Source organism: Actinomyces radicidentis (genome assembly GCF_001553565.1).
GTDB lineage: Bacteria > Actinomycetota > Actinomycetes > Actinomycetales > Actinomycetaceae > Actinomyces > Actinomyces radicidentis.
On sequence record NZ_CP014228.1, the window covers coordinates 2,470,386 to 2,585,728 of the forward strand.

A 115,343-nucleotide genomic window follows, 5' to 3' on the forward strand; every position below is an offset into this window, starting at 1 on the left:
CCCGGCCCTCCTCGAGATCGACCTCGCCGGCGCCCGTCAGGTCCGCCACTCCATGCCGGAGGCGCAGCTCGTGTTCATCGCGCCGCCCTCCTGGGACGAGCTCGTCTCCCGGCTCGTCGGGCGCGGCACCGAGGGCGAGGCCGAGCGGGAGCGGCGACTGGCCACCGCCCGGGTCGAGATGGACGCGGCCGATGAGTTCGACCGGGTCATCGTCAACGACACCGTGGCGCGTGCCACGGACGAGCTCGAGGAGCTCCTCGGCCTGGCGGGCTAGACTGTCACGGTTGCAACCGCGTCCACGAAAGCAGGAGAAGCACATGCTCGGAACCTCCGCTCAGCCCGAGGGCATCACCAACCCGCCCATCGACGAGCTGCTCGAGAAGGTCGACTCCAAGTACGCGCTCGTGGTGGAGGCCGCCAAGCGCGCCCGCCAGATCAACAGCTACACCCAGCAGCTCGAGGACAACCAGTTCGACTACTTCGGCCCCCTCGTCGAGACCGAGGCCGAGGAGAAGCCGCTCGGCATCGCCCTGCGCGAGATCGCCGGCGACAAGCTCGAGGTCATCCCCGGCGACGAGGCCCGCGCCCGCCGCGCCGAGGCCGAGGCCGCCCGCCAGGCCGCCGAGGAGGACATGTTCGCCGACATCTCCCTCGACTCCCCGATCACGCTGGGCGACGAGGGCCAGGACGGCGGCACCGCCACGTCCCTGGACGACATCCAGTTCTGACACCCGGCCGGGCCCAGCCCACCGGAACGAGGAGCGACCGAGCCATGAGCAGCTCGCCCCAGCGCGCCGCGACCCCCACGGGGACGCGGCGCGTTGTCGTCGGCGTCTCCGGGTCCATCGCGGCCTACAAGGCGCCCTTCGTCGTCCGCCTGCTGCGGGCCGCCGGCCACGAGGTCCGCGTCGTTCCGACCGAGGCCGCCCTGCGCTTCATCGGCGCCCCGGCGCTCGCCGCCGTCTCCGGGCACCCGGTCGACACGGGCGTCTTCGACGACCCGGCCGCCGTCGAGCACGTCGCCGTGGGGGAGTGGGCCGAGCTCGTCCTCATCGCACCCGCCAGCGCGGACCTCCTCGCGCGCCTGGCCGCCGGCCGCGCCGACGACCTCCTCACCGCCACGGTCCTCACGACGACGGCGCCCGTCGTCGTCGCCCCGGCCATGCACACCCAGATGTGGCTCAACCCCGCCACCGTCGAGAACGTCGCCACGCTGCGCCGTCGCGGGGTCACCGTCATCGAGCCGGACTCCGGCCGCCTCACCGGGGCCGACTCCGGCGTCGGCCGCTTCCCCGAGCCCGAGCGCGTGGTCGCCGAGGCACTCGCCGTGCTCGGGGGCGACGGCGCCCCGCGTGCCGGCGCTCCGGCGGCGCTCACGGACCAGGACCTCGCTGGACGGCACGTCGTCGTCTCGGCGGGCGGCACCCGCGAGCCCCTCGACCCGGTCCGCTTCCTCGGCAACCGCTCCTCGGGGCGCCTCGGCACCCTCATCGCCGCCGAGGCCGCGCGGCACGGCGCCCGCGCCACCCTCGTCGCCGCCAACGTCGGCTCCGACGTGCTCGCCCTGCTGCCCGCAGGCGTCGAGGTCGTTCCCGTCGGCACCGCCCTCGAGCTCGAGGCCGCCGTCCGCACCGCATGCGCGGACGCCGCCGCCGTCGTCATGACCGCCGCCGTCGCCGACTTCCGCCCCGCCGTCGTCTCCGGCACCAAGATCAAGAAGCACGGCCTCGACGGGGACGGCGCAGGGCATGGCGGAGCGTCGGGCGCTGCGAAGGGAGACGCGCGCCCGGCGCCCATCGAGCTCGTCGAGAACCCCGACGTGCTCGCCGGCCTCGTTACCCGCCCGCCGCGCACCGACGGCGGGCGCACCCTCGTCGTCGGCTTCGCCGCGGAGACCGGCGACGCCACCGGTGACGTCCTCGCCCACGGCGCCGCCAAGGCCCGCCGCAAGGGCGCCGACCTGCTCGCCGTCAACGCCGTCGGCGACGGCGTCGGCTTCGGTGACGTCGACTCCGCCGTCGTCGTGCTCGACCGCGACGGCGCGGAGGTGGCTCGGGCGGCCGGCTCCAAGGGCCACATCGCCGCTGGCCTCGTCAACCTGATCGCGGCGCGTCTGGCCTGACTATCTTCTCACCCGGGACCACCCGGTCCGGGAGGTGAGACCCGTGCCTATGGTGGCCGTGAGGGCCGACCGCGCGGCGGCCCTCGGAAACCGGCACCGCGCGCGGAAGTGACCTGCATGACCCGAGCGTCCACCAGAGAGATGACCGTCGCCGAGATGATCGAGGCGGTGCTGCGCCCGCCCCTGCCGGTGCGCTTCACCGGCTACGACGGCAGCTCGACGGGACCCGAGGACGCGACCGTCACCTTCCACGTCGTCCGCCCCCGCGCCATCCGCTACGCCCTCACCGCCCCCGGCGACCTCGGCCTCGCCCGCGCCTACCTCATGGGCGACATCACCACTGAGGGCGTCGAGCCAGGCAACCCCTACGAGGCCTTCGGCGACCTCGAGAAGCTCAAGCACTGCCTGCGCCGCCCCTCGGCCTCCCAGGCCCGCCGGATGCTCGCCACCGTCGGCGTGCGCAACCTGCGCACCCCCGAGATCCCCGAGACCGAGGCCGACCCCATGTGGAAGCGCACCCTCAAGGGACTGCGCCCCCACTCCGAGAGGGCCGACTCCGAGACCGTCTCCTCCCACTACGACCGCTCCAACGCCTACTACCGGCTCGTGCTCGGTCCCTCGATGACCTACACCTGCGCCTGCTTCGAGGACTCCTCCGACTCGCTCGAGGACGCCGAGTGGAACAAGATCCGGCTCGTCCTCGACAAGCTCGACCTCCAGCCCGGTCAGCGGCTCCTCGACATCGGCTGCGGCTGGGGCAGCGTCCTCGTCGCAGCGGCGCGCAGGGGGATCAAGGGCATCGGCGTCACCCTGTCGGCCGCCCAGGCCTCCTACGCCAACGCGTGGCTCCAGCGGGAGGGCCTCGACCACCTCGCCGAGGCCCGCGTCATGGACTACCGGGAGATCCCCGAGAGGGACTTCGACGGGATCTGCTCGCTCGGCATGATGGAGCACGTCGGGGTGCGGCACTACGACGAGTACTTCGCCAAGATGTTCGCGATGCTCCGCCCCGGCGGCCGCCTCCTCAACCACCAGATCACCCGCCGCGACGCCCGTCAGGGCAACCGCGCCGGCGCCTTCATCGACCGGTACGTCTTCCCCGACGGCGAGCTCGCCTCGCCCGGCGTCGTGCACCGCCACCTCGAGGACTCCGGGCTCGAGGTCGTCCACGAGGAGAACCTCCGCCAGCACTACGCCTGGACCCTGCAGCACTGGTGCGAGAACCTCCAGGAGCACTGGGACGAGGCCGTCGAGGCCGTCGGACCGCAGACGCCCCTCCTGTGGGGCCTGTACATGGCGGGCTCACGGTGGAACTTCGAGCGCAACAACATCCAGATCCACCAGTTCCTCGCCGTCCGCCCCACCGACGACCCCAAGGGCCACTACTACCCCCAGCGTCCCTGGTGGCGGGCCTGACAGCCGCGCCGCCCGCCGCACCCCTTAGACTCCACTGAGCCCACTACCGCACCGAGGACCGACACCGACATGGCATCCAGCTCTCTCCGCCTCTTCACCTCCGAGTCCGTCACCGAGGGACACCCCGACAAGGTCTGCGACCGCGTCTCGGACTCCATCCTCGACGCGATCCTTGAGCAGGACCCCCACGCGCACGTCGCCGTCGAGACCATGGTGACCACCGGCCTCGTCCACGTCGCCGGCGAGGTCACCACCTCCGCCTACGTCGAGATCCCCGAGATCGTCCGATCCGAGATCGTCGCCATCGGGTACGACTCCTCCGACGTGTGCTTCGACGGCACCTCCTGCGGCGTCTCCGTCTCCATCGGCCAGCAGTCGCCCGACATCGCCGCCGGCGTCGACAAGGCTCTCGAGGTCCGCGACGACTCCGGCGACATCGACCCCCTCGACTTCCAGGGCGCCGGCGACCAGGGCCTCATGTTCGGCTACGCGTGCACGGACACCGCCGAGCTCATGCCGCTGCCGATCCACCTCGCCCACCGTCTCGCCGAGCGCCTCACCGCCGTGCGCAAGCAGGGGATCGTCGAGGGCCTGCGCCCCGACGGCAAGACCCAGGTCACCATCGGCTACGACGGGAACGACGCCGTCACGCTCGAGAACGTCGTCGTCTCCACCCAGCACGACGCCGACCGCAGCCGGGCCTGGCTCACCGAGGCCCTCACCCGCGAGGTCATCCGCCCCGTCCTCGAGGCCGAGGAGGCCAAGGGACTCACGCTGGCCACCGCCGACGCCGAGGTCCTCGTCAACCCGTCGGGCCAGTTCGTCATCGGCGGCCCCGCCGGCGACGCCGGCCTCACCGGCCGCAAGATCATCGTCGACACCTACGGCGGCATGGCCCGCCACGGCGGCGGCGCCTTCTCCGGGAAGGACCCGTCGAAGGTCGACCGCTCCGCCGCCTACGCGATGCGCTGGGTCGCCAAGAACGTCGTCGCCGCCGGCCTCGCCGAGCGCTGCGAGATCCAGGTCGCCTACGCGATCGGCTCCGCGCGCCCCGTCGGCGTCTACGTCGAGACCTTCGGCACCGAGAAGGTGCCGGTCGCCTCGATCCAGGCCGCCGTCGACGAGGTCTTCGACCTGCGCCCGGCCGCGATCATCCGCGACCTGGACCTGCTCCACCCGATCTACCGGGCGACGAGCGCCTACGGCCACTTCGGCCGCCCGGGCTTCACCTGGGAGGAGACGAACCGCGTCGAGGCTCTCCGCGCCGCCGTCGCGTGAGGAACGTCTGACCGCCCGACCCACGAGCCCGCCGCCCGTCGAGAGCGCCGCGCCCGAACGGGGCCACCCCACCCGGACCGTCACGGTCCCGGTCGGGCGGCCCCGTTCGCGTCGTGGGCCCGGGCTACCCTGGGCCCGGACCGCAGGACGACCGTGAGGAGGGGCCATGGGGGAGACCGCCGTCGCGGCCCCGCTCGGGATCGGCCCTGCGGGACCGGGGCAGGGCGTGCCCGGTCAGGGGCCGACCGGTCAGGGCGCGCTGCTCGCCTCCCCTGCGCCCGCCGAGCGCGAGGTGACCGGCACCGGCGTCGACCTGCCCGTCGCGCGCGTCCTCCTCGACACTCCCGTCCCGCACCTGGACCGGCCCTTCGACTACCTCGTCCCGCCCGAGCTCGACGTCGCCGCCGGCGTCGGCACGCGCGTCACCGTCCGCTTCGGCGGCCAGGAGATGCACGGCTGGGTCTGGGAGCGCTCCCGCACGACGACCCACCCCGGCCGCCTCACCGCCCTGCGCCGCGTCGTCTCCGACCTCCCCGTCCTCCCCGAGGCGACGCGCCGCCTCGTCGACGCCGTCGCCGTGCGCGCCGCAGGCACGCGCTCCGACGTCATCCGCCTCGCCGTCCCCGCCCGGCACGCGACGACCGAGCGCTCCGAGCGTGGCAAGGCCGAACCGGAGCCGCCCACCTGGACCGCGCCGGAGGCTGACGCCCAGGGCTGGGGCGCCTACGAGGGCGGTGCCGGGCTGCTCACCGCCCTCGCCGGGGGCGGGGCGCCTCGGGCCGCCTGGTCCGTCCTCCCCGAGCGGGAGGGGCTCGTGCGCGGCTGGGTGGCGCTCGTGGCCGAGGCCGCCGCCGCGAGCCTCGCCTCCGGCCGCGGGGTGCTCGTCATCGTCGCCACGACGGACCAGGCCGAGGCGGTCGCCGCGGCACTGGCCGCCGAGCTCGACGGAGAGCCCGTCGTCACCCTCGCCGCGGAGCACGGCCCGGCCCGCCGCTACCGCGCCTTCCTCCGCCTCCTGCTCGGGCACACGCGCGTCGCCGTCGGTACCCGAGCCGCCGCCTTCGCGCCCGTGAGGGACCTCGGGCTCATGGTCCTGTGGGACGACGGCGACGACCGCCTCGATGAGCGCCACGCCCCCTACGTCCACGCCCGCACCGTCCTCGCCCTGCGCTCCGGCCTCGAGGGCGCCGGCCTGCTCCTGGCGGCGCACTCCCGCTCCGTCGAGGCCCAGTCCTACGTCGAGGCCGGCTGGGCGGGGGACCTGCGGGCCCCGCGCGCGCTCGTGCGCCGCGCCCTGCCCCGCGTCGAGGTGCCCGGGGAGATCGAGCTCGGCGCCGAGGGCGCCTCCGGACGGGCACGCATCCCCTCCCTGGCGCACCGCGCCGTGCGCGAGGCCCTCGCCGACGGCCCCGTCCTCGTCCAGGTGCCGCGCGGCGGCTACGCGCCCGTCGTCGCCTGCGCCCGCTGCCGCACCGCCGCCCGCTGCCCCTCCTGCGCCGGCCCGCTGTCCATGGACCGCGAGGGGCGCGTCACCTGCCGCTGGTGCGGGCGCCTCCTCGGGGCCTTCGCCTGCGCGAGCTGTGGTAACCACGCCCTGCGCATGGTGAGCGTCGGCTCCGCGCGCACCGCGGAGGAGCTCGGGCGCGCCTTCCCCGGCGTCCCCGTCGTCGTCTCCGGCGCCCGCGAGAGCCACGGGATCATCGACGAGGTCGACGACGCACCGCGCCTCGTCGTCGCCACCCCCGGAGCCGAGCCCACCGCCCTCGGCGGCTATCGCGCCGCCCTCCTCCTCGACGGCGCCGCCCTGTCCGCCCGGCCCGATCTCGGGGCCGTCGGCGAGGCGATGCGCCGCTGGTCCAACGCCGTCGTCCTCGTCCAGCCGGGCGCCCGCGTCATCCTCCTCGGCGGCGCCGAGCCGACCGCCGCCCAGGCCCTCGTGCGCTGGGACCAGCCCGGCCTCGCCCGGCGCGAGCTCGCCGAGCGCGCCGAGCTCCACCTCCCGCCTGCCTGGCGCACCGCGAGGCTCGACGGGCCCCGCCGTGCCGTCGACGCCGTCCTCGCGGAGGCCGCCGCGGCAGGCTATGAGGTGCTCGGCCCCGTCGAGGCGCCGCCGGCGCGCGGGCAGACCGCTCGCGCGGGCGAGGTCCGCGGGCTCGTGCGCGCACCCGTGAGCCGCGGGCGCGAGCTCGCAGCCCTTCTACGGGTGCGGTCGCGCGAGCGGTCCGCGCGGCGCGAGGAGCCGCTGCGCGTCGAGCTCGATCCGACCGTCCTGTGGTGAGGCGCGGCACCGTCGTCGGGAGGCCCCCGGGAGGTGGTGAGCAGGCCAGGCGGCGCTGCCCGTACCCCGGCACGCTCACGGCGGCTGACCAGCGCGAACGCAGGACAGATACAGGTTCGTATTCCTAGACTCGTCCTCGTTGGACGGGCACCGCAGCCCGCGCCCGCCCGGCTGCAGCACAGGGCTGCTCCACGACCGGTGAGGACCGGCACGTGACGCCAGTGCCGGCCACGGCCGGCGGGACCAGCGAGGCGACCATGACCAACACGCAGCACGTCTACCAGCGCACCTACCCCGTCAACCCAGACGGCAAGCCCTACGTGCACAACGACCTCGGCCTCTACACGCACAACCACCCGACCCCGCCCGCCGACGTCGCCGAGCGGCACGCCTGGCTCGTCGGCTCCGGCATCGGCTCCCTCCTCGCCGCCGCCTACCTCGTGCGCGACGGCCGCATGCCGGGCGAGAACATCACCATCCTCGAGCAGCTCTCCGTCCCCGGCGGCTCCTTCGACGGCGCAGGCGACACCGAGCGCGGCTTCATCGCCCGCGGAGGCCGTGAGATGGGCCAGCACTTCGAGTGCTTCTGGGACATCATGCGCGAGATCCCCGCCCTGGAGATGCCCGAGCCCTACACCGTCCTCGACGAGTTCCGCACCGTCAACGAGAACGACCCCAACATCGACCCCTGCCGCGTCATCCACCACCAGGGCAAGCGCCGCGACACCTACAAGATGGGGCTCAACAAGAAGGGGCAGCTCGCCATGGTCCGCCTCCTCCTCGCCAAGGAGGAGGACACCTACTACAAGACCATCGAGGACTGGTTCGACGCCGACTTCCTCGCCTCGAACTTCTACACGCTGTTCAAGACGATGTTCGCCTTCGAGCAGTACGAGTCCCTCACCGAGATGAAGCGCTACATGCACCGCTTCCTCCAGTACTTCCCCGGCTTCTCCGACCTGTCCTGCCTGCGCTTCAGCCGCTACAACCAGTTCGAGTCCTTCGTCCTGCCGCTCACCAGCTGGCTCGAGGACAAGGGCGTGCGCTTCCAGTACGACACCTGCGTCGACGACCTCGACATGGACATCACCGCTGGCCGCAAGACGGTCACCGCCATCCGGTACCACCGCGCGGACGGCACGCAGGAGACCATCGACGTGGCCCCCAAGGACCTCGTCCTGGCCACCATCGGATCCTGCACCGAGTCCACCGGGTACGGCGACATGGACACCGTCCCGCCCTTCTACACCGACCGCCCCGGCGGTGCCTGGACCCTGTGGCGCAACCTCGCCAAGAAGTCCTCCGTCTTCGGCCGCCCCGACGTCTTCTGCTCCCACCCGCACGAGACCGTCTGGGAGTCCGTCTCCTTCAGCTTCATCGGCGAGGACCACCCCTTCCTGCGCAAGATCCGTGAGCTCACCGGCAACGACCCGCTCTCCGGTCGCACCGTCACCGGCGGCATCATCACCGCCGAGGACTCCGGCTGGTGCCTGAGCCTCACGATGAACCGCCAGCCGCAGTTCCGCGCCCAGCCCAAGGACTGGGGCGTCGCCTGGGCCTACGGCCTCTACCCGCACGCGAAGGGCGACTGCGTGCGCAAGCCGATGATCGAGTGCACCGGCGAGGAGATCCTCAAGGAGTACTGCTACCACTTCGGGCTCCTCGACCAGTTCGAGGAGATCAAGGCCCGCACCAAGGTCCGCCTCGCCACGATGCCCTACATCACGTCCTTCTTCTGGCCGCGCGGCAAGGGCGACCGCCCCGACGTCGTCCCCGAGGGCTGCACCAACCTCGGCCTCCTCGGCCAGTTCGTCGAGACCCCCGACGACTGCATCTTCACCACCGAGGGCAGCGCCCGCACCGCCATGATGGCCGTGTACCAGCTCCTCGACCTGGACCGCGACGTCCCTCCGATCTGGCCCGCCCAGTACGACGTGCGCGCGCTCCTCGCGGCCGCCAAGACCATGAACGACGGCAAGCTCCCCGGCGGGAAGGTCATCACCCGGATGCTCAAGGGCACCTACTACGAGGACATCCTGCCGTGACAGCATGAGGGCATGAGCGAGCAGACGCAGTCCGCCGGCGCGACCGCGCCGACGAACCTCGCGAGCGCCCAGGCGCCCGTCAACCCCTCGGCCGGTCCCTGCGCGGTCGGGACCGACCGAGGGGAGTCGGCGGTCCCGGTCGACGCCGTCGTCCTCGACTACGGCAACGTCCTCTACACGTGGGACGCCGTCGCGGCCGTCGCCGGGCGGGTGCCCGTGGCCCAGTGGGACGAGTACGTCGCGAGCGGCGAGTTCGACCGCCTCAACGCCATGGCCGACCGCGGCACCCCCTTCGAGGGGATCCTCGCCGAGCTGCGCGACGCCCACCCGGAGCGCCCCGACTGGGAGCACCTCCAGCGCCTCTACTGGGAGCACTTCGCGGACACGAAGACGGGGCCCGTGCCCGGCACCGGTGTGATCGTCGACGAGCTCCTCGACGCCGCGGTCCCGCTCTACGCCCTCACGAACTTCCACGACGTGCTCTTCGAGCGCACCCGGCACATGGTGCCGCAGCTCACGCGCTTCACCGGGATCGTCGTCTCCGGCGAGGAGCACCTCGCCAAGCCCGACCCCGCCGTCTACCGGGTCCTCCTCGAGCGCTACGGCCTGGACGCCGGCCGCACGCTCTTCGTCGACGACTCGCCCGCCAACATCGAGGGGGCCCGCGCCGTCGGCATGCGCGCGCACCTCTTCGTCGGCGCCGGGCGACTCCGGGCCGAGCTCACGGAGCGCGGTCTGCTGCCGCCGCGGGGCTGACGACGGCGGACGCCCTGGTCGGTCGACAGTGCCATGGGGCAGCCGTACGACCACGGGCCGGGGACGCGGGCGGCTGAGCGCAGCCGACTCCGAGGGCGCCCGGCGGGCTCAGCCGGACCGCGCCCCTAGACTGGGACCCATGCGCGTCCTCTTCGCCGGCACCCCCGAGGTGGCCCTGCCCGTCCTGCACTCCCTCCTCGACTCGCCCGAGCACGAGGTCGTCGGCGTCCTCACCCGTGCGGACGCGCGCAAGGGCCGCGGCCGTACGCTTCATCCCTCGCCCGTCGCCGCCGCCGCCCGCGCGGCCGGGCTCGACGTCCGCACCCCGCGCACCCTGCGCGACGAGGAGACCCAGGACTGGGCCCGCGGCCTCGACGCCGACGTCGCCGTCGTCGTCGCCTACGGGCGCCTCGTGCCCGCCGAGCTCCTCGACGTGCCCCGGCACGGCTGGCTCAACCTCCACTTCTCCCTCCTGCCGCGCTGGCGCGGCGCCGCCCCCGTCCAGCGCGCCGTCATCGCCGGCGACGACGTCACCGGCGCCTGCGTCTTCGAGCTCGAGGAGGGCCTCGACACCGGCCCCGTCCTCGCCCGCATGGAGGAGCAGATCCGCCCCGAGGACACCTCCGGCGACCTCCTCGACCGCCTCGCCCGGGCCGGCGGCCCGCTCGTCCTCGACGTCCTGTCCGCGCTCCACGCCGGCACCGCGGCCGCTGAGCCCCAGGCCGACGAGGGCGTCACCCTCGCGCCCATGCTCGCCACCGCCGACGGCGAGGTCGTCTGGACGGCGCCCACCGCGGTCATCGACCGCCTCGTGCGTGGCGTGACCCCTGCGCCGGGCGCCCGCACCGTGTACGACGAGGCCCGCTTCCGCCTCGGGCCCGTCACCCCGGTCGACGGCGTCACCGACCTCGCCCCCGGCGAGATCCGGGCGTCCAAGCACGAGGTCCTCGTCGGCACCGGCGACGGCGCCGTGCGCCTCGGGCAGGTAGCCCCCGCCGGCAAGTCCTGGATGCCCGCCGACGCCTGGGCGCGCGGCGCCCACCCGGATCCCGGGGCGCGCCTCGGCCTCGATACGAGTGACGCGGCGGCGACGACCACGGGGGAGGAGGCCTGATGGCCGGCTACAACGGCGGCCGCAGCGGCGGTCGGGGCAACGGCCACGGCGGCGGACGCCCCGGCCGCCAGAGGGGCGGCCAGCGACGCTCGCAGGCCGGGGCGCAGCGCCGCGGCCAGGGGCGCGAGCGCAGCCGCGGCAACGAGGAGGGCCGCAACAACCGCGCCCGCCGGGATCGCCGCGACGACGTCGCCGAGCGGTCCCAGGCAGGCCGTGGATCGCGCTATCAGCACGACGAGCCGCGACGCGACGACCGACGTCGGGACAGGCAGAACAACCAGGGCGGCGACCGTCGTCGTCGGAACGACCGCGACCAGCGCTCGCGCCGCACGGACGCCCACGGCAGCGCCCGCGTGGACGAGGCCCGCCTTGTCGCCCTCGAGGTCCTCACCAAGGTCCGCGAGGACGGCGCCTTCGCCAACCTCGTCCTGCCGCCCCTGCTCGATGAGGCCCGCCTCGGCCGTCGCGACTCCGGCTTCGCCACCGCCCTCACCTACGGCACGCTCCGGCTCCAGGGCCGCTACGACGCCATCCTCGCCCGCTGCGTCGACCGCCCCCTGAACCGTCTCGCCCCCGTCGTCCTGGACTGCCTGCGCCTGGGCGCCCACCAGCTCCTCGGGATGCGCGTCGCCACCCACGGAGCCGTCTCCGCCACCGTCGACCTCGCCTCCTACGCCGCCAGCCGCGGCGCCTCCGGCCTCGTCAACGCCGTCCTGCGCAAGGTCGCCGACCGCGACCTCGACGCCTGGCTCACCGAGATCGCCGGCGACGCCCCCGACGAGCTCGAGGCGCTCGCCCGCACCCAGTCCCACCCCCGGTGGATCGTCAAGGCGCTGCGGCAGAGCCTCATCGCCAACGGCCGGGACGCCGGCGAGCTGGAGGCCCTCCTGACCGCGGACAACGCCGACCCCGAGGTCGTCCTGTGCGCCCGCCCGGGACTTATCAGCCCCGAGCACCTCGCCAAGGAGGCCGCCGAGTCCGCCCACGCCGAACCCCGTCCCGGTGAGACGAGCCCCTACGCGCTCGTCCTCCCCGGCTCCGACCCCGGTCGGATCGAGGCCGTGCGCACCTCCCTTGCCGGCGTCGAGGACGAGGGCAGCCAGCTCGTCGCCCTCATGCTCGCCGACGCGCCGCTCGAGGGACGCGACGACCGCTGGCTCGACCTGTGCGCCGGCCCCGGCGGCAAGGCCGCCCTCCTCGCCGCCCGCGCCGCCCAGCGCTGCGCCCACCTCACCGCCAACGAGGTGGCGCCCCACCGCGCCCGCCTCGTCGAGGCCGCCGTGCGCGCCGTCCCCGACGGCGTCGTCGACGTCCGCTGCGGCGACGGCCGCGAGTACGGCGAGGCCGAGCCGAAGTCCTACGACCGCGTCCTCGTCGACGCCCCGTGCTCCGGTCTCGGCTCGCTGCGCCGTCGTCCTGAGGCCCGCTGGCGACGGGACCCCAAGGACGTCACCGAGCTCGCCGGGCTCCAGCGCGAGCTCCTCACCTCCGCGCTGTCCGCGGTGCGCCGCGGGGGAGTGGTCGCCTACGTGACCTGCTCCCCGCACGTGCTGGAGACCGATCTCGTCGTCCGCGACGTGATGAAGGCGCTCAACAAGGAGCGTGAGAGCGTCGAGCTCCTCCACGCCGGCGACGTCGCCACCCGCGTGGCCCCCGTCCCGCCCGCCGGCGCGGACCGCGAGACGCTCCAGCTCTGGCCCCACACCGAGGGCTCCGACGCCATGTACTGCGCCCTCATCCGACGGCTCCACTGAGGCGGCGTCGTCGGGGAAGCCCCGGCGTACCCCGCGCCTCACCGCACGACCAGTACCCACCAGCCCAGCTCCGACACCGCCTGCACCAGGAGAACCCCATGACCGCCACGCAGCCCGCCGCGTCCCTCACCGCCGCCGCGATCCACCCCTCCATCCTCAACGCCGACCAGGCGCACCTCGCCGACGAGCTCCACCGCATCTCGTCGGCCGACGGGCTGCACGTCGACATCATGGACAACCACTTCGTCCCCAACCAGTTCGGCGGGCCGTCCTTCCTCGAGACGGTCCTCGCCAACAGCGAGCTCCCGGTGGACGCCCACCTCATGATCGAGGACGCCGACCGCTGGGCCCCCGACTACGCCGAGGCCGGCGCCGCCATCGTCACCAGCCACGTCGAGGCCGCCGCCGCGCCCTTCCGCCTCGCCAAGGAGCTCCACCGGCTCGGCGCCGCCGCCGGGATCGCCCTGCGACCGACCACGCCGATCTCCGCCGTCGAGCACGTCCTCGGCGAGGTCGACCTGCTCCTCCTCATGACCGTCGAGCCGGGCTTCGGCGGTCAGTCCTTCATCGAGGCGATGCTCCCCAAGATCGCTGCCGCCCGCCGCCTCGTGAGTGAGCAGGGCCTGGAGCTGCGCATCCAGGTCGACGGCGGCGTCACCGCGCAGACCATCGAGCGCGCGGCCGAGGCCGGCGCCAACGTCTTCGTCGCTGGCTCCGCCGTCTACAAGGCAGACGACGCCCTCACGGCCATCACCGACCTGCGCGAGCGCGCCGCCGCCCACCTCCACCTGGGCTGACCCCGCCGAGATCGGGACATCCTGACCTCGAGATCGGGACATCCTGGTCCCGGCGGAGGCCCCCGGCGGGAGCCTCGGCCGCGTGCGTCCTAGGCTGGCGCCCATGTCCCCGTCCAGCAGTCGAGCACCACGAGCCTCACCGTCCTCCACACCGGCACCGTCGTCATCGACGAGGCCCTGCCCTACCACCGTGACGACGACGCCCCGCTGGCCTGGACCAACGCCCTGCGCGGCCCCGATCACCTCGTCACCGCCCCCGTGTCCGCCTACCTCATCGAGAACGCGCACGGGCTCACCCTCATCGACACCGGCTGGCACCCCGTCAACCGCACCCGGGCGGGCCAGGTCGCGAACCTCCGCCAGCAGTACCCCGTCAACAAGGCGGTCCTGCCCGACGGCCAGGCACTCGTCGAGCAGCTCGAGGACCGCGGCATCCGGCCCCGGGACCTCGACCTCGTCCTCATGAGCCACCTCCACTGCGACCACGCAGACGGCCTGCGGACCATCGCCGAGGCGCCCCGGATCCGGGTCTCCGCGCCCGAGCTCGAGGCGGCCCGCACCGACAGGCTGCGGTACCTCCCGCACGAGCTGGACAGCGTCGAGCTCGAGACCTTCGCCTGGAACACGATGGTGGGCCCCTTCGACGCCGGTTACGACGTCTTCGGTGACGGCAGCCTCGTCATGGTCGCCGTCCCCGGTCACTCGCGCGGGCTGTGCGCGACCATCGTGCGCTCCTCGGACGCCGTCGACCCCGACGCCCCCGACGAGCTCGGCGGGCGCAGCACCTGGGTGGAGGGCGTCGACGACCCCTGGATCGGGGACGAGCGCCGCTTCGTCCTGCTCACCTCCGACGTCGGCTACGGCCGCCCGTCCTTCGAGGAGGGCCTGCGCCCCGGCGTCGTCATCAACGCCGGCTGGGCCGAGCGCTCCCTGGCATGGGTGCGCGAGGTGGAGCACGACCCGCGCTGCCTCGGCCTCATCGCCAACCACGACCCCGAGGTCCCCGCCGGGACCTTGCTGCTCTGAGCGTCGTCTGAGTTGCGAGGGGCACCGACGGCGCTCAGCGGAAGAACGTGAAGAGCCTCAGTCCAGGCTCGAGGACGACCGGCTCGCCGTCGTAGCGCTCCACGCCGACCCGCATGCTCGTGCCCTCGAGCCGGTCGAGGTAGGCGAGCTCGGTGAAGCCGGAGTCCGCGAACGAGCGCGAGATGTCCGGGCCGAGGTCCGGCTCCTGGGCGCCACGCGTCCAGACGACCGTCGCACCCGGGCGGCACAGAGCGTGGGAGAAGCGCACGAGGCGCTCGATGTCCGACGCCGAGATGTTCCCCATGATCCCGGAGAGCAGCACGAGGTCGGCCGGGGCGTGCGCCGTGTAGGCCTCCGAGACGGGGGCGTCCGCCTCCACCACCTCGAGGTCGACGCCGAGCGCCTCGACCCGCTGACGCGCAACGGCGAAGTTCTCGGGGAGCAGCTCGATGAGCGCGCCGCTCGTCCGTGCCCGCAGCTCCGGGCGCGCCTCGAGGACCCCGAGGAGGTCCGCACCCTGCCCGGCGCAGAAGGACAGGACGCGGACGGGGCCGGGCGTACGGTCGTAGAACTCGGAGATCACCTGCTGGACGTGGCGCAGCCGGAACGACAGGGCCGACGTCGGGTCCCGGTAGGCGTCGTGCCAGGCGACGTAGTCGCGCGGCCGGGGCACGTCCTCGGTGCCGCCCGGGTCCTCGTCGTTGCAGGCAGTCGGTTCAGTGCTCACGGTGCCTCCTCGATCGGTGCTGTTTCGCGATGCTACGGGGCGGGCACGAGGTTGACATGGCGTCCCGAGCGGAACTTCCCCTTCCCTCCACGTTCCAGCCCGACGATGATCCCGCCCGGGTCCGCCATGACCGTCCCTGACAGGCAGTCGACGCCACGGTCCAGGAGGATGGAGGAGAGCGGCGTCGAGGGCCCGAGGACGACGGTGCGCGCCCCGGTGGACAGCGCCAGCAGCCGCGGCATCGTCTTGTTGGCGAGGGTCGCCGCCGTCATGAGGACGACGTCGGAGTCCGGCAGGAGGTACTCGGCGGCGGTGGCCGGGTAGTCGCCGTCGCGCGGGGCCCGTTCGAGGACGGCGAGCTCGCAGGCGCCCCCGAGCGCCTCCTCGATTCCGCGGAAGTGGCCGACGACGGCGACCCGCTTCCCGGCGAGGTCTTCGATCCGGCACCCGAAGGCGGTGTCCGGGCCGGCGAGCACGGGGTCGTCGACGCCGACGGCGGCCGCGCGCTCGGGTGTGTTCGTCCACGCGCACAGGGCAGCGCCCCCGATCGCCGCCTCGACGAGGTTCCAGGAGCGGATGAGCGCGGCGGCGTCGCGCAGCGGCATCCCGATGAGGTCTCCGTCGTGCTCGCGGGGCCGGGTCTCGCCGCCGTACTGGCTCGTCACCCCGACGGCGCCGTCGTCGGTCTCCACGAGCGCCCAGGACCCGTGGACCGCGGCGCGGCGCACGCGGGGTCCCGACGGGATGGCGTCGATGAGCTCGTCGTAGAGGGACCACGGGGTACGGGGCGGGGGAGTCATGCCAGTCCTTCCGGGCGGAGGCTCTCACGGTACGTCGGGTGGTGGGCGCCGTGGCGCCCGACCGAGCTCAGCGCGCGGATCGACCGAACTGACGGCGCGGACTGACCGAGCTCAGGGAGTGAGGCGGGCGGGGCCTCAGGATGTCCCGATCTCGAGGTGAGGATGTCCCGATCTCGGTGGATGGGGCTCGCGGTGCGCTACGGAGGGGACTAATGGGATGGGTGTGACTCGTGTGAAAACGCCGCTCCGAGACCCCGACCCTGACTGCACGAAATGCACAAACCTCCCCGTCCCGTTCGGGTCGGGACCGCGAGCGCCGCGGTTTCCCGCCGTCGAGTCGCCCTCGCCGTCGTGACGACAACGTGACCATGCGCCTTTGTGAGGAATCCACAATGGGAAGCGTCGTCGTCCCGCCCGTACTGTGAACTGTCAGTCGGCATCCGTCTGGCTGCTTGTAGACATAGGCGGAACCGGCTTGCACGCGGTCGGTGCTCCGGCGCCGACCTCCGCACACGGCGACGCACCCGTCGCGGCACCCGTCGGACCCTGCACTTGTGGGAGTCCACCGGCCGCACGGACCGTTCCGCCCGACCCGTAGGAGCACATCGGTGACCACCAGGACCCTGAACCGCATCCTCATCGCCAACAGAGGTGAGATCGCGCTGCGCGTCGTGCGCACGGTGAGGGACCTGGGAGGCACGTCCATCCTCCCGTACACGCCCGAGGACCTCCTCAGCCCCGCCGCCGAGCTCGCCGACGAGGCCTACGCCCTGCCCGAGGGCTCCTCCTACACCGACGCCGAGGCCGTCCTCGCCATGGCCGTCGAGCACGGCGCCGACGCCGTCCACCCCGGCTACGGCTTCCTCTCCGAGCACGACGAGTTCGCCCAGGCCGTCACCGACGCCGGCATCGCCTGGGTCGGTCCCAGCCCGTCGGCCATGAAGGCCCTTGGCGACAAGATGAGCGCCCGAGCCACCGCCGAGCGCGCCGGCGTCGCCCCCGTCCCCGGCATCACCGACTCGGTCACCGCCCCCGAGACCGTCATCGCCTTCGCCGCCGAGCACGGCTACCCCGTCGCCCTCAAGCGCACCGACGGCGGCGGCGGACGCGGCATCACCGTCCTGCACTCCGACGATGAGGCCCGCACCACCCCGGCCTTCGAGTCCGCCGCCGCCGGCGGCGGCACCCTCATCCTCGAGAAGTTCGTGACGGCCGCCCGCCACATCGAGACCCAGTGCGCCCGTGACTCCCACGGAGCCTTCGCCGTCGTCTCCACCCGCGACTGCACCCTCCAGCGCCGCAACCAGAAGCTCCTCGAGGAGGCGCCCGCGCCCTACCTGCCCGCGGGCCTGGACGAGCGCCTCGTGGAGTCCTCCCGGCGCCTCCTCGAGACCGTCGACTACGTCGGCGTCGCCACCTGCGAGTTCCTCCTCACCCCCGACGGCGACCTCTGGTTCCTCGAGGTCAACCCCCGCCTCCAGGTCGAGCACTGCGTCTCCGAGGAGGTCACCGGCATCGACCTGGTTGAGGTCCAGCTCCGCATCGCCGCCGGGGGCCACCTCGGCGCGGTCCCCGAGCCCCGCGGCCACTCCATCGAGCTGCGCATCACCTGCGAGGACCCCGCCCGCGGCCTCGCCCCCTCCACCGGCGCCATCACACGCCTGCGCTGGCCCGCCGGCCCCGGCGTGCGCATCGAGTCCGGCGTTGTCGAGGGCGACGTCGTCACCCCCATGTTCGACCCCATGCTCGCCAAGATCGTCATCACCGGCGACACCCGCGACCAGGCCATCCGCCGCGCCCGCCGCGCCCTGTCCGAGACCATCGTCGAGGGCGTCACCGTGTGCACCGCCCTCCACGAGCACGTCCTCACCCGCCCCGAGCTCACCGGCCCCGACGAGCACGGCCTCCTCGGCGTCACCACCCGCTGGATCGAGACGAGCGTCCTCGACCGCCTCGCCGACCCCGGCGCGAGCGCCGACGGCGCCGCCGCGCCCGAAGCCCCCGCCGAGGCGACGTCGAGCCCCCGCACCCGCTCCACCTACGTCGTCGAGATCAACGGCCAGCGCGTCTCCGTCACCGTCCCCGACGGCATCCTCGGCGGGCGCGGTCCGCGACTGGGCGCCTCCTACTCCGGCGGCGCCGGCGAGCGCCGCATGCAGCAGCCCCTGCGCGGCCGCGGCGCCTCCCGCGGAGCCCGCGGCACCGAGACCGCCGGCAGCGAGGACCCGAGCGTCATCGCCGCCCCCATGCAGGCGATCGTCACGCGCATCTGCGTCGAGCCCGGGCAGCACGTGGCCGAGGGCGACCTCCTCGTCGTCCTGGAGTCCATGAAGATGGAGAACTACGTCCACGCCCCCGCCGACGCCGTCGTCGCCGAGATCCCCGTCGGGGCCGGACGCACCGTCTCCGCCGGCGAGGTCCTCGTCCGCATGCGACCCGGCGATACGACCGCCGCCTCCAACGCCACCGCCGACGCGTCCGCGACCACGAGCCAGGAGGCCTGAGCATGACCGCCACCTTCCCCAAGACCGGCCCCAGCACGGGCGCCGCCGCGCCCGCGAGCGCCGCCACGCCGACGGCCCCCGAGACCGCCACCCTCGCGGACTCCGCGGCGACCTGCGCCTTCCGCGAGCGCATGGCCCGCGTCGACGCCGAGGCCGAGGAGCGCGCCGCCCAGCGCCAGCACGCCAAGGGCAAGCAGACCGCCCGCGAGCGCATCGACGAGCTCCTCGACACCGGCTCCTTCCTGGAGATCGGCCGCTACACCGGCTCCGGCGCGGGGGAGAAGGCCCGCCCCTCCGGCGTCGTCACCGGGTTCGGCCAGGTCGACGGCCGCCAGGTCGCCGTCTACTCCCAGGACTTCTCCGTCTCCGGCGGCGCGCTCGGCACGACCGAGGGCGACAAGATCGTCCGCCTCCTCGACGACGCCCTGCGCCTGCGCATCCCGATCATCGGCCTCATCGACTCCGGCGGCGCCAAGATCCAGGAGGGCGTCGGGGCGCTGCGCCAGTACGGCCGCATCTTCAACCGGACCTGCGCCGCCTCCGGCCTCGTCCCCCAGATCAGCGTCATCCTCGGCCCCTGCGCCGGCGGCGCCGTCTACAGCCCCGCGCTCACCGACTACATCGTCGCCACCCGAGAGGCCTCCCACATGTTCGTCACCGGCCCCGACGTCGTGCGCGCCTCCACCGGCGAGCAGATCAGCGCCGAGGAGCTCGGCGGCGCCGACATCCACGGCTCCGTCTCCGGAGTCGTCCACTACGTCGCCGAGGACGAGTCCGACGCCCTCTCCCAGGTCCGCACCGTCCTGGCCTACCTGCCGTCCTCCTCCGATCTCGAGGCCCCGCACTACGAGTACGACGACGCCGACCGCGCCGACGACCAGGCCGCGGCCCGCGCCGTCGGCTCCCTCGTGCCGGCCTCCACCCGCCAGCCCTACGACGTCGTGGACGTGGTCTCGGCCCTCGTCGACCACGGCGAGCTCGTCCAGGTCCAGGAGGACTTCGCCGGCAACGTCGTCGTCGGCTTCGCCTGCTTCGAGGGCCGCCCCGTCGGCGTCGTCGCCAACCAGCCGATGGTCGACGCCGGCACCCTCGACGTCGACGCCTCGGAGAAGCTCGCCCGCTTCGTCCGCTTCTGCGACGCCTTCGGGCTCCCCGTCGTCACCTTCGTCGACGTCCCCGGCTACCGCCCAGGCGCCGAGCAGGAGCACGCCGGCATCATCCGGCGCGGCGCCAAGGTCATCAACGCCTACGCCACCGCCACCGTCCCGCTCGTCACCATCGTCCTGCGCAAGGCCTACGGCGGCGCCTACATCGTCATGGGCTCCAAGGCCATCGGTGCCGACCTCAACTTCTGCTGGCCCGGCGCGGAGATCGCCGTCCTCGGCGCCCAGGGCGCCGTCGGCATCATCCACCGCCGCGACCTCAAGGCCGTGGGCGAGGAGCAGGGCGACGAGGCCGCCGCCGCCGAGCACGAGCGCCTCGTCGACGAGTACACGGCCTCCGTCATCAACCCCGACAAGGCCGTCGCCATCGGGGAGATCGACGCCGTCATCGCCCCCGAGGACACCCGCACCGTCATCGTCGACTCCCTCGCGGCCCTGTCCGCGAAGCACGACGCCCGCCAGACCACCGCCAAGAAGCACGACAACGGCCCGCTGTGAGCGGCAGCCCCACCGACCACCGACGCTGAAGAACCCCAGGAGAACGAAGCACATGAGCGAGTCCGCATCCGCCGCCGCCCAGGACGTCATGGCCGACCAGGCCGAGACCACCCTCACCGACAGCCTCAACGACGCCGCCCCGGCCGTCGCCCACGCCGCCGGCACCGACACCCGCTCGGTCTCCGAGCGCCTCGAGTCCGGCGAGCCCTACGTCCTCGCCTTCGGCGGCCAGGCCACCCCGTGGCGCTCCACCCTCGACGAGCTCGTCTCCCTCGACCGCGACCTCGCGGCAGACCTCGTGCGCGTCGACGCCGCCGTCGCCGAGCGCCTCGCGCCCGTCGCCACCGAGCTGCTCACCGTCACCCCGCGCGGCCTGCGCGCCCTCGACGACGCCGCCGCCCCGGTCGCCCCCGCCCCCAAGGGCGCCGCCGCGAAGGACGCAGACGCCGCTGATGTCTCCGTGCCCGGCATCCTCCTGGCCCAGCACGCGGCGCTGGCCTCCCTGCCCGGCGCGGGCGTGGCCGTCACCGGCTCCGCCGCCCCCGCCGAGGCCATCGGCCACTCCCAGGGCGTCCTCGGCGTCGCCCTCCTCGAGGCGCTGTCCGCGGACGACGACTCCGCCGCCTGGGACGGGGTCGTCGAGGTGCACGCGATCGCGCGCCTCATCGGCGCCGGCGCCGCCCGCACCACCCAGCGCCTGGGCCTCGGCACCGCGGGGGAGGCCACCCCCATGCTCTCCGTGCGCGGCGTCCCGCGCCCCGTCCTGGACGGCGTGCTCGCCCGCGTCCCCCAGGCCTCCGGCGTCACCGTCGGCGTCACCAACGGCCGCCAGGCGCACATCCTCTCCGGCCGCCCCGCCGACCTCCAGCTCGTCGTCGCCGCCCTCGAGACCGCGGCCCGCCGCAGCGAGAAGGACCGCAAGGAGCGCCGCCGCGGCGGCGCCGTCCTCACGCCCGTCACGGAGTTCCTCGCGACCGCCGTGCCCTTCCACACCCCGCTCCTGGCGGGCGCCGTCGACGACGTCGTCGCCTGGGCCGCCGCCTGCGGCCTCGACGCCGAGCGCGCCCGCGGTCTCGCCGCCGCCGTGCTCACGAGCCCCGTGGACTGGCCGGCCCTCGTCACCGAGGCCATCACCGCCCACGGCGACGCCGCCGCTCCGCGTCTCATCGTCGACCTCGGCCCCGGCGCCGTCCTCGCCCGCCTCACCGAGGCGATCGTCGCCGGCACCGGCACGACCGTCGTCCCCGCCGGCACCGCCCGCACCATCGACGAGCTCGACCGCGCCGGCTCCGCCCCGGCGCCCACCGTCGACCGCTCGCGCTTCGCGCCGCGCCTGACCCGCCTGCCCGACGGCCGCGTCACCCTCGACACCGCCTTCACCCGCCTCACCGGACGCTCAGCCGTTCTCCTGCCCGGCATGACCCCGACGACCGTCGACCCGGCCATCGTCGCCGCGGCCGCCAACGCCGGCTACTGGGCCGAGCTCGCCGGCGGCGGCCAGACCACCGCCAAGGTCCTCGCCGACAACCTCGCCGGACTCGAGGCCCAGCTGGAGCCCGGCCGCACCGCCGCCTTCAACGCCATGTTCATGGACCGCTACCTGTGGAACCTCCACCTGGGCACCCAGCGGCTCCTGTCCAAGGCCCGTGGCGCCGGCGCCCCCGTCGACGGCGTCGTCATCTCCGCCGGCATCCCCGAGCCCGACGAGGCCGTCGAGCTCCTCGAGCGGCTTCACTCCGAGGGCTTCCCCTACGTCGCCCTCAAGCCCGGCACCGTCGACCAGATCCGCCAGGTTCTCACCATCGCGGGCGCCGTGCCCGAGACCCCGATCATCATGCAGATCGAGGACGGCCACGCCGGCGGCCACCACTCGTGGGAGGACCTGGACACCATGCTCCTGGCCACCTACGACGCCATCCGCTCCCACGAGAACGTCGTCCTCACCGTCGGCGGCGGCATCGGCACCCCCGAGCGGGCCGCCGACTACCTCACCGGCCGGTGGGCCCTCGCCTACGGCACCGCCCCCATGCCGGTCGACGGCGTCATGATCGGCACCGCCGCCATGACCGCCAAGGAGGCCCGCACCAACGACGACGTCAAGCAGCTCCTCGTCGACACCCCCGGGATCGCCGAGGGGACCGAGGGCTCCGAGGGCGGCTGGGTCGCCTCCGGCGCCTCCGCGGGCGGCATGACCTCCGGCCTGTCCCACCTGCGCGCCGACCTCTACGAGATCGACAACTCCTCCGCCAAGGCCTCCCGCCTCATCCAGGAGCTCGCCGGCGACGACGCCGCCATGGCCGAGCGCCGCGACGAGATGGTCGACGCCCTCTCCCGCACCGCCAAGCCCTACTTCGGCGACGTCGACGAGATGACCTACCTGCAGTGGGCCACCCGCTTCGCCGAGCTCTGCGTCGCCCCGCACGCCGGTCGTGCCGCCACCGAGGCTGACTGGAACGACGAGGGCTGGTACGACCGCTTCCTCGACCTGCTCCACCGCGTCGAGGCCCGCCTCTCCGAGGCCGACCACGGCGAGATCGAGACGCTCTTCGCCGACTACGACGACGTCATCGACGCCGATCAGGCCCTCGCGGCCCTCGCCGAGCGCTACCCGGCCGCCGCCACCACCCGCGTCGAGCCCGGCGACGCCGCCTGGTTCCCCGAGCTGTGCCGCAAGCACCCCAAGCCCGTGCCCTTCGTCCCCGTCCTCGACGCCGACATCCTGCGCTGGTGGGGCACCGACTCCCTGTGGCAGTCCCAGGACCCGCGCTACAGCGCCGACCAGGTCCGCATCATCCCCGGCCCGGTCTCCGTCGCCGGGATCACCACCATCAACGAGCCCATCGGCGAGCTCCTCGGCCGCTACGAGACCGCCGCCGTCGAGGCCCTCCAGGCCGCAGGCACCCCCGAGCACGAGGCCGCGGGCCGACTCGGAACCGAGGCCGGCCCCTCGGGCCGCACCGTTGACGACGCCCTCGAGCTCGTCCGCACCACGCCCCACGTCCTGTGGAACGGCCACCTCACCGTCAACCCCGCCCGGGTCCTCGACGACGACGCCTACACCGTCGTCGCCCGCCCCGACGTCGCCGAGGACGCCTACGACCTCGACATCTCCCTCGACACTCACTGGGACACCACCCCCGGCGGCGAGAAGATCCACGCCGTGCGCCGCCTCGTCGTCCCGCTGCGCCTCGCCCGCGCCTGGGACGGGGCCGCGCCGCTGGTGGACCCCGGCCGCATCTCCGAGACGATGAACGACCTCCTGCGCGCCACCGCGGGCGTCGGGGCCGTCTCCGTCACCGGCGACCTCATCGAGAAGCTGCCCGAGGTCGTCCCCGCCGTCGACGGCGCCACCAACGCCAAGGGCGAGGTCGTCACCCAGCCCTTCGGCACCGTCCACGCGACCTTCACCCTCTCCGACACCCTCGGCGCGGACCACGCCGCCGTGACCGCGGACGCCCTCCCGGCGGAGCTCTCCGCGGCCCCGCTCGTCCCCGACGCCCTCCTCGGGCCCTGCTGGCCCGTCGTCTACGCAGCCCTCGGGTCCGTCGTCGAGGACGGCATGCCCCTCATCGAGGGCCTCCTCGGCGCCGTCCACCTCGACCACACCATCGACCTGCACCGCTCGCTCGCCGAGCTGGCCTCCGACGCCGGAGCCGACTTCCGGATCACCGTCGACGGCTGGGTCGAGGCCCTCGAGGAGTCCAGCGCCGGCCGCGTCGTCGACGTCCGACTCGAGCTGCGCGAGGAGGCCACCGGCGAGCTGGTCGCCCTCATGCGCGAGCGCTTCGCCATCCGCGGCCGCGCCCACGGCAACGCCGTCCCCTCCAGCCCCGACCTCGCCGGCGGCACCGGCCGCGAGACCGCCCCGGCCGCCCGACGCCTCCTGCGCCGCGTCACCGTCACCGCCCCGAGCGACATGACGGCCTTCGCGCGCGTCACCGGCGACTTCAACCCCATCCACACGAGCTACCACGCCGCGAAGGTCGCCGGCATGCAGGCCCCGCTCGTCCACGGCATGTGGCTCTCCGCCACCGCCGAGCAGGTCGCCGCCTCCTCCGACCCCGACGGCGGTAAGCACGTCCTGTCCGGCTGGACCTACGTCATGCTCGGCACCGTCGAGCTCGAGGACCGCGTCGAGATCAGCGTCGAGCGCACCGGGCTCGTCGTCGGCGGCGGCTACGTCCTCGAGGTCGTCTGCCGCATCGGCGACGAGGTCGTCTCGCGCGGCACCGCTGTCACCGTCCCCGAGCCGACCGCCTACGTCTACCCGGGTCAGGGCATCCAGGCCCAGGGCATGGGCCTGGACGAGATGAACTCCTCCAAGGCCGCCCGCGAGGTCTGGGAGCGGGCCGACGCCCACACCCGCGCCGAGCTCGGCTTCTCCGTCATCAACCTCGTCCGGGACAACCCGACCGAGATGACCGCCCGCGGCGTCACCTACCGCCACCCCGAGGGCCTGCTCAACCTCACCCAGTTCACGCAGGTGGCGCTGGCGACCGTCGCGATGGCGACCACCGCGCGCCTGGCCGAGGCCGGGGCCCTCGTCGAGAACGCCGCCTTCGCGGGCCACTCGCTCGGCGAGTACACGGCGCTGTCCGCCTACGGGCGCGTCATGCCCGTTGAGACGACGATCTCCATCGTCTTCCAGCGGGGCTCGACCATGCACACGCTCGTCGAGCGGGACGAGAACGGCGCCTCGAACTACCGCATGGGCGCCCTGCGCCCCAACCAGGCCGGCATCCGCGCCGACCAGGTCGAGGCCTACGTCGCCGGCGTCGCGGAGCGCACCGGGGAGTTCCTCCAGATCGTCAACTACAACCTCGCCGGCGTGCAGTACGCCGTCGCCGGGACGATCAAGGGCCTCGACGCCCTCGCCGCCGACTCCCGCGCCAAAGCCGAGGCCCGCGGCGGCAAGAACCCCTTCATGCTCGTCCCCGGCATCGACGTGCCCTTCCACTCCGAGGTCCTGCGCCCCGGCGTGCCCGAGTTCCGCGAGCGCCTCCTGGCCCTCATCCCCGAGGACCTCGACCACGAGCGCCTCATCGGCCGCTACGTGCCGAACCTCGTCGCCCGCCCCTTCGAGCTGACCCGCGAGTTCGCCGAGTCGATCCTCGAGGTCGTGCCCTCCGAGCAGGTGGAGGCGCTCCTCGCCGACTGGGAAGCCCGGGCCGCCCGCCCCCGCGAGCTCGCCCGCGCCCTCCTCGTCGAGCTCCTCGCCTGGCAGTTCGCCTCCCCGGTCCGCTGGATCGAGACCCAGGACGTCCTCCTCCGCAGCCCCGCCGAGGGCGGCCTGGGGATCGAGCACGTCGTCGAGGTCGGCCTCGCCGCCTCCCCGACGCTCGCCAACCTCGCCTCCAAGACGCTCCTGCTCCCGTCCAACGCCGGCCGTCACGTCACCGTGCACAACGCCCGGCGCGACGAGGCCCGCGTCCTGGCCACCGACACCGACCCGGCCGTCGACCTCGACGCCGTCGAGTCCGACTTCGAGCTGCCCGCGCAGGGCAGTGAGGCCCCCGCAGCCCCGGCCCCGGCCGAGGCGGCGCCGAGCGAGGCGGCCCCGGCCGAGGCAGCTGCGGCCGCAGCCCCGGCCGCGCCCGCGGCCTCCGGCCCCGCCCCGGACCTGCCCTTCGGCGCCACCGACGCCCTCACCGTCCTGCTCGCCCACGCGGCCCGCATCCTGCCCAGCCAGATCGGCGCCACCGACACGACCGAGACGCTCACCAACGGCGTCTCATCGCGCCGCAACCAGCTCCTCATGGACATGGGCACCGAGCTCGAGCTCGCCAGCATCGACGGCGCCGCCGACGCCGACATGACGGCCCTGGCCGCCACCGTCGCCAAGGGCGCCCCGGGCTACAAGCCCTTCGGCCCCGTCCTCACCGACGCCATCCGCACCGGCCTCGGCCGCATCCTCGGGCCCTCGGGCGTGCGCGTGGGCCGCATCGGTGAGCGCGTCACCGGCACCTGGGGCCTCGGCGAGGGCTGGGTCTCCCACGTCACCGCCGCGATCATGCTCGGCACCCGCGAGGGCGTCTCCATGCGCGGTGAGGACCTCGCCTCGCTGGGCTCCTCCGCCCCGCTCGGCTCCGCCGCCGCCGTCGACGCCCTCATCGACAAGGCCGTCCAGGCGGTCGCCGCCGACCACGGCGTGTCCGTCACCAAGCCCTCCGCGGGCGGCATGGGGACGTCGACGCAGATCTCTTCAGAAGCGCTGGACGCCTTCGCGGCCACCGTCACCGGCGAGGACGGCGTCCTCGCCACGACCGCCCGCACCGTCCTGACCGCCCTGGGCCTGGACGAGCCCGCCTCCTTCGACCCGGAGGCCGAGACCGAGCAGGCCGCCACCCGGGCCCTCGTCGAGGCCGTCGACGCCGAGCTCGGCACCGGCTGGCTCGCCTCCGTGACCCCGGCCTTCGACGCCGACCGCGCCGTGCTCATCGACGACCGCTGGGCCACCGCCCGCGAGGACCTCGCCCGCCTCGGCACCGGCGAGACCGGTCTCGAGGCCGCCCGCGCCACGCTCGCCCCCGAGCGCTTCACCGGTCTCGGCACCGCCGTCGCCGACCAGGCCGCCTGGTGGGCCCGCGCCCTCGCCGACTCCGACCTGCCCGACGCCGGCGAGCGCGCCGAGCTCGCCTCCGCCATCGCCGAGGCCGCCCGCCGCGCCCCCGTCGCCGGCGGCGACTCGGTCCGCTGGGCCGAGGACGTCGCCGTCGTCACCGGCTTCGCGCCCCGCTCCATCGCGGCAGCCGTGGCCGGCGACCTCCTCGCCGGCGGCGCCACCGTCGTCGCGACGAGCTCGCGCCTCACCCACGAGCGCCTCGACTTCGCCAAGCGGCTCTACCGCGAGCACGCCTCCGCCGGCGCCCGCCTGTGGATCGTCCCCGCGAACCTCGCGTCCTACCGCGACGTCGACGCCCTGGCCGACTGGATCGGTCACGACCAGGTCGTCACCTCCGGTGGCTCCTCCAAGCTCGTCAAGGCCGCCCTCGTCCCGACGCTGCTGTTCCCCTTCGCCGCCCCGCGCGTCGTCGGCACCCTCGCCGACGCCGGCCCGGAGGCCGAGTCCCAGACCCGCCTCCTGCTGTGGAGCGTCGAGCGGTCCATCGCCGCCCTGTCCGCCATCGGCACCGACACGCACGTCGACCACCGCCTCCACGTCGTCCTGCCCGGCTCCCCGAACCGCGGCACCTTCGGCGGCGACGGCGCCTACGGCGAGGTCAAGTCCGCCCTCGACGCCGTCGTCAACCGCTGGCGCTCCGAGTCCGCCTGGTCCGGGCGCGTCACCCTGGCGCACCCGCGCATCGGCTGGGTCCGCGGCACCGGCCTCATGGGCGGCAACGACCCGCTCGTCGACGCCGTCGAGGCCGCCGGCGTGCGCACCTGGTCCACCCGGGAGATCGCCGACGAGCTCGTCGCCCTGTGCACCGCCGACAAGCGCGCCCGGGCCGCCGAGGCCCCCGTCGAGGCCGACCTCACCGGCGGGCTCGGCGACGGCGTCGACCTCGTGGCCCTCCGCGAGGACGCCGCCGGCCGCGCCGCCGCCGCCGCGGCCGCGCCCGCCGCTGCCCCGGCCGCCACGATCGCGGCGCTGCCCACGGCCCACACGCCCACGCAGCCCACCGCCCCCGAGTGGGGCGAGGTCGACACCGACCTCGACGACATGGTCGTCATCGTCTCCACCGGTGAGGTCTCCACCTGGGGCTCGGGCCGCACCCGCCGCGAGGCCGAGCTCGGCATGACCGGTGGCGACGACGTCGAGCTCACCGCCGCCGGCGTCCTCGAGCTCGCCTGGGGCATGGGCCTGCTCACCTGGCAGGACTCCCCGAAGGCCGGCTGGTACGACGCCGAGGGCGAGCTCGTCCCCGAGGACGCCGTCTACGACCGCTACCGCGACGAGGTCGTGGCCCGCTCCGGCATCCGCGAGTTCACCGACGACGGCGTCATCGCGCCGATCGCCCCCGAGGAGGTCACGGTCTACCTCGACCGCGACATCACCCTCACCGTCCCCGACGAGGCCTCCGCCCTCAAGATCGCGGACTCCGACCCGGAGCACACCCGCATCGCCCCCGACATCCAGAACGGTGCAGAGACCGGCGAGTGGACCGTGACGCGCCTGGCCGGCTCGCTGGCCCGCGTGCCGCGCCGCGCCGCCCTGTCCCGCACCGTCGGCGGCCAGTTCCCGACGGACTTCGACCCGCAGCGCTGGGGCATCCCGGCCTCCATGGTCGAGGGCATGGACCCCATCGCCGCGTGGAACCTCGTCACCGCCGTGGACGCCTTCCTCTCCGCGGGCTTCAGCCCCGCCGAGCTGCTCCAGGCCGTCCACCCCAGCGACGTCGCCTCCACCCAGGGCACCGGCTTCGGCGGCATGGAGTCCATGCGCAAGATGTTCGTCGGAAGGTTCCTCAACGAGGAGCGCCCGAGCGACATCCTCCAGGAGGCCCTGCCCAACGTCGTCGCCGCGCACGTCATGCAGTCCTACGTCGGCGGCTACGGCTCCATGGTCCAGCCGGTCTCGGCCTGCGCCACCGCCGCCGTCTCCATCGAGGAGGGCTGGGACAAGATCGCGCTGGGCAAGGCGGACGTCGTGGTCGCCGGCGCCATCGACGACATCTCCATCGAGTCCGTCGTCGGCTTCGGCAACATGAACGCCACCGCGGAGGCTGCCGCCATGTACGCCAAGGGCATCTCCGCCCGCCACTTCTCCCGCGCCAACGACCGCCGACGCGGCGGCTTCGTCGAGGCCGAGGGCGGCGGCACGGTCATCCTGGCCCGCGCCTCCGTGGCCGCGCGCCTGGGCCTGCCGGTCGCCGGCGTCGTGGGCTTCGTGTCCTCCTACGCCGACGGCGCCCACACCTCGATCCCGGCCCCCGGCCTCGGGGCGCTCGGCGCGGCCCGCGGCGGCAAGGCCTCGCGCCTCGCCAAGGCGCTGGGCCGCCTGGGCGTCACCGCCGACGACGTCGCCGTCGTGTCCAAGCACGACACGTCGACCAACGCCAACGACCCCAACGAGTCCGAGCTCCACACCCGGATCGCCCGGGCCCTGGGCCGCACCGAGGGCAACCCGCTCATCGCCGTGTCCCAGAAGTCCATCACGGGCCACGCCAAGGGCGGTGCCGCGCTCTTCCAGGTCGCCGGCCTCACCGAGATCCTGGCCACCGGTGTCGCACCGGGCAACGCGAGCCTCGACGTCGTCGACCGCCCGCTGGCCAAGGACGCCTTCTGGGTGTGGCCGCGCACGCCCATCCGCGTCCCCGCCCGCGGCGGCGTCGTCCGCGCCGGCCTGCTCACGAGCCTCGGGTTCGGGCACGTCTCCGGCCTCATCTCCGTCGTCCACCCCGGTGCCTTCGAGTCCGCCCTGCGGGCCGAGGGCGGTCAGGAGGCCGTCGACGCCTGGCTGGCCAGCGCCAACCGCCGCCTCGCGGAGGGCACGCGCCGCCGTCGCGCCGGCATGATCGGCCGCGCCCCGCTCTTCGAGCAGGTCGAGGGCCGTCGCCTCGGTGACGAGAGCCGCTTCCGCGACCCGCACGAGGTCGAGGCCGCGATGCTCCTGGACCCGGAGGCCCGCCTGGGCGCCGACGGCGTCTTCCACATGGGCGAGGCCACCGAGGCCTGACCCCGAGATCGGGACGTCCTGACCTCGAGATCGGGACGTCCCGGCCCTGAGCCCGGGACCGCACCGCATCCCTGGACCCGGCGGTGCGGCCCCGTCCACCCGACGGAGCCCGTCGGTCCGCCGTCCCCCTGAGGACGCCGTGCCGACGGGCGACGCCGCTCCCCGCACCTCCTGCCCGTAACCGCCACGACTCCCGGCGCCCGCCACCCGAAGGGCACCACCATGGAGGTCCGCTCCGCCCCCGTCGTCCGACCCATGCACCCCGAGGACGCGGGCGCCGCCCGCCGCGCCCAGTACGAGGGCTGGCGGGACACCTACGTGCGTCCCGACGGCGTGAGCGCCGCCTGGCTCGAGGAGGTCTGGCGCCCACGACTCAGCGAGACCGGGATCGCGGAGTTCGCGGCCGAGGTCGCCGAGGGGCAGCACTGCCCGAGCGTCGTCCAGCTCGTCGCCGAGGTCGACGACGGTGCCGGCCCCGAGGTGGTCGGCCTCGCCATCGGTCTCGCCCCCGAGGACGGGCCGCAGGAGCTCCGGGTGCTCTACGTGGCGCACCGGGCGCGCGGCAGGGGTGCGGGGAGTGCGCTCATGGACGCGGTCCTGGCGCGGATGGACCCCGCCCGCCCGTGAGCCTCGGCGTCGCGGTCTTCAACGAGGGGGCTCGGCGCTTCTACCGGCGGCTCGGCTTCCGCGAGGTGCGTGGCCTCGAGTCCGTGTTCGCCGGCGTCATCCCCGAGGTGACGATGCCCCGGCCGGCGCGTCCCGACCGTGGACCGCTGCGCCGTTGAGCGAAGGCCGTACCGCCCGGCCGCCGACGCACCTTGCCCCGGCACCGGCCCCGCGGAAGGATCACGGCATGACCACCGGAGAACGGATCACCGTGCGCCCGACGCGCCCCGAGGACGCCGGGGCGGCCCGCCGTGCCTCCTACGAGGGCTGGCGCGACACCTACGTCAGGCCGGACGGACTGAGCCCGGAGCAGCTCGAGGCCTTCTGGTGGCCGCGCCTGAGCGAGCAAGGCGTCCGAGCCTTCGCCCAGGAGATCGCCGAGCTCCAGGACCGGACCGATATCGTGCAACTCGTCGCCGAGCTCGACTCTGCGGTGGTCGGCACCCTCGTCGCGCGGCTACCCGTGGACGGGCCCCAGGAGCTGCGGGTGCTCTACGTCGCGACCGCCGCGCGCGGACGCGGAGCGGGCGGAGCGCTCATGGAGGCGCTCCTGGCGAGGGTCGACCCGGTGCGGCCGGTCAGCCTGGGCGTCGCGGCCTTCAACGACGGCGCGCAGCGCTTCTACCAGCGGCACGGCTTCGTGGCGGTCCCCGGCTCCGAGACGGTGTGGAACGACGTCCTGCCGGAGATCACCATGACCCGTCCGGCCACCGGTGCCTGAGGAGGGCCCGCCCATGAGCAGCTCCGAGCCCCGACCGCCCGCCGTGCCCGAGGTGCCCGTCGGCGCGGCCGTCCTCGGCACCGGCGTGGATCTCGTCCACGTGCCCGGGCTCGCCCGCCAGCTGACCATCCCCGGCACCGTCTTCGCCGAGCGGACCTTCACACCCCGCGAGCTGCGCGACGCCCGGCGGCGGGCCGATGAGTCAGGCTCGCTCCAGGCCGAGCACCTGGCCGGGCGCTGGGCTGCGAAGGAGGCCGTCATCAAGGCCTGGTCCGCGGCGCACAACGCCCTCGCCGGGGGAGCGGTGCCACCGGTCATGGCGGCGGAGGCGGTCGACTGGTGCGACATCGAGCTCGTCACCGACCGATGGGGGCGCCCGTCGATCCGGCTCTCCGGCGCCGTCGCCGAGGCCGTTGAGGCCTCGCTCGGGCCGGGAGCCGCTGAGGGCGTCCGCTGGCCGGTCTCCGTCAGCCACGACGGCGACTACGCCGTCGCCGTCGTCCTCGTGACCGCTCGGCCATGAGCGTCCCCGGGGTCCGTGAGGAGGTTGACCGTCTCCTCGGCCTCGTTCCGGAGAACGGCGTGCTCGGGCTCGGCGAACCCACGCACGGCTCGGCCAACGTCTCCGAGTGGAAGATGGCCGTCCTCGCTGAGCTGTCGGACCGGGGCGCCCTCGGAGCGCTCGCCTTCGAGGACTCGATGCTGACCGGCGCTCAGGTGGACCGGGCCCTCGCCGACGGGACTCGGTGCTCGGACCAGGTCGTGGGCGCGTGGGCGGAGGCATCGAGCCTGTGGCGCACGCGCGTCGTCGTCGTAGGGCTCGAGAGGCTGGCGAGCATCGCCGCGTCGGAGGACCGCCGTCGCTTCCGCTTCCTCGGTCTCGACTGCCACGGAGGTCGCCGTGCCGCTCAGCGGCTGGTCGCGCTGGGCGCGACCGACGGACTCATTGAGCGCCTCGGCCGCGGCGAGGCGCTGACCCGCAGCGAGACGGAGTCCCTCGTTGAGGAGTGCCGATTCCTCGAGGCGGCGTCGACGGCCCAGCAGTTTCTCGCGCGGAACGTGCGGCAGTACGCCGAGGTCTACCTCATCGACCCGGGGGAGGAGCGCCTCGCCCTGCGGGACCGGTACATGGCGGAGGAGCTCCTCGCCCGCCGTCCCGACCGTGGGATCACCGTCGTGTGGGCCCACAACGAGCACGTGGCGAGGAATGAGTCCGGCTGGGCCGGGCCGGTCATGGGAGCGTGGCTCGCGGAGGCACTGGGGCGGTCCTACGTCGCCGTCGGCGCCCTGTGCGGGGAGGGCACCGCGCGCGCCGTCGACGCTGCCGCCGAGCGGGAGGACTACCGATCCGTCGCACTGCCAGGCCTGCGTCCGGAGCACACGGAGTCCGCGCTGGCCGCGCTCGGGCAGAACCTCGTCCGCGGTGACGAGCTCGCCCACCCGGGGCCGAGGCGCTTCCTCGGGTGGAGCATCGACTCTCGGATGGTCCGTGACGAGCCCGGGGCCTTCGACCTCGCCCGCCCGTCGACCGATTTCGACCTGCTCCGCTGGTTCTCCTCGAGCACCGCGGACGAGACCTGGATACCCGACTGTTGACCAAGGCGCTCCGGAACCTGGAGGAGAGTGCCGTGCGCCGACGAGAACGAGGGTTGTGCTCGAACACGAAGGAACTTCCCTCGTTCTCGAGCACAACCCTCGTTCTCGACAGGGGTGGAGGAAGGCGGGGCGAAGGGCTCCGCTTGCGCCGCCTCCTACGATGGGAGCGCGCCCACTCGAAGGAGAGCTCTATGCCCACCTCGCAGCCCAGCCAGTCCACCCGCCTCGTCGCCGACGAACGCGTCCGCGACCTCCTGAGTTCCATCCCAACCGGGGTCCTCATCGACGGCGAGTTCCGCGAGGCCGTCTCCGGCGAGCGCTTCGAGGTCCTCGACCCGGCCACCGGTGAGGTCCTCACCACCGTCGCCGACGCCGCCGAGGCCGACGCCCGGGCCGCCATGGACTCGGTCTGCGCTGCCGCTCCGACCTGGCGTGCCACCCCGTCGCGCGAGCGCGCCGAGGTGCTGCGCCGCGCCTTCGAGCTCGTCACCACCACCTACCGCGAGGACCTCGCCCTCCTCATGACCCTCGAGATGGGCAAGCCACTCGCCCAGGCCGACGGCGAGGTCACCTACGGCGGGGAGTTCCTCCGCTGGTTCTCAGAGGAGGCCGTGCGGATCCGGGGCGACTACTTCCAGGTCCCGGAGGGGCACCTCCAGGCGATGGTGCTGCGCCGCCCCGTCGGCCCCTGCCTCTTCATCACCCCGTGGAACTTCCCCCTCGCCATGGGCACCCGCAAGCTGGCGCCGGCGCTGGCCGCCGGTTGCACCGCCGTCCTGCGCCCGAGCCAGGTCACGCCGCTCACGAGCCTCCTGCTCGGCCGGATCCTCACCGAGGCGGGCGTGCCCGACGGCGTCATCGCCGTCGTTCCCTCATCCTCGGCCCGCGCCGTCACCGGCCCGGTCCTGGCCGACGACCGCCTGCGCAAGCTCTCCTTCACCGGCTCCACCGCCGTCGGCCAGGCCCTGCTCAAGGAGGCCGCCGACGGCGTCCTGCGCACCTCCATGGAGCTCGGCGGCAACGCCCCCTTCATCGTCTTCGACGACGCCGACCTCGACGCCGCCGTCGACGCGGCCCTCGCGACGAAGATGCGCAACATGGGGGAGGCCTGCAACGCCGCCGACCACTTCCTCGTCCAGGAGGGCGTCCGAGAGGAGTTCGCTCACCGCCTCGCCGAGCGCATGGCCGCGCAGACCGTCGGCAACGGCCTCGACGACGGCGTCGACGTCGGTCCGCTCGTCTCCGCCCAGCAGCGCGACTCGGTCGTCGAGGCCGTCGAGGGCGCCGTGGCCGTCGGCGCCACGGTCCTCACCGGCGGGACGCGTCCCGAGGGCCCCGGCTTCTTCTACCCGCCGACCGTCCTCACCGACCTGCCCGCCGACGCCGACATCATCCGCGAGGAGATCTTCGGCCCCGTCGCCCCCGTCATCGGCTTCGCCGACGAGGCCGAGGCCATCGCCCTGGCCAACGACGACGTCATGGGCCTGCAGGGCTACGTCCACACCCGCGACATGGACCGTGTCCTGCGCCTCACCGAGGCCCTCGAGGTCGGCATGCTCAGCGTCAACGCGGCCACCACCTCGAACGTCTCGGCGCCCTTCGGCGGCGTCAAGCAGTCCGGGCTGGGCCGTGAGGGCGGCAAGGAGGGCATCGAGGAGTACCTCGAGACCGTCTACGTGGGCCTGCCCGCGCCCGAGCTCGGCTGAGCGGCGGTCCCGCCGACGTCGCCGGACCCGGCCTGGGGGCGGCGCGGGATCTGCGGCCCTGGCGAAGGACGCGTGCCGAACGTCACACGCGCGTGACGCCCGAGGAGTATGGTCCCCCCATTCCCGCCCCGTCCTGACAGGAGGACCCGTGTCCGACTCGACCTTCCAGGCGATCGCCATGATCGTCTACTTCGTGGGCATGCTCGCCATCGGCGGGTGGGCCTACGGGCGCAACAACAACCTCGACGACTACATGCTCGCCGACCGCGGCCTCAACCCCTGGGTCGCCGCCCTGTCCGCCGGAGCGTCCGACATGTCCGGCTGGCTGCTCATGGGACTGCCCGGCGGCCTCTACGTCGGCGGTCTCGTCGAGGGCTGGATCGCCGTCGGACTCACCGTCGGCGCCTGGGTCAACTGGAAGGTGGTGGCCCCGCGCCTGCGCGCCTACACGGAGGTCGCCCAGAACTCGATCACCATCCCGAGCTTCCTCGACAACCGCCTCCACGACGACAAGCACCTCCTGCGCTGGGGCTCGGGCCTCATCATCCTGGTCTACTTCACCTTCTACGTCTCCAGCGGCATGGTCGCCGGCGGCGTCTTCTTCCAGTCCTCCTTCGGCATGGACTACCACCTCGGCATGGTCCTCGTCGCCGCGATCACGGTCGTCTACACGCTCGTCGGCGGCTTCCTCGCCGTGTCGTACACGGACTTCGTGCAGGGCGTCATGATGGTGCTCGCCCTCGTCATGGTCCCCGTGGTCGGCGTCATCAAGCTCGGCGGACCCGCCGAGGTCATCTCCGCGGTCAGCGACGTCGACCCGCACTACTGGGCCCTCATCGGCTCGACGACGACGGCGGTCGGCATCATCTCCTCGCTCGCCTGGGGGCTGGGCTACTTCGGCCAGCCGCACATCATCGTGCGCTTCATGGCGATCCGCTCGGTCGGCGAGGCCAAGATGGGTCGTCGCATCGGCATCGGCTGGATGCTCTTCGCCGTCGTCGGCGCCTGCTGCACCGCGATCATCGGCGTCGCCCAGTACAAGCGCGGTGACGGCCTCCCCGACCCCGAGTCCGTCTTCATCAGCCTCGGACAGCTCTTCTTCCACCCGCTCGTGGCCGGCTTCATGCTGGCGGCCATCCTCGCGGCCATCATGTCGACGATCTCGAGCCAGCTGCTCGTCACCTCCTCGGCCCTCATCGAGGACCTCTACGGGGCGATCACCAAGCAGAAGGTCTCGGGCGGCCGCCTCGTGCTCTACTCGCGGATGAGCGTCTTCGCCATCGCCGTCATCGCCGCGGTCCTGGCCTGGGAACAGAACGACACGATCCTCAACCTCGTCGCCTTCGCCTGGGCCGGCTTCGGAGCGTCCTTCGGGCCGACGGTGCTGCTCGCGCTCTACTGGAAGCGTCTCACCGCCAACGGCGCCTTCTGGGGCATGATCACCGGCGCCGTCGTCGTCTTCGTGTGGGGCAACCTGTCCGGCGGGATCTTCGAGCTCTACGAGATCCTGCCCGGCTTCCTGGTCAACCTCGTCGTCGCCTGGCTCGTGTCCCTGCGCGGGACCGTGCGCCCGGAGATCGAGGAGGAGTTCGACGCCGCCGTGGCGGCCACGCGCTGAGACCCACGCGTCCGGGCGGTCTCCCGCACGTGCCGACCCGGTGAGAACGACGACGCCGCCCGCGGACCATGACGGTCCGCGGGCGGCGTCGTGCCGCGGAGGCCGAGGTGCGCGGGACGCCTCCGCGCCGCACCGCGCACGCGTGCGCCCGGGTGGTGGGGGAGCCGCGTGTGGGCGGCTCGCCGGGGCCGGCGGAACTGGCCCGACGGTGCGGAGGGGGCTAGTGTTCGAGCAGCACACGTGCTCCGGGGTCGGTGAAAGTCCGAGCCGGCGGTGACAGTCCGCGACCCGAGAGCGTCCTCCGTCGGAGGCCGCGATCGGTTGAGCTGGTGGAACTCCAGCACCGACGGTGAGAGTCCGGATGGGAGGAAGCACGAGGCACCCGGCGTCCGCGCCGGTCGGGCCTGCCAGCGGCGGGCCGGGGCGCACAGCGCGTGCCGTGCGGGCGCGAGCCTCCGCCGTCGGCGGCCCGCCCGTCACCCCGGAGACGCCCGGGGCGAGCGCCCCGGGACCAGCCGGGAGAACCACGAGTGAACCGCTCGACGCAGCACGCGACCGACGGCGCAGCCAGCACAGCCGTCCCGCGCAGCCCCACGCCCGAGACCGCGCCGCACCCCGCAGGACGCACGGCCGACGCAGGCACGCGGCGCCCGGGCCCGGGCACCGGCCCGGGCCCCGCCCTCGCCCTCGGCGCGCTCATCCTCATGGTGTGGTGGGCCGTCACCGCCTCCGGCGCCGTCCCCGCCGTCTTCCTGCCCGGGCCCCTCGACGTCGCCCGCCGCCTCGTCCTCGGCATCACCCAGGGCGGGCTCCTGCCCTACGCCTGGGTGACCCTGCGCGAGGCCGTCCTCGGCTGCCTCCTCGCGGCCGCCCTCGCCCTGCCCCTGGCCTGGGCGCTGTACCGCTGGCAGCTCTTCTCCCGCACCGTCCTGCCCTACGTCGCCGCCTCCCAGGCCGTCCCCGCCATCGCCATGGCGCCCCTGCTGGTCCTGTGGATCGGCTACGGCACGCTCCCGGTCGTCATCCTGTGCGCCTTCATGGTGTTCTTCCCCATCACCGTCACGGTCCTGCTCGGCCTGCGCGGCCTGGACGCCGACGTCCTCGACGCCGCCCGGCTCGACGGCGCCTCCGGGCTCGCGCTCGTGCGCTACATGGAGCTGCCGATGGCCCTGCCCGGGATCCTCTCCGGCCTGCGCACCGGCTTCACTTTGTCCGTCACCGGCGCCGTCGTCGGCGAGATGACGATGGGAGGGGAGGGCCTGGGCATGGTCCTGTCCCACCAGCGCGACGCCGTCGACACCACCGGCCTCTTCGCGACGATCGTCCTGCTGTGCCTCATGGCGATGACGATCCACTGGTGCTTGCACGAGCTCGAGCGCCGCAGCCGCGTCGTCGACGCCATGCGCGGGCGCCGCGCCACCTGACCGGCCCCCCACCGACCGCTCAGCCACCACCCACCTCACCATCGCCCTGACCCGTCCGTCCCGGAAGGCCCCATCATGACCACCACCCCCGACGTCTCCCGCCGTTCCCTCCTCGCCGGAGGAGCCACCGCCGGAGCGCTCGCCCTCCTCGCCGCCTGCTCGTCGGGCACCGCCGCCAAGTCGGCCGCGAGCGCCTCCACGTCCGCCGGCACCGGCGGCTCCGGCCTCGTCATCGGCCTCACGTACACGCCCACCGTCCAGTTCGCCCCCTTCTACATGGCGCTGGCCGGCGGCAAGTACGCCTCCAGCGTGAGCCTGCGCCACCACGGCGCCCAGGAGGGCCAGTTCGACGCGCTCCTCGCCGGCACCGAGCAGCTCGTCGTCGCCGGCGCGGACGAAGCCGCCGTCGCAGCCTCCAACGGCAATGGACTCGTCGCCGTCGGAGGCTTCTACCAGGCCTACCCCGGCTGCGTCATCGTCCCCGAGAGCTCCGACATCACCACCCTCGCCGACCTCAAGGGCCGCACCATCGGCACCCCCGGCAGGACCGGCGAGACCTGGTACACGCTCGAGGTCGCGCTCAAGACCGCCGGGCTCACCGAGGACGACGTCACCATCCAGGAGATCGGCTTCACTCAGCAGGCCGCCCTCGCCGGCGGCAAGGTCGACGCCATCGTCGGCTACTCCAACAACGACGCCGTCCAGATCGCGCAGAACGGCACGAAGGTCCGCACCATCGCCGCCGCCGCTGACGTCCCGCTCGTCGGCGCCTCGCTCGTCACCACGAGGGACTACCTCGCCGCCCACCGCGAGGAGCTCGCCGACGCGGTCACCGCCTCCGCCGCCGGGATGGCGCTGTTCGTCGACGACCCCGACGGCGCCGTCACCGCCACGAAGAAGTACGTGACCGACCTCGCCGACTCGACGCAGGCGGCCAACGCCCGCGAGGTCGCCCTCGCCACCGGGAAGCTCATCCGGCCCGAGGACTCGACGGTCGTCGGCTCCCTGCGCAGCGAGGAGGTCGGCGCCATGATCACCTTCCTGGGCGGCCAGGGGCTGCTCGGCTCGACCTCGCTCACCGCCGACGACGTCTGCGACCCGCTGCTGAGTGCGTGAGGGTGGCGCCTCCTGGGGGGCAACGGCTTTCGGAAATCGGGCGAGAGGCGCCGGTCTCGCGCGTGTGCCGCAACACCTGTGACATAGTTTTCGACGATATATCGGGCACGTGACATGAGGCATAGAAGTGACGATCGTGACGGCTCGTTCGCTCCCAGCTACATCTCGATATCGTAATTCGTTTCGAGTGGCAGGTGCTCTGACCTGCTCATATGGTTGACCTCGATCGAACGACACAGATCGATAGTCATCGGCTCGTCCGGTGACGTCGGGATCGGTACCCATAGGAGGAACCACATGACCACGAACGAGCGTTTCGACACCATCCTCGACTCCACCGTCATCGACCAGGACGGCGACAAGATCGGCAAGGTCGGCCAGCTGTTCCTCGACGACCAGACCGGTGAGCCCACGTGGGTCACCGTCTCCACCGGTCTGTTCGGCACCAAGGAGACCTTCGTCCCGCTCCAGGGAGCCAGCATCGCCGGAGACGAGATCCGCGTCCCCTACGAGAAGGGCTTCGTCAAGGACGCCCCCAACGTGGACGTCGACGAGCACCTCTCCACCGTCCAGGAGGACGAGCTCTACCGCTACTACAACCTCGGCGGCACCACCACCGGCTACGCCGGCACCGAGCGCACCGCGGGCACCGACCGCGCCGCCGCCGGCCACGTCGACGAGGGCCGCACCGCCGAGTACGCGGACCGCGACCGCGCCGCCCGCACCGACGCCGCCGACGGCTCCGTCGTCGCCCACGAGGAGCGCCTCAACGTCGGCACCGAGCAGCGCGAGACCGGCAAGGTCCGCCTGCGCAAGTACGTCGTGACCGAGACCCAGTCCGTCGAGGTCCCCGTCCAGCGCGAGGAGCTGCGCGTCGAGCGCGAGCCCATCAACGAGCGCGTCACCGGTGACGACGTCATCGGCGAGGACGTCTCCGACGGCGAGACCATCACCCTCCACGAGGAGGTCCCGGTCGTCTCCAAGGAGACCGTCGCCACCGAGCGCGTCTCGGTCGGCAAGGAGACCGTCCAGGACACCGAGACCGTCCAGGCCGAGGTCGCCAAGGAGCAGGTCGAGGTCGAGGGCGACGAGTCCCTCCGCAACGGCCAGCACCGCTGACCAACCGCTGACCCGGGGCGCTGAGCCCCGCCCCTCAGGCTCGCCCTGGGGCGACGACCGGGGCGCGACTGGACGCGCACCTGGCCGCGGACCTCGAGACCCGGATGCGCGAGCACGACGGCCTGCCGCCGCGCAGCGACCGCGGCTGAGCCCGCTTCCCGCCGGGGCGGCCGCACCGCACCTGCACCGCCCCCTCGCACGGGCGTGGCGCCGAAGGACGACGGCGGGGCGGGAACCGAGTGGTTCCCGCCCCGCCGTCGTCGTGCCCAGGGGCGTCGGGCGCTCCTCAGAGGCGGCAGGCGACGAGCGCCGTCACGAGGATGGCGCGGGCACCGACCTCGTAGAGCTCGTCCATGACCCGGTTGACGTCCTTGCGGGGCACCATGGCGCGCACCGCGACCCAGTCGGGGTTCTGCAGCGGCGAGACCGTCGGGGACTCCAGCCCGGGGGTAATCGCCGTGGCGACGTCGAGGTCGTTCATCGGGATGTCGTAGTCGACGAGCACGTAGGAGCGGGCCCGCAGGACGCCCTCGAGGCGGCGCACGAGCGTCGCGAGGGCGGGCTCGTCGCGGTACTGCTCAGTGGTGATGAGGACGGCCTCGCTGGCGAGGATCGGCTCGCCGAAGGTCTCCAGCCCCGCGGCGCGCAGCGTCGTGCCGGTCTCGACGACGTCGGCGATGAGGTCCGCGACCCCGAGCTGGACGGAGGACTCGACGGCGCCGTCGAGGTGGACGGTCTCGGTGTGCACGCCCTGGGACTCCAGGTAGGAGCGCACGAGCACGTCGTAGGACGTGGCGACGCGCTTGCCCTCGACGTCGTCGAGGGTGCTCATCGTCCCGGCCGGGGCGGCGAAGCGGAAGGTGGAGCGTGCGAAGCCGAGGGGCAGGTGCTCGACGGCGTCGACACCGGAGTCCAGGAGGAGGTCGCGGCCGGTGATGCCGGCGTGGACGGTGCCCTGCCCGACGTAGACGGCGATGTCGCGGGGGCGCAGGAAGAAGAGCTCGACGTCGTCGGCCTCGTCGACCAGGACGAGCTCGCGGCCGGTGCGGCGGGTGCGGTAGCCGGCCTCCTTGAGCATGGTGGTGGCGGGCTCGGACAGTGAGCCCTTGTTCGGGACGGCGATGCGCAGCATGGGCGTGGTGGTCCTGTCGGTGCGGGTGGGGCTGACGGGTGCTGGGGTCCCAGCAGGTGCTGGGGGAGCGGGGCGCGGGCCCGGCGCTCACAGGTACTTGTAGACGTCCTCGAGGCTGTAGCCCTTGGCGATCATCATGACCTGGGCGTGGTAGAGCAGCTGGCTGATCTCCTCGCAGGCGGCGGCGTCGGACTCGTGCTCGCAGGCCATCCAGGACTCGGCCGCCTCCTCGACGAGCTTCTTGCCGATGAAGTGAACGCCCTTGTCGAGCTCCTCGACGGTGCCGGAGCCGGCGGGGCGCTCCGCGGCCTTGGTGCTGAGCTCGGAGAAAAGGTCCTCGAAGGTCTTCATGGGCCCAAGGCTAGCGGGCGCGCCCGTGGCGCCACCCGGCTTCCCGCTGGATGGTCCCTCACGCGCGACTCGGCGCGCCTTCCGCGGGACGCCGCGCCGTGCGCGGCGGGGTGCCGGCCCCACACGTGATCGGCGATCACTCGGCCCCCGCGCGAGCCGCTCGGCGCCATCCCGACCGGAGGACCAGGAGCGCCACGACCGTGACGAGGACGCTGAGCAGGACGACCTCCGTCCACGTCCCCGGGTGGGAGGCGGCGACGGCCGACCAGCCCCACGGCGCCCAGCGCCACAGCGCCCCGGAGAGGGCCTCGTTGCCCGCCACGACGAGTGAGTCGAGGACCCCGAACACCGTGAGCGCGATCGCCGCGCCCAGCCCGAGGCGCTGCGCCACCGCCATCGTGACGGCCACGACCATCGCCGCCACGAAGGGGGCGGTCAGCACCGCGTAGAGCGGGGAACCGGAGCCTCCCGTGACGACCGGGGCGCCGACGGCGGCGACGACGCCCACGACCACGAGGACGGCGCCGAGAACGGCGGCTGGCACGGAGACGAGCGCGGTCACGAGGCGGCCCGGGGAGCGGCGGGTCACCAGGAGGCGCCACGGCTCGGCGACGGCGCGCCACGCCATCGTCCCGACGGCCGCTCCGGCGACCGGCACGCCGAGGAGCGCGAGGACGTCAGTGGCCCGTGCCGGCGAGTACACGACGTGGACGACGGCGACGGCGGCGAGGAGGAGGACGGACAGGGCCGCCCAGGTGCCCCAGGGCAGGGCCGGTGCCAGGGCGCGCGCCGTCGCCGGGCGGCGTCGGAGCCCGGCAGCGTCGAGGGACCAGACAGCCCCGTGGGGCGACGGCGCGCCGACGGCGCTGCTCGCGGGCCGGACGGTGGCGCTGCTGGGCTCGGCGCGGTCGGGACCGAAGACATCGCCGACGGACGCGGACGTCTCCGACGGTGCGGCGACGCCTCGGGAAGCCGACCGGCGGGACCCGCCGACGGGGCTGCGGCGCGCGAGCAGGGCCGTCCGTCCCGGACGCTCGAGCGCCAGGAGCGCCAGCACCGCGAGGGCCCCGAGGAGGAGGGTGAGAGGGAAGGCCGGCCACACGGGGAAGCCCCAGGCCGCGGCGCCCGGCTCGAGGTTGACCGAGTTGCCGTGCACGCCCATGAGCGGCAGGAGGCTGCGGACGGTCCACGTCCACGGCTCGACCGCCCACGACGGGCTCTCGGCGCGCACCGCGCCGACCGCGGACCACACGAAGCCGAGCACCGGCGCGACGCCCAGGGCCGCGCCCCGCAGGAGCCTGGCCGCGAGAAGGCCCCACGAGGCGGAGGCGGCCTGCGCGAGGGCGAGCAGGACCACGAGCGTGCTCCACGTGCCGACGGGGCCCCAGCCCTGCCCGGTGAGCAGCGACTGCAACACGGCCGGGCCGAACACGGCCACCTGGCAGGCGAGGGCGCCGAGCGCGAGAACGCTGAGACGGGCGAGCACGACGCGGCGTCCGCTCACGTCGCGCCAGGCGGTGCCGCCCTGACGGCAGCGGCACTCGCGATACTCGGCGAGCGCCCCCGTGAGGGCCCCGAGCGGGACGAGCACTGCGAAGGGGTAGAAGGAGAGCCAGCCCAGGACGTTGCCGTCCCAACGGCCCTGCGCCGAGGCGAGGCCCTGACTGGTCGCGGAGGCGGCGAGGCGCACGTAGAACAGGGCCACGGCCAGACCCACGAGGCTCGCGCCCCAGGTGAAGGTGCGGTGCTGACGCAGCAGCTCGGCGCGCAGCACGGACGGGCGGCGGACGCGAGCGGCGCCGACGGCGGCCGGTGCGTCGAGGGTGGTGGTCGTGGTACTCATCGGAGGGCCTCCGTCGTGCTCGCGGCGGTGCGGCCGGTGACGAGGGCGAGGTAGGCGTCCTCGAGGCTCGTCGAGCTGGTCCGGTCCGCCAGCCCGTCCAGCGGGCCCTCGTAGACGAGACGACCGCCCACGAGGACGCCGACGTCGTCGGCCATGCGGGCCATCTCCCCGAGCTGGTGGCTGGAGACGATCACGGTGCGCCCGGCGCGGGCGAGGGAACGCAGCAGGTCGCGCAGCTCGATGATGCCCTGCGGGTCCAGCCCGTTCTGCGGCTCGTCGAGGATGAGGACCTCCGGGTCCGTCAGCAGCGCCATCGCGAGGGCGAGGCGCATCCGCATCCCGGTGGAGAAGCCCCTGGCGCGCTTGCGACCCGTCCCGGCCAGGCCCACCGCGGCGAGCACGGGGTCGATGACCGCCGGGTCGGTGCCGGTCAGGCGGCAGTGGACCAGGAGGTTCCCGCGGGCGGAGAGCTGCGGGAAGAGGGCGGGGCCGTTGATGGAGGCGCCCACGTGCCGCAGGGCCTCCCGGCTCCACGGGCGCCCGAGGACCTCCACGCTGCCCGAGTCCGCGCGCAGCAGCCCGAGGGCCACGGACAGGGTCGTGGACTTCCCGGCGCCGTTGGGACCCAGGAGCGCGTAGACGCGGCCCGGCCGCGCGGTGAGGTCGAGGCCGTCGAGGACACGCTGGCGGCCGTAGGAGCAGGTGACGCCGCGCAGGGCGAGGCCGGCGGGGACGGTGGGGGACGGTGCTGTCGTCATGGCTCCAGCGTCGTCGGCGTCGGCGGGCCGCGGATCCCCCGTGGGGACCGCGCTCGCGGGCGGTCTCGGCGGCCGGCCTCCCCCCTGAGGGGGAGACGGCGCGCGCCGACGGCGGTGGGGCGCCCGACCCGGCAGGGGCCGGGCACGGTCCCGGGCCGGCGCTCACACGGTGACGAGCCCCGTGCGGTAGGCGTGGACGATGAGCTCGACGCGGTTGCGGCAGCCCGTCTTCCCCAGGACCGCCTTGACGTGAGTCTTCACCGTGGACTCCGCCAGGAAGGGGCGCTCGCCGATCTCGAGGTTGGACAGCCCCTCGCACACGAGGGCGAGGACGTCGCTCTCGCGGCACGTGAGGGGCTCGTGGAGGGCGGTCGCGGTGGCGGTCGACGGCGCCGTGGCGGGTGCGGCCGGCGCCCGCGGGACGTCGGCCGGTGCGCTCGCGGTCTCGGGGCGCTCCGGGGCCCCGGCTGCCGCCGTGCCGGGATCAGCGGGTGCGGCGTCGTCGCCGAGGTGGGCGAGCACTGTGCCGGTGATGGCCGGGTCGAGCCAGGAGCCGCCCGCGGCCACCGTGCGCGCGGCCTGGTGGAGGACGGCGGGGCTCGCGTCCTTGAGGAGGAAGCCGCGCGCGCCGGAGCGCAGGGCGCCGAGGATGAGGTCCTCGTCGTCGAAGGTGGTGAGGACGAGGACGGGTGCTCCCGCGAGCGCCGGGTCACGGCGGACCTCCCGAAGGACACCGAGGCCGTCGAGGACGGGCATGCGGATGTCGAGGAGGACGAGGTCGATCCCGCCCGGGCGGGATCGCATGGCCGCGAGGGCCGCGGCGCCGTCGGCCGCCGTGGCGACGACCTCGAGGTCCTCCTGGGAGTCCAGGAGCATCTGGAAGGCGCTGCGGAGCAGATCCTGGTCGTCGACGAGGAGGATGCGCACGGGGTGCTGCGGGTGCGTGGGGGCGGCGTCGATCATCGGGCGTCCTTGTCAGGGGTGGACGGGGAGGGGCCGGCGGGAGCAGGGGCTCCCGGCCGGGGCTCAGCGTGGATCGAGGGGGCTGTGCTCACGGGCACGGTGGCGGTGAGCGCGAAGACGCGGCTGCCGGCCTCGTCACGGGCGCCGGCCTCGAGCGAGCCGCCGACGAGCCGCATGCGCTCACGCAGCCCGTCGAGGCCCGTGCCGGATCCGGGCGAGGGGCGGGGGCCGTCCTCGGGGAGCGGGTTGACGACCTCGACGGCGCATCGACCGGCGTCGATCGTGACGCGCAGACGGGCGGATCCGTCGCCGTGGCGCAGGGCGTTCGCGAGCGCCTCCTGGACGGCGCGGAGGACGGCGAGGCGCTGCGTGCGAGTCCACTCCGCGTCGGCCCGCGCCAGCTCGTCGTCGCCCGGCAGCGCGGCGTCGAGACGGAGACCGGCCTCACGCGCGCCGTCGACGGCGGTGCGCAGGGCGGCGAGGCTCGCCCTCGGCTCCACGTCGCCCACTCCGCGCAGAAGGCGGACGAGCTCTCGCACCTCGCGCAGGGAGGAGTCGGCGGTCGACTCGATGAGGCCCAAGGCCCTGGCCTCGTTCGCCTCGCCCCCGACCGCGAGCCCCGTGGCCGCCTGGACCTTGATGGCGGTGAGGGAGTGGCCGAGCAGGTCGTGGAGCTCTCGCGCCAGGAGGAGGCGCTCCTCGGCGGCGGCGGCCTCACGCGCGCCCTCGCGCTCGGCGTCGAGCTCCCGGTACCTGTCCTCGAGGCGCCGCCGCCGCGTCGAGGCATCGAGCGCGGTGAGCGCGACGGCGAGCAGGCAGACCGCGTCGGCGAGCACGACCGTGATGAGCACGCCGCCCGACCCGTCGATCGCCGCGGAGCCCGGTCGCGCCGCGAACGCGGGTGAGAAGCGGTGCAGGACCACCGGGTTCGCGAGGCTGCCGACGACCGCGAGGACGAGGGCTGCCAGAGACCAGCGCGGGCCGCCGTCCCAGCGGATGACGGCGTGGACGGCGAGGAGCGCGACCAGGGACACGGGGGACAGACCCAGCGTGACGGGGGAGACGGCGATGAGGAGCCCGCAGGCGGCGAGCGCTGTCGCGGTGACGGCCATCGACAGGCGGACCGCACGTCTCCGCAGGACCTGGGCGAGTCCGATGACAACCGTGAGGACGACGTCGGCGACGTAGGCCCAGTGAGGTCCGAACCGGGTGATGAGGCTGGAGTCGACCAGCGCGACGAGGAGGACGAGAACGCCGATGACGACGTCGACGGCGGGGACGGCCCACTTCGAGGCGGCCGGCCCGAGGAGGGCGCACCGCCGCCGCCAGTCGGTGGCGTAGGCGCGGGCCTCCAGGTCGCGCGCGGTGACCGGTGCGCGGTCCTGGCTGCGGGTCATGACGGCCTCACCGGACCGCGGCCGGCGTGCCCGCGCTGTGGGCGAGCAGGTCGGCGGCGTGGCGACCGGCTGCCGCCGCGGCGAGGAAGGCGGACTCGTCCTCCTCCAGACCGCGGCCCATCGTGGACAGACGGACGCCTGTGGCCTCCTCCATGGCGATCAGCGCCCCGAGGAGGCCCTCGGTGCCGACCTCGACGAGCCGGTGGGGCACAGCGCCGGGGCGCGCCTGCCCGAGCGGGGCGGCCTCGGCGCGCACGCGCTGCCCGAAGGCGCCCGGCAGGGCCGGCACGACGACGTCGGCGGCGGCCCGCGCGACCCGGCCGTAGGCGGTGAGCGAGTGGTGCGAGACGCCGCGGTGCCGCTCGCGCGGGTCGGCGTCGGAGACCCGCAGGCAGGCGACGGGGCGGCCGCCGAGGGTCGCGACGGCGTCGACGGCCTCGCCGCAGGCGACGCCGGAGAAGCCCCAGGGCGTGTCCGTGCCGAGGTTGCCCGGGCCCTGGATGACGACGACGACCTCGGCGTGCATGACGTGGACCGCAGCGAGGAGGGCGTTGTGAAGGCTCACGGCCTCGAGGTCGCCGCCCCAGGCCTGGCCGGCCGTGACGGTGCCGTCGAGCCACCCGGCCCCGGTGAGGGAGGCGACGGCACGGGAGTAGGCGAGGGGGAGCGCTCCACCGTCGGTCATGACGTAGGCGACACGCGGAGGCGTCGTCCCGTGCGCGCCGTCCATTGCGCGAGGGATGGTGCTCGTACTGGGGGAGCGCAGTCCCGCGAGGACCGCCGGCAGGCTCGAGTGGAGGTCCGCGACGACGACGGGGGCGCCGTCGAGCCCGAGCTCGCTCACCGGCGCGCTGAGGAGCTCGTGGTGCTCCGTGCCCTGCTCGTCGACGCCGGTGATCATGACCTGGTCCGGCATGTAGCGGGCCTTGACGAGGTGGCCCTCGCGCGGACCGTCCACCGGAAGCACGTCGAGCCGGGCGCTCACCATGGCGTGCCCTCCGGTGCCGAGCGCGCGGTCCAGGGCGGAGACCTCGAGGCGCACGCGCTCGCCTGGCTCGGGCAGGCCGGTGACCTGCTCGTAGGCGACGGCACGGCGCTCCTCTCCGGGCAGGAGAGAGCCGGCGCCCTCGGGCGCCGCCGAGAGGCGGACGGCGAGCTCGGCGCAGCGGCGCCCCTCCGGCCCCCAGGACCGTCGTAGGGCCAGCACCTCGCCGTCGCGCCACATCATGGAGGTCACCCTATCCGGGGCGCTCGCCCCGTCCCCCGCCCGGGAGCGGCGCGCGGCGCGCACCGCGGGGTCTCGGCGCCCGGCCGCAGGGACGCTGGAGCGCAAGGGCGCCAGGGCGCGGCTGTCGGGCGTGACGAACGCGTGTTCGACTCCTCGGCGCGCACACCGCCGCGACCCCCTACGCTGTGCGACGTGAAGACCCCGTCCGCCGTGCCCGCCGAGGAGCGCCAGGTCAACCTGCTCCTTGCCCTGCGCAACACCGCCGCGGGACTCGACCTCGACGAGATCCTCACCGGAGTCCACGGCTACGAGGTCGCCCCCGGCGCCGTCACCGACTCGGCCCGCCGCATGTTCGAGCGGGACAAGGAGACCCTGCGCCGCCTCGGCGTCCCTCTCGTCGCCCTCGAGACCCCGTCCGGCACCCGCTACCGCGTCGACGAGGAGGACTACGCCCTCCCCGAGGTGACCCTCACGGGCGCCCAGTCCGCCGCGCTCGACCTCGCCGCCTCCGCCTGGCGCGACGGCACTCTGCCGACGACCGCCCGCCACGCCCTCACCAAGCTTCGCGCCGTCACCGACGACGACGCCGAGCCCGGTGTCCTCCCCGACCTCTCCGTCGACCTGTCCGGTCAGGAGATCCCCGACGTCCTCGTCGCCGCCGTGCACGACCGCCGCCGCGTCGCCTTCGACTACACGACCGCCTGGAGCGCCACGACGCGCCGCCGCACGGTCGAGCCCCACGCCCTGCGCCTCGCCGAGGGCGCCTGGTACCTCGACGCCCTCGACGTCGACCGCGGCGAGCCCCGCACCTTCCGCCTCGCCCGCATCTCCGGATCGATCGAGCCTCTCGGCGAGGCGGGGGCCTTCGCCCCGCCGACCCGCTCCCGCGTCACCGAGCGCGTCGCCGTGCTCGCCCTCGCGCCCGGCCGGGGCCTCGGCCTGCGACAGCGGGCGCGGCACCCCGAGGCGCTCCCCGTGGCGGCCGCCCCCGTCCCGTCGGGGGACTGGGACGTCCTCGAGGTCACCTACTCCGACCCCTTCGGCTTCGCCGGCTCGCTCGCCTCCCTCGCCGACGGCGTCGTCGTCCTGGCGCCCGCGTCCCTGCGCGAGGACGTCCTCGCCCACCTGCGCGGCGCCGCCGCCCTCGCTGCCGGCGGCACCGGCACGGAGGAGGACTGACATGGCCCGCCCCAGCTCCACCGACCGCCTCGTCCGGCTCCTCGCCCTGCCCGCCTGGGTCGCCGAGCACGACGGCGCCATCCTCGCCGAGGCCGCCGCCCACTTCGGCGTCCCCGCCGAGACCATCGAGGCGGACGTCTCCACCCTGTGGGTCTCCGGTCTGCCCGGCGGCATGCCGGGGGACCTCGTCGACTTCTCCGCCGACGCCCTCGAGGAGGGCCGTCTCAGTCTCACGCTCCCGCTCGGGCTCGAGCGGCCCGTGAGGCTCTCCCGCGAGGAGGCCTCCTCGCTCCTCCTCTCGCTGCGCGTCCTGCGCGGCCTCCTCGGCGCCGACGCCGATGCCTCCGCCGCCCTCGCTTCCTGCGAGGAGGTCCTCACCGGGCTCCTCGGCGGCGCCCTCAGGGAGGAGTCCTCCGCCGCGCCCGTCGACGAGGAGGTCCTCGCCGTCGTCCGCGAGGCTCTCACCGGTCGGCGACGCCTCCACCTCTCCTACGTGTCCGCCACGGACACCCCCTCCGAGCGCGACGTCGATCCCGTCCGCCTCAGCAGCGACGGCTCCCACCTGTGGCTGCGGGCCTGGTGCCTGAGCGCCAAGGGGGAGCGCACCTTCCGCCTCGATCGCGTCCGCTCCGCCGCCCTCACCGGCGAGCGGGCCACCGCCCACCGCGTCCGGCGCGGCTCGCGCACCGAGACCGAGGAGGCAGCCGGCCCAGAGACCGCCACGCTGCTGCTCGCCCCGGGCGGCCGCTGGCTCGCCGAGCAGGTCCCCTGCGACGCCGTCCAGCAGCACGAGGACGGCACGGCCCGGGTCACCGTCACCGGTCGCGACCGCACCTGGCTCGTCGGCCTCGCGCTCTCAGCCGGCCGGCACCTCCTCGCCGTCGAGCCGCCCGGCCTCGCCGCCGAGGTCGCCCGCCGCGCCCGGGAGGCGCTGCGCGCCTACGGCACCGAGGAGTCCGACGCCGCCGGGACCGCGGACCGAGGTCCCCGTCGGGGAGCGGACGACGCCGCCGAGTGAGGCGTCCCATACGCCAACGGGTGAACACGTGAGCCCGTGGTCTGGACCCCTCCTGACCTGCCGCTAGACTCGATGCGTTCCGAACCGAACCAACGTCTACACGGAAGTAGGACATCCTCATGGGAGCCGTGAAGCCCTGGCACTGGATCGTGCTGCTCATCCTCATCCTCCTCATCTTCGGCGCCAACAAGCTCCCCGAGATCGCCGGCAGCCTCGGCCAGTCGATGAAGGTCTTCAAGAAGGAGGTCAAGGAGCTCCGCGAGGAGGACCAGCCCTCCACCGGCGCCTCCGCCGTCCCGCCGCAGCAGATCCAGCAGCCGCAGCAGGGCACCTACTACACCCAGCCGACGCAGCAGGGTCAGACCGCCCCGGTCCAGAACCAGCAGCCGCAGCAGCAGTACCCGACGGACCCCACGACGCCCGCCAGCTGAACCGGACCCGGTGACCGGTCCGAGAACCGGCCACCTGGACCATGTCCACGAGTCGGCACGGGTGCGCCAGGGCGCGCCCGTGCCGTCGTGAGCACTGACGAGCACCCGGCGAAGGAGGAGACGGCATGCCGCACATGCCCAAGGTCTCGAAGGCCAACCGGAAGACGAACCCCGAGGGGGTCATGTCGATCGGCGACCACCTCCGCGAGCTGCGCAACCGTCTCCTGATCGCCGTCGGCGCGATCCTCGTGGGCGCGGTCGTCGGCTACTTCTTCTCCACCCAGGCCATCAACCTGCTCCAGTCGCCGCTCGAGGCCGTGAGGGCCACGGGGAGGACGGTCAACCTCAACTTCGACACGCTCACCGGGGCCTTCGACCTCCGCCTGAGGGTGTCCCTGTGGCTCGGCCTCCTCGGCACCTCGCCGATCTGGATCTACCAGCTGTGGGCCTACATGGCTCCGGGCATGACGCGCAAGGAGAAGCGCTACGCCTGGGGATACGGCATCGCGAGCGTCCTGCTCTTCGCCAGCGGCGTCGCCCTCGGCATCCTCATCATGCCGCACGCGGTCCTCATCCTCATGGTCTTCCTGCCGACGACCACCTCCGGCCTCCTGCAGTACTCGTACTACTTCTCCTTCGTCATGAGGCTGCTGCTCGTCTTCGGCATCGCCTTCCTCCTGCCGGAGCTCCTCGTCGCCCTCAACCAGCTCGGCATCCTCAAGGGCAGGACGATGCTCAAGGGCTGGCGCTGGGCCGTCGTCTTCATCTTCGCCTTCATGGCCGTGGCGAACCCCCTGCCCGACCCCTGGTCGATGATCCTCATGGCCCTGCCGATCTGCGGCCTCTACTTCGGGGCCTGCTGGCTCTCCATCAGGCACGACAAGCGCCAGGAGAAGAAGAGGGCCAGGCTCGACGCCGAGCTCGACGCCGCCCTCAGCACCCCGAAGCCGACGGGCGTCTCCGCGCTGCCCGCCTCGACCCCGCAGACCCAGGCCGCCCCCGCGCTGCCGGCGGCCGAGCAGCCCGGCGCGACGACGGGCGAGCTCCCTCCGGCCGAGCCGCAGGCCTGAGCGGTACCACCGCGCCGACCACGAGCCCAGGCACGCCCGCGCCTCCATGAGCCGCCCCCTCACCGTCGCCGTCCTCGGCAACCCGACCGCCCGCCGCGGGCACCGCGCCACCGCCTCCGCCGCCGTCGTCAGCGCCCTCGAGGACGCCGGGCACCGCGTCCTCGACATCCGCTCCACCAGCGGCGCCGAGGCCGGGCGCGCCGCCCGCCGCCTCGTCCATGAGCGCCCCGGGGGCGATCGGCCCGACGCCCTCGTCGTCGTCGGCGGCGACGGCATGGTCCACCTGGGCGTGGGCGCCGTCGCCAGCACCGCCACGCCCCTCGGGATCGTCCCCAACGGCACGGGCAACGACGCCGCCCGCCACCTCGGCATCCCGTACCGCGACCCCGAGGCCGCGACCCGGCTCCTCCTGGGCGAGCTGGCCGACCTGCGTGACGGCCGCCGGCCCGGCGCCGTCGACGCCATCCGCATGACCCGCCCCGCCGGCCCGCGCTTCGCCGGGCTCCCCTCCGTCGGGACCGAGGACGCCTGGGCCCTCGCCGTCGTCTCCGCCGGGCTCGACGCCGCCGTCAACGCCCGTGCGAACGCGACCTCCTGGCCGCGCGGCGAGGCCCGCTACCTGCGCGCCATCGCCCATGAGGCGCGGCGCGTGCGCCCGTACGGCTACCGCGTCACCACCGAGGCCGGCACCTGGGAGGGGCCCGCGCTCCTCATGGTCGCCGCCAACACCTCCTGCATCGGCGGCGGCATCCGCATCGCGCCGACGGCCAGCGCCGTCGACGGGCAGCTCGAGCTGCTGCGCCTCGACCCCGTCGGCCCGCTCGGGCTCGGCCCCCACCTGGTCCGCCTCGCCCGAGGCCGACACCTCGAGCACGAGGGCGTCACCTGCTGGCGCAGCCGCTGGGCCACCATCGAGGCCCTCACGCCCTCGCCCGGGCGCTGGCGCCGCCCGCCACTGCCGATGGCTGACGGCGAGCCCCTGGCGGACCTGCCCCTGCACCTCGAGGCCGTGCCCGGGGCCCTGGGTCTCCTGGCCCAGGCGCGCCCAGGGCGCTGAGGGCTCCCGGGCGGCCTCGACGCCGGCGTCTGGCAACGGTCCGGTGCCGACCGTCGACGCCGCCGGAGGGCTGAGCCGCTTGCGCTGTGCGCGCAGCACCCGGCCGCTGCCGGGAGCCCCGACCGCCTCGCACGTAGGGTGGCGCCATGAGCTCGCCCGCAGAACGCTTCGCGGCCGCACGACGTCGGCAGGCCGCCTCCCGGACCGAGCTGGCGCGCTTCGCCACGCAGTTCGACTTCCCCCTCGACGACTTCCAGGTGGCCGGGTGCGAGGCCCTCGAGCGCGGCGAGGGCGTCCTCGTCGCCGCCCCCACCGGCGCCGGCAAGACCATCGTCGGCGAGTTCGCCGTGCACCTGGCCCTGGCCAAGGGGCTCAAGGCCTTCTACACGACGCCCATCAAGGCCCTGTCCAACCAGAAGTACCTCGACCTCGTCGCCCGGCACGGCGCGGAGAGAGTCGGGCTCCTCACCGGCGACACCTCCGTCAACCCGCACGCCGACGTCATCGTCATGACGACCGAGGTGCTGCGCAACATGCTCTACTCGGGCTCCCGTGACCTCGAGCGACTCGGCTTCGTCGTCATGGACGAGGTCCACTACCTCGCCGACCGCTTCCGCGGACCCGTCTGGGAGGAGGTCATCATCCACCTCGCCCCCGAGGTCCAGGTGGTCTCCCTGTCCGCGACCGTCTCCAACGCCGAGGAGTTCGGCGACTGGCTCGGGCACGTGCGCGGCCGCACCGCCGTCGTCGTCTCCGAGCACCGGCCCGTGCCTCTCACCCAGCACATGATGGTGGGGCGACTCCTCCTCGACGTCCACTCGGTCCCCGTCGCCATCGAGGACGCCGACTCCGAGAAGCAGCTCGCCGCGCAGCCGCCCCTCAACCCCGACCTGCTCAAGGCCGTGCGCAACGCACGTCGCGCGGCGGCGGGGGAGTCCGGCCCCTCGAAGACCTCGCGCGCCTCCCAGGGCGGGGGCGGTCACCGCCAGCCCTGGAAGCGCGGCGCCTCCGGGCGCGGGCGCGCACCGCGCCGCGGGGCCGACGGCGCCCGCACCGCCCGACTGCGCCCGCCCTCGCGCGGCACCGTCATCCACGCCCTGGAGGATGCCCGCCTCCTGCCGGCGATCGTCTTCGTCTTCTCCCGCAACGGCTGCGAGCAGGCCGTCCGCCAGGCCGTCGAGTCCGGCGTCGACCTCACCACCGAGGAGGAGTCGCGGCGCATCCGCGAGGTCATCGACCGCCGCACCGCGGAGATCCCCGCCGGCGACCTCGGCGTCCTCGGCTTCCGTTCCTGGGCCCACGCCCTCGAGCGCGGCGTCGCCGCCCACCACGCCGGCCTCCTGCCCGTCTTCAAGGAGACCGTCGAGGAGCTCTTCTCCGCGGGCCTCGTCAAGGTCGTCTACGCGACGGAGACCCTTGCGCTCGGCATCAACATGCCGGCCCGCACCGTCGTGCTCGAGTCCTTGCGCAAGTGGAACGGCTCCGCGCACGTCACTCTCACGCCGGGGGAGTACACCCAGCTCACCGGCCGCGCCGGCCGCCGCGGCATCGACGTCGAGGGCCACGCCGTCGTCCTCGCCGCCGACGACGTCGAGCCAGCCTTCGTCTCCTCCCTCGCCTCCCGGCGCACCTACCCGCTTGTGTCCGCCTTCCGCCCCACCTACAACATGGCCGTCAACCTCCTGGGGCGCACGAGCCGGGCGCGCGCCCGAGAGGTCCTCGAGTCCTCCTTCGCCCAGTACCAGGCCGACCGCGGCGTCGTCGAGCTGGCCGCGGAGGCCCGCCGCAAGCGCCGCTCGCTCGCCGGTCTCGAGGAGCAGATGAGCTGCCGCCTGGGAGACTTCCGGGAGTACGCGCTGCTCCGCCAGCGCATCACCGACGCGGAGGCGGACCTCTCCCGCGAGAAGCGCGAGGCCCGCCGCGCCACGGCCAGCCGGGAGATGACGGGCCTGCACCGCGGCGACGTCGTCGTCTACCGCAAGGGCCGGCGCCAGAAGCACGGCGTGGTCCTGTCCGTGGGGGAGGACCGCCAGGGCACGCCCGCCCTCACGGTCCTCGGCGAGGACTCCCGCGTCCTCACCCTCACCCCGGACACCGCCCCCGACGGCGTCATGCGCGTCGGCTCGATGCGGGTGGTCGGGAGCGTGGACGTGCGCCGCCCCAAGGACCGCGACCGCCTCGTCGGCCGGCTCATCGACGCCATCCGCTCCGGGGACCTCGACGGCTCCGCCACCCGGCAGCGGCGCCGCACCCGCGGCGGCAAGCCGATCGAGGGGGCGGCCGACAGGACCGAGCCCGCGCTCACCGCCGCGGAGCGCGTCGAGGCGCTTCGCCACGAGATGCGCTCCCACCCCTGCCACGCCTGCCCCGACCGGGAGGAGCACGCCCGCACCGGCCGCAAGTGGGCCAAGGCGGCCGCCGAGGTCGAGCGCCTCACCGCGCGCATCGAGACGCGCACCGGCACCATCGCCCGCCAGTTCGACGCCGTCTGCCAGGTCCTCCTCGAGCTCGGCTACCTCGAGCCCGTCGACCGCGGGTACCCCGAGCGCGAGCTGCGCGTCACCGACGCCGGGCGCGTCCTCGCCCGCGTCTACGCCGAGCGCGACCTCCTCGTCGCCGAGTGCCTGCGCCGGGGGACCTGGTCCGGCCTGGGCCCGGAGGAGCTCGCCGGCGCCGTCTCGGGCTGCGTCTACGAGCCGCGCCTCACCGCGCAGTCCATCGGTCTGCCCGTCTCACCGGGCTCGCGCCTCGGCGCCGTCCTGCGCGAGGAGCTGAGCCTGTCGCGGCGCATCAACGACCTCGAGTCCCTGGCCCGCATCGAGCCGACCCGCGGCGCCGAGCCCGCGCTCGCCGGCGCTGTCCAGGCCTGGTGCGAGGGAGCCGAGCTCGCCGAGGTCCTCGACGCCACCGAGCTCACGGCCGGCGACTTCGTGCGCTGGTGCAAGCAGCTCCTCGACGTCCTCGGCCAGCTCGCCACGATCACGCCCGCCCGGGACGCCGACGCCGAGACCGCGCGCGAGCTGACCCGGCTGTCGATGACGGCGGCGGAGGGCGTCATGGGCGTGAGCCGCGGCGTCGTCGCCTGGTCCGCCGTCTGAGCGACGGCGCGGCCGTGACCGGCGGTGGCAGGTCGACGGCGCCTCCCGTCGGGCGGGTTCCGTCCCAAGCGGCGCGGCCCGCCGGACGCGGCCACAGGGACCGCTATCGTCGCTCACGCGGCCCGTCCCCTCCGACCGCACGGATCCGACCCCCAGGAACGCATGTCCGGCTTCTTCGCCCTCCTCGACGACATCGCCACGCTCGCCAAGCTGACGATGTCGACGCTCGACGACACCGCCGGCATGGCCGTCAAGACCTCCGCGAAGGTCTCGGCCGCCGCCGTCGACGACGTCGCCGCGACGCCCCAGTACGTCACCGGCATCACGCCGGACCGCGAGATCCCGATCATCAAGAAGATCACGCTCGGGTCCTTGCGCAACAAGCTGCTCATCATCCTGCCGGTCGCGCTCATCCTCTCCGCCGTCGCCCCCGCCCTGCTCCCGGTCGCCCTCGTCGTCGGCGGCTCCTACCTCTGCTTCGAGGGCGGCGAGAAGATCCTCGAACGGCTCACCGGCGGCGAGGAGCACGTCGAGGAGGCGCGGGCCCCGCAGGACGAGGCCTCGACCGTCAGCGCCGCCGTGCGCACCGACTTCGTCCTCTCCACCGAGATCATGCTGCTCGCGCTCGCCGAGGTGTCGGGGGAGTCCTCGCTGCGGCGCGTCATCATCCTCGTCATCATCGCCTTCCTCCTCACCTTCGCCGTCTACGGGCTGGTCGGCGCCCTCATCAAGCTCGACGACCTCGGCATCCGCCTGGCGGAGCGCGGGCGAACCAGCGGCGCCCGCTCGCTCGGCCGCGGGATCGTGCGCTCCGCGCCCGGGATCTTCACCGTCATCGGGGTCATCGGCACGGTCGCCATGCTCTGGGTCGGCGGGCACATCCTCGCCACCAACCTCGCGAAGCTCGGCTTCGAGCCGCTCCACCACGCCATCGCGTGGGCCGAGGAGCTCAGTGAGAACGGCGCGCTCTCCTGGATCGCCGGGACCGGCGCCGCCTGCGTCATCGGCACCGCGATCGGCCTCGTCCTCGCCGGCGGCGTCGCCCTGTTCCATCGCCTGTCCGACTGACCATGGCCGGCACCTCGCGCTCCCGCGCCCCGGCCCGGGGAGGGGTGCACCAGGCGCGGCCCGCGCAGCGCGGGAAGGTCGCCGCGCGCTCGCCGCGCGGCGCGCGGACGAGCACCGGCGGCAGCGGCGGCGCGCGCCGCACCGGCGCCGGAACCGCTCGCAGGGGCCGCGGGGGAGGCGCACGCTCCGGCAGGGGCGCGGTGTCCGCGCCCCTGAGCGCCCGCTCCCGCGGACGCCGTCTCCTCCTCGCGCTCCTCGTGACCGGCGCCGGCCTCGCCGTCTCCACCGCCTTCCCACCCGTGGGCGCCTGGTGGGCCGCCGTCCTCGGCGTCGCGCTCCTCGAGCTCGTCCTCACCCGGCGCAGCGGCTGGGCGGGCGCCGGCCTCGGCCTCCTCTTCGGCGCGGGCGTGTTCACGCCCCTCCTGCAGTTCACGGCGGACGCCATGGGCAACCCGCTGGGCTGGGCCGCCCTGACCGTCGTCGAGTCCCTTTACCTCGCCGCCCTCGGGGCGGGATGGGCCCTCGCGAGCCGCCTGCCCGCCCTCAGCACCGGCCGGCGCCCCGCCGTCGCCAGAGTCCTCGGCTTCACCGTCCTGTGGTGCGGCGTTGAGGAGCTGCGCTCGACCTGGCCCTGGGGCGGCTTCCCCTTCGGACGGCTCGCCTTCGCCATGGCCGACGCCCCCGCCCTGTCCTTCGCAGCCTACGGCGGCTCCGTCGGCCTGACCGCCCTCGTCGCCCTCGCCGCGGCCTGCCTGGCGGAGGCCGTCCTGCAGGTGCGCAGCGGCAACGGCCTCGTCGGAGCACCGACCGCCGTCATCGCCGCCTGCGCCGTCGTCCTCGCGCCCCTCGCGCTGCCCATCGCCGCCGGCGCCCAGGACGGGACGATCCGCGTCGGCGCCGTCCAGGGGAACGTCGCCCAGGGCGACTCTTCCTTCGCCAAGGCCCTCGAGGTCACCGCCAACCACGCCGAGGCCACGGAGAAGCTCGCCGAGGCCACCGGGGCCGGCACCCTCGACATGGTCGTGTGGCCCGAGAACGCCGCCGACCGCGACCCCCGCACGGACTCCGCCGCCGCGCTCCTCGTCGAGCAGGCGGCCCAGGCCGTCCGGGCCCCGGTCCTCGTCGGCGCCGTCCCCTACGCGGACGGCGTCCGCTGGAACGACGAGGTGGTCTGGACCCCAGGTCAGGGCGCCGGCGCCTACTACCGCAAGCACCGCCCCGTTCCCTTCGGCGAGTACGTGCCCCTGCGCTCCTGGCTGCGGCGCATCACGACGCAGGTGGACCGCATCGGCACGGACATGCTCCCGGGAACCGGACCGACGACGCTCACGGTGCACGCCGCCGTCCGCGACGAGGACGTCACCCTCGCCATGGGTATCTGCTTCGAGGTCGCCTACGACGACACCCTGCGCTCCGGCGTCGACGGTGGGGGCGAGGCCATCATCATCCCGACCAACAACGCCTCCTTCGGACGGTCCTCCGAGGCCGCGCAGCAGCTCGCCCAGGGCCGCGTCCAGGCCGTCGTCCACGGCCGTAGCGTCGTCCAGGTCTCCACCGTCGGCATCACCGCGATCATCAGTCCCAAGGGCACCGTCCTGCAGGAGACCGAGCCCTACACGCAGGCCTCGCTGGTCGCCGACGTCGACCTGCGCACCTCGCGCACCGTCGCCGACGTGATCGGACCGTGGCCCGGAATCATCCTCGAGGCGGGGGCCGCCGCCCTGGTCCTCGCGGGTATCGTGGGCGCGTTCCGAGCCCGCGGCTCGCGCCGTCGGCGCTGACCGCACCACCGACCCAGCAGAGGAAGCCCCGTGAAGGCACTCGTCGTCATCCCCACCTACAACGAGATCGAGTCCCTGCCTGGCGCCCTGGACCGCGTGCGCGCCGCCGTCCCGACCGCGCACGTCCTCGTCGTCGACGACTCCTCCCCGGACGGCACCGGCGAGCTCGCCGACGAGCGCGCCGCGGCCGACGAGCAGGTCCACGTCCTGCACCGCTCCGAGAAGAACGGACTCGGCCCCGCCTACCTCGCCGGCTTCTCCTGGGCCCTGGAGAACGACTACGAGCTCGTCATCGAGATGGACGCCGACGGCTCCCACCGCGCCGAGGACCTCGCCCTCCTCGTCCAGCGAGCCGAGATGGCTGACCACCCCGACCTCGTCATCGGCTCCCGCTGGGTCTCCGGCGGCGCCACGCCGGGCTGGGACGTCAAGCGCGTCGCCCTGTCCCGCGCCGGCAACCTCTACATCTCGGAGATGCTCGGCATGCGCGTCAAGGACTCCACCGCCGGCTTCCGCGTCTACCGCGCCGACCTCCTGCGCCGCATCGACCTGGACGACGTCGAGGCCCTCGGTTACGGCTTCCAGGTCAACATGACCAAGATCGTCGACGAGGCCGGCGGCCGCATCGTCGAGATGCCCATCACCTTCATCGAGCGGGAGGCCGGCGAGTCCAAGCTCGACGGCGGGATCTTCACCGAGGAGCTTGCCCTCGTCACCCGCTGGGGCCTCGCCAAGCGCGGCGGCCAGCTCGCCGAGGCCGGCCGCAAGGGCCTGGAGGAGATCAAGCGCCTGCGCGAGGAGCGCCGCGGGCACTGAGACGGACCGCCCGCCGACGTCGGCTCGCCCTACCGGGAGGCGCCGGCGTCGGCCCCGGCGCGGTGCCGTAGAACGCAGGGACGCCGCCGCACCAACCGGTGCGCCGGCGTCCCCTCGTCGTCAGGTGAGCGGTGCGCGCCGGCCCGTGGCGCGGGCGCGCCGTCGTCGGCTCAGAAGCGCTGGCGGTAGATCTCGCCGGAGCGCAGGAGCTCGAGGCGCTCGTCGAGGAGGACCTTGAGGTCGTCCATCTCGCGGCGCTCCAGGAGCATGTCCCAGTGCGTGCGGGGGGCCTTCTTGGGCTCCTCCGGCTCGGGCTCCTCCTCGCCCTTGATCGCGGCGACGTGGCCGCACTCCGGGCACTCCCAGGTCTGGGGGACCTCGGCCTCGATCGACATGGGGACGACCGTGACGTGGGCGAGCGGGCACTCGTAGGTGACGTTCTGGCGCTCGGCGAACTCGACGCCGTCCTCGGACTCCATCGACTTCGCGCCGATGGTCATGCCCCGCAGTGCGCGGTCTGCCAATGTGCTGCCTTCCTCGGGGGACGTGTCTGCACGGTGGTCGTCGGCCTGCGGGGAGTCCCGCGACGACGAGTCACCGACCGGCTCAACGCCCAGGTGCCCCGGAGAATTCCGTGCGACGGGCGCGCGGGCGCCGGGCGGTCGAGCTGCTCCAGCCGCCGAGTGTACCGGCTCGTGGCGGCAGGACCGTCCCGGCCAGCGGAAGGCGAGCGCCCCGAGTCTGTGAGATGACGCGCAGACCGGCATACTGCGGGCATGGCTACCAAGCGCATCGGGATCCTGACCGCCGGCGGAGACGCCCCTGGACTCAACGCCGCGATCCGCGGCTTCGGCAAGGCGGCGATCCAGGAGCACGGCTGGAGGCTCATCGGCTTCCGCGACGGCATGCGCGGGCTGGCCGAGAACCGCTACACCGAGCTCGACGCCACCGCCCTGTCCGGCATCCTCACCACCGGCGGCACCATGCTCGGCACCAGCCGCGACAAGGTCCACCGCATGGTCGTCGACGGCGAGGAGCGGGACATGATCCCGACCATCGTCGAGAACTACGAGAAGGACAAGCTCGACGCCCTCGTCTGCCTCGGCGGCGGCGGTACCGCGAAGAACGCCCGCCGGCTCATGGACGCCGGCCTCAACGTCGTCCACCTTCCCAAGACCATCGACAACGACATCGTCGAGACCGACTCCTCCTTCGGCTTCTCGACCGCCCTCGAGATCGCCACCGAGGCCGTCGACCGCCTCCACTCCACCGCGCACTCGCACCACCGCATCATCCTCACGGAGATCATGGGCCACCGCGCCGGCTGGCTCGCGCTCGGCGCGGGCATCGCCGGCGGCGCCGACGTCATCCTCCTGCCCGAGATCCCGTACTCCGTGGACGCCATCGTCGAGAAGATCGAGCGGCGCCGCTCCCACGGCTCCACCTTCTCCGTCGTCGCCGTCGCCGAGGGCGCCCTCAACGCCGCCGACCGCCTCGAGATCGAGCACGCCGAGGCCCTCGTCAAGGACGCCTCCAGCCCCGAGGCCAAGGCCGCCGCCAAGCGCGGCGTCAAGCGCCTCGAGGCGTCCCACCGCGCCAACACCTTCACGCTGGCCTCCCAGCTCGAGGAGCGCACCGGCCTCGAGGCGCGCGTGTCGATCCTCGGTTACGTGCAGCGCGGCGGCACCCCGAACGCCGCCGACCGGCTCCTCGGCACCCGCCTCGGCGTCGCCGGGGCGACCGCGATCGCGGACGGCAGGTTCGGCGTCATGGTGGGCGACCGCGGCGCCCAGGGCACCGAGCTGGTGCCGCTGAAGAAGGTGGCCGGCAAGGTGAAGTACGTGCCCGAGGACCACGAGTGGATCCAGGCGGCCCGCGCCGTCGGCACGGCGCTGGGCGACTGAGCCCGCGTCCTCAGCAGGCTCCAGCGACCGCTAACGCGATAGCGGCCCCGGCACCGGCGACTGACGGTGCCGGGGCCGCCCCTTTCGCCGAGATCGGGACATCCTGACCGCGAGATCGGGACATCCTGCTCGCCCGCGATGCTGAGTTCGGTCGTACGGCGCGCTGAGGTCGGTCGGGATCGGTGGCACCGTGAGATTCTCTCCGCATGATCCCGCTGACGACGGAGCGCCTCCGGCTGCGCCCCTTCCGCCCCGGCCCCGTCGACTCCGACGACGCCCGCTTCCTCCGCCGCCTGCACGCCAACCCGGACCTCGTCCGCTTCATCCCCTCCGCCGCGGTGCCCGACGGCCGGGTGGGAGACGTCGTCGTCGCCGCTCAGCTCGAGCGCTTCACCGGTCTCGCGGAGCACCCGGTCCAGGGCTTCAGCCTCGTCGAGCTCGCCGGCACCGATGAGCCGGTCGCTCTCATCATGGTCAAGCCGATCCCGCCGTCGGGCGGCGGCGAGCCGACCGTCCTCGAGATCGGGTGGCGCCAGATCGCCGAGCACTGCGGCCACGGCTACGTCACCGAGGCGGCGCGCGCCGTCCTCGACGCCGTCCACGCCCGCGGCGTCACCGACGTCGTCGCCGTGACCCACCCCGACAACGCCGCGTCCCAGGCCGTCGCCGAGCGGATCGGGATGGAGCGCGTGGGGGAGTCCTGTGACTTCTACGACGAGACGACGACGCTCTTCCGCTCCCAGCGTGAGCGCCAGGTCGGCACCGAGTGGCTGCCGGATGGCTGGGAGCTCCTGCCCGAGGGGCTCTACGCGTTTCCAGGGCCGCTGCGGGACCGACTCGTCTCCGCCATCCTCGCCGGTGCGAAGCGCACGACGACGGGCCTGCTCGCCGAGCTCGAGCTCGAGGACGAGGTGACTGGCGATGACGTCGGCGCGTGCGAGGTCGTCGTCGACTCCCAGGGGCGCGCCGTCGCTGTCACCCGCACCACCGCGGCGCGCGTCGTCCGCCTCGGGGACGTCACCCTCGAGCACGCCGTCGCCGAGGGCGAGGGGCACACGAGCGTCGCGCAGTGGAGGGCCGGCCACGAGCGCTTCTGGCGCAGCGACGAGGAGACCGCCTGGTTCCGCGAGCAGGGCGCTGAGCCGCCGGTCATCGACGACGACACTCGGGTCGTGTGCTGGCGCTTCAAGGTCGAGGCGCAGGACCCGGCGGCGCGCTGAGCGCGTTGCCTGGGCCCGGGTACGTCCCAGCGCGGTGGACCAACCTCAGCGCGCGGATCGACCGAACTCAGCGATGGCGGGGAGCACCAGTCTGGAACCTCTTGCGGCGCCGCGCCCGCCGTGCCCACGATGACCCCATGACGCGCACGACGACCGCCATCGGCTACACCGACAACCTCCCCGTCACCGACCCCGCGAGCCTGGTCGAGCGCGAGATCGAGCTCCCCGAGCCCGGCCCGCACGACCTCGTCGTCGCCGTCGAGGCCGTCTCCGTCAACCCCATCGACACCAAGGTCCGCCGCGCCCAGCCCTCGGGCGGCTTCCGCGTCCTCGGCTTCGACGCCGCGGGCACCGTCGTCTCCGTCGGAAGCGAGGTGACGTTCTTCGCCGTCGGCGACGAGGTCGCCTACGCCGGCCAGGTCGACCGTGACGGCTCCAACTCCCGGCTCCAGCTCGTCGACGAGCGGATCGTCGGCCGCCGCCCGGCCGGCCTGTCCTGGGAGGAGGCCTCCTCCCTGCCGCTGACCACGCTCACCGCCTGGGAGTCCGTCATGGACCGGCTCGGCCTCACGGAGACCAGCGAGGGCACGCTCCTCGTCATCGGCGCGACCGGCGGCGTCGGCGTCGTCCTCCTCCAGCTCGCCGAGGCCCTCCTGCCGGGCGTCCGCGTCATGGCCACCGCCTCCGACGACGAGCGCGCCGCCCTGGTGCGCGAGCTCGGCGCCGAGGACGTCGTCGACCACCACGGCGACCTCGCGGCCCAGGTCCTGGACCTCGCGCCCGACGGCGTCGACTGGGTCTTCACCTCCCACAGCGATGACATGGCCGAGACCCTCGCGCGGATCGTCCGTCCCTTCGGCGAGATCGTCGCCATCGACGTCGCCCCCGGCAACCTCGAGGCCCTCAAGTCCAAGGCGATCACGTGGCACTGGGAGTCCATGTTCACGCGCCCGGTCCACCGGACGCCGGACGTCGCCGAGCAGCACGCGATCCTCGAGCGCCTCGCCGACCTCGTCGAGGACGGGCGCGTGCGGCCCGTCATCCAGGAGCGCGTGCGCCCCATCAGCGCCGAGACCCTGCGCGCGGCGCACGAGCGGATCGAGGCCGGTCGCACGCTCGGTAAGATCGTCCTGTCCGGCTGGGAGTGACGTCGCGTCCGACCGAACTCGGCGCGACGATCGACCGGCCCCGGCGACAGGGGCGGGCAGGACGGCGACGGTGAGCCGGCCAGCACTACGACGTCCCGATCTCGAGGTCAGGATGTCCCGATCTCGCGGGGATGAGACGGGCGCCCACTCAGCGGGCCGGTGCGCCGGCTGAAACAGGCTCGCCCTAGGTGGTCACCGCGCGATCATGCCTGACGCCATGGGGTGCGCGGCGGTGGCACGCTGTCCACGAGCCAGGGGCAGGCTGCATCCGCAGGATGCCGGTGCGGCTTGGCAACGGCATCGTGTGGGCTCGGCTGAGGCGCCCTGGGTCGCACAGGTCATGACCCTGGATCGCGCACGTCTCCTGGGGCATCGCCGGCTATGGGACGATCTGGGCATGAGCGCCATCCCGCCGTCGTCCCTGCGCCTCACCCGCATGACGCCATCTGCCGCTAGGACCATCGCCGACGAGTGGCGCTACCCGCCGCCCTACGACTTCTACGACGCCGAGGCGGACCCCGAGGACTATGCCGAGCTCGTCACGCCCGAGGAGTGGCCCGAGATCATGGAGCAGGCGCTCGACGGTGGGGAGCTCGTCGGCTTCCTCGCCGCCGAGCGGGGTGAGGACGACGCCTGGGAGATCGGGCTCGGGATGCGCCCGGACCTCACCGGGCACGGGACGGGCGAGTCCTTCGTGCGGGCGTGCCTGGCGCGGCTGCAGGAGCTCGTGCCCGACGTCGACGAGGTCGTCCTCGGCGTCGCCGCCTTCAACGAGCGGGCGATCCGCGTCTACGAGCGCTGCGGCTTCGTGCGCACGGGGGAGTACGACCAGGAGACCAACGGGGGAGTGCACCGTTTCGTGCGCATGCGCCTGTCCGCCTGACCGGGTTCGCACGGACGCCCGGCGCGGCTGAGACGGTCGTCGTCACCTTCGACAGAGCGTGCTGTCCACGAGGGCGCCTCAGGCCTCCGACGCCGCCAGATCCTCTGGAGAATCCGGCGTGATCATGCCGCGCCCCGAACGGGCTGCCGCCTCTGAGGCGCCCTCGTGGACAGGGCGCAGCAGGGCGCGATGCGGAGTGGGTACCACGAGAGGGTGCACTTATGTCGCAATCCCTGCGTAGCGTGAACTGCCCACCCTCGGCCTGAGGTGACCGGTCGCGAGGCGGTGGCGGGGAGGGTGTGGAGCTTGCGTCCGTCCTCGGACGTGGTTCGACTCGTGCGCACGGCGGCCTGCACCCAGCGGTTCTCGTTCCGGTCGGTCCGTGGCGTCGGCGTCGTCGAGTTGGCCGGTGCGCGCTCATGCGGCTCGTCACTCGCCGGCTCGGAACGCGTGTCATGGTGGAGCGCCCGCGTCGGACGACGAGCTGACCGTGTGCTGCGGGCCGCGCGTTGAGCGCATGAGTCTGTCGCCGGACGTGCGTCATAGTGCTCTCAGCGGATCAGAGCGTGCTCGCGCGAGCCTCAGCCAGAGGATTCCGCGGACGTGATCGGCGCGCGAGTGCTCTGACCCGCTGACAGCACCATCTGCCGTCGCTCAACGATCTCCGTTCCGCCGATAATGTACATTATGTCAAACTCATGATCGGCTCCGCTCCCCCGCGTTCCCTGAGAGGACTCTGAGCCTGTGGGCTCCATCGGGTCCCGACGTCTCTCGCCCCGCGCTCAGCATCCCCGGCCGGGTCTCGGGCAGCCCGCCCGGACGACGCCCGCCTCCGTGAGCCGCCACCGCGTCCTGGGGCGCCCGCGCGCAGGCCGGGATAGGCTATGGGCTCCCTGACCTGGGAGGACGCACCGGCGTCCGACCAGCCCCGTCCCGAGGAGCCCGCTTGTTACTGGCCCTGCGCGAGATCCGGCACGAGCCCGCGAGGTTCGCGCTCATCGTCGCCGTCATCGCCCTCGTCGCCTACGTCACCTTCTTCCTCGCCGCCCTCGCGGTTGGGCTCGCGCACTCCTACCGCGCCGCCGTCGACTCCTGGGACGCCGACGCCGTCGTGCTCACCGACGCCTCCAACGAGAACGTCTCGGCCTCCCGCCTCAGCGACGAGCAGGTCCAGCAGGCCGACGACGACGTCGCCGCCACCGGGCACGCCACCGTCTCCGCACTCATCGCTCAGGCCGCCGTCGCCGAGCTCACCGACGCCGACGGCACGGCCGAGCCCGCCCCTGACGCCGACCCGGGCACGGACTCTGAGGACGACCAGCTCAAGTCCGACGTCTACGCCTTCGGCATCGACCTCGACGGCGCCCTCGCCCCCGAGGTCACCGAGGGACGGGCCATCAGCGACCCGGACTCCGAGGTCCTCCTGGACGACTCCCTCCTCGAGGACGGCTGGGCGCTCGGCGACCACCTCGAGCTCGCCGGCACCGACCACGTGTGGACCGTCGTCGGCCTCACGCACGACGACACCTTCCAGGCCGCCGGGGTCGTCACCGTCGACGCCGACGCCCTCCAGGAGGTCGGTGCGGAGGCCCTCGCCCCCAGCGTCAACGCCCTCGTCATCACGGGCGCCGACTGGGACGACGACGCCCCCGCCTCGCTCACCAGCAGCATGTCCGACGGCGGGCTCACGCTCCTCACCCCGGGCGCCTTCATCAAGACCCTCTCCGGCTACTCGGCTCAGGTCCTCACCTTCAGCCTCATGATCGGCTCACTCGTCCTCATCGCCGCGCTCGTTCTCGGGATCTTCCTCTACGTCCTCACCCTGCAGAAGCGACCCGTCCTCGGGATCCTCAAGGCCCGCGGCGTCCCCACGAGGTACCTCATCGGCTCCGGCGGCGCCCAGACGACGATCCTCGCCGCCGCCGGCGTGCTCATCGGCCTCGCGCTCACCCTCCTGACCGGCCTCGTGCTCCCCGACGCCGTCCCCTTCCGCCTGTCCCCCGCGCTCGACGCCGGGATCACGACTGCCTTCATCCTCGTCGCCGTCCTCGGCGGCCTCATCTCCGTGCGCGTCGTCGCCCGCATCGACCCCGTGGAGGCGATCGCGTGAGCACCACTCCCCCCGTCTCCCCCGAGCCGACCGGAGCGCGCCCGCGCGGCCGGCACGCCGCTGAGCCCGTCATCCCGGCGGAACCCTCGCGCAGCCGGGCCGTGGCACCGCAGACCGAGGCCGGGCGGCGTCGGCCCAGCGAGTCCGCCGCCGGCGAGCCCGTCATGGTCCTCGAGAACGTCTCCAAGGACTACGAGCAGGGCGGCGAGACCGTCCACGCCCTCCTGCCCACCGACCTCACGCTCCACGCCGGACAGCTCGTGGGCGTCCTCGGCCCCTCCGGCTCCGGCAAGTCGACCCTCCTCACCATCATGGGCGGCCTGCGCACGCCCAGCACGGGCACGGTTCGCGTCGGCGACGAGCCCTTCTCCGAGCTGCCCGAGAAGCGGCGCGCCCGCATCCGGCACGAGCGGCTCGGCTTCGTCCTCCAGGCCGCCGGCCTCGTGCCGTTCCTGCGCCTCTCGGACCAGTTCGCCCTGCACGACAAGGTCGCCCGCCGCGCCGGCGACCCGGACCGGCGCGACCACCTCGTCGCCGAGCTCGGCATCACCGAGCGCCTGCGCGCCTACCCCGAGGAGATGTCCGGCGGTGAGCGCCAGCGCGCCGCCATCGCCGTCGCCCTCTACCACGACCCCGCGATCATCCTCGCGGACGAGCCCACGGCCGCCCTCGACTCCCACCGGGCGCAGGACGTCGCCCGCCTCCTCGCCGAGCAGACCCACGAGCTCGGCAAGGCGACCGTCATGGTCACGCACGACGAGCGGCTCCTGCCGGTGTGCGATCGCGTCCTCGTCATGGAGGACGGGCGCCTGCGCGAGGTCGGCTGACCGTCCGGGCCCGCCACCGCGCGCCCGATCCCTGCCGCGACTAGGGTCGCGGACATGCCGACCGTGCCGCGCTCCGCGCCCTTCCCGACCGCCGTCTTCCTCGGTGACTCGGTGGCCACCGGCTGGCAGGCGGTGACGCACCCGCGCAACCGCTGGACCTCCCTCGTCTGCGAGCACCTGCGCTGGCGGGAGGTCAACCTCGCGGCCGACGGCATGGGCTTCTTCGCCCGCCGCGGCGGTCACCTCCCCGGCGGCTCCCGCTCCCCCAGCGCTCGGGACACCACGTGGCTCGAGACCGTCCTGCGCGCCGAGCCCGACGTCGTCACCGTGGCCCTGGGCCTCAACGACGCCGGCTTCCTCCCCTCGCAGCTCGACCTCGTCCAGCAGGCCGTCGAGCACGACCTCGCCTTCCTCGCCTCCCGGCTGCGCGGGACGCCGATCGTGGTCGCCCCGTACTTCCCCGCGCTCGGCGTCGGACCGCGCTTCGGCGTCGTGCGCCGCCTCGTCCACGAGGCGGCGACCAGTGAGGGCCTCGTCTCCACGGACTCCATGAGCACCGCCATCGACGGCGATGAGGAGAAGCTCGCCGTCGACGGCATCCACCCCAACGACGCCGGCCACGCCGCCATCGCCCGCTCCATGATCGGGGTCTACGAGGAGCTCGTCCCGGGGCTGTGCCATCAGGACTGAGCCGCCGGTCAGGGACCTGCGACGCCCGTCCCTGGCCCCGCTCCGACACGCTCGGGTCACGGCACCGGAGCCCGTCGTACGGTCGGCTCGGCCTCACGAGGGCATAGGCTGAGGCGTCCCTGATCATCAGACCACCCAGGAGCTCATGTGACGCCCCGCCGAGAGCCCACGCTGGCCGACGTCGCCGCCGAGGCGGGCGTGTCCCTCACGACCGTCTCCCGCGTCCTCAACAACCGCGGCTACCTCTCCCAGGCCACGAAGGACCGCGTCGCCGCGGCCATCGAGAAGCTCGACTACCGGCCCAACCAGGTCGCCCGCGCGCTCCACGGCAAGTCCACCCACACCATCGGCGTCATCGTCCCCACCGTCGCGCTCCCCTTCTTCGGCGAGCTCGCCGCCGACCTCGAGGACGCCCTCGCCGAGCACGGCTACCGGATCCTCATCTGCAACTCGATGGGCCGCGCCGAGCGCGAGCGCGAGTACCTCGACCTCCTCGTCTCCCACCGCGTCGACGGCATCGTCTCCGGCGCCCACAACGAGAACCTGCGCGAGTACGGCACCGTCCGCATGCCGCTGGTGACGATCGACCGCGACATGGCCCCCACCATCCCCAACGTGCGCTGCGACAACGAGGACGGCGGCCGCCAGGCGACGGCGCACATCCTCGAGCGGGGCTCTCGCCGCCCGGCGCTGCTCACCTCCCGCTCCGGCCCGCGCAACCGCCGCGAGGCCGGCTACCGCGCCGTCCTGGAGGAGGCCGGCATCGAGCCGATCATCCTCACCGTCGACTTCCACACCCCCGACGCCGAGCGCGGCGCCCTCATCACGCAGCGCCTCGACTCCGTCGCCGACGTCGTCGACGGCGTCTTCGCCACGGACGACCTCTCCGCCGCAGCGGCCATCGAGTGGGCGCACGAGCGCGGGCGTCGCGTCCCCGAGGACCTCCACGTCGTCGGCTTCGACGGCACGGCCGCGGTGCGCCGCGCCATGCCGGGGCTGACCACCTTCCAGCAGCCCATCGAGGAGATCGCCCGCACCGCCGTGCGCACCCTCATGGAGCAGATCCGCTCCACCGACGCGGACGGAGCCTCCCGCGGCGTCGCCGTGGCCCCCATCGAGCTGCCCGGGCGACTGCTCGTCGGACGCACCGCCTGACGCTGCGCGGGAGCGCTCACGCCGCTCCCCCGCGCAGACCGCCGCGGCTCGTCGCGTCCTTCCTCGAGCACGACGGAGGCCCGTCCCCAGGTGTTCCTGGGGGCGGGCCTCCGTCGTCCGCTGCAGCGCGTCAGGCGGTGGGCTGCGCGGCCTCGGCCGGGCTCACCGTGAAGAGCGCGTCCCCGCGGCTGACGGCGCCGGTGGTCGCCTCGGTGACGCCCGCGAAGGAGGAGGCGTTGGAGACGACGATGGGGGTCACCGTCTGGTAGCCGGCCTCGCCGACGGCGGCCCAGTCGACCTCGACCAGCGGCTGGCCACGGCGGACCTTCTGGCCGGCGGCGACGAGGGGCGTGAAGTGCTTGCCGTCGAGCTCGACGGTGTCCATGCCGACGTGGATGAGGAGCTCGACGCCGGAGGCCGAGCGCAGGCCGTAGGCGTGGCCCGTCGGGAAGGCGACGAGGACCTCGCCGTCGACCGGCGAGACGACCGGGCCCTCGGAGGGCTGGACCGCGGCGCCGGGGCCGAGCATGCCGGAGGCGAAGGTCGGGTCGGCGACCTCGGACAGCGGGATGGCGCGGCCCTCGATGGGCGAGGTGATGGCGAGGTCCGTGGCGGCCTCGGCGGGGATCTCGACGGGCGCTGTCTCGGCGTGCTCGGCGACGGCCTCCATCGCGAGGGCGTCCTCGTCCGCGTCGTCGGCGTCCCCGGCCAGGGAGGCGGCGCCCTTGGTGGAGGCGTAGGCGAAGGCGGCGCCGAAGGCGATGACGAAGACGATGGCCTCGAGGAGGAGGTACATCGGGATGTTCTTCGTGATGATGGAGACGAAGCCGACGAAGCCGGCGGCTCCGAGGGCGGATCCGCGGATGTTGAGGGCGGCGACGCCCGCGCCGCCGAGGGCGGCGGCGCCCATGCCGATGAAGAAGGGCCAGCGCAGTCGCAGGTTGACACCGAAGATGGCGGGCTCGGTGATGCCGAAGACGGCCGAGACGCCACCGGCGCCGGCGAGGCCCTTCATCTTGGCGTCACGGGTCTTGAAGAAGACGGCGAGGGCGACGGCGCCCTGGGCGACGTTGGCCATGGAGGCGATCGGGAAGATGAAGTCGCCGACGCCGCCGTTCTGCGGGAGCAGCGGGATCTCGACGGCCGGGAAGGACTGGTGGAGGCCGGTGACGACGATCGGCGAGTAGACGAGGCCGAAGAGGAGTCCGCCGACCGGGCCGAGGTGGTTGTAGGTCCAGTTGAGGCCCGAGGTGATGTCGTTGGACAGGACTCGGGTGATCGGGCCGACGACGACGAAGGTGAGGAAGCCCGTGATGAGCATCGTGAGCAGCGGTGTGAGCAGGAAGTCCGCCGTGCCGGAGAGCCGCTTGTGGAACCACTTCTCGATGACGGACAGGATCCAGGCCACGCACAGCACCGGGATGACCATCGCCTGGTAGCCGATCTTGTCGACCGTGAGGCCGAAGAGGTGCCAGGTCTCGATGGTGCCGTCCGCCTGGGCCTGCGCGATGCTGTAGGCGCTGGTGAGCGAGGTGGAGACCATGGCGGCGCCCATCGCGGCGCCGAGGTAGACGTTGCCGCCGAAGCGCTTCGTGGCCGAGAAGCCGACGAGGATCGGCAGGAAGGCGAAGGCCGCCGAGGAGATGAGGTTGATGAGGTCGGCGTAGTCGGTGAGCCAGCTCCAGCGCTCCACGAGCGACTGCGAGCCGAACAGGCCCTCCGCCGTGAGGACGTTGTTGAGGGCCATCATGAGACCGCCCGCGATGAGGGCGGGGAGGATCGGGACGAAGATGTCCGCGATGACCTTGATGAAGCGGGTGACGGGGTTGCCGCTCTTGGCGGCCTCCTGCTTCGCCTCGTCCTTGGAGACCTCCTTGACGCCTCCGGTCTTGATCATGTCGTCGAAGACGATGTCGACGTCGCCGGGCCCGACGATGATCTGGTACATGCCGCCCGCGATGAAGGTGCCCTTGATGTCGGGATCCTTGTCGAGGGCCTTCTGGTTGACCTTGTCCATGTCGTTGAGGACGAGGCGCAACCGGGTCGCGCAGTGCGCCGCGGCGCTGATGTTCTCGGCGCCCCCGAAGTAGTCGAGGACGTCCTTCGCCACTCGGGCGTGATCCATTGCCACCCGGGTTCCTTTCTCCGTGTCCGGCCAGTCTTCGTTGAGCTGGGGACCCGCGCGCGGCGGGTCGGGGCTGGTCGGCTGGCTCACCGTGAGCCTCGCGCTCTGGGGACCCGCGCGCGGCGGGTCGGGGTGTCAGCGGTGACGCCCGTGGTCCGGACCTGTGTCAAACGTTCGTCAGGCTACCGGGCGCGCGAACTTCGCCGCAAGCGATCGTCTCACGCGATCCTCGGCACATCGCGGACGACGGCGCGGGCCACGGTCACGCGCGTCGCGCCGTCGCCGGAGGCGCGCGCCCGCCGTCGCCGGGTCGCCGAAGGACCGCAGGGTGAGGGCGACGTCCCCGTCGCCGCCGACGACCTCGGTGACGGAGCGGTCGTGGAGGACCTCGAGGCGGGAAGCCGTGCCGCCGGGAAGGCTGACGCGTCGAACCGCGGCGTGCTGGGCGTAGCGGGAGGTCGAGCGGACGACGACGAGTGCCGGCTCCTCCCCCCCAGCTCGAGGATGAGGCCCACGTGGCACCGCGCCGAGTCGATCAGCTCCCCTCCGGCTCCCACCTGAGCAGGTCCGTCGCGCGCAAGAGCACGGCCGTGCCCGTGAGGTCCTCGCGCTGCGCGCCGACGAGCATCCGGCACTCCCCCGGTCGCTCCGCGTCCCGCCAGACCTGCGGGTCGCGCGTGTGCGGAGTGCAGCCGGGCAGGCGGTCGGAGAGGGATGCCGGGCCACCTGGTGAAGCCGCGCAGGTCGGGGCTGGTGGCGTGCCCCCGGTGGATGAGCGTGCGGTCCGGGTGGAAGGGGCCGAGCTGGTGGAAGGCGTGGTACGTGCCGCGGTGCACGAGGAGGCCGTTCGTGTCGTTGAGCCTGCCCACCGGCGGTGCCAGGTGGACCAGCGGGTAGTCGACGCCCGCGTCCGGTCAGAGAGCGGCCCCGGCGTCCGCGTGGGACGCCGGGGCCGCAGCGAGGAGCCGGTCGGCGCTCAGTGGAAGTACGGGATGATGAGCCAGACCCCGAACAGGACGATGGCGCCCGCGAGGATGAGGAAGAAGCCGGCGGCGACCTCGGCCGCGTGGAGGCCGGCGACCTCACCGGTCTCGCGCTTGACGTGCACGTCGTCGAGCATGCGGGCCGCGGCGGCGGTGATGGTGAGGACGAAGCTCGTCGCGACGATGGTGACGAGGGTGACGAGTCCGAGGGACGCCCAGTCGATGCTCACTTGAGGGTCTCCTTCGTGTCGGACGCGCTGTTGAGGAGGGAGCCGGCGACGCCGGTGTGGGAGGGGCGACCGGTCGGGCCGACGCCGACGAGCTCCTGGCGGACCTGCTCGCGGGTGCGGGGGGCGCGGCCGAGCTCGGGGTCGTTCTGCTTGGCGACGACGACCTGGTCGGCGTCGTTGACGTTGGAGAAGTCGACCTTGTTGTGGTTCGCCTGGCGGACGATGAGGAAGGCGCCGACGACGAGGAGCGCGATGACGACGAGCGTGCCCAGGGTGCCGCCCTTGACGGCGATGAGCGAGGTGATCGCGCCGACGACGCCGGCGCAGGGCAGCGTGATGAGCCAGGCGATGGCCATCTTGCCGAAGGTGCCCCAGGAGACCTTGGTGCCGCGGCCGATGCCCGTGCCGAGGACGGAGCCCGTGCAGATGTGGGTCGTCGAGAGGGCGAAGCCGAGGTGGGAGGAGGCGAGGATGGCGACCGTCGAGGCCGTCTCCGCGGCGAAGCCCTGCGGGGAGTCGACGTGGACGAGGCCCTTGCCCATGGTGCGCATGATGCGCCAGCCGCCGGAGTAGGTGCCCAGGCCGATGGCGAGGCCCGCGGCGAGGATGACCCAGGCGTGCGGGCCGGTGCCGCTGGCCTGGTAGCCGGAGGCGACGAGGACGAGGGTGATGACGCCCATCGTCTTCTGGCCGTCGGAGGTGCCGTGGGCGAGCGCGACCATGGAGGCCGAGACGCGCTGGCCGTTGCGGAAGATCTTCTCCGAGTAGGGGTCGGTCGGGTTGGCGATGCGGTAGGCGAACCAGGTGGCGAGCGCGGAGGCGGCGCCGGCGACCATCGGGGCGACGAGCGCCGGGAGGATCACCTTGGACATGACCGTGCCCCAGTGGACGCCCTGGACGCCCGCGGAGACCATGACGGCGCCGATGAGGCCGCCGAAGAGCGCGTGCGAGGAGGAGGACGGCAGGCCGAAGAGCCAGGTCGCCAGGTTCCACAGGATGGCGCCGGCCAGGCCCGCGAAGACCATGGCGGGTGCGGCCTGGATGAGGCTGTCGTCGAAGAGGCCGCCGGAGATGGTCTTGGCGACCTCCGTGGAGAGCGTCGCGCCCACGACGTTGAGGATCGCGGCGACGAGGACGGCGCGGCGCGGCGTGAAGGCGCCGGTGGCGACCGAGGTCGCCATGGCGTTGGCCGAGTCGTGGAAGCCGTTGGTGAAGTCGAAGATGATGGCGGTCACCACGACGACGATCACGATGAAGAGGGTTGCTGACATGCGCTTTCCGGTTGGTTCCGACAGCTGCCGGGCCCTGGTGGCGCGCGCTGGGCGCGTGCTCGGCCGGGGCGGCCGGACCGCCGGCGGGCGGTCCTCGATCATTGTTACCGGGGTGGGAGGGGCGGCGACACCGAGATCCCGGGAGTTCACCAACTGTTCATCCAGGAGGGGCGTGGGCCTCGTCACCCGGGGGCCGCAACGCGGGGCCAAGGTCTCGGGGTCCCGGGTCGCGTGATCGACACCACCTGACACGATCTAGGGTTGTGGTGTCTGAGGAAGGTGGTCGCGTCTAGGGTCTCCCCGTCACCGCTCGACGGGCGCCCCGCCCGTCCGGTCCCCGTCTCACGGAGGAACCCGCATGTCAGTCCAGAGCGCTACGCAGGCGTCCCGGGCCGCCTCCCCGGCGGTCCAGCAGCCCGTGCGCGGGAGCGCGCCCCGACGTCGCCCCGTCCGGCTCGTCGCCCTCATCGCGACACTCGGCTCCCTCCTGTTCGGCTACGACACGGGCGTCATCTCCGGCGCGCTGCCCTTCATGTCCCTGCCCGCCGACCAGGGCGGCCTCGGCCTCAGCCCCGCCGCCAAGGGCTTCGTCACCGGGGCCCTGCCGCTCGGCGCCGCCCTCGGAGCCCTCCTGGGCGGAGCGCTCGCCGACGCGATCGGCCGGCGCCGCGGGCTCCTCGTCCTCGCCTCCGTCTTCCTCGCCGGCGCCCTTGGCACCGCCCTCGCGCCCGGCTACGGCGTCATGGTCCTGTTCCGCGTCGTCCTCGGCGTCGCCGTCGGCGGCGCCTCGACCACCGTGCCCGTCTACCTCGCCGAGATCTCCCCCGCGGCCAAGCGCGGCTCCGTCGTCGCCGTCGACCAGGTCATGATCGTCTCCGGCCAGCTCGCCGCCTACGCCATCAACGCGGGCATCGCCGCCGCCTACGACGACCCGACCGCCTGGCGCTGGATGCTCTCGGTCGCCACCCTGCCCGCCGTCGCCCTGTGGGTGGGCATGCGGGTCATGCCCGAGTCGCCGCGCTGGTACGTCTCCCACGGCCGCGACGACGACGCCCGCACCGTCCTCACCCAGCTCGCCGACGACGCCCACCCCGAGGACCCCGAGGAGACGATCGCCGGCATGCGCCGCTCGCTCGCCTCGGAGGAGCAGGTCGGCCGCGTCCGCCTCACCGACCTCGCGACCCCCTGGATCCTGCGCATCGTCGCCGTCGGCATGGGCCTGTCGGTCATCCAGCAGATCACCGGCGTCAACGCGATCATGTACTTCGCCCCGACGATCCTCGCCTCGACGGGGCTCGGCACGAACGCCGCCCTCGCGGCCACCATCGCCAACGGCGTCGTCTCCGTCCTCGCCGCGCTGCTCGGGCTCTGGCTCGTCCGCGTCCTGCCCCGCAAGCGGCTCCTGGCCGTCGGGCAGGGCCTCATCGTCGCCACCCTCGTCGGCATCGGGGCCATCTCGCTCGCCACTGACGGCACCGGTGCCACCTGGCCCGTGCTCCTCCTCATGCTCGTCTTCCTCGTCGGTCAGCAGGGCGCCGTCTCCCCCGTCACCTGGGTCATGCTCTCCGAGGTCTTCCCGCTGCGGGTGCGCGGCGTTGGCGTCGGCGTCTCCGTCCTCGTCCAGTGGGTCGCCAACGCGATCATCTCCTCGACCTTCCCCGTGCTCCTCGCGCGCGCAGGGCTCGGGCCCGTCTTCCTCGTCTTCGCGGCCCTCAACGTCATCGCCCTGCTTCTTGCGCAACGCTTCCTGCCCGAGACGTCGCGCATGACGCTCGAGGACATCGAGCGGCACTGGGCGCCCGCCGAGCGCTGAGGCCGCCCGGACTCGCCGCACGAGTCGACTCGCGCACACTCCTGAGAGCCGTCGCGCCCGTCCGCTCGCGGACGGGCATCATGGCCGGGTGAGGACCCCACGACGTCGACGCCCCGACAGCGGCGCACCGCGCACCGACGACGCCGGTCCGGTACTGCGCGCCCTCGGCGCCAGCGTCTACGCCCCGACAGCGATCTTCGCGATCGGACAGGGCGCCATCCAGCCCGTCCTCGTCCTCGCCGCCATCAAGGTCGGCATGAGCCGCCCGGCCGCCGCCTCCGTCATGGGCCTGCTCGGCCTCGTCGGCGTCGTCTCCGCCCCTCTGGCCGGGATGGTCGTCGCTCGCGCCGGCGGACGCCGCTCCATGGTGCTCGGCACCGTCCTCGCCGTCGGCGCCGCGAGCGGCATCGTCGCCGCCGTGTCCGTGCCCTCCGCCGTGTCCGTCGACGTCTTCGTCGCCGCCGTCGTGCTCCAGGGGATCGCCGGCAACCTGTGGGGCCTCGCCCGCCAGGGCTACGTCGCCGACGCCGTCCCCGTCTGGGCCCGGGCCCGCGCCCTGTCCTTCCTCGGCGGGATGATGCGCCTCGGCGTGCTCGTCGGACCCGCCATCGGCTCGGCCGTCATCGTCGTCGCCGGACTGCGCGGCCCCTTCGTCCTCCAGACGGCCATGGCGCTGGCCGCGCTGTGGCTCGTCCTCGCCAAGGCCCTGCCGACGGCGCAGCTGCACGAGGCGCGCGCCCTCGCCGAGGCTGAGCGGCTCGCCATCCGCCAGGAGCCGGGTGCCGCTCCCGGACCGGGGACGGACGGCGGCGGGGCCGCGGACGCGGCACCCGCCCCGGACCCGGTGACCGCGCCCGAGGACGCCACCACGGGCGCCCCAGGTGACGTCGCGGCGCCGGCCCCCGCGACGCGCACGACGCCCGAGCGCACCCGCACCGCGGTCGACCTGCGCGCCACCGCCGTCGTCGCCGTCGCCATGACGTGCCTGCAGCTCCTGCGCACCAACCGCAACGTCCTCGTCCCCCTGTGGGGCACGCACCTCGGCATGTCCGAGGCCCTCATCTCCGCCACCTTCGCGGCCGGAGCCCTCCTCGACGTCGCCATGTTCCTGTCCTCGGGCCGCTGGATGGACCGCTACGGGCGCCTCGCCGGGATCCTCCCCTCACTGCTCATCATGGGCGCCTCCGTCGTCGTCACCGTCGTGTGGACGACGCCGGTCGGCTTCGTCGTCGGCACCTGCCTCATGGGCTTCGGCAACGGCTTCGGCTCCGGCATCGTCATGACGATGGGCGCCGACCTCGCCCCCGTGCCCGGGCGCGAGAGCTTCCTCGGCTGGTGGCAGGGCATCGGCAACGTCGGCGCCGCCGCCGGACCCTTCATCGTCTCCGTCCTCACGGCCACGGTCGGCCTCACCGCGGGCATGTGGGCCACGGCCGCCCTCGGGCTCGTCGCCGGCACGTGGGCCTGGATCGCGGTGCCGCGCGCCTACGCGCACGCGGGAATCGACATGCGCGGGCGCTCCCTGCCCTGGCCGGACGCGAGCCGTGCCCGACGCCTCACCTCGGAATGACAGGACGCTCCGCGCCCGACGATAGGGTCGGAGCATGGCAGCCAAGCGCACGCGCGCCACCCACCAGTCCCCCGCACGCCCCACCACCCTGGACCTCGGCATCGACCTCGGCACCACCCGCACCGTCGTCGCCCGAGCGGACCGCGGCAACTACCCGGTCGTCGGCTTCACCGACCCCGACGGCGACGAGTACGGCTACCTCCCCTCCCTCACCGCCCTCACCGAGGACGGCCTCGTGCACGGCTTCGAGGCTCGCGACGCCGCCCGCGCCGGCGCCCCCCTGCTGCGCAGCCTCAAGCGCCGCCTCTCCGACCCCGCCGTCACCGCGGAGACCCCGGTCGAGCTCGGCGGCCGCACCTTCACCGTGCGCGAGCTCCTCGTGTCCTACCTCGAGCACGTCCGCGCCCAGCTCCTCGCCTCCCCCGTCCTCGACGGGCTCGACCCGGCCGGCGAGGACGCCCGCGTCGCCGTCGCCGTCCCGGCCCACGCCTACGGGGCCCAGCGTCTCCTCACCATCGACGCCTTCCGGGCCGCCGGCTTCCACGTCACCGCTGTCCTCAACGAGCCCAGCGCCGCCGGCTTCGAGTACACCCACCGCAAGGGCTCCACCGTCTCCTCCAAGCGCACCCGCGTCCTCGTCTACGACCTCGGCGGCGGCACCTTCGACACCTCGCTCGTCGACGTCGAGGGCACCGAGCACGAGGTCCTCGCCTCTCAGGGCGTCTCCGACCTCGGCGGCGACGACATCGACCTGCTCCTCGCCCAGATGGTCCTGCGCCGCGCGGGCCTCGCCGAGGAGGACCTCAGCCACGCCGAGCTCGACGACCTCCTCGACCGCTGCCGCGAGGCCAAGGAGGCCCTCGCCCCGCAGACCCGCCGCATCGTCGTCGACGTCCGCGACACCGACGTCGTCCTCCAGGCCGCCGAGCTCTACGACGCCGCGCTCCCCCTCGTCGAGCGCACCATCGAGGTCATGGAGCCCCTCGTCGGACGGCTCGTCGACGGCGAGCCCGACCTCACCGACGTCGCCGGCGTCTACCTGGTGGGCGGCGCGTCCTCCTTCCCCCTGGTCCCGCGCCTGCTGCGCGAGCGCTTCGGGCGCCGCGTTCACCGCTCGGCCCTGCCCGGCGCCTCGACCGCCATCGGCCTGGCCGTGGCCGCGGACCGCGCCTCCGACTTCGCTCTCACCGATCGCCTGTCGCGCGGCTTCGGCGTGTTCCGCGAGGCCGAGGACGGTGCCCGCACCTCCTTCGACGCCCTCCTCACCCAGGACACGATCCAGGCGAGCCCAGACGGCAGCGCCGGCACGGTCATCACCCGCCGCTACCCCGCCCGCCACAACGTGGGCGTCTTCCGCTTCGTCGAGTGCGCCGGCGTCGACGCCGACGGCGAGCCCCGCGGTGAGCTCGCCCCCTACGCCGAGATCCGCTTCCCCTTCGACCCCTCGCTGCGGGACACCGAGGACCTCGCGGGCGTCGTCGTCAAGCGCACGGCCGACGGGCCGCTCGTCGAGGAGCGCTACGAGATCGACGACGCCGGCATCATCCGCGTCACCCTCACCGACCTCGGTGACGGTTACGCGCGCGGCTACACGCTCGGTGAGCGCACCGCCTGATCCGCCCTGACCAGCGCAGAGCCGGCCGCGGGCCCCGTCGATCGCGATCGACGGGGCCCGCAGCGCGTTCTGGTGCGTGCGACGCGCTGAGCCCGCCTGGGACCGGCGCGGTCGCGAGGTGCTCAGTCCTGCGCGGCGGCGGCCTCGTCGGAGGCGGCCGTGAGGCGCTCGGTCTCCTCGGCGGACAGCTCGAGGTCGAGGGCGACCAGGATCGGGCTCAACTGCTCGACGGTGCGGGCGGAGGCCAGCGGGGCGACGACGCCCGGACGGTCCCGCAGCCACGCCAGGGCCACGGCGGCCGGCTCGACCTCATGGGCGGCGGCGACCTCGCGGAGCACCTCGACGGCGGCGAAGGAGGGCGCGTTGAGGTAGGCGCTCACCATGCCGGCGCGCTCGCTCGTCACGGGCTCGCCCTCGCGGTACTTGCCGGTGAGGAAGCCGGCGGCGAGGGAGAAGTACGGGACGAGGCCCATCCCGGCGCGCTCGGCGATCTCGCCGCGGTTGCCCGGTCCCTCGACGTCGCCGCGGTGCAGGAGGTTGTAGTGCGGCTGGAGGGCGACGGGGCGCTCATAGCCGTGGGCGTCGGCGATCTCGAGCCACTGCGTGAGGCGCTCGGGCGTGTAGTTGGAGACCGCGACGTAGCGGGTGAGGCCCTCGGAGCGGAGCTCCTCGAAGGCCGCGACGGTCTCCTCCAGCGGCGTCTCCGGGTCGTCGAAGTGCGCGTAGTAGAGGTCGACGTGGTCGGTGCGCAGGCGCTGGAGGGACTCGCGCAGGGCGGTGCGGACGTTCTCGGCCGCGAGGCCCTTGCGGTCGGGCTTGGTGGCGACCTTGGTGGCGATGATGACGTCGTCGCGGCGGCCGCGGGCGTCGAGCCAGGAGCCGATGACGGACTCGGACTCGCCGCCGACGTGGCCGTCGGCCCAGGCGGAGTAGCCGTCGGCGGTGTCGATGAAGTTGCCGCCGCCGACGAGGTAGGCGTCGAGGACGGCGTGGGAGGTCTCCTCGTCGGAGGTCCAGCCGAAGGTGTTGCCCCCGAGTCCGATGCGGCTGACGTCCAGGTTCGAGCTGCCGAGCTTCATGGTGAGCCTTTCGTCGAGGTGGCAGGTGCTCTTGACACTACGACGAGGCCGGACGCCCGTGAAGGGAGTCCGGCCTCGGTTTCGCTTGTGGGGTGTCCGGCTCAGCCGGCCTGGCGCTTGGCGGCGCGGCGCTTGGCGAGCTCGTCCTCGACGACCGGGGGCTCCTCGGCGGTCTCGGTGGGCAGGGCGGCGAGGGAGCCCTCGACCTCGTGCCACACTCGGCCGACGGCGATGCCGAAGACGCCCTGACCGCCCTGGACGAGGTCGACGACCTCGTCGGCGCTCGTGCACTCGTAGACGGAGGCGCCGTCGCTCATGAGGGTGATGGCGGTGAGGTCCTCGACGCCGCGCTCGTGGAGGGCGTTGACGGCGATGCGGATCTGCTGGAGGGAGACGCCGGTGTCCAGGAGCCGCTTGACGATCTTGAGCAGGAGGATGTCGCGGAAGGCGTACAGGCGCTGGGAGCCGGAGCCCTTGGCGCCTCGGATCGAGGGCTCGACGAGGCCGGTGCGGGCCCAGTAGTCGAGCTGGCGGTAGGTGATGCCGGCGGCCCGGCAGGCGACGGGGCCGCGGTAGCCGGTGTTGACGTCGAGCTCGGGGAGCGGGTCGCCGAAGAGCATTCCCTGGGTGCGCTGGGGTGCGGCGGGTGCACTCGCTTCGTTCGCGCTCACTGGTGGCTCCTGTCGGTTCGGGGACGTGCGGTGGGACGCACGGTCGGGCCGGTCCTCCCGGCCGGGCACCACGATAGGTGGCGGCGGGCCCCTCCTCAATGAAGGGCGCGCCGGTCCGCCGCGTGGTGCGGGTCCCGTCGGGCCGGCCCCGCCGGGCGCCGCCCGACCGAGCGGCGGGAATCCGCGTGGTTCCGCGCCCGTCATCCTTCCGGAGGAGGAACTAGCGTGTGAGGCACCGCACAAAACGAGTCACACGAGTCACATGCGTCCCGCGTGTCGCAGGTCAGTCGACCCGGACAGCGTCCTCGTCGAGGGTCTCCAGCTCCTGCCTCCACGCCGCGACGCGGGCCTCCGAGCCCTCCGAGGCGAGGTCGAGGCGGTGCGTGTCGAGCAGCCGCTCCGTGGCGACGATCCTGAGGCCGCCCCGCTGGGTGAGCATGAGGGCGTCACCCGTCGAGCAGGCGAGCGCCTCGACCGGCGTCGGGCCGTCGGCGGCCCCCGTGCCGTGGGGACTGGCTGCCTCGGTGGAGGGCTCCCCGGATCGGCGCAGACGGATGTGCGCCGTGAGTGCCGCGTCGGCGTCCACGTCGAGCACGGCGTCGACGGGCTCGGCCCCGAGCGCGAGGCACGTGCGGGTGAGCAGGTCGACCCAGCTGGGGGCGGTGACGCCGTCGGAGCCGGAGAGGAGGAGCCCCTCGCGGGCGGTGACCGGGACGGCGACCATCGCCGGGCCGGCCACCTCGACGAGGATGGCAACGAGCCCGGTGCTGGAGTCGGTGGCGCGAACGCCCACGAGAGTCATCGGCCGCACGTCGTCAGCCTACGGACGCGCGGGCGGCGTGTCCTCGGAATGGGGTCCACGCTTGTCGATTGCACGGATCGCTCACGTCCCGTTGACGGCGGCGGGCGCCGAGGGACTCTCGCGCCCCTGGGCTGAGCGCGTCGCGCACCCAGCGAGACTCAGGACAGGGAGTCGACGGCGCGGTGGAGGAGGACCGTGTGGAGCTCGCTCATGAGGCCGGCCAGCTCGCTGGCGGCCTCCTCCCCCGCGGAGGCGGAGCGGCTGCGCTTGTGCTGGACGGCCTGGTCGATGACGTCGGCCTGGCGCTCCGCCGAGGAGCGCACGGTGCGAAGGTTGCGCAGCGGGACGCCCATGCGGTTGGCCTTGAGGGCGAGGACGACGGTGCGCAGGGCCCGGGCGTCGAAGCGGCCCTTGTGGTCCGGGGTGACGAGGCCGAGGCTCACGAGCTCGGCGACCTCCTCCTCCGTCGCGCCCGAGGCGGCGACGAGGGACTCGAGGTCCATGGGTCCCGAGACGACGCGGCCGTGGGAGGCGACGACGCGCGGCGCGACCGGTGCTGGGGCGGAGGCCTCCTCGTCCATCTCCGCGAGGCGCTCACGGATGACGGACAGCGGCAGGTACTCGTCGCGCTGCGCGGTCAGGGCGAAGCGGAGGCGCTCCATATCCGCCTTGGAGTAGCGGCGGTAGCCGTTGCCGAGGCGGTGCGGGGTGATGAGGTCCTCGGTCTCCAGGAAGCGGACCTTCGAGATCGACAGGGCCGGGAACTCGTCCTTGAGGGCGGCGACGACGTCGCCGATCTTCATGGAGGGCTCGCGGGAGACGCCCCGCGGCCAGGGGCCGGGGGCGTCGGCGGCGTCCTGCTCGGAGCGGGCGTTCAGTGGGCTCACTGCGCTGACCCCGCCGGGACCGCCTTCGCCGGGCCGGGGTGGTACGTCATCCGGTACTTGCCGATCTGGACCTCGTCGCCGGGGCGCAGGGCGGCGGACTCGACGCGCTGGCGGTTGACGTAGGTGCCGTTGAGGGAGCCGGAGTCGCGCACGAGGTAGCCGCCGTCGGGCTGGGCGAGGAAGACCGCGTGCTTGCGGGAGACGGTGACGTCGTCGAGGAAGATGTCCGCGCGCGGGTGGCGGCCCACGGTCGTCTCCTCGGAGTCGAGGAGGAAGCGGGCGCCGGTGGTCGGGCCGTGGCCGACCACGAGGAGCGCGGTGCCGGGCGGGAGGGCGGCGATGGCGGCGCGGTCCTGCTGGGACAGGCCGACCAGCGGCGCCTCGGAGTCGCTGGTGACGTCAATGGCCCCGAAGGTCTGGGTCGATGTGGGGTCGGGCTCGATCGGAGTCGACATCTGGTCCCCTCGGGTCGGGCGGTGCCCGGCGCACCGCGTTGTGCCCACCATACCGTTGCGGGCGGCGGCGTCACCATCGCGACCGGCGGGCGGCGCGTTCCCGTCGGACGCGCCGCCCGCCTGCCACGGGGAGCCGGTCTCAGCCGCGGGCGCGCAGGGCTCGGGCGAGATCGTCGCGGCCCTTGAGGACGAGGCGGCGCAGCGCCGCCGGGGCGCCGCCGTGCCCCTCGAGCCACGCGTCGACGGCCGTGAGGTCGGTCTCGTCGCCCACGGCGGGGAAGAGACCGAGCACGATACGGGTCGCGATCTCCTGGCCGCGGCCGGCCCACAGCTCCTCGAGGGAGCCGAGGTAGCGGTCGGTGAGCGGCGCGGTGAGCCCGCGGTGCGCGGCGACGGCGTAGCCGCCGATGACGGCGTCGACCTGGTCGTTGGAGAGCTCGTCCTCGGTGAGCAGGCGCGTGAGCAGCTTCTCCTTGGTGGAGGCCTTCGGCTCGGAGGAGGCGGCCTGGAGGAAGTGGATCCGGCCGGAGGCGCTCGGGTCGAGGGCGAGCTGCTCGGCGAGCTCCCCCTCCCTCAGCTCGCCGAGCCGTGCCAGCGAGATGAGGGCGCGCCAGCGCAGGTCGGCGTCGAGGTCGAGGCCGGTGAGCGCCCCGTCGAGGACCGAGCGCACTCGGCTGACGACCAGGGCGCGCTGCTCGAAGCCGAGCAGACCCGCCTGGCCGGCGGCGGCGAGCCAGGCGCGGGCCCGCACGAGCTGGGCGTCGGAGCCGGCCTCCGCGGCCTGGAGCCGCGTCCAGCCGTTCTCGCCGGGCGCGTCCGCGTCGACGCCGAGGAGCGGGACGAGGCGACCGGCCCGGTCCTCGGGACGCGCGTAGCCGAGCGCGCACAGCTGGGCCTGACCCAGCAGGGTGGTGAGCGTCGCGGGGTCGGTGGTGTCGTCGCCCTGGGACAGGACCGTCTCGATGAAGACGGCGGGGCTGAGGAGCCCGTCGCGCACGAGGTTGAACAGCGTCGACCACCACAGGGCGCGCGCCATCGGGTCGGCGAGCCGCGACAGGGCCTGGCGGGCGGTGGCCAGCGAGGCGGCGTCGGGGCGGATGACGGCGTAGGTGAGGTCCTCGTCGTTGAGCGTGACGAGGTCCGGCGCGGGCAGCCCGACGGCCTCGGGCACCTCGGCGCTCGCCGCCTCGAGGGTGACGGGCAGGCGGTGCGTGCGGGTGAGGACGCCGTCGCCGTCGAAGGAGTAGAGGCCGACGACGAGCGTGTGGGGCCGCAGGACCGGCTCCCCGGTGGCGAGGTCGGTGCCGGACTGGGCGACGGTGAGCCGCTGGATGGAGCGGCCGTCGGTCTCGAGCTCGTCGGTGAGGACCGAGGGGCCGGCGGTGCGCAGCCAGGCGTCGGCCCAGGCGTCCATGTCGCGGCCGGAGGCCTGCGAGAGGGTGCCGAGGAACCCGGCGAGGTCGCCGTTGGCGAAGGCGTGGCCGCGGAACCAGTCGCGGGCGGCGGCGAGGAAGGTCTCCTGGCCCAGGTGCGCGACGAGCTGCTTGAGGACGGCGGCGCCCTTGGCGTAGGTGATGCCGTCGAAGGCCTGGCGGGCGGCCTCGACGTCGTCGACTGTCGCGACGATCGGGTGGGTCGTGGCGGGGCGGGAGTCCTCGAGGTAGGCCCAGGCCTTGCGGGTGGAGGCGAAGGAGACCCAGGCCTCCGTGTACTCGGTGGCGGTGGCCTCGGCCCAGGTGCCCTGGTTCTCCGCGAAGGACTCCTTGAGCCAGGTGTCCTCCCACCACGTGGGGGTGACGAGGTCGCCGAACCACATGTGGCACATCTCGTGGAGGATCGTGTTGGCGCGTCCGGCGCGCTGGGCGCGGGTGACGGGACCCTGGTAGAGGTAGGCGTCCTCGTTGAAGGTGACGCAGCCCGGGTTCTCCATGGCGCCGAGGTTGTACTCGGGGACGAGGACGGAGTCGTAGGAGCCCCACGGGAAGGGGAAGGCGTAGGCCTCGTCGTAGAGGTCGAGGCCCTTGAGGGTGGTCTCGAGGAGGACGTCGCCGTCGAGGTGCTCGGCGAGGGACCGGCGGCAGGACCAGGACACGGGGACCGGGGCGTCCCCGGGGCGCAGGGCGGAGCGCCACTCGGTGGAGACGCGGTGCCACTCCCCCGCGGAGACGGCGGTGAGATAGCTCGGCAGCGGGAGCGTCGGGGTGAAGCGGGTGACGGCTGCGCCGTCGAGCTCATCGGAGCACTCGGTGGTCTCGACGAGACCGTTGGACAGGACGGTCCAGGGCTCGGGGTGGACGACGGTGAGGAGGAAGGGGGCCTTGAGATCGGGCTGGTCGGCGCAGGGCCAGGCGCGACGGGCGTCGGAGGGCTCGAAGTGCGTGTAGAGGTAGGTGCGTCCGTCCACCGGGTCGTGGAAGCGGTGCAGGCCCTGCCCGGAGTTGGAGAAGCGGCCGACGGCGTCGACGGCGACGGCGTGCTGCCCGGCGGCCAGCTCGGGCAGGGAGACGCGGGCGCCGTCCCAGGAGACCTCGACGGACTCGCCGTCGATGGTGAGCTCGCGGACCTCCTCGCCGAGGAAGTCGACCCACAGTCCGACGGCGGGGCGGTCGCCGCGCACGGTGAGCGCCAGCTCGCTGCGCACGTTGAAGCCGGTGGCGGGCCTGCTGTGGGCGGGGACGGGGGCGCTCGTGAGGTCGAGGGTGACGGTGAGGCTCTGGAGGTCGACCGTCTCGGAGCGCCAGGCGGCCTCCTCGCGGCCGAGGTTGGTCGGGCTCGTCGGGCGGGCGGGCGCGGTGGTCGGGGCGGTCATGAGCGGGGTCCTCTCGGCGGTCGGGGTGCGTGCGCGGCGGTGCGCGCGGACTCTGGCTGTGAGGCTCCCTCGCCTCCCGGGGTGCTGCGTGCTGTGGGGCGCCCGGGCGCACTCGCGTGCGTCCGGGCGCCGGTCGCCCCTCGTGCGGGGCGGTGGTCCTGGGCCGAGCCGTGGGGGCCCGGCTGGTCAGGGGCGGAGCGGGGTCAGCTCCACTTCTCCTCGGAGCGGCCGTCCTCGGCCCACAGCACGTGGTAGACGCCCTCGGGGTCGTCGACGCGGTGGTAGGTGTGCGAGCCGAAGAAGTCGCGCTGCCCCTGGACGAGGGCCGCCGGCAGGCGACCGGCGCGCAGCTGGTCGACGTAGGCGAGCGAGGAGGCGAAGGCCGGGGCGGGCACGCCGGTGAGCGCGGAGGTGGAGACGACCTCGCGCCACGAGGGCAGGGCGCCCTCGAGGGCCTGGGCGAACAGCGGCGCCGTGAGGAGGGAGGCCAGCGAGGCGTCCTCCTCGTAGGCGCGGGTGATGTCGTCGAGGAAGCGGGCGCGGATGATGCAGCCGCCGCGCCAGATGCGGGCCATGGCGCCGAGGTCGACGTTCCAGCCGTAGAGGTCCGAGGCGGTCTTGATCTCGTCGAAGCCCTGGGCGTAGGCGGCGATCTTGGAGCCGTAGAGGGCCTGGCGGACCGAGTCGATGAAGGCCTGCCTGGCGGCGTCGGCGGACAGGTCGATGGTCTGCGTGCCGACGTCGAGGCCGGCCTCGCGCACGGCGGCGCGGGCCGCGGCGGAGGAGGAGGCGGCGCGGGCGAAGGTGGCCTCGGCGATGGCCGGGACGGCGACGCCGAGCTCGAGGGCCGTCTGCGTGGTCCACACGCCCGTGCCCTTCTGACCGGCGGCGTCGACGATGACGTCGACGAAGGGCTCGCCGGTGGCCGGGTCGACACGGTCGAGGACCTCGGTGGTGATGTCGATGAGGTAGGAGTCGAGCTCGGAGGACTTCCAGGAGCGGAAGACGTCAGCGATCTCCGGGACGGACAGGCCGGCGACGTTGCGCAGGAGGTCGTAGGCCTCGCCGATGAGCTGCATGTCGGCGTACTCGATGCCGTTGTGCACCATCTTGACGAAGTGGCCGGCGCCGTCGGGGCCGACGTGGGTGCAGCAGGGGACGCCGTCGACGTGGGCGGAGATGGACTCGAGCATGGGGCCGAGGCGCTTGTAGGAGTCCTCGGTGCCGCCGGGCATGATCGAGGGGCCGAGGAGGGCGCCCTCCTCGCCGCCGGAGACGCCCATGCCGACGAAGTGGATGCCGGACTCCTTGAGGGAGGCCTCGCGGCGCTGGGTGTCCTTGTAGAAGGTGTTGCCGGCGTCGACGATGATGTCGCCCGGCTCGAGGAGCTCGCGCAGCTGGTCGATGACGGCCTCGGTGGCGGAGCCCGCCTGGACCATGATGATCGCCACGCGGGGCGTGCGCAGGGAGGCGACGAAGTCCGCCAGCTCGGTGGCGGGCACGAGCTCGCCCTCGGAGGCGTAGCGCTCCATGAGGCGGACGGTGCGCGCCTCGGTGCGGTTGTGCACCGCGACGGCGTGACCGTGGCGGGCGAGGTTCCGGGCGAGGTTGGCGCCCATGACGCCGAGGCCGTAGACGCCGATGTCGGCGGTGGCGGGGGCCGGGACGTAGGGGGCGGACTGCTGGCTCGTCGCGTCGCTGCTTGCGGTCATGAAGATGCCTTTCCTGCCCGCCGTGCGCCGGTGGGCCTCGGGGTGCGCCCAGCGGGCGCCTGCGCCGAGACTAGCGCGCACGTGCCTACAGTGGCACCACGCTCCGGTCCCGGAGCACCCCGTCCTCAGGAAGGCACACGTGGACACCCCAGACTCGCCCGTCACGCGCTCCGCCGTGCCGCAGGACGTCCAGGACAACCCGCTCCTGGACTCCCGCGACCTGCGTCTGCCGCGCATCGCGGACCCCTGCGTCATGGTGATGTTCGGCATCACCGGCGACCTCGCCCGTCACAAGCTCCTGCCGGCCATCTACGACCTGGCCAACCGCGGCCTCCTCTCCCCCGCGTTCTCGCTCGTCGGCGTCGGCCGGCGCGACTGGTCCGACGACGACATGCGCGAGTACGTCGAGAAGTCGGCCCGCGAGGGCGCCCGCACCGAGTGGAGCCCCGCGATCTGGGAGCAGCTCGCCGCCGGCATGCGCTTCGTCACCTTCTCCGACTTCGAGGACGACGAGGCCTACTCCCGTCTCACCGACGTCGTCGCCGAACTGGACGGGACCCGCGGCACGAAGGGCAACCGGGCCTTCTACCTGTCCATCCCGCCGTCCTACTTCCCGGCGGTCACCGAGCGCGTCGCGAACTCCGGCCTCGTCGACGAGGCCCCGGGCTCGTGGCGCCGTGTCGTCATCGAGAAGCCCTTCGGCCACGACCGCGCCTCCGCCCGCGAGCTCGACGAGCTCGTCGGCCGGATCGTCCGCCCCGACGACGTCTTCCGCGTCGACCACTACCTCGGCAAGGAGACGGTCCAGAACATCCTGGCGCTGCGCTTCGCGAACACGATGTTCGAGCCGCTGTGGAACCAGGGCTACGTCGACCACGTCCAGATCACCATGGCCGAGGACATCGGCATCGGGACCCGCGCCGGCTACTACGACACGATCGGCGCCGCCCGCGACGTCATCCAGAACCACCTGCTCCAGCTCCTCGCCCTCACGGCCATGGAGGAGCCTACGAGCATGGACGCGGCCGCCGTGCGCGCTGAGAAGGAGAAGATCCTCGCGGCCGTCACCCTCGAGCGCGACGGCGTCCTCGACCTCGACGCGACGACGGCCCGCGGCCGCTACGACGCCGGCTTCCAGGGCGGCGTCCCCGTTAAGGGCTACACCGAGGAGGACGGCGTCCCCGAGGAGTCGACGACCGAGACCTTCGCCGCGGTCCGCCTCGAGATCGCCAACCGGCGCTGGGCGGGCGTCCCCTTCTACCTGCGCGCCGGCAAGCGCCTGGCCCGCCGCGTCACCGAGGTCGCCGTCGTCTTCAAGAAGCCGCCCTTCCTGCCCTTCGACGCGGCCGCGACCGCCGGCGTCGGCGCGAACGCCATCGTCCTGCGGATCCAGCCGGACGAGGGCATCACGATGCGCCTGGCCTCCAAGGTCCCGGGCACGTACATGGAGCTGCGCGACGTCACCATGGACTTCGGCTACGGCGCCTCCTTCAACGACGAGTCGCCCGAGGCCTACGAGCGCCTCATCCTCGACGCGCTCCTCGGCGACGCGCCGCTCTTCCCGCACCAGCGCGAGGTGGACCTGTCCTGGCGGATCCTCGACCCCGTCATCGAGCACTGGGCCGCCTCCGGCGCGCCCGAGGGCTACCGGCCCGGCTCCTGGGGCCCCGCCGGCGCCGACGAGCTCCTCGCCCGCGACTCGCGCACCTGGAGGCGCTCATGATCACGACACTGTCCGCCACGAACACCGACCGCATCGTCTCCGAGCTCATCGACCAGGGCGCGGCCGCCGGACGCAACCGCGTCCTCACGCTGCTGGTCTCCACCGACGCGGACGGCCTCGAGGACGCCCTCGAGGCGGCCCACGGCGCCAGCCGCGACCACCCGTGCCGCGTCGTCGCCGTCGTCAACCCGCCCGAGGACGACGCCCCCGCCGGCGCCCGCTCCCGCGACGGGCACGTCCCCGCCAGCTCCGCCGGTCACCTCGACGCCCAGATCCGCGTCGGGCACGACGCCGGCGCCGGCGAGACGATCGTCCTGCTCCCCTGGGGCCAGGCCGCCGAGCACACGGACACGCTCGTCGTGCCCTTCCTGCTCCCCGATGTCCCGGTCGTCGCCTGGTGGCCGGGTCAGCCCCCGGAGAACCCCTCGGAGTCCCCGCTGGGCCGCCTCGCCACGGCGCGCGTGACGAACACGCCCTCGCAGCCCGACCCCGCTGAGGCGCTGGCGGCGCTCGCCCCGGTCTACGAGCCGGGCGACATCGACCTGGCGTGGACCCGCATCACGCTGTGGCGCGCGATGGTCGCCTCGACGCTCGACGCCGTCCTGCGCGAGCACGAGGTCGAGGAGATCGTCGTCGCCGGCGAGCCCGGCAACGCCTCCCTGTCCCTCATGATCCGATGGCTCGCGCTGCGCCTGTGCATCCCGGTGCGCCGCTGGGACGTCCCCGACGCCAAGGGCATCTCGTCGATCACGGCCACCACGGAGGACGGCACGGTCGAGATCGCCCGCAAGGACGCCGGCCGCGTCGTCATCACCCAGCCGGGCACGGCCGAGCCGCAGGTCGTCACGATGGCCCGTCGCGCGCTGGTCGTCATCATGAGCGAGGAGCTGCGCCGGCTCGCCCCGGACGCCGTCTACGCGGAGGTCCTCGAGGCCTTCGGTAAGGACCACCACGGCCCCGCGGGCTCGCAGGTCCAGGAGGGACGTGAGACCCGTGACTGAGGGGCTCAGCGCGACGGGCCGGGAGCCCGAGGAAGAGTGCCCCAGCGGCGCCGCCGACGTCATCGCCGCGGGCGCGCGCGCCCGGGCCGAGGCGCGGGTGCGCGTGAGCGCCGACCTCGCCGGAGCGGCGCAGAAGGCCGCCTCCGAGACCGCGCGGATCGCCGCCGGAGCGATCGCCGAGCGCGGCGCCGCGCACGTCGCCCTCACCGGCGGGTCCGGCGGCGAGGCGATGGCCGGGGTCCTGCCCGGTGCGCTCGCCGAGGCGGGCGTGGACCGCGAGGCCCTCGCCTCGCTGCACCTCTGGTTCGGCGACGAGCGCTACGTGCCCGCGGGCGACCCGGAGCGCAACGACGTCCTCGTCGGCCCGCTCACCGAGGCCGGCGTGCCCGAGGCCAACGTGCACCGCGTCGCCGGCCCGGACCTCGCGGCCACCCTCGAGGAGTCCGTGGGGCGCCTCGCCGAGGAGCTCCGCAGCGACGGCCCGGCCGACGGCGTCCTCGACGTCGTCCACCTGGGCATGGGCCCGGACGCGCACGTCCTCTCGCTGTTCCCGGGGCACCCGGCGGCGCTGACGCTCGGCACCGACGTCGTCGCCGTCGAGGACTCCCCCAAGCCACCGCCGCGGCGCGTCTCCCTCACCTTCGAGGTGCTGCAGCGGGCGCGGTCCGTCATGGTCGTCGCCGGCGGTACCGGCAAGGTCGAGGCCGTCGCCAAGGCCCTCGGCGAGGCGGACCCGGTGGCCGCTCCCGCCTCCTGCGCGCGCGGCGTGGAGACGACCTTCTACCTCGACGAGGCCGCCGCCGCGGGCGCGCCCGGCGCCGACGAGGGCACCGCGACCGACTGACTCGGACGACGGCGCTCCTCGTGGCGCGCACCGCCCGGCCCGGTCGGCCGGTCCCACCGCCCGGTACGGCCGGGCACCACAGGGGCCGTGCTGACCGGGCCGCTCCCCGCCCTGGGGACGCGCCGGGGACGAGCGCGGTTCTCGTCGCGGGTGCGGCATAGCCTGCCGCCATGAAGACCCGGCCTCTCGGCACCTCCGAGCTCACCGTCCCCAACGTCGTCCAGGGGTGCATGCGCATCAAGGACATGTCCGACGCCGAGATCCGCGCCCTTGTCGACGCCGACCTCGAGGCCGGCATCACCATGTTCGACCACGCCGACATCTACGGCGGGGACCACGCCTGCGAGGAGCGCTTCGGCACCGCGCTGGACTGGTCGGCCCAGGAGCGCGAGCAGGTCGTCATCCAGTCCAAGTGCGGCATCCGCGACGGCTGGTTCGACTTCTCCACCGGGCACATCCTCGAGGCGGTTGACGCGACCCTGGCTGCCCTGCGCACCGACTACCTCGACGTCCTCCTCCTGCACCGCCCGGACGCCCTCGTGGAGCCCGAGGAGGTCGCCGAGGCCTTCGACCGCCTCGCCGAGTCCGGCAAGGTCCGCCACTTCGGCGTCTCCAACCACACCCGCGGGCAGATGGAGCTCCTGCGCGCCACGGTGAGGCAGCCCCTCGTCGCCAACCAGCTCCAGCTCTCCGTCGCCCACGCCCCGATGATCGCCGAGGGCGTCGCCCTCAACATGTTCGAGGACCAGGGCACCAACCGCACCGGCGAGGTCCTCGACTACTGCCGCCTCACGAGCACGACCGTCCAGGCGTGGTCCCCCTTCCAGGCACCCGGCTGGTCCGGTCCCTTCCTCGGGGACCGGGAGCGCTACGGCGAGCTCAACGACGTCGTCGACCGCCTCGCGGGCGGGTACGGCGTCGCCCCCGAGGCCATCGCCACCGCGTGGATCACCCGCCACCCGGCACGCATGCAGGTCGTCCTCGGGACGACCCGCATCGAGCGCGTCCGCGCCTGCGCCGACGGCTCCGAGCTGCCACTCACCCGCGAGCAGTGGTACGAGGTCTTCCGCTCCGCGGGGCACATCGTCCCGTGACCGCTGCCGGCCACCGGTCCGGCCGCGGCGCCGGCGTCCGGCGCGCCGCTACCGCCGCGGCGGCGGTGCTCGTCGCGCTGGCAGTGCCGACGGCACCGTCGGGCGCGACCGCACCGACTCCTTCGACCAGCCCGTCGGCCACCCCGGTCGCCTGGGACGATCGCGGCTCCATCGTGCTCTCCGCCCCTGAGGCGCTCACCGCCCTCCGCGACCTGCCCGCCGACTCCCCCGCAGCCGTCTCCTGGGGCGAGGGCGGCTCGCGCACCGGTTGGTTCGGCGAGGCCTGGGAGGACGTCGACGGCGACGGCTGCGACACGCGCAACGAGATCCTCGGCCGCGACCTCGTGGACGCCGACTACTCCCGCGCCGACGGCGTCCAGTCGCTCGCCCAGGGCCGCGGCGAGGGCGTCTCGTCCTGCCCGGACGCCACCGTCTACGCGGGCACGCTCCACGACCCGTACACCGGGAGCACGATCGCCTTCACCCGGGGCAAGGACACCTCGGCGGCCGTCCAGATCGACCACGTCGTCCCCCTCAACTACCTCTACGCCCACGGCGCCTGGGCCTGGGACGAGCGCACGCGCCTCCTCGTCGCCAACGACCCGCTCAACCTCCTCTCCGTCGACGGCGAGGCCAACCAGGGCAAGGGCGCCTGCGGCCCCGCCACCTGCCCGGTCGGCTCGACGGAGACCGACTCGTGGGACACGGCGTCCGGCGAGGGCTGGTGGCCGCCGGACGGGACCGAGCGATGCGCCTACGCCGAGCGCTTCGTCAGCGTCCTCGCCGCCTACGGGCTCGGCGTGCCGCAGGCCGACCACGACGCCCTGGCGACGACGCTGCGTTCCTGCGCGACCGGAGGTGACGGCGCCCCGAGCATCCTCGAGCGCACGGGCCCGGTCATCACGAGCACGGGAGACCTCCTCCTCCACCGGCATCAGTACACCGCGGCGCTCGTGGCCGGGCTCCTCCTCATCGGCGCGGGGGTCGTGGCTCGTGCCCGCCGCCCGCTGCGCCGCCGCTAGGATCGCGGCCATGGTGAGCAGGCGGACGGCGCGAGAGCAGGCGATCCAGGCGGCCCTCGAGACCGGCGGACCGACATCCACCCGCGTCGACGTGTGGTTGTGGGCCGTGCGCCAGTGCAAGTCCCGCTCCGCCGCCACCACCGCCTGCCGCGCCGGCCACGTCCGCGTCAACGGCGACCCCGCCAAGCCCGCCCAGCAGGTCACCATCGGCGACGAGGTCCGCTACCGCGTCGACGGCTTCGACCGGCTTCTCATCGTCAAGCGGATCCTCCTCAAGCGCGTCGGCGCACCGATCGCCCGCACCGCCTACACGGACCTCTCGGCGCCCCGCCCCTCGCCGCTGGACGCCCCCGCCGCCATCATCCGCGACCGCGGCGCCGGACGCCCCACCAAGAAGGAGCGGCGCCAGCTCGACGCCCTGCGCGGCGGCCTCGGAGCGCCCCTCGACATCGAGCACCTCCTCGACGAGGACTGACCGAGCACCCAGGAGGCACCATGCCGCGGATCCCCCGCCCCACGGCGGGCGCCGTCGCGCTCGCCGCCATCTCCGCGCTCGGGGTGCTGGGCGCCGTGGGCGCCACCGCCCGTCAGCGCGACCTGGGGGACTCACTCCAACGCGTGCAGCCCGGTCTGCGAGCCCCGCTGCTCGTCGTCGGGCGCGGGCGAGTCGGAGAACCCGTCGCGCCGGAGGACGTCGGGAGCGTCCTTGCCGGCAGGCCGGCGACCGTGGCGACGCGGGCCGTCTTCCCGCGGGGCCTCGGACGTCGGACGGTCATCCCGGAGGGCGGTGAGGAGGTCCCCGTCTGGTTGTACGAGCGGGAGACCGCGAGCCCTGAGGACGAGGCGGGTCGGGCGGGCTCCTCCGACGCGCTCAGACCGGCCGTCGTGTGGATCCACGGCGGCGGCTACGTCGGGGGCGATCCCGCCCAGGACCACGGCCTGTGCAACCTCATCGCACGGCGCACCCACGGCCTCGTGGTCAGCGTCGACTACCGACGTGCGCCGCAGCACCCCTACCCGGCCGCCCTCGAGGACTGCTGGAGCGCGCTGACCTGGGTGCACGAGCACGCCGAGGAGCTCGGCGTGGACCCGTCGCGCGTCGCCGTCGGGGGCTCGAGCGCCGGAGGCGGGCTCGCCGCGGCCCTCACGCAGCGTGCCCGCGACGAGGGCCTCCCCCTCGCCTTCCAGATGCTCGTGTACCCGATGCTCGATGACGCCACCGGCGCCGGGGGCGTCGAGGTGCCCGGACTCGGCGAGTTCGTCTGGACCGCGCGTTCGAACGCAGAGGGCTGGGCCGCCTACCTCGGGCACCCCGCTGGGGAGCCGGACGAGCGTCCGTGGGCCGTTCCCGCCCGCGCTCAGGATCTGTCAGGGCTGCCGGACGCGTGGATCGGCGTGGGCGACCTCGACCTTTTCCTCGACGAGGACCTCGCCTACGCCGAACGGCTGCGTGGGGCCGGGGCCGAGGTGGACGTCCACGTCGAGCCGGGCATGTACCACGGCGCCGACTACTGCACGTGGTCGGCGTCGATGCGCGCCTTCCGGGAGAGCGGCGTTGACGCGCTCGCGCAGGCCCTCAGGAGGGTCCGGCCGGGCTCTCAGAGCTCCTCGTAGGTGGCCGGGTCCTGGCCGGCGAGTCGGCCGTCCGGGCGGCCGAGCGCCGTGATCTCCTCGATCTCCGAGGGCTCGAGGCGGATCTGCGCCGAGGCGAGGTTCTCCACCTGGCGCGCGGGGGTCGAGGACTTCGGGATCGGCGTCACGCCGCGCGAGACGTGCCAGGCGAGGACGGCCTGCGCGGGGGTGATGCCGTGGGCCTCGGCGACGCGGCCGATGACGGGGTCCTGGAGGAGGTCCGAGCTTCGGCCGATCGGGCTCCAGGCCTCGGTGAGGACGCCGCGCTCGGCGTCGGCGCCGACCTGCTCGGTGTTGGGGAAGCGCGGGTGCGACTCGATCTGGTTGACGACCGGCAGCACGCCCGTCTCCCGTTCGAGCCGGTCGAGGTGCTCGGGCAGGAAGTTCGAGACGCCGATGGCGCGCACGAGGCCGCGCTCGCGCGCCTCGATGAGGGCCCGCCACGTGTCGACGTACTTGTCGAGCTTCGGGTTCGGCCAGTGGATGAGGTAGAGGTCGATGGGGCCGATCGGCGCCATGCGGGCGGCGGACTCCTCGATGGCGGCGAGGGCCTCGTCGTAGCCGAAGTGGCGCCCCGGGACCTTCGAGGTGACGGTGAGCTCGGACCTCTCCGCGAGCGAGGCGTCGACGGCGCGGGCGACGCCCAGGGCGACGCTCGCCTCGTTCTCGTAGGAGAAGGCGGAGTCGATGAGGCGATAGCCGTTCTCGATGGCGGAGCGGACCGCCTCGGCACCGGACTCGCCGCGGAGGGTGTAGGTGCCGAAGCCGATGGCCGGGAGCGTGTACGTGCTGGTGGTGTCCTGCTGCGTGCTCATGGCTCCCACCGTACGCGGCGGTCTGGGGCCGTGCAGGTCGGCGGGCCACGAGGGCATCCGCCCCCCGGTGCGGCGCGCTGCCTCCCCGAGCCCGGGCCGAGGAAGGGGGGCTCAGCCTCGGGCGGCGAGGAGCGCGTCGACGGCGCGGATGACGCCGTTGTCCGTGTTGGCAGGCGCCACGTATCGGGCGAGCTCGCGGATCTCCGGGTGCGCGTTCGCCATGGCGAAGGACGGGCCGGAGAAGGCGTAGAGGTCGCGGTCGTTGAGGTAGTCGCCGAAGGCGGCGGTCTGCTCCGGCGCGACGCCGAGGCGTCGCTGGATCGCGTCGAGGGCGCGGCCCTTCGAGGCGGCCGACGGCATCATGTCGGTCCAGTGCGCCCCCGAGACGACGGTCTGGACGGTGGGCACGGCGGCCCTGAGGTCCGGGGCGGCCTCGCGCTCGATGTCCCCGAAGTCGTAGACGGCGACCTTGAGGACGTCGTCGAGCGGGAGGGCAAGGAGGTCGTCGACGACCTCGAGCGCCTCGTAGTACTTGACGCACTGCTCGACGAAGCGCTCGTCGGAGCGGTCGATGTAGGCGCAGCGCTTGCAGGCGACGACGGCGCCGACGTCGAGCCCGTTCCCGGCGAGGCGCCGCGTCACCTCGATGGCGGCGACGGCCTCGTCCTTGCTGATCGTGTCGGAGTGGACCTCCTCGTCGCCGATGACGACGAAGGTGCCGTTCTCCGCGATGACGGGTCCGCCGTCGAGGACGTGGCCGAGGACGCCGTGCAGGTTGGCGAGCTGGCGGCCCGAGGCCGGGGCGAAGAGGACGCCAGCCTCGCGCCAGCGGGCGACGGCCTCGCCCAGGTCCGCGGGGACACGGCCCTCTCCGTCGAGCAGCGTCCCGTCCATGTCCGCGATGACGAGGCGCAGGTCGGTGGGCTCGTACTGCGCGAAGGGGGTCGGCTCCGCCGGGGCGTAGGGGGTGTCCGTCATGCTCCGATCCTCTCAGACGGTCTGGCGGCTCCCCGCCGGCTCCGGGGTGAACGGGCTCACTCGTACCAGTAGCCCGTGAAGGAGTCCTTGTAGACGTGGTAGGCGCCGGTCGGGGAGTCGGCGCCGTCGGGGACGTCGGAGGTGACGGGGCCCGAGACAGAGGTGCCGCGGAGGCCGAGGAGTACGCGGCGAGGACGAGACCCGGCAGGCGGTGCGCCCCTCGCGTGACTCCTCCATCACGAGGACGTGACGCTGGTCTGCGAGAATCGTCGCATGACCGAGCCGAGCCGCTGCCCCGTCCAACACGCCGCCCCCGCCGACGTGCCCGCCGCCGAGCTCCCGCACGACGCCGACCGCGCCGCCGCGGACACGACCGACCCCCGCGGTCGCCCCCTCGTCCGCTCCCACGCCGAGGCCGTGCGCGTCGCCCAGGACGCCGCCACCTTCTCCAACCACGTCTCCCGCTTCCTCCAGGTCCCCAACGGCCTGGACGGTGAGGAGCACCGCGAGATGCGCGAGCTCCTCGATCCCTTCTTCTCGACCGAGGCGATGGTCCGCCTCAAGCCGCGCGTCGAGAACGTGGCGGACTCCCTCGTCGAGTCCCTCGTGCCGGGCGCGCCCATCTGGTCCGTGCGCGAGATCGGCTCCGTGTACGCCGTGCGCGCGCAGTCGACGTGGCTGGGCTGGCGCTCCGACGTCGAGGACGAGCTCATCGAGTGGATGGACGCGAACCACGAGGCGACGCGCTCCGGCGAGCTCACCCGCACGCGCGAGGTGGCCGAGTGGTTCGACCGCATCATGCGCGGCCTCGTCGCCGAGCACCGCGAGTCCCACGGCCCGGAGGACGTCACGCACGCCCTCACCCTCGTCACCAAGGGCGACGGCGCGCCGCTCAGCGAGGAGGAGCTCGTCTCGATCCTGCGCAACTGGACCGGCGGCGACCTCGGCTCCCTGGCCCTGTGCACGGGCGTGCTCCTCCACTGGCTCGTCGAGCACCCGGAGCGCCAGGCCGAGTGGCCCGTGCTGTCCGACTCCGCCCTCGACCGCGCCATCGACGAGGTCCTGCGCATCGACGACCCCTTCACGTCCAACCGCCGTGTCACCACCTGCCCCGTCCACGTGGCCGGCCGGGACCTCGAGGCCGGCACGCAGGTCGTCATCGACTGGACGAGCGCGAACCGCGACCCGGAGGTCTTCGGCGACCCCGACTCCTACGACCCCGAGGGCCACGCCGCGGACAACCTCGTCTACGGCACCGGCGCCCACGTCTGCCCCGGTCGACCGCTGGCCACCCTCGAGCTCCGCGTCCTCGTGCGCGCGCTGCTGGCCCAGTTCCGCGTCTCGCGCGCCGAGGGCGAGGCCGCCCGCGCCCAGTGGCCGCTGGGCGGCTGGGAGCGCCTGCCCGTGCTCCTCACCGAGGTCGACGGCGGCGCCGAGTGAGCGAGACCGGTCCCGCCCCGGCGGCGGACTCGGGTCTCGTCGTCGGCGAGGACGGACTCGCCCGCCCCGCCTGGGCGGCCACGGACCCGCTCCTGCGCGAGTACTACGACACCGAGTGGGGGATGCCGGTGCGCGACGAGCGCGGCGTCTTCGAGCGCCTCAGCCTCGAGGCCTTCCAGTCGGGCCTGTCCTGGGCGACGATCCTGCGCAAGCGCCCCGCCTTCCGGAAGGCCTTCGCGGGCTTCGAGCCCGACGCCGTCGCCGCCTTCAGAGAGGACGACGTCGAGCGTCTCCTCGCCGACGCCGGCATCGTGCGCAACCGCGCCAAGATCCTTGCGACGATCTCCAACGCCGCGGCGACCGTCCGCCTGCGGGAGGCCGACGACGTCGACGGCGGGCTCGCCGGCCTCGTGTGGTCCTACCGGCCCGAGAGGACGCCCGAGCCGCGCACGCTCGCCGAGGTCCCGACGCGCTCGGCGGAGTCCGAGGCGATGGCGAGGGACCTCAAGAGGCGCGGCTTCCGCTTCGTGGGGCCGACGACCGCCTTCGCCCTCATGGAGGCCCTCGGCATCGTCGACACGCACCTCGTGGGCTCCCACCGCCGCGGCAGCTCGGGCGTCTGGGCCTGAGGCGGTCGACGGTGCGGTCCGCGCCTCCGGGCCCGGGCGGCCTGCGTCAAAGGTCCGTCATCCGCCCTGACTTGCGCTTCTAAACTGGTCGGGCGTCCTCCCGATCCACGTCGTTCCCGCCCCTCCCAGGGCCGAGTCCCTCTGCGACCTGAAGCGGCGCGCTCCCCGGGACGCTGCGCGTCCCCATCCTCGCGTGAAGGACCTCGCCGTGATCTGGCTCCACCTCCTCGTCGTCCTGCTCTTCATCTTCATCGGCGCGCGCTTCGGCGGTATCGGGATCGGGCTCGCCGGTGCGGCCGGCATCCTCGTCCTCGCGGCCACCGGCGTCACGGTGACGACCGACGACGTGCCCTGGTCCGTCGTCGGCATCATCATGGCGGTCATCTGCACCGTCGCCGCGCTCCAGGTGGTCGGCGCCATGGACCACCTGGTCCACCTCACGGCCGTCCTCCTGCGCAACCACCCGAACCAGATCACCTACCTGGCTCCGCTGGTCACCTTCCTCATGTCCATGATGTGCGGCACGGGGCACACCGCCTACTCCGTCATCCCCGTCATCGTCGACGTCGCCAAGGAGCACGGCATCCGGCCCTCGCGGCCGCTGTCGATCGCGGTCGTCGCCTCCCAGATCGGCGTGGCCGCCTCGCCCATCTCGGCGGCCATGGTCGCCCTCGTCGTCGCTCTCGAGCCGCTGCACGTCGGTTACCTCCAGTGCCTCGCGATCGTCATCCCGACCACCTTCATCGGCTGCGCCGTCGGCGCCGTCGTCGCCGCCCGCCAGGGCAAGGAGCTGGGGGACGACCCGGTCTACAAGGACCGCATAAGCAAGGGCCTCGTGAAGCCCTCCGCCGCCGCGGACGAGAACTACTCCGCGCCGAAGGGCGCCATCGCCGGCCTGTGGATCTTCGTCGTCGCCCTCGTCCTCGCCGTCGCCTACGCGACGGTCTCCTCCGACGAGCTCGGCATCTGGGACAACCCGCCGATGGGCTCCACCGCCGCCATCATGCTCATCATGATGACCGCTGCGGCCGTCATCTGCCTCGTCGCCAAGAAGCCGATGGGCTCGATCCCGCAGCAGGACACCTACCGCGCCGGCATGACCGCTGCCGTCTGCATCATGGGCCTGGCGTGGCTGGGCAACACCTTCGTCAACGCCTACTCGGACCAGATCTCCAGCGCGCTGTCCGGCCCGCTGCAGTCGCAGCCCTGGCTCGCCGCCGTGTTCTTCTACTTCGCCGCGCCGCTCATGTTCTCGCACGCGGCGACGACGGCGGCCTTCATGCCGCTCATGGTCAAGCTGAGCCTCCCGGCCACGGCGCTCGTCGCCTCCTACCCGGCGGTCGCGAACTACTACCTCCTGCCGAACTACCCCACGACCATCGCCGCCATGGAGATGGACGACACGGGCTCCACGCGCGTCGGCAAGAACGTCTTCGCCCACCCCTTCGTGCTCCCGGGCACGGTCTCCATCGTCGTCTGCATCGCGCTCGGCTTCCTCCTGGCGCCGATCGTCCTCTGAGCGCTCCGCTCTCCTGATCCCGGTGCCCCGGTCCTGGTGCGAGGGCCGGGGCACCGTCCTATCCGCGCTTGCCTGCGCCTCTCCCCCACGTAGCCACGCACCCCTGCGGGACGTGGCGAGCTCTCGGAACCTGTCTCCGGGCACGATGCCGCGTGGTAGAACCAGCGACACCGTGACCGACACTGACACCGGCGCCGAGGTGACGGCCCTGGACCGTCTGCAGTTCATCGTCTTCGGCTTCGTCTCCCGGCCGAGCTCCGAGGTCTACGAGGCCGTCGTCGATCCGGAGCAGATCTCCCGCTACTTCACGACGGGAGGGGCGGACGGCCGCCTCGAGCCCGGCAACGAGGTCACCTGGGACTTCGCCGACTTCCCGGGCCGCTTCCCCGTGACGCCCGTTGAGGCCGAGCCGGGGCGATGCGTCGTCATCGAGTGGGGCGCCGCGGAGTCGACGACGGCCGACGGCACCGCGACCACCAGGGTGACCTTCACCTTCGAGCCCGTCGGCGGCGACGCGCGCACCAAGGTGACGATCGCCGAGGACGGCTGGCGCGTCACCCGCGACGGCGCGGCGGCCGCCTTCGGCAACTCGATGGGCTGGACCGGGTTCCTCGCGGCCCTCAAGGTGTGGATGGTGCACGGCATCAACCTCCGCGAGGGCTTCTACGCCTGAGCGGTGCGGCCGTGCCGGTGTCGCCGCTCACGCTGCGGAGGACGCCCGGCGCCCTTACCGTGGGAGGCACGGTGCCGACGACGGCACCCGGAAGGAGACACCATGAAGATCGTCGACAACGGCCCCCAGCCGAACGCCTTCGACATCGAGACGGCGACGCGCGAGAACGAGAACTACCGGACCACCGCCTGGACCGGCAAGTACTTGCAGGTCACCCTCATGTCCATCCCCGTGGGCTCCTCGATCGGCCTCGAGGCGCACCCCGACACGGACCAGTTCCTCCGGCTCGACGCCGGTCAGGGCCGGTGCGTCATGGGTCCGGCCGAGGACGAGCTCACCTTCGAGCAGGAGGTCACGGACGGCTGGTCCGTGCAGGTCCCCGCCGGCACCTGGCACGACATCATCAACACCGGCGACGAGCCGATGCAGGTCTACGCCGTCTACGCCCCCAGCCACCACGCGCAGGGCATCGTCCAGGCGACCGCCGAGTACGCGGAGAAGGACGAGGAGTCCGGCAAGGACACCCCGCCGGAGTGGACGGTCCAGCCCGACGACGCCGCTGACGACGAGCACGCCTGATCACTCGGTGCGAGACGGCGTGAGGGGCTCATCCGGCATCGGATGAGCCCCTCACGCCACCGTGGGGACGAGCCTGGCGCTCACACCAGGGAGGCGCCGCCGTCGACGTAGAGCGTCTGACCCGTGATGAAGCCGGCCGTCATGAGGAAGAGGTACGCGTCGGCGACCTCGCCGATGGTCGCGGTACGCCGCAGGGGGAAGGACTCGGCCATGTGACGGCGGGTCGCCTCCAGGTCCTCGGGCGGCACGTCGCGCCACAGGGGCGTCGGCGTCCACGCCGGTGCGACGGCGTTGACGCGGGCGCCGGGCGCGAGCTCGACGGCGAGCCCGCGCACCATCGTGGAGATGGCCTGGTTGCCGATGATGGCTCCCGAGGCGCCCTGCGGAGTGCCTCCGGCGCCCGCGGTGAGCGTGAGGCTCCCGCCCTCCCGGAGGTGCGGGGCGGCGGCGCGCGCGATCGTCAGGCTCGCGGTGAACTTGCCCTCGATCGTCCGGATAATCTCCTCCACCGGCGCCGAGAGGAACCCGCCTCCCATGGCGCCGCCGACGGTGGAGACGAGGTGGTCGAGCTCGCCGACGCGCTCGAAGAGCTCAGCGGCGGAGGCCGGGTCCGAGGCGTCCAGGGCATGCCCCGTCACCGGTGCCGTCGAGTCCATGGCGTCGACGACGCGGTGGAGCTTGTCCTCGTCGCGCCCGACGAGGACCAGTTCTGAGCCCTGCTCCGCGGCCTTCCTCGCGACCTCGAGCCCGAAGCCGGAGGTCCCTCCGATGACGACGACGGTGGTGCCGGACAGTGCTGAGCTGGTCATGTGGTCGAGTCCCCGTTTGCACGACGTCCGTGCGGGCGCCGTGCTCGCCGTGATCTTAGACCGGCCGACTGGTCCTGCACGGACCGGCAGCCGCGGTGCTTGAATGGCTGCCATGAGGCTGGGGCTCGACGTCACGCTGGATCCCGACACCCGTGTCATCGAGGCGGCGGCCCTTCTGGACGGGTTCAGCGAGTTCTTCCTGCACCGCGCGCTCACGATCCGCACGGAGGCGCCCGGGGACCTCGTGGCGTCCCAGACGGTGTGCCCCTTCCTCGACGAGGACGCCACCGCGTGGACCGTCGCACCCGCGCACGAGGGGCCGGTGAGGATCTCGTACCGGGGTGCGCTGCCTGCGGACCTCGCCGAGGGGACGAACCTCATCGAGGCCGACCGCCTCGAGCTCTCGCTGTACTCGGCATGGTTCCCCGTCCCTGCGGACCTCGGCGCCTTCGCCTGGACGCTCCGGCTGCACTTGTCCGACGGCTGGACCGCGGTCTCCAACGGCCGGGCTGTTCCGGGCGGATTCGAGTCCGACGAGGCCGCCACTACCGGTGACGTCGTCGTCGCCGCCTCGCCGACGGTGCTCGTCGAGGAGGTCGATGGGCTGGCCCGCGTGGTCCAGGTCGGTCGGGGCTCGTCGCTCGCGGCGTCCGTCGGTGCGCTCTCGCGCAGCGCGCTCGAGCGGCTGGGCAGCGCGTACGGCGTGCTCGACGTCGTCGACCCGATGACGATCGTCTTCACGAACCGCGGGGGCTACGCCTACAGCCGCCTTCCCGCGATCTTCCTGGCCGGCGCCGGTACCGGGGACGCCTCGCGGGACCTGCACACGGTGCTCCACGAGCTCGGCCACCTGCGGTGGAGCGTCGCGCCGGCGGACGGCGTCGAGGACTGGCTCAATGAGGCGCTCGCCGAGTACAGCGCCCTGTGGCTGAGTCGGGAGCTCCTCGGAGCCGGGTTCGCCGCGAGGCTCCTCGACGGCTACCGCGACGTCGCGCAAAGGGCGGCCTCGCCGGCCGTCGTCGAGATGGGCGCGGACCAGGAGCAGTCCTTCTACGCCAACAAGTACGCCCGCGGGGCGCTGCTCTTCGACCACCTCGGGAAGGCGCTCGGCTGGGAGCGCTGCAACGCGGTGCTCTCCGCGTGGCACGGTCAGTGGGCGGCCACCGGTGGTGCGACGACGCAGTCACTCCTCGACGTGATCGGGCAGGAGGACGCGGATGCCATGGAGGCGGTCCGGTGCTGCATCACGACGGAGTCATGGGACGGGACCTGGCACGTCTGACGCTGCGGATCGTTCAGCACCGTCAACTGCGCGTCGGGGCACGAGAAAACCGCCGCGATCATCGCGGCGGTTTCATCCGTCGGGCTGGCGGGATTTGAACCCACGACCCCCTGACCCCCAGTCAGGTGCGCTACCAAGCTGCGCCACAGCCCGTTGCCTCGCGGACCAGGTCCGCTCGGAACGTGTAGAACATTAGCCCATCACCCGCTCGCCCCCGAAATCGAGGATCGGTGACGCCGGTCACCGCCGGAGTCGGCGGTGCACCCGCCGCGGCCAGGACGTCCCGATCTCGCGGTCACGATGTCCCGATATCGGCCGACGGAGGCCTCAGGCGGTGGCGTTCCAGGCCTTCATACCGCCCTCGAGGTTGGTGAGCGGGCCGGTGTAGCCCGCGGCCTCGAGCGCGGCGATGGCACGGGCGGAGCGCACGCCGGCGGCGCAGTGGACGATCATCTCCTTGGACGGGTCGAGCTCGGCGGTGTGCAGGGCGACCTCGCCCAGCGGGATGCGCAGGGAGCCGTCGATGGCGTCGAGCGCGACCTCGTTGGGCTCGCGCACGTCGAGGAGCGTGAAGTCCTCCCCGATCGTCTCCCCCGCGGCCAGGCGGGCGCGCAGCTGCTCGGCGGTGATCTCGTTCATGGGGTTCTCCTCCTCGCCCGGAATCCCGGGCAGTCGGACGCCGCAGAAGGCGTCGTAGTCGATGAGCTCGATGGTCTCAGGATCCACCCCGCACACGGGGCAGTCGGGGTTCTTCGCGACGGGCAGCTCGGCGCCACGCGCGTCCCACGCGTTGAGCATGAGCATGCGGCCGATGAGCGGGCGCGCACCGCCGATGATGAGCTTGAGGGCCTCCGTGGCCTGCATGGTGCCGATGATGCCGGGCATGACCCCCAGCACGCCGCCCTCCGCGCAGGAGGGCACGGCGCCCGGCTCCGGAGGGACCGGGTGGATGCAGCGGTAGCAGGGCCCGCGGCGCCCGTCGAGGACCGTCACCTGACCGTCGGAGCGGAACACCGCCCCGTGGACGAGCGGGATCCCGAGCCGGACGCAGGCGTCGTTGAGAAGGTAGCGGGTCGGGAAGTTGTCGGTGCCGTCGATGACGACGTCCCAGCCGGCGAGGAGCTCGAGCGCGTTCTCGCTCGTCACCGAGGCGCGCGTCGCCACGACCTTGACGTCCGGGTTGAGGGCCTCGACGCGCTCCCGTGCCGAGGCGACCTTGACCTGTCCCTGACCCGCGGTCGTGTGCAGGATCTGGCGCTGCAGGTTGGAGAGGTCGACGACGTCGTCGTCGATGATCCCGAGCGTGCCCACGCCGGCGGCCGCAAGGTACAGGGCGGCCGGCGAGCCGAGGGCGCCGGCGCCGACGAGGAGGACCCGTGCGGCCCGGATCCGCTCCTGGCCGCGCATTCCGACCTCGGGGACGAGGACGTTGCGGGAGTAGCGGCGCTTCTCGGCGTCGGTGAGCGGCCGCAGCCGGCCCTCGGGGATGATCGAGTCCCCGGGGCCGGCTGCGCGTGTGTCAGCGGCTGCGGTGCGGCTCATGCGGTGCGCCAGAGCGACCCGGCGCCTCAGTGGCGCTCGGCGCGGTAGCGGCGGATGAGGGCCTGCGTCGAGGCGTCCTGGGCCTCGAGGGCGGCCTCGTCGCCCATGACCGCCGGGGCGATCTGGAGGGCGAGCTTCTTGCCGAGCTCGACGCCCCACTGGTCGAAGGAGTCGATGCCCCAGACGATGCCCTCGGTGAAGGTGATGTGCTCGTACAGGGCGATGAGCTCGCCGACGACCTTCGGGCTGACCTCGGGGGCGAGGATCGACGTCGTCGGCTTGTTGCCGGTGAAGACGCGGGCCGGGACGATCTCCTCGGCCGTGCCCTCGGCGCGCACCTCGTCGGCGGTCTTGCCGAAGGCGAGGGCCGCGGTCTGGGCGAGGAAGTTCGCGAGGAAGAGCTCGTGGACGTCCGTGTCGCCGTCCTTCGTGGCGTGGGCCGGGTTGACGACGCCGATGAAGTCGGCGGGGATGAGCTGGGTGCCCTGGTGGATGAGCTGGTAGAAGGCGTGCTGGCCGTTGGTGCCCGGCTCGCCCCAGAAGACCTCGCCGGTCTCCGTGGTGACGGGGGTGCCGTCCCAGCGCACGGACTTGCCGTTGGACTCCATGGTGAGCTGCTGGAGGTAGGCCGGGAAGCGGTGCAGGTACTGGGCGTAGGGCAGGACGGCGTGCGTCGCGGCCTTGAAGAAGTTGCGGTACCAGACGTTGAGCAGGCCCATGAGCATGGGGACGTTCTCAGCCGGTGTCTTCGTGGCGAAGTGCTCGTCGACGGTGCGGAAGCCGGAGAGGAACTCCTCGAAGGCCTCGGGGCCGACGGCGACGGCGAGGACGGTGCCGACGGCGGAGTCGACGGAGTAGCGGCCGCCGACCCAGCTCCAGAAGCCGAAGGCGTTGACCGGGTCGATGCCGAACTCCTCGACCTTGTCCAGGGCGGTGGACACGGCGACGAAGTGCTTGGCGATGGCGCCGTCGGTGCTGATGCCCTTCGCCTCGAGCGCGCCCAGGAACCAGTCGCGCGCCATGCGGGCGTTGGTGAGGGTCTCGAGCGTGGTGAAGGTCTTCGACGCGATGATGAAGAGCGTCGTCTCCGGGTTGAGGTCCTTGACCTTCTCCGCGCAGTCGTTGGGGTCGATGTTGGAGATGAAGCGGGCGGTGAGCCCTTCCTGGACGTAGGGCTTGAGGGCCTCGTAGACCATGACGGGGCCGAGGTCGGAGCCGCCGATGCCGATGTTGACGACCGTCTCGATGCGCTTGCCGGTGACGCCGGTCCACTCGCCGGAGCGGACGCGGCGGGCGAAGGCGTAGACCTTCTCGAGGGTCTCGTGGACGTCCTTGACGACGTCCTGGCCGTCGACGGTGAGGGAGTCTCCCTCGGCGCGGCGCAGGGCGGTGTGGAGGACGGCGCGGTCCTCGGTGACGTTGATGTGCTCGCCGGCGAACATGGCGTCGCGGCGGCCGGGGACGTCGACCTGCTCGGCCAGCTCCACGAGGGCGTCGCGCACCTCGTCGGTGAGGAAGTTCTTGGAGAGGTCGACGTAGAGGTCGCCGAGCTCGAAGCCGTAGCGCTGGGCGCGCTCCGGGTCCGTGTCGAAGGCGCCCCGCAGGTCCGGGGTGAAGGAGTCGTGGAGAGCGGTGAGCGTCGTCCAGGCGGGCGTGGTCGTTGCGTCAACAGGCTTGAGCATGGTGCCAGTCTAGGGCGGCGGCCCTGGCGCGCCCACCGCCGTCGGTCCCGGTGCGGGGCCGTTCGTCAGGAGCGAGAGCGGCGCCGTCGTCAGGGAGACGACGGCGCCGGACCTTCACGTGCGCGCCCCGGGCTGAGACGCCTCGGGGCTGGGCGGCTCAGCGGCGGGAGCGGCGCTCGCGCGCGCGGACCCCGATCTGGATCGGCGAGCCGACGAAGCCGAACTCCTCGCGCAGGCGACGCTCGATGAAACGGCGGTAGCCCGGGTCGAGGAAGCCGGTCGTGAAGATGACGATGCGCGGCGGCGCCGTCTGCACCTGGGTGGCGAAGAGGATGCGGGGCTGCTTGCCGCCGCGCAGCGGGTGCGGCGTCGCGGACTGCAGCTCGCCGAGGAAGCCGTTGAGGCGCCCGGTGGGGATGCGGGTGGTCCAGCCCTCCATGGCGGCGTCGAGCGCGCGCACGAGGCGGTTCGTGTGCCAGCCGGTGCGGGCCGCGAGGTTGATGTGGGGCGCCCAGGCGACGTGCGCGAGGTCGTGCTCGACCTCCCATCCCAGCTGCGCCTGACGGTCCTCGTCGACGAGGTCCCACTTGTTGTTGACGAGGACGAGGCCGCGCCCGGCGTCGACGACCTGTTGGATGATGCGGACGTCCTGCTCGCTGATGGGCTCGGAGGCGTCGAGGAGGACGACGGCGACCTCGGCCTTCTCGATGGCGCCCTGGGTGCGCAGCACGGCGTAGTAGTCGGCACCGCGGGACTGCTTGACACGGCGACGGATGCCGGCGGTGTCGATGAAGAGCCACTGGCGGCCGTCGAGCTCGATGACCTCGTCCACGGGGTCGCGGGTGGTGCCAGCGAGCTCGTTGACGACGACCCGCTCGGACCCGGCGATCGCGTTGAGGAGGCTCGACTTGCCGACGTTGGGGCGGCCGACGAGCGCGATGCGGGCGAGGTCGCCGTCGGGGGCGGGGCCGGCGACGGCGGAGACCTCGGGGAGGACCTCCATGGCGGCGTCGAGGACGTCGCCGGAGCCGCGGCCGTGGAGGGCGGAGACCGGGTAGGGCTCGCCGAGGCCGAGGTTCCACAGGGCGGCGGTGTCGCCCTCCTGCGCCGGGGAGTCGACCTTGTTGGCGGCGAGGACGACGGGCTTGCCGGAGCGGCGCAGCATCTTGACGACCTGCGCGTCCGTGTCGGTGATGCCGACCTGGGCGTCGACGACGAGGAGGACGGCGTCGGCCATCTCGACGGCGACCTCCGCCTGGGTGGCGACGGCCTCGTCGAGGCCCTGGACGTCGAGCTCCCAGCCGCCGGTGTCGACGATGGTGAAGCGGCGTCCGGCCCACTCGGCCGGGTAGGAGACGCGGTCGCGGGTGACGCCGGGGGTGTCCTGGACGACGGCGACGCGCTTGCCGAGGACGCGGTTGACGAGGGTGGACTTGCCGACGTTGGGGCGGCCGACGACGGCGAGGACGGGCAGGCCCATCTCGATGCCCTCGTCGGCGGCGGGGACCTCCTCGCCCGAGAGCAGCGCGAGGTCCTCGTCGTCGAGCTCGTAGTCGGACAGGCCGGCGCGCAGGGCCTCGGCGCGCAGGCGGTCCTCCTCGTCGCGGGCGGCCGCGGCGTCGACGGCCTCCTCGATGAGGTCGAGGACGTGCTCGACGACCTCGTCGAGGGTCATGCGGCTCGTGTCGACGAGGGTGACGCCGTCGGGGGCGGTGAGGAACTGGGAGACGGTGGCGTCGTCCTCGTCGCGGCGGACCACCTGGTCGCGCAGGGCGGCGGCGTCGACGGCCTTGCCGGCGGCCTCGAGCTCGGTGGCGCGGCGGGTGAGGCGGGCCTCCTCGGAGGCGGTGACGAGGAGGCGCACGTCGGCGTCCGGGGCGATGACGGTCGTGATGTCGCGGCCCTCGGCGACGATGCCGGCGCCGTCGGAGAAGGAGGAGGCGTCGCCGACGGACTCGGCGTGGATGATCTCCTGCTGGAGGCGCCCCAGCTCAGCGCGGACCTCGAGGTTGGTGGCGACCTTGGAGACGACGGTGGCGACGTGCGGGTCGCGGATGGCGACGCTGACGTCCTCGCCGTCGCAGGTGACGCCGGGGGCCTCGGGGTCGAGCCCCATGTCGAGCGGCATGGTCTCGACGGCGCGGGCGACGGCGGTGGCGTCGTCGAGGTCGACGCCGGAGCGCTCGCACCACCAGGCGGCGGCCCGGTACATGGCGCCGGTGTCGAGGTAGGCGAGGCCGAGCTCGGAGGCGACGCGCTTGGAGACGGTCGACTTGCCCGAGCCGGACGGTCCGTCGATGGCGACGACGATTCCCATGGGTGCCTCCTGGAGGGTGTCCTGACGCCGGTCAGGTGCGGGCCCGGGGTCCCGGGCGGATATCCGCGGCCAAGCCTGCCATGCGGGCGCCCGCGCGCGGCCCCGCGCCCCTCATGAGATCGCGCACCCGCCCCTCTGGCCTGCCCTCCCCGTGGTCGACCGTCAAACGCACGCTCGACCGCCTGATTTCCGGGAATCAGACGGTCGAGCGGTGCATTGCCGGTCGACCAGGGACTACGACAGGACGACGCGCCAGCCGCGGGCGTCGAGGGCCTGCTCGAGGCGCTGAGCGCTGGAGGGCAGCACAGAGAGCATGGCGAGGCCGGCGCTCCGCCCGGGCGAGTGCTCCATGGCGAAGTCCTCGATGTTGACCTCCGCCTCGCCGACCTCGGTGAAGAGGCGGCCGAGCATGCCGGGCTCGTCGGGGACGAGGACCTGGACCTCGGCGTAGCGGCGCGGCGCCCCGCCGTGCTTGCCGGGGATGCGCGCCTGACCGGCGTTGCCGCGGCTCATGACGTCGGTGATGGCGCCGACGGCGCCGGGTGCGATGTCCCCGGTCCGTCCGGGCGCCGTGTACGCCTCGCTGCCCGGGTCGACGGCGGCGGGGGCGATGCCCTCGATGAGCGCGTCGAGGTCCTCGCGGACCCTCCGCAGCTGCTCGACGACGGGGCCGGCGTTGCCGACGAGGATCGCCGACCACAGGCGCGGGTCGGAGGCCGCGATGCGCGTCGTGTCGCGCAGCCCCTGCCCGGCCAGCGCGAGCGAGGCCTCGGGCAGGGACTCCAGACGTGCGGCGAGGAGGGAGGAGATGAGCTGGGGCACGTGGCTGACGGCGGCGACGGAGGCGTCCTGCTCGGCGGCGGTCATGCGCACGGGCGTGGCGCCGACGTCGACGGCGAGGTTGCGCACGACGAGCTCCGCCTCCGGGGTGGCGCCGTCGGCGACGACCACCCACGGTCGGCCGACGAAGAGGTCGGAGTCCGCGGCACCGGCGCCGGAGAGCTCGCGCCCGGCCATGGGGTGGCTGCCGACGTAGCGGGCAACGGCCTCTCCCCCGCGGGCGCGCACCTCGGCGGCGATGCGGTCCTTGACGGAGGCGACGTCGGTGACGACGGCGCCCGCGTGGGCGGCCAGCGCGTCGAGGACGACGGCGGCGGTGACGTCGGGAGGCGTGGCGACGACGACCAGCGCGGGCTCGGCGGACTCCCCGGTGCGCACGGCCCCGGCGCCCATGTCTCGGGCCAGCGCGAGCGAGGTCGGCGAGGTGTCGGCGAGCTGGACCTCGACGCCGGCCGCCGTGAGGGCCAGGGCGAGCGAGGTGCCGAGCAGCCCGGTGCCGATGACGAGGACCGGGCCGGTGGTCGCGACGGCGGCCGTCGTCAGGTCGGTGCCGGGCGCGGCGCTCACAGCCCGACCTCCTTCTGGAGGGCGGCGACCTCGTCTCCGGTGAGGGCCCGCATCTCGCCGGGGCGCAACCCGCCGACGGACAGGGGACCGAGCTTGGTGCGCGCGAGCCGCTTGACCGGGTGGTCGACGGCGGCGAGCATGCGGCGGACGATCCGGTTGCGGCCCGAGTGCAGGCTGACCTCCACGATGGAGCCGGCCGGTCCGGAGTCCTTGACGGTGACGCGGTCGGCGTGGATCTGGCCGTCCTCGAGCTCGATCCCGCTGCGGAGCTTGCGCGGCACCCAGTGCTCGACCTCCCCGGCGACGATCGCGACGTAGGTCTTGGAGATCTCGTAGCTGGGGTGCATGAGGCGGTGGGCGAGCTCGCCGTCGTTCGACAGGAGCAGGAGGCCCTCGGTCTCGGTGTCGAGGCGCCCGACGTGGACGAGGCGGACACCGGCGGCGCGCTCGGTGCCGCCGAGCTCCTCGACGTGCTCGTCAACCCACCGCTGCCCGAACTCGGCGACGGTCGGCCGCCCCTCGGGGTCCTCCATGGTGGTGACGACGCCCGCCGGCTTGTTGAGCAGGACGGTGACGACGTCGGGGTTGGTGAGCACGCGGGAGCCGTCGACGCGGATCTCCTGGGTGAGCGGGTCGACGCGCACGCCGGGCTCGGTGACGACGACGCCATCGACGCTCACGCGGCCGGCGGAGATGAGGCCCTCGCAGGCGCGGCGGGAGGCGACGCCGGCGTGGGCGAGGACCTTCTGGAGGCGCTCGCCGTCCTCGACGTAAGGGTCGTCCTCCCCGCCGCGGGCGGCGCGGCGGCGTGCGGCGTCGGCCGCCGCCTCGTCCTCCTCGGAGAGCGCCTCGGCGTCGAAGGCCGCGAGCTCGTCGGCGTCGGCGTCCTCGTCCAGCTCCTCGAGGTCGTCCTCGTCGTAGAACTCCTCCGTGCCCAGGTCGAGCTCGTCGTCGCGGTCGTGGCTGCTCATCGCAGGCTCCTTTCGCTCATCTCGTCCTCGATGTCGCCGAGCGCGCTCGCGTCGGGCAGGTAGGGGGCCAGGGGCGGGAGCTCCTCGAGGGACTCCAGCCCGAGGTACTCGAGGAACTCGGTCGTGGTGCGGTACAGGATGGCGCCGCTCGCCTCCGCGCCGGCCTCCTCGATGAGGCCGCGGGTGTGGAGGGTGCGCACGACGCCGTCGACGTTGACGCCGCGGATCGCGGCGACGCGCCCGCGGGTGACGGGCTGGCGGTAGGCGATGACGGCGAGGGTCTCGAGGGCGGCCTGGGACAGGCGCGCGGTGGCGCCGCCGATGACGAAGCGCTCGACGAGGTCGTGGAACTCCGGGGCGGAGGCGAGGCGCCAGCCGCCGGCCACGTGGCGCAGGACGAAGCCGTGCTGGCGGCCCGTTCCCGTGGCGACGCCCGCGTGGGTGGCGGAGCCGTCGTACTCGGCGGCGAGGTCCTCGAGGACGGCGGTGGCGGTCTCAGCGCTCACGCCGAGCGCGTCGCTGAGGGCGGCTGCGGTGACGGGCTCGTCGGCGACGATGAGGACGGCCTCGGTGGCGCGCCGGAGCTCGGGGGCGGACAGGAGCGAGAGCTGGGTGGCGTGCCCGGGCTGCTCGTCCGGCGTCCCCGGCGGCGGCGTCGGCTGCCCCTGGGCGGGGTCGGTGCTGCTCAATCGAACTCCTCCTCGGCGTCGGCTCCCATGGTGCCCGTGAGGTCCTCGTCGGTGCCGCACCAGGACACGGTGATCTCCCCCATCGCCTGCTCCTGCTCGAGGTCGACGGCGCCCTGCCTGTGCATGATGAGGAGGGCGAGGAAGCGGGCGACGACGACGGCGGTGCGGTCCGCGTCCTCGGTGAGCTCGGTGAAGGTGCGCGAGCCGTGCCTGTGCAGGAGGAGTGCGAGCAGGCTCATCTGCTCGCCGACGGGCACGCGCTCGTGGAGGTGGACGGTCTGGACCTCGGGCTCGCCGGGCCGAGTGAGGACACCCGCCATGATCCGGGCGAGCTCGTCGGGGCTGATCGTGGAGACGAGGCGCGGCAGGAGGGCGGCGAGCTCGGGGTCGAGTCCGACGACGCGCGGGTGTGAGCGGCGGGCGGTCTCGCCGCGCTCGCGCATCCAGTCGGCGGCCTCCTTGTAGGCGCGGTACTGGAGGAGCCGGGCGAAGAGGAGGTCGCGCGCCTCAAGGAGCTCGGCGACGTCCTCGTCGTCCTCGTCGCCGTCGTGCGGGAGGAGCCGGTGCGCCTTGAGGGCGAGCAGGGTCGCGGCCACGAGCAGGAACTCGCTGGCGTGCCCGAGGTCCCAGTCAGCGCGCATGTGGGCGATGAACTCGTCGGTGACCTCCGCCAGGGCGAGCTCCGTGACGTCGAGGCGCTTGCGGGCGATGAGCGCGAGGAGCAGGTCGAAGGGGCCCTCGAACTGCGGGAGGGCGACGTTGAAGCCCGGGACGCGGGCGGGGCCGGTGGGCTCGACGCCCTCACCGGTCAGCGGCGCGGGTGCACCGGCCTCGTGCTGCTCGGCGCCGGGGTCGGCCGCACGGCGGTCCGCGCCGTCGGGCTGGTCCTCCCCCGGCGCTACGACGCTCTGCGCCGCGGCCTCGGGAACGCCGTTGGCGGGCGCCGTCGTCTCAGGCGACATCGCCGCGGTCGATGATCTCCCTGGCGAGGCGGCGGTAGGCCTCGGCGCCGGGGTGCGTGGGCGCGTAGCTCGTGATGGGCTCGCTCGCCACGGAGGCGTCCGGGAACTTGATGGTGCGGCGGATCCGGGTGTCGAAGAGCTTGTCGCCGAAGGCCTCGGCGAGGCGCTCGAGGACCTCTCGCGAGTGGAGGGTTCGGGTGTCGACCATCGTGGCGAGGATGCCGTCGATCTGGAGGCGCGGGTTGAGGCGGTCGCGCACGCGGTCGACGGTCTCGACGAGGAGGGCGACGCCGCGCAGGGCGAAGAACTCGGTCTCGAGCGGGATGATGACGCCGTGCGCCGCGGTGAGGGCGTTGATGGCGAGGAGGCCGAGCGAGGGCTGGCAGTCCACGAGGATGACGTCGTACTCGTCCATGACGGGGCGGAGGACCCGCTGGAGGGCCTGCTCGCGGGCGACCTCGTTGACGAGCTGGACCTCGGCGGCCGAGAGGTCGATGTTCGCCGGGACGATGTCGAGGCCCTCGGTGCTCGTGCGGTGGATGACGGGGCGGATGTCCGGCTTGGCGGAGACGAGGAGGTCGTAGATCGTCTCGTCGAGCTCCTGGGAGTTGATGCCCAGGCCGGCGGAGGCGGCGCCCTGCGGGTCGAAGTCGATGATGAGGACGCGGCGGCCGTACTCGGCGAGCGAGGCGCCGAGGTTGATGGTGGTCGTCGTCTTGCCGACGCCGCCCTTCTGGTTGCACATCGCGATGACGCGGGCGGGGCCGTGGGACTCCAGGGGCGCGGGGACCGGGAAGACCTTCTCCGGCGGGGTGGTGTCGGGCAGGTCGATGAGGCCGGGCTGGTTGGAGTCACTCACGGCGGAAACCCTAACGCACGGCGCCGCTCCGGGTCCCGGGCGTTCTGGACGACGAGCAGCAGCCCGCCGACGGCGCCGGCGCGTTGACGCCGCACTGCTCCTGGGCGGTCCGTCGTCGTGGAGCGGCCGGGTTCCGACGGCGCCCGCCGCGCGTTCAGCCGAGCGCGCGCGGGTGGCTCGTGGCGTAGACCTCCCGGAGCTGGTCGACGGTGACCTTCGTGTAGATCTGCGTCGTCGTCACCGAGGCGTGGCCGAGCATCTCCTGGACGACGCGGACGTCGGCGCCGCCGGCCAGCAGGTGGGTGGCGAAGGAGTGGCGCAGCGTGTGCGGCGAGATGTGGCGCTCCCCGTCTCCCTCCCCGCCCGTGAGCCGGGCTCGCTCAGCGGCCTGCTGGAGGACGGCCCACGCGCTCTGCCGGGACAGGGGCCGGCCCAGGGTGTTGAGGAAGACCTCCGGCACTCCCCTGCCCTTCTCGGCGAGGACGGGCCGGCCCTGGACGAGGTAGGCCTCGAGGGCGTCCCAGGCGTAGCCGCCCATGGGCACGATCCGCTCCTTGCGGCCCTTGCCGAACAGGCGCAGGCAGCCCGACTCGCGGTCGAGGTCGTCGACGACGAGGCCGACGGCCTCGGAGATGCGGGCGCCCGTGGCGTAGAGGAGCTCGAGAAGGGCACGGTCGCGCAGGCTCACCGGCGAGTCGTCGACGCTCGCCGCCTCGAGGAGGGCGCGGACCTCGTCGACGGTGAGGGCCTTGGGCAGACGGCGGCCGACCTGGGGCGGACGGACGGCGGCGGAGGGGTCCTCGCGGGTGGTGCCCTCGGCGAGGAGGAACTTGTGCCAGCCGCGCACGGCGGTCACGGTGCGCGAGGCCGAGGAGGCGGCGAGCGGCCGCCCGCCGTCCTCCCCCGTGCGCAGCGCCTCGGCGAAGGCGGTGACGTCGGCCTCGGTGACGGCGTCGGGCTCCGTGACGGAGCGGCTCGTGAGGAAGTCGGCGTACCTCGTGAGGTCCCGCTCGTAGGCGGCCAGGGTGTTGGGGCTCAGGCCCCGCTCGACGCGGAGGTGGGCGAGGTAGCCGCGAAGGGCACGGGCGAGCGCGTCACCGCGCGGGTCCGAGCCCGTGCGAGCGGAGTCCTGCTCCGGGCCCACCGCGGTGGTCACGCGAACTTGGCGATGAGGCCCAGGCCGACGATCGTGACGGCCCAGGTGATGGCGAAGGCGACGGTGATGCGGTCGAGGTTGCGCTCGGCGACGCCGGAGGAGCCGGCCGAGGAGGAGACGCCGCCCCCGAACATGTCGGACAGGCCGCCTCCCTTGCCCTTGTGCAGGAGGATCGACAGGATGAGGAAGATGCTCGTGAGGACGAGGAGCACCTTGAGGATGATCGTGAGGACGCCCACGCGTGGTCCCTTCGGGATTCGGTTCCGCACCCTGGGGACGACCCGGGGCGGTGTGTCTGAGCGGGACTCTACCCGACGCGCGCGCCGGGGCCCGGTCTCCTCGGGGGTGAGGTGACCGGGCCCCGGTCCTGCGCTGTTCGGCGGTGCGTGCGGCGGCTCAGGGCCGCGCGCCGCACCGGCGCCGATCAGGCGTAGAAGTTGGCCATCTCGGCGAAGGAGTCGGCCTTGAGCGAGGCACCGCCGATGAGGGCGCCGTCGACGTCGGCCTGGGCCATGAGCTCCTTGACGTTGCCGGGCTTGGCGGAGCCGCCGTAGAGGACACGGGTGGCGTCGGCGGTGGCGTCGCCGTAGTCGGCGCGGAGGGCCTCGCGGATCGCGCCGCAGACCTCCTGTGCGTCCTCGGCGGTGGCGGTCTCGCCGGTGCCGATGGCCCAGATGGGCTCGTAGGCGATGACGATCTTGGCGAC

Annotated in this window: 92 protein-coding genes, 1 tRNA gene, 1 pseudogene and 1 riboswitch (2 of these 95 cut by a window edge); of the genes and pseudogenes, 58 read left to right on the forward strand and 36 right to left on the reverse strand. The window is 73.6% G+C overall.

The genetic code is table 11. From position 1 onward, the window contains the following. From gmk to AXF14_RS10565, 12 genes are all read left to right on the forward strand, one after another. A protein-coding gene (gene gmk / locus AXF14_RS10510) for a guanylate kinase (protein ID WP_067943064.1) crosses the window boundary here: on the forward strand, positions 1–274 show its final stretch. Its footprint begins 305 nt before the window's first position; the window shows 274 of its 579 coding nt (coding positions 306–579); its start codon lies off the left edge, out of view; its stop codon occupies positions 272–274. A 43-nt stretch (positions 275–317) separates the two neighbouring features. Next, on the forward strand, positions 318–728 hold the full coding sequence (rpoZ, locus tag AXF14_RS10515; protein WP_067943066.1) for a DNA-directed RNA polymerase subunit omega: 411 nt from the start codon (positions 318–320) through the stop codon (positions 726–728). Between the two features lie 44 nt (positions 729–772). Further along, on the forward strand, positions 773–2,122 hold the full coding sequence (gene coaBC / locus AXF14_RS10520) for a bifunctional phosphopantothenoylcysteine decarboxylase/phosphopantothenate--cysteine ligase CoaBC (RefSeq protein ID WP_067943067.1): 1,350 nt from the start codon (positions 773–775) through the stop codon (positions 2,120–2,122). A gap of 141 nt (positions 2,123–2,263) precedes the next feature. After that, positions 2,264–3,538 (forward strand): class I SAM-dependent methyltransferase, encoded by a 1,275-nt coding sequence (locus tag AXF14_RS10525; RefSeq protein WP_150118478.1) that lies wholly within the window; start codon positions 2,264–2,266, stop codon positions 3,536–3,538. A 69-nt stretch (positions 3,539–3,607) separates the two neighbouring features. After that, complete coding sequence (gene metK, locus AXF14_RS10530) at positions 3,608–4,816, forward strand: methionine adenosyltransferase (protein WP_067943071.1); 1,209 nt, start codon at positions 3,608–3,610, stop codon at positions 4,814–4,816. 166 nt (positions 4,817–4,982) lie between these two features. Further along, positions 4,983–7,094, forward strand: a complete 2,112-nt coding sequence (locus tag AXF14_RS10535; protein ID WP_211260083.1) for a primosomal protein N' family DNA-binding protein — start codon at positions 4,983–4,985, stop codon at positions 7,092–7,094. 257 nt (positions 7,095–7,351) lie between these two features. Then, on the forward strand, positions 7,352–9,139 hold the full coding sequence (locus AXF14_RS10540; RefSeq protein WP_067944335.1) for an oleate hydratase: 1,788 nt from the start codon (positions 7,352–7,354) through the stop codon (positions 9,137–9,139). A 12-nt stretch (positions 9,140–9,151) separates the two neighbouring features. Next, positions 9,152–9,895: an HAD family hydrolase gene (locus AXF14_RS10545; protein WP_084355519.1), complete on the forward strand. Its 744-nt coding sequence runs from the start codon at positions 9,152–9,154 to the stop codon at positions 9,893–9,895. 139 nt (positions 9,896–10,034) lie between these two features. After that, entirely contained in the window at positions 10,035–11,009 is a 975-nt protein-coding gene (fmt, locus tag AXF14_RS10550; RefSeq protein ID WP_067943072.1) for a methionyl-tRNA formyltransferase, read from the forward strand. Then, positions 11,009–12,763 carry an RsmB/NOP family class I SAM-dependent RNA methyltransferase gene (locus tag AXF14_RS10555; protein WP_084355520.1) on the forward strand — a complete coding sequence of 585 codons (1,755 nt, stop codon included), beginning with the start codon at positions 11,009–11,011 and terminating at the stop codon, positions 12,761–12,763. Before fmt ends, AXF14_RS10555 begins: the two co-directional genes overlap by 1 nt. Before the next feature lie 98 nt (positions 12,764–12,861). Continuing rightward, positions 12,862–13,560 (forward strand): ribulose-phosphate 3-epimerase, encoded by a 699-nt coding sequence (gene rpe / locus AXF14_RS10560; protein ID WP_067943074.1) that lies wholly within the window; start codon positions 12,862–12,864, stop codon positions 13,558–13,560. Between the two features lie 258 nt (positions 13,561–13,818). Next, a complete protein-coding gene (locus AXF14_RS10565; protein WP_236755573.1) occupies positions 13,819–14,586 on the forward strand; it encodes an MBL fold metallo-hydrolase in 768 nt (255 codons plus the stop codon). Between the two features lie 34 nt (positions 14,587–14,620). On the opposite strand, the gene AXF14_RS10570 is transcribed toward AXF14_RS10565, so the two are convergent. Both AXF14_RS10570 and AXF14_RS10575 read right to left on the reverse strand, forming a co-directional pair. Beyond that, positions 14,621–15,313 (reverse strand): class I SAM-dependent methyltransferase, encoded by a 693-nt coding sequence (locus AXF14_RS10570; RefSeq protein ID WP_084355521.1) that lies wholly within the window; start codon positions 15,311–15,313, stop codon positions 14,621–14,623. A 32-nt stretch (positions 15,314–15,345) separates the two neighbouring features. Beyond that, positions 15,346–16,113, reverse strand: a complete 768-nt coding sequence (locus AXF14_RS10575) for a DUF364 domain-containing protein (protein WP_067943078.1) — start codon at positions 16,111–16,113, stop codon at positions 15,346–15,348. A gap of 608 nt (positions 16,114–16,721) precedes the next feature. Here AXF14_RS10575 and AXF14_RS10580 point away from each other — a divergent pair. From AXF14_RS10580 to AXF14_RS10635, 13 genes are all read left to right on the forward strand, one after another. Next, positions 16,722–18,617 (forward strand): acetyl/propionyl/methylcrotonyl-CoA carboxylase subunit alpha, encoded by a 1,896-nt coding sequence (locus tag AXF14_RS10580; RefSeq protein WP_067943080.1) that lies wholly within the window; start codon positions 16,722–16,724, stop codon positions 18,615–18,617. Between the two features lie 2 nt (positions 18,618–18,619). Next, complete coding sequence (locus AXF14_RS10585; protein ID WP_067943082.1) at positions 18,620–20,278, forward strand: acyl-CoA carboxylase subunit beta; 1,659 nt, start codon at positions 18,620–18,622, stop codon at positions 20,276–20,278. A 52-nt stretch (positions 20,279–20,330) separates the two neighbouring features. Beyond that, a complete protein-coding gene (locus tag AXF14_RS10590; RefSeq protein ID WP_236755586.1) occupies positions 20,331–29,897 on the forward strand; it encodes a type I polyketide synthase in 9,567 nt (3,188 codons plus the stop codon). A 222-nt stretch (positions 29,898–30,119) separates the two neighbouring features. Continuing rightward, the gene (locus AXF14_RS10595) at positions 30,120–30,524 is read left to right on the forward strand and encodes a GNAT family N-acetyltransferase (protein ID WP_067943084.1); all 405 of its coding nucleotides are present in this window, start codon (positions 30,120–30,122) and stop codon (positions 30,522–30,524) included. Next, entirely contained in the window at positions 30,521–30,682 is a 162-nt protein-coding gene (locus AXF14_RS14010; protein ID WP_169798265.1) for an N-acetyltransferase, read from the forward strand. Before AXF14_RS10595 ends, AXF14_RS14010 begins: the two co-directional genes overlap by 4 nt. A gap of 68 nt (positions 30,683–30,750) precedes the next feature. Continuing rightward, complete coding sequence (locus AXF14_RS10600; protein ID WP_067943086.1) at positions 30,751–31,284, forward strand: GNAT family N-acetyltransferase; 534 nt, start codon at positions 30,751–30,753, stop codon at positions 31,282–31,284. Between the two features lie 13 nt (positions 31,285–31,297). Beyond that, positions 31,298–31,807, forward strand: a complete 510-nt coding sequence (gene acpS, locus AXF14_RS10605; protein ID WP_067943088.1) for a holo-ACP synthase AcpS — start codon at positions 31,298–31,300, stop codon at positions 31,805–31,807. Next, positions 31,804–32,880, forward strand: a complete 1,077-nt coding sequence (locus AXF14_RS10610; RefSeq protein WP_067943090.1) for an erythromycin esterase family protein — start codon at positions 31,804–31,806, stop codon at positions 32,878–32,880. The genes acpS and AXF14_RS10610 overlap by 4 nt, the downstream gene beginning before the upstream one ends. A 191-nt stretch (positions 32,881–33,071) precedes the next feature. Next, positions 33,072–34,586, forward strand: coding sequence for an NAD-dependent succinate-semialdehyde dehydrogenase (locus tag AXF14_RS10615; protein ID WP_067943092.1), 1,515 nt, complete (start codon positions 33,072–33,074; stop codon positions 34,584–34,586). Between the two features lie 148 nt (positions 34,587–34,734). Continuing rightward, positions 34,735–36,204, forward strand: a complete 1,470-nt coding sequence (putP, locus tag AXF14_RS10620) for a sodium/proline symporter PutP (protein WP_067943094.1) — start codon at positions 34,735–34,737, stop codon at positions 36,202–36,204. 237 nt (positions 36,205–36,441) lie between these two features. Further along, a riboswitch (FMN riboswitch) is annotated at positions 36,442–36,582 on the forward strand. Between the two features lie 326 nt (positions 36,583–36,908). Then, positions 36,909–37,628 carry an ABC transporter permease gene (locus tag AXF14_RS10625; protein ID WP_067944344.1) on the forward strand — a complete coding sequence of 240 codons (720 nt, stop codon included), beginning with the start codon at positions 36,909–36,911 and terminating at the stop codon, positions 37,626–37,628. Between the two features lie 75 nt (positions 37,629–37,703). Beyond that, positions 37,704–38,744 carry an ABC transporter substrate-binding protein gene (locus AXF14_RS10630; protein WP_067943096.1) on the forward strand — a complete coding sequence of 347 codons (1,041 nt, stop codon included), beginning with the start codon at positions 37,704–37,706 and terminating at the stop codon, positions 38,742–38,744. 297 nt (positions 38,745–39,041) lie between these two features. After that, positions 39,042–39,863: a DUF2382 domain-containing protein gene (locus AXF14_RS10635; protein WP_067943097.1), complete on the forward strand. Its 822-nt coding sequence runs from the start codon at positions 39,042–39,044 to the stop codon at positions 39,861–39,863. 286 nt (positions 39,864–40,149) lie between these two features. Here AXF14_RS10635 and hisG read toward each other — a convergent pair whose 3' ends face one another. From hisG to AXF14_RS10670, 7 genes are all read right to left on the reverse strand, one after another. Next, entirely contained in the window at positions 40,150–40,995 is an 846-nt protein-coding gene (gene hisG, locus AXF14_RS10640; RefSeq protein WP_067943098.1) for an ATP phosphoribosyltransferase, read from the reverse strand. An 87-nt stretch (positions 40,996–41,082) separates the two neighbouring features. Further along, on the reverse strand, positions 41,083–41,346 hold the full coding sequence (locus AXF14_RS10645; protein WP_067943099.1) for a phosphoribosyl-ATP diphosphatase: 264 nt from the start codon (positions 41,344–41,346) through the stop codon (positions 41,083–41,085). Positions 41,347–41,482: 136 nt separating this feature from the next. Beyond that, the gene (locus AXF14_RS10650) at positions 41,483–43,189 is read right to left on the reverse strand and encodes an ABC-2 family transporter permease (protein WP_067943100.1); all 1,707 of its coding nucleotides are present in this window, start codon (positions 43,187–43,189) and stop codon (positions 41,483–41,485) included. Continuing rightward, complete coding sequence (locus tag AXF14_RS10655) at positions 43,186–43,947, reverse strand: ABC transporter ATP-binding protein (protein ID WP_067943102.1); 762 nt, start codon at positions 43,945–43,947, stop codon at positions 43,186–43,188. The genes AXF14_RS10650 and AXF14_RS10655 overlap by 4 nt, the downstream gene beginning before the upstream one ends. 162 nt (positions 43,948–44,109) lie before the next feature. After that, on the reverse strand, positions 44,110–44,910 hold the full coding sequence (locus AXF14_RS10660; RefSeq protein ID WP_067943103.1) for a response regulator: 801 nt from the start codon (positions 44,908–44,910) through the stop codon (positions 44,110–44,112). Next, positions 44,907–46,307, reverse strand: coding sequence for a sensor histidine kinase (locus AXF14_RS10665; protein WP_067943105.1), 1,401 nt, complete (start codon positions 46,305–46,307; stop codon positions 44,907–44,909). The genes AXF14_RS10660 and AXF14_RS10665 overlap by 4 nt, the downstream gene beginning before the upstream one ends. Positions 46,308–46,314: 7 nt before the next feature. Continuing rightward, on the reverse strand, positions 46,315–47,535 hold the full coding sequence (locus AXF14_RS10670; RefSeq protein WP_067943106.1) for a DUF3866 family protein: 1,221 nt from the start codon (positions 47,533–47,535) through the stop codon (positions 46,315–46,317). A 192-nt stretch (positions 47,536–47,727) separates the two neighbouring features. Between AXF14_RS10670 and AXF14_RS10675 the strand changes: the two genes are divergently transcribed. The 9 genes from AXF14_RS10675 (at position 47,728) to AXF14_RS10715 (ending at position 59,053) form a co-directional block, all read left to right on the forward strand. Continuing rightward, positions 47,728–48,714: a helix-turn-helix transcriptional regulator gene (locus AXF14_RS10675; protein WP_067943108.1), complete on the forward strand. Its 987-nt coding sequence runs from the start codon at positions 47,728–47,730 to the stop codon at positions 48,712–48,714. 1 nt (position 48,715) lies between these two features. Continuing rightward, positions 48,716–49,732 (forward strand): helix-turn-helix transcriptional regulator, encoded by a 1,017-nt coding sequence (locus AXF14_RS10680; RefSeq protein ID WP_084355523.1) that lies wholly within the window; start codon positions 48,716–48,718, stop codon positions 49,730–49,732. A gap of 119 nt (positions 49,733–49,851) precedes the next feature. After that, positions 49,852–50,163, forward strand: coding sequence for a Sec-independent protein translocase subunit TatA (tatA, locus tag AXF14_RS10685; RefSeq protein ID WP_067943109.1), 312 nt, complete (start codon positions 49,852–49,854; stop codon positions 50,161–50,163). Between the two features lie 125 nt (positions 50,164–50,288). Then, a complete protein-coding gene (gene tatC / locus AXF14_RS10690; RefSeq protein WP_084355524.1) occupies positions 50,289–51,233 on the forward strand; it encodes a twin-arginine translocase subunit TatC in 945 nt (314 codons plus the stop codon). Between the two features lie 46 nt (positions 51,234–51,279). After that, positions 51,280–52,290, forward strand: a complete 1,011-nt coding sequence (locus AXF14_RS10695; RefSeq protein WP_067943111.1) for a diacylglycerol/lipid kinase family protein — start codon at positions 51,280–51,282, stop codon at positions 52,288–52,290. 146 nt (positions 52,291–52,436) lie between these two features. Continuing rightward, positions 52,437–55,388, forward strand: coding sequence for a DEAD/DEAH box helicase (locus AXF14_RS10700; protein WP_067943113.1), 2,952 nt, complete (start codon positions 52,437–52,439; stop codon positions 55,386–55,388). 162 nt (positions 55,389–55,550) lie between these two features. After that, a complete protein-coding gene (locus AXF14_RS10705) occupies positions 55,551–56,456 on the forward strand; it encodes a DUF808 domain-containing protein (protein WP_067943116.1) in 906 nt (301 codons plus the stop codon). A 200-nt stretch (positions 56,457–56,656) separates the two neighbouring features. Beyond that, complete coding sequence (gene lnt, locus AXF14_RS10710) at positions 56,657–58,237, forward strand: apolipoprotein N-acyltransferase (RefSeq protein ID WP_236755593.1); 1,581 nt, start codon at positions 56,657–56,659, stop codon at positions 58,235–58,237. 30 nt (positions 58,238–58,267) lie between these two features. Then, positions 58,268–59,053, forward strand: a complete 786-nt coding sequence (locus AXF14_RS10715; RefSeq protein ID WP_067943118.1) for a polyprenol monophosphomannose synthase — start codon at positions 58,268–58,270, stop codon at positions 59,051–59,053. A 170-nt stretch (positions 59,054–59,223) separates the two neighbouring features. Here the strand turns inward: AXF14_RS10715 and AXF14_RS10720 are convergent, their stop codons facing one another. After that, the gene (locus AXF14_RS10720; RefSeq protein ID WP_067943120.1) at positions 59,224–59,577 is read right to left on the reverse strand and encodes an RNA polymerase-binding protein RbpA; all 354 of its coding nucleotides are present in this window, start codon (positions 59,575–59,577) and stop codon (positions 59,224–59,226) included. A gap of 252 nt (positions 59,578–59,829) precedes the next feature. Between AXF14_RS10720 and AXF14_RS10725 the strand changes: the two genes are divergently transcribed. From AXF14_RS10725 to AXF14_RS10760, 8 genes are all read left to right on the forward strand, one after another. Further along, positions 59,830–60,957, forward strand: a complete 1,128-nt coding sequence (locus AXF14_RS10725; protein ID WP_067943122.1) for a 6-phosphofructokinase — start codon at positions 59,830–59,832, stop codon at positions 60,955–60,957. Between the two features lie 206 nt (positions 60,958–61,163). Next, on the forward strand, positions 61,164–62,177 hold the full coding sequence (locus AXF14_RS13355; RefSeq protein ID WP_084355526.1) for a GNAT family N-acetyltransferase: 1,014 nt from the start codon (positions 61,164–61,166) through the stop codon (positions 62,175–62,177). Positions 62,178–62,314: 137 nt separating this feature from the next. Next, positions 62,315–63,325, forward strand: coding sequence for a zinc-binding alcohol dehydrogenase family protein (locus AXF14_RS10735; protein WP_067943124.1), 1,011 nt, complete (start codon positions 62,315–62,317; stop codon positions 63,323–63,325). A gap of 397 nt (positions 63,326–63,722) precedes the next feature. After that, positions 63,723–64,208 (forward strand): GNAT family N-acetyltransferase, encoded by a 486-nt coding sequence (locus AXF14_RS10740; RefSeq protein WP_067943126.1) that lies wholly within the window; start codon positions 63,723–63,725, stop codon positions 64,206–64,208. 946 nt (positions 64,209–65,154) lie between these two features. Further along, complete coding sequence (locus tag AXF14_RS10745; RefSeq protein ID WP_067943128.1) at positions 65,155–66,318, forward strand: ABC transporter permease; 1,164 nt, start codon at positions 65,155–65,157, stop codon at positions 66,316–66,318. Next, on the forward strand, positions 66,315–67,145 hold the full coding sequence (locus AXF14_RS10750; RefSeq protein WP_303323394.1) for an ABC transporter ATP-binding protein: 831 nt from the start codon (positions 66,315–66,317) through the stop codon (positions 67,143–67,145). The genes AXF14_RS10745 and AXF14_RS10750 overlap by 4 nt, the downstream gene beginning before the upstream one ends. Positions 67,146–67,199: 54 nt before the next feature. Beyond that, positions 67,200–67,835 (forward strand): SGNH/GDSL hydrolase family protein, encoded by a 636-nt coding sequence (locus AXF14_RS10755; RefSeq protein WP_067943130.1) that lies wholly within the window; start codon positions 67,200–67,202, stop codon positions 67,833–67,835. A gap of 147 nt (positions 67,836–67,982) precedes the next feature. Beyond that, complete coding sequence (locus AXF14_RS10760) at positions 67,983–68,990, forward strand: LacI family DNA-binding transcriptional regulator (RefSeq protein WP_067943132.1); 1,008 nt, start codon at positions 67,983–67,985, stop codon at positions 68,988–68,990. 130 nt (positions 68,991–69,120) lie between these two features. On the opposite strand, the gene AXF14_RS10765 is transcribed toward AXF14_RS10760, so the two are convergent. From AXF14_RS10765 to AXF14_RS10775, 4 genes and pseudogenes are all read right to left on the reverse strand, one after another. Continuing rightward, a complete protein-coding gene (locus tag AXF14_RS10765; protein WP_211260084.1) occupies positions 69,121–71,115 on the reverse strand; it encodes a sucrose-specific PTS transporter subunit IIBC in 1,995 nt (664 codons plus the stop codon). Between the two features lie 541 nt (positions 71,116–71,656). Next, a pseudogene (locus AXF14_RS14920) lies at positions 71,657–72,005 on the reverse strand (glycoside hydrolase family protein); the annotation flags it as partial. 86 nt (positions 72,006–72,091) lie between these two features. Then, on the reverse strand, positions 72,092–72,328 hold the full coding sequence (locus AXF14_RS10770; RefSeq protein WP_067943136.1) for a hypothetical protein: 237 nt from the start codon (positions 72,326–72,328) through the stop codon (positions 72,092–72,094). Further along, positions 72,325–73,599 carry an inorganic phosphate transporter gene (locus AXF14_RS10775; protein ID WP_067943138.1) on the reverse strand — a complete coding sequence of 425 codons (1,275 nt, stop codon included), beginning with the start codon at positions 73,597–73,599 and terminating at the stop codon, positions 72,325–72,327. Before AXF14_RS10775 ends, AXF14_RS10770 begins: the two co-directional genes overlap by 4 nt. A gap of 358 nt (positions 73,600–73,957) precedes the next feature. On the opposite strand from AXF14_RS10775, the gene AXF14_RS10780 reads away from it, so the two are divergent. The 3 genes from AXF14_RS10780 (at position 73,958) to AXF14_RS10790 (ending at position 78,597) form a co-directional block, all read left to right on the forward strand. Further along, the gene (locus AXF14_RS10780; RefSeq protein ID WP_084355528.1) at positions 73,958–75,412 is read left to right on the forward strand and encodes a sugar porter family MFS transporter; all 1,455 of its coding nucleotides are present in this window, start codon (positions 73,958–73,960) and stop codon (positions 75,410–75,412) included. A gap of 88 nt (positions 75,413–75,500) precedes the next feature. After that, positions 75,501–76,982, forward strand: a complete 1,482-nt coding sequence (locus tag AXF14_RS10785; RefSeq protein WP_067943140.1) for an MFS transporter — start codon at positions 75,501–75,503, stop codon at positions 76,980–76,982. A 34-nt stretch (positions 76,983–77,016) separates the two neighbouring features. Further along, the gene (locus tag AXF14_RS10790; protein ID WP_067943142.1) at positions 77,017–78,597 is read left to right on the forward strand and encodes an Hsp70 family protein; all 1,581 of its coding nucleotides are present in this window, start codon (positions 77,017–77,019) and stop codon (positions 78,595–78,597) included. A gap of 122 nt (positions 78,598–78,719) precedes the next feature. Here the strand turns inward: AXF14_RS10790 and AXF14_RS10795 are convergent, their stop codons facing one another. From AXF14_RS10795 to gndA, 7 genes are all read right to left on the reverse strand, one after another. After that, positions 78,720–79,676, reverse strand: coding sequence for an aldo/keto reductase (locus AXF14_RS10795; RefSeq protein WP_067943144.1), 957 nt, complete (start codon positions 79,674–79,676; stop codon positions 78,720–78,722). Positions 79,677–79,777: 101 nt separating this feature from the next. Next, on the reverse strand, positions 79,778–80,296 hold the full coding sequence (locus AXF14_RS10800) for a MerR family transcriptional regulator (RefSeq protein WP_067943145.1): 519 nt from the start codon (positions 80,294–80,296) through the stop codon (positions 79,778–79,780). A 334-nt stretch (positions 80,297–80,630) separates the two neighbouring features. Further along, positions 80,631–81,158 carry a bifunctional nuclease gene (locus AXF14_RS10805; RefSeq protein ID WP_150118479.1) on the reverse strand — a complete coding sequence of 176 codons (528 nt, stop codon included), beginning with the start codon at positions 81,156–81,158 and terminating at the stop codon, positions 80,631–80,633. A 149-nt stretch (positions 81,159–81,307) separates the two neighbouring features. Next, positions 81,308–81,952 carry a transcriptional regulator FtsR gene (ftsR, locus tag AXF14_RS10810; RefSeq protein WP_067944354.1) on the reverse strand — a complete coding sequence of 215 codons (645 nt, stop codon included), beginning with the start codon at positions 81,950–81,952 and terminating at the stop codon, positions 81,308–81,310. Positions 81,953–82,032: 80 nt separating this feature from the next. Then, complete coding sequence (locus AXF14_RS10815; protein WP_067943148.1) at positions 82,033–82,491, reverse strand: FHA domain-containing protein; 459 nt, start codon at positions 82,489–82,491, stop codon at positions 82,033–82,035. 139 nt (positions 82,492–82,630) lie between these two features. Beyond that, positions 82,631–85,300: an aminopeptidase N gene (gene pepN / locus AXF14_RS10820; protein ID WP_067943150.1), complete on the reverse strand. Its 2,670-nt coding sequence runs from the start codon at positions 85,298–85,300 to the stop codon at positions 82,631–82,633. Positions 85,301–85,503: 203 nt separating this feature from the next. Next, positions 85,504–87,012 carry an NADP-dependent phosphogluconate dehydrogenase gene (gene gndA / locus AXF14_RS10825; protein WP_067943151.1) on the reverse strand — a complete coding sequence of 503 codons (1,509 nt, stop codon included), beginning with the start codon at positions 87,010–87,012 and terminating at the stop codon, positions 85,504–85,506. A 253-nt stretch (positions 87,013–87,265) separates the two neighbouring features. Between gndA and zwf the strand changes: the two genes are divergently transcribed. From zwf to AXF14_RS10860, 7 genes are all read left to right on the forward strand, one after another. Next, positions 87,266–88,735 carry a glucose-6-phosphate dehydrogenase gene (gene zwf, locus AXF14_RS10830; protein WP_335338927.1) on the forward strand — a complete coding sequence of 490 codons (1,470 nt, stop codon included), beginning with the start codon at positions 87,266–87,268 and terminating at the stop codon, positions 88,733–88,735. After that, a complete protein-coding gene (locus AXF14_RS10835) occupies positions 88,732–89,736 on the forward strand; it encodes a glucose-6-phosphate dehydrogenase assembly protein OpcA (RefSeq protein ID WP_067943152.1) in 1,005 nt (334 codons plus the stop codon). Before zwf ends, AXF14_RS10835 begins: the two co-directional genes overlap by 4 nt. After that, positions 89,720–90,580 carry a 6-phosphogluconolactonase gene (gene pgl, locus AXF14_RS10840; protein ID WP_236755599.1) on the forward strand — a complete coding sequence of 287 codons (861 nt, stop codon included), beginning with the start codon at positions 89,720–89,722 and terminating at the stop codon, positions 90,578–90,580. The genes AXF14_RS10835 and pgl overlap by 17 nt, the downstream gene beginning before the upstream one ends. Before the next feature lie 170 nt (positions 90,581–90,750). Continuing rightward, complete coding sequence (locus AXF14_RS10845; protein WP_067943154.1) at positions 90,751–91,674, forward strand: aldo/keto reductase; 924 nt, start codon at positions 90,751–90,753, stop codon at positions 91,672–91,674. Beyond that, positions 91,671–92,696, forward strand: coding sequence for an HNH endonuclease family protein (locus AXF14_RS10850; protein ID WP_084355529.1), 1,026 nt, complete (start codon positions 91,671–91,673; stop codon positions 92,694–92,696). Before AXF14_RS10845 ends, AXF14_RS10850 begins: the two co-directional genes overlap by 4 nt. 10 nt (positions 92,697–92,706) lie before the next feature. Continuing rightward, positions 92,707–93,171, forward strand: coding sequence for an RNA-binding S4 domain-containing protein (locus tag AXF14_RS10855; RefSeq protein WP_067943156.1), 465 nt, complete (start codon positions 92,707–92,709; stop codon positions 93,169–93,171). Positions 93,172–93,191: 20 nt separating this feature from the next. Then, on the forward strand, positions 93,192–94,310 hold the full coding sequence (locus AXF14_RS10860) for an alpha/beta hydrolase (protein WP_067943157.1): 1,119 nt from the start codon (positions 93,192–93,194) through the stop codon (positions 94,308–94,310). Here the strand turns inward: AXF14_RS10860 and AXF14_RS10865 are convergent. After that, positions 94,295–95,143 carry an aldo/keto reductase gene (locus AXF14_RS10865; RefSeq protein WP_067943159.1) on the reverse strand — a complete coding sequence of 283 codons (849 nt, stop codon included), beginning with the start codon at positions 95,141–95,143 and terminating at the stop codon, positions 94,295–94,297. The genes AXF14_RS10860 and AXF14_RS10865 overlap by 16 nt on opposite strands. A gap of 111 nt (positions 95,144–95,254) precedes the next feature. Beyond that, on the reverse strand, positions 95,255–96,121 hold the full coding sequence (locus tag AXF14_RS10870; RefSeq protein ID WP_067943161.1) for an HAD family hydrolase: 867 nt from the start codon (positions 96,119–96,121) through the stop codon (positions 95,255–95,257). Positions 96,122–96,394: 273 nt separating this feature from the next. Between AXF14_RS10870 and AXF14_RS10875 the strand changes: the two genes are divergently transcribed. From AXF14_RS10875 to AXF14_RS10895, 5 genes are all read left to right on the forward strand, one after another. After that, on the forward strand, positions 96,395–97,561 hold the full coding sequence (locus AXF14_RS10875; RefSeq protein ID WP_084355530.1) for a cytochrome P450: 1,167 nt from the start codon (positions 96,395–96,397) through the stop codon (positions 97,559–97,561). Next, positions 97,558–98,190: a DNA-3-methyladenine glycosylase I gene (locus AXF14_RS10880; RefSeq protein WP_067943162.1), complete on the forward strand. Its 633-nt coding sequence runs from the start codon at positions 97,558–97,560 to the stop codon at positions 98,188–98,190. The genes AXF14_RS10875 and AXF14_RS10880 overlap by 4 nt, the downstream gene beginning before the upstream one ends. A gap of 193 nt (positions 98,191–98,383) precedes the next feature. Further along, positions 98,384–99,709 carry an anaerobic C4-dicarboxylate transporter family protein gene (locus AXF14_RS10885; protein ID WP_236755601.1) on the forward strand — a complete coding sequence of 442 codons (1,326 nt, stop codon included), beginning with the start codon at positions 98,384–98,386 and terminating at the stop codon, positions 99,707–99,709. A gap of 172 nt (positions 99,710–99,881) precedes the next feature. Then, a complete protein-coding gene (locus tag AXF14_RS10890; RefSeq protein ID WP_211260086.1) occupies positions 99,882–100,382 on the forward strand; it encodes an SRPBCC domain-containing protein in 501 nt (166 codons plus the stop codon). Between the two features lie 102 nt (positions 100,383–100,484). Continuing rightward, positions 100,485–100,961, forward strand: coding sequence for a cupin domain-containing protein (locus AXF14_RS10895; RefSeq protein ID WP_067943166.1), 477 nt, complete (start codon positions 100,485–100,487; stop codon positions 100,959–100,961). 80 nt (positions 100,962–101,041) lie between these two features. Here AXF14_RS10895 and AXF14_RS10900 read toward each other — a convergent pair whose 3' ends face one another. Further along, the gene (locus AXF14_RS10900; RefSeq protein ID WP_067943167.1) at positions 101,042–101,770 is read right to left on the reverse strand and encodes an SDR family oxidoreductase; all 729 of its coding nucleotides are present in this window, start codon (positions 101,768–101,770) and stop codon (positions 101,042–101,044) included. Between the two features lie 112 nt (positions 101,771–101,882). On the opposite strand from AXF14_RS10900, the gene AXF14_RS10905 reads away from it, so the two are divergent. Then, positions 101,883–103,052 carry a M1 aminopeptidase family protein gene (locus AXF14_RS10905; RefSeq protein WP_067943169.1) on the forward strand — a complete coding sequence of 390 codons (1,170 nt, stop codon included), beginning with the start codon at positions 101,883–101,885 and terminating at the stop codon, positions 103,050–103,052. 79 nt (positions 103,053–103,131) lie between these two features. Here the strand turns inward: AXF14_RS10905 and AXF14_RS10910 are convergent. From AXF14_RS10910 to tpiA, 12 genes are all read right to left on the reverse strand, one after another. Continuing rightward, positions 103,132–103,205, reverse strand: a tRNA-Pro gene (locus AXF14_RS10910). Between the two features lie 174 nt (positions 103,206–103,379). Then, positions 103,380–104,594 (reverse strand): molybdopterin-synthase adenylyltransferase MoeB, encoded by a 1,215-nt coding sequence (gene moeB / locus AXF14_RS10915; RefSeq protein WP_067943171.1) that lies wholly within the window; start codon positions 104,592–104,594, stop codon positions 103,380–103,382. A 26-nt stretch (positions 104,595–104,620) separates the two neighbouring features. Further along, entirely contained in the window at positions 104,621–106,276 is a 1,656-nt protein-coding gene (pgi, locus tag AXF14_RS10920; RefSeq protein WP_067943173.1) for a glucose-6-phosphate isomerase, read from the reverse strand. A gap of 157 nt (positions 106,277–106,433) precedes the next feature. After that, a complete protein-coding gene (der, locus tag AXF14_RS10925) occupies positions 106,434–108,593 on the reverse strand; it encodes a bifunctional cytidylate kinase/GTPase Der (protein ID WP_067943175.1) in 2,160 nt (719 codons plus the stop codon). Positions 108,594–108,827: 234 nt separating this feature from the next. After that, on the reverse strand, positions 108,828–110,000 hold the full coding sequence (locus tag AXF14_RS10930; protein WP_067943177.1) for a prephenate dehydrogenase: 1,173 nt from the start codon (positions 109,998–110,000) through the stop codon (positions 108,828–108,830). Further along, entirely contained in the window at positions 109,997–110,971 is a 975-nt protein-coding gene (locus tag AXF14_RS10935) for a pseudouridine synthase (protein ID WP_067943179.1), read from the reverse strand. Before AXF14_RS10935 ends, AXF14_RS10930 begins: the two co-directional genes overlap by 4 nt. Beyond that, on the reverse strand, positions 110,968–111,570 hold the full coding sequence (gene scpB / locus AXF14_RS10940) for an SMC-Scp complex subunit ScpB (RefSeq protein WP_067944366.1): 603 nt from the start codon (positions 111,568–111,570) through the stop codon (positions 110,968–110,970). The genes AXF14_RS10935 and scpB overlap by 4 nt, the downstream gene beginning before the upstream one ends. 86 nt (positions 111,571–111,656) lie before the next feature. After that, complete coding sequence (locus AXF14_RS10945; protein WP_084355532.1) at positions 111,657–112,622, reverse strand: segregation and condensation protein A; 966 nt, start codon at positions 112,620–112,622, stop codon at positions 111,657–111,659. Beyond that, positions 112,612–113,481: a ParA family protein gene (locus AXF14_RS10950; protein ID WP_067943181.1), complete on the reverse strand. Its 870-nt coding sequence runs from the start codon at positions 113,479–113,481 to the stop codon at positions 112,612–112,614. Before AXF14_RS10950 ends, AXF14_RS10945 begins: the two co-directional genes overlap by 11 nt. A gap of 154 nt (positions 113,482–113,635) precedes the next feature. After that, positions 113,636–114,625, reverse strand: a complete 990-nt coding sequence (gene xerD, locus AXF14_RS10955; protein WP_211260176.1) for a site-specific tyrosine recombinase XerD — start codon at positions 114,623–114,625, stop codon at positions 113,636–113,638. Between the two features lie 8 nt (positions 114,626–114,633). Then, positions 114,634–114,876, reverse strand: a complete 243-nt coding sequence (gene secG / locus AXF14_RS10960) for a preprotein translocase subunit SecG (RefSeq protein ID WP_067943184.1) — start codon at positions 114,874–114,876, stop codon at positions 114,634–114,636. A 185-nt stretch (positions 114,877–115,061) separates the two neighbouring features. Then, on the reverse strand, positions 115,062–115,343 hold the 3' end of the coding sequence (tpiA, locus tag AXF14_RS10965; RefSeq protein ID WP_067943186.1) for a triose-phosphate isomerase. The gene runs 498 nt beyond the window's last position; only the last 282 of its 780 coding nucleotides appear in the window; the start codon falls outside the window, past its right edge — the gene reads right to left on this strand; the stop codon is at positions 115,062–115,064.

Coding starts and splice junctions, on each gene's coding strand:
- AXF14_RS10585 (WP_067943082.1), top strand. CDS start 18,620: ATGACCGCCACCTTCCCCAAGACCGGCCCCAGCACGGGCGCCGCCGCG.
- AXF14_RS10575 (WP_067943078.1), bottom strand. CDS start 16,113: ATGACTCCCCCGCCCCGTACCCCGTGGTCCCTCTACGACGAGCTCATC.
- gndA (WP_067943151.1), bottom strand. CDS start 87,012: ATGACCGCAAGCAGCGACGCGACGAGCCAGCAGTCCGCCCCCTACGTC.
- metK (WP_067943071.1), top strand. CDS start 3,608: ATGGCATCCAGCTCTCTCCGCCTCTTCACCTCCGAGTCCGTCACCGAG.
- AXF14_RS10625 (WP_067944344.1), top strand. CDS start 36,909: ATGGTGTGGTGGGCCGTCACCGCCTCCGGCGCCGTCCCCGCCGTCTTC.
- fmt (WP_067943072.1), top strand. CDS start 10,035: ATGCGCGTCCTCTTCGCCGGCACCCCCGAGGTGGCCCTGCCCGTCCTG.
- rpoZ (WP_067943066.1), top strand. CDS start 318: ATGCTCGGAACCTCCGCTCAGCCCGAGGGCATCACCAACCCGCCCATC.
- AXF14_RS10865 (WP_067943159.1), bottom strand. CDS start 95,143: ATGAGCACGCAGCAGGACACCACCAGCACGTACACGCTCCCGGCCATC.
- AXF14_RS10670 (WP_067943106.1), bottom strand. CDS start 47,535: ATGATGTGGCGCGACGGCGAGGTGCTGGCCCTACGACGGTCCTGGGGG.
- AXF14_RS10650 (WP_067943100.1), bottom strand. CDS start 43,189: ATGAGTACCACGACCACCACCCTCGACGCACCGGCCGCCGTCGGCGCC.
- AXF14_RS10790 (WP_067943142.1), top strand. CDS start 77,017: ATGGCAGCCAAGCGCACGCGCGCCACCCACCAGTCCCCCGCACGCCCC.
- AXF14_RS10645 (WP_067943099.1), bottom strand. CDS start 41,346: ATGAAGACCTTCGAGGACCTTTTCTCCGAGCTCAGCACCAAGGCCGCG.
- pgi (WP_067943173.1), bottom strand. CDS start 106,276: ATGCTCAAGCCTGTTGACGCAACGACCACGCCCGCCTGGACGACGCTC.
- AXF14_RS10780 (WP_084355528.1), top strand. CDS start 73,958: ATGTCAGTCCAGAGCGCTACGCAGGCGTCCCGGGCCGCCTCCCCGGCG.
- AXF14_RS10635 (WP_067943097.1), top strand. CDS start 39,042: ATGACCACGAACGAGCGTTTCGACACCATCCTCGACTCCACCGTCATC.
- AXF14_RS10705 (WP_067943116.1), top strand. CDS start 55,551: ATGTCCGGCTTCTTCGCCCTCCTCGACGACATCGCCACGCTCGCCAAG.
- AXF14_RS10595 (WP_067943084.1), top strand. CDS start 30,120: ATGGAGGTCCGCTCCGCCCCCGTCGTCCGACCCATGCACCCCGAGGAC.
- AXF14_RS10755 (WP_067943130.1), top strand. CDS start 67,200: ATGCCGACCGTGCCGCGCTCCGCGCCCTTCCCGACCGCCGTCTTCCTC.
- AXF14_RS10535 (WP_211260083.1), top strand. CDS start 4,983: ATGGGGGAGACCGCCGTCGCGGCCCCGCTCGGGATCGGCCCTGCGGGA.
- AXF14_RS10545 (WP_084355519.1), top strand. CDS start 9,152: ATGAGCGAGCAGACGCAGTCCGCCGGCGCGACCGCGCCGACGAACCTC.
- pepN (WP_067943150.1), bottom strand. CDS start 85,300: ATGACCGCCCCGACCACCGCGCCCGCCCGCCCGACGAGCCCGACCAAC.
- ftsR (WP_067944354.1), bottom strand. CDS start 81,952: ATGAAGATCGGCGACGTCGTCGCCGCCCTCAAGGACGAGTTCCCGGCC.
- AXF14_RS10800 (WP_067943145.1), bottom strand. CDS start 80,296: ATGCTCTTCGGCGACCCGCTCCCCGAGCTCGACGTCAACACCGGCTAC.
- AXF14_RS10905 (WP_067943169.1), top strand. CDS start 101,883: ATGAGGCTGGGGCTCGACGTCACGCTGGATCCCGACACCCGTGTCATC.
- AXF14_RS10795 (WP_067943144.1), bottom strand. CDS start 79,676: ATGAAGCTCGGCAGCTCGAACCTGGACGTCAGCCGCATCGGACTCGGG.
- AXF14_RS10665 (WP_067943105.1), bottom strand. CDS start 46,307: ATGACCCGCAGCCAGGACCGCGCACCGGTCACCGCGCGCGACCTGGAG.
- AXF14_RS10590 (WP_236755586.1), top strand. CDS start 20,331: ATGAGCGAGTCCGCATCCGCCGCCGCCCAGGACGTCATGGCCGACCAG.
- zwf (WP_335338927.1), top strand. CDS start 87,266: ATGGTGATGTTCGGCATCACCGGCGACCTCGCCCGTCACAAGCTCCTG.
- tatA (WP_067943109.1), top strand. CDS start 49,852: ATGGGAGCCGTGAAGCCCTGGCACTGGATCGTGCTGCTCATCCTCATC.
- AXF14_RS10600 (WP_067943086.1), top strand. CDS start 30,751: ATGACCACCGGAGAACGGATCACCGTGCGCCCGACGCGCCCCGAGGAC.
- AXF14_RS10815 (WP_067943148.1), bottom strand. CDS start 82,491: ATGTCGACTCCGATCGAGCCCGACCCCACATCGACCCAGACCTTCGGG.
- der (WP_067943175.1), bottom strand. CDS start 108,593: ATGGGAATCGTCGTCGCCATCGACGGACCGTCCGGCTCGGGCAAGTCG.
- AXF14_RS10725 (WP_067943122.1), top strand. CDS start 59,830: ATGGCTACCAAGCGCATCGGGATCCTGACCGCCGGCGGAGACGCCCCT.
- AXF14_RS10615 (WP_067943092.1), top strand. CDS start 33,072: ATGCCCACCTCGCAGCCCAGCCAGTCCACCCGCCTCGTCGCCGACGAA.
- AXF14_RS10540 (WP_067944335.1), top strand. CDS start 7,352: ATGACCAACACGCAGCACGTCTACCAGCGCACCTACCCCGTCAACCCA.
- AXF14_RS10860 (WP_067943157.1), top strand. CDS start 93,192: ATGCCGCGGATCCCCCGCCCCACGGCGGGCGCCGTCGCGCTCGCCGCC.
- AXF14_RS10775 (WP_067943138.1), bottom strand. CDS start 73,599: ATGTCAGCAACCCTCTTCATCGTGATCGTCGTCGTGGTGACCGCCATC.
- AXF14_RS10630 (WP_067943096.1), top strand. CDS start 37,704: ATGACCACCACCCCCGACGTCTCCCGCCGTTCCCTCCTCGCCGGAGGA.
- AXF14_RS10525 (WP_150118478.1), top strand. CDS start 2,264: ATGACCGTCGCCGAGATGATCGAGGCGGTGCTGCGCCCGCCCCTGCCG.
- hisG (WP_067943098.1), bottom strand. CDS start 40,995: ATGCTGCGCATCGCCGTCCCGAACAAGGGCTCACTGTCCGAGCCCGCC.
- AXF14_RS10900 (WP_067943167.1), bottom strand. CDS start 101,770: ATGACCAGCTCAGCACTGTCCGGCACCACCGTCGTCGTCATCGGAGGG.
- moeB (WP_067943171.1), bottom strand. CDS start 104,594: ATGAGCCGCACCGCAGCCGCTGACACACGCGCAGCCGGCCCCGGGGAC.
- acpS (WP_067943088.1), top strand. CDS start 31,298: ATGAGCAGCTCCGAGCCCCGACCGCCCGCCGTGCCCGAGGTGCCCGTC.
- AXF14_RS10945 (WP_084355532.1), bottom strand. CDS start 112,622: ATGTCGCCTGAGACGACGGCGCCCGCCAACGGCGTTCCCGAGGCCGCG.
- AXF14_RS13355 (WP_084355526.1), top strand. CDS start 61,164: ATGATCCCGCTGACGACGGAGCGCCTCCGGCTGCGCCCCTTCCGCCCC.
- AXF14_RS10555 (WP_084355520.1), top strand. CDS start 11,009: ATGGCCGGCTACAACGGCGGCCGCAGCGGCGGTCGGGGCAACGGCCAC.
- AXF14_RS10935 (WP_067943179.1), bottom strand. CDS start 110,971: ATGAGCAGCCACGACCGCGACGACGAGCTCGACCTGGGCACGGAGGAG.
- tatC (WP_084355524.1), top strand. CDS start 50,289: ATGCCGCACATGCCCAAGGTCTCGAAGGCCAACCGGAAGACGAACCCC.
- AXF14_RS10735 (WP_067943124.1), top strand. CDS start 62,315: ATGACGCGCACGACGACCGCCATCGGCTACACCGACAACCTCCCCGTC.
- rpe (WP_067943074.1), top strand. CDS start 12,862: ATGACCGCCACGCAGCCCGCCGCGTCCCTCACCGCCGCCGCGATCCAC.
- AXF14_RS10835 (WP_067943152.1), top strand. CDS start 88,732: ATGATCACGACACTGTCCGCCACGAACACCGACCGCATCGTCTCCGAG.
- AXF14_RS10695 (WP_067943111.1), top strand. CDS start 51,280: ATGAGCCGCCCCCTCACCGTCGCCGTCCTCGGCAACCCGACCGCCCGC.
- AXF14_RS10895 (WP_067943166.1), top strand. CDS start 100,485: ATGAAGATCGTCGACAACGGCCCCCAGCCGAACGCCTTCGACATCGAG.
- AXF14_RS10845 (WP_067943154.1), top strand. CDS start 90,751: ATGAAGACCCGGCCTCTCGGCACCTCCGAGCTCACCGTCCCCAACGTC.
- AXF14_RS10680 (WP_084355523.1), top strand. CDS start 48,716: ATGGCCCGCCCCAGCTCCACCGACCGCCTCGTCCGGCTCCTCGCCCTG.
- coaBC (WP_067943067.1), top strand. CDS start 773: ATGAGCAGCTCGCCCCAGCGCGCCGCGACCCCCACGGGGACGCGGCGC.
- AXF14_RS10765 (WP_211260084.1), bottom strand. CDS start 71,115: ATGGATCACGCCCGAGTGGCGAAGGACGTCCTCGACTACTTCGGGGGC.
- AXF14_RS10855 (WP_067943156.1), top strand. CDS start 92,707: ATGGTGAGCAGGCGGACGGCGCGAGAGCAGGCGATCCAGGCGGCCCTC.
- AXF14_RS10700 (WP_067943113.1), top strand. CDS start 52,437: ATGAGCTCGCCCGCAGAACGCTTCGCGGCCGCACGACGTCGGCAGGCC.
- AXF14_RS10870 (WP_067943161.1), bottom strand. CDS start 96,121: ATGACGGACACCCCCTACGCCCCGGCGGAGCCGACCCCCTTCGCGCAG.
- AXF14_RS10875 (WP_084355530.1), top strand. CDS start 96,395: ATGACCGAGCCGAGCCGCTGCCCCGTCCAACACGCCGCCCCCGCCGAC.
- AXF14_RS10610 (WP_067943090.1), top strand. CDS start 31,804: ATGAGCGTCCCCGGGGTCCGTGAGGAGGTTGACCGTCTCCTCGGCCTC.
- AXF14_RS10655 (WP_067943102.1), bottom strand. CDS start 43,947: ATGACGACAGCACCGTCCCCCACCGTCCCCGCCGGCCTCGCCCTGCGC.
- AXF14_RS10660 (WP_067943103.1), bottom strand. CDS start 44,910: ATGATCGACGCCGCCCCCACGCACCCGCAGCACCCCGTGCGCATCCTC.
- AXF14_RS10740 (WP_067943126.1), top strand. CDS start 63,723: ATGAGCGCCATCCCGCCGTCGTCCCTGCGCCTCACCCGCATGACGCCA.